Origin of the sequence: Actinomadura sp. NBRC 104412 (assembly GCF_030269515.1) — a bacterium.
GTDB lineage: Bacteria > Actinomycetota > Actinomycetes > Streptosporangiales > Streptosporangiaceae > Spirillospora.
The window spans coordinates 1-113,912 of the sequence record NZ_BSTM01000008.1; the positions used below are offsets into that span (position 1 = coordinate 1).

Here is a 113,912-nt window from a genome sequence, read left to right on the forward strand (position 1 = left end):
GGCCGCTGGCGCATCCTCCAGCACATCACCACCAGCCCCAGCAGAATCGGCGACATCACCCGCGCAGCACTCGTCCTCACCCATTTCGAGCATGGCCACCTACCCGAAACTCGGTGAGATCACCTCATTGCGCTCCGGGAAGGTGACCGCCCACGGACACACAGGACGCCCATGGCTTGTGATCAGCTGGTTTCGGCCAGGCTCGTCAGAGGCCCGGGATCGTCGTGAAGCGCGTGAGAACCGAGCCGCTCCTGGGGTATCCGCTTACGCGACTCGAGAAGTTCCCTCACGGCAGGGCGCAATCGCTCGGGGAACCACGCACAGAGAGCGGCGCGTCCGGCACCGGACCCTGAATTGCTGGAGTCGGGCCCGCTCCACGCGTCCTTGCCGGCGAGGAGAAAGGCATAGCAGCCGAGCGCCGGAAGCAACGGCGGCAATCCGAGGATCGCCGACTCGGCGGCCGCCTTCACCGCGGTGTCGATTCCGGCCACGTCCAGATCGCCGAAGTAGTAGAGCCTGGCCGGTGCCGGGACCAGGAGGGGGACGCTCCGAACACTTCGGTTGAATTCGCGGCCGTGGCCCCAGGCGATGTGCAGGTCGGGGCGTTCTCTCTCGGGAAGACGGCGAAGGGCCGTGATGAACGACGTGTAGGTGGCCAGGTTCTCCACCACGAGCAGGGCGGTCCGGCCTCGCCCGGGAATGTGCTGGGACGCGAAAGGCAGTGGCGGCTGGTAACAGGCAAGAAGTTCGAGACTGAGCGCGCCCGAGGCGAACAGCCGGGTCTTGGCATAACGGTCGAGTGCCTTCTCGTCGCCGAAGAGTTCGAGCGATCGCTCCTGGACCGGGACCTCGACGGGCCGGGGATCGTCTCTGAGCCATGCCGCGATGCGCTCCAGCACCATGTACTCGTCCTCCCTGGTGGCCAGCCGCCCCGCTTCCTCGAGAGCATGCGGCCACACTCGTGCTCGTGGCTTCGCGCGGGCGGGTGGCGCGGGGGTGTTCCGCATCACCCAGCGGGGGATCGCCGGGACGGCCCTGCGGTCCCAGCCGGTCCTGGAGCCCTGGGCGGGAAAGGTCACCAGCCCGTCGGCCAGCAACTCCTCCAGTGCGGCGCGGAAGCGGGCCGAGCCCTCCGGGTCACCGACCAGGCCGGGATCGATCCTGCGGGCGTGGCCGAGCAGAACCTCGATGTCGACGCGCTTGCCGGTCAGCTCACCGAGCCGCTCCGCGAGGCCGAGCGCGAGCCGGGACGGCGCGTTCGTCATGTGGGCTCCTCCGCCGGATCGCGCCCGTGGTCGGTGTGGGCGACCCGGATGCCGGTCACCGTCCCGCCGGGCGGTTCGTCCTGCTCGTCCCCTCGGTTCTCCTCGTGCACGATGAAACGGCGGTTGCGGGTGCGTCCCGCCCGGTTGTCCAGCCGGATGATGTTGGGAAACTGGATGACCGCGGCCGGGTCCTTGACACCCGTGGTGTAGATGAGCTGGACGCCATGTGCGGCGGCGACGTCCCGCTGCAGGCGCACCAGCGGGGCGGACGAGGCGCGGCCGATGGGGTTGTCGAGCAGCAGCACGCCGCCCGACCTGCCTCTGCGGCCCGTCCCTGTGGCACGAAGCGCGGCCAGCGTGCAGTACAGCGCGACGCACACGGTCAGCTTCTCGCCGCCGGACCACTTCGCGAGCCGGCTGATGTCCTCGGTCGTGGAGACCCGGTCCGTGGTGGGCTTGACGACCTTGACCGTGAATCCGCGCGGCCCGGCGGCCTCATGCAGTGTGGTCTTGAGCAGGGACATGCCGTCCGGGCGCAGCCCCTTGACGATCAGCTGGTCGATGATCCGGTCGGCATAGGTGCTCAGGTCCCCGTCATGGGGACGGTCGAAGGAGATCCTCAGCACCTTCTTCCCGGCCCACGCTCCATGTGCGGTGGGCATCAGCGAGGCGCGTTCGGCCTTGCCGAGCATCTCGAAGCTCTGCTTCACCAGGTCGGCCAGGGCCTCGCTGATGATCTGCTGGTCCTTGGCGATCGCGTCGAGTTCGTCGGTGAGCGTCTGCGCCCGCAGGCGCAGCCGCGCCGCGAGATCGGAAGCGTGCGGCCCCAGCGCGGTGACCGGGTCGTTGGCCACCCGGTCCTTCACCGGGCCCGTGACCGCGGGGTGCCTCGTCGCCGTCTGGCGGAGCGCGTCGACCGCCACGGTGAGCCGGCGTTCGCCCTCTGTACGCCGCTGGACGGCGGCGGCCAGCCGCTCCTTGGCGTCGCGGGCCGCGACCCGTCCCGCCTCTCTGTCACCGGTGAACGCGGGCTCGGCCACGTCCGGAAGAGTGGGCAGGTCATCCAAAAAGGTGGCGAAGTATTCGGCCCGTTCCCGGTAATGCCGGTCTTCCGTTTCGATCTCACGGATGACGCCTTCGGCGCGGCTACCGCGTTCCTGTGCCTGCTGGGCGAGAACGTCCTGTTCGGCGGCGAGGGCGGCGGCGTGGTCGGCATCGAGCGGGACGGTGGGCAACGCCCTCCGTGGCGGCTGGCGATGCCGGCGCTCGATGTCCTCGAGTTCGCGTTGTCGCACCTTCAGGTCGCTTTTGGCTCTCCCACGGTTTTCCACCGCTGCGTTCGCGGCGGTGTGTGCGGCCTGGCGTGCCGCCGCGCGCCTTGCCGGTTCCTGGCCTTCGGGGGAGGCCAGGAGCTGCCGCGCCCGTTCGAGGTCATCCGGATCCAGACGGGCGAGTTCGCCTGCCGCATCCTCGACGTCCGCCGTCAGGCGCTGTACGCGGTCGGCGAAGACGGACTGGGAGGCGCGGTTCTCGACCGCCCGTTCGGCCCGTTCCCAGCCGTCCCGCAGGACGTCCAGCGGAACGGACGGGTCGTCCTCGACCGCCTGATCGAGCGCTGTCACCGAGAGCGCGGCCGCTTCCGAACGGTGAGCGCGGGCTCTTTCGTCCTCGTCCTCGGCCCGCCGCGCCTGCTCGTGAGCGATCCTGTCGGCACGGCGGGACGCGGCGGCATGTCGGGTCTGGCGTTCGCTCGCCGCCCTTTTACGGGCTTCCGCGTCCTCCTTGCGAGCCTGCCATTCCCCTCGTTGTGCCAGCACGGGCACCATCTCGTCGAGCCATGAGAGAGCCTTGTCGATACGGGTGCGTTCGCTGTTCAGAGAGTCGCGTTCGGAACCGTCGAGGTCATCGGCGTCGTCCAGGCCACGCAGTTCGGACCGGTTGGCCTCCTGCTCCCGCCTGATCTCTTCAAGGGCCTCGTCCAGCCGGACGATCTCTCGGCTCAGCAGCTCCAGATGCCCGGCCGGACACTCGTCCAGGAAGTCCTCCAGCTCGCGGCGCAGCTCGTCGTCCGCCGCCCGGCGCGCCTCCAGTTCCTTCTCGCGCAGCAGATGGGACCTGACACGTTCCTTGAGCCGCCGGACCGCGGCCTCGGCGAGATCTGGATCGACCAGTCCGGGCTCGAGACCCAGCCAGCCGGGCCGGACACCGGCGCCGCCCTCGTCGTGAATGCGGAGCAGCATCTCGACATCGGAGGTGGTGAAGACGCCCACGAGGGACGTTGTCACCGTCGACTGTGACTCCAGCAGCCGGATAGCGTCCTGCATCGATCCGGTGGGAACGATGACCCCACAGCCGATCTGAACGATTCCGGGCTCGTCGATGGCCGCCAGAAGCCGGTCGGCCGGGAGTACTCCGCGCAGATATGCCCATCCGGCCTCCGCCGCGATGCCCGATCCGATGAGCAGCCGCTCGACTCGTTCGGCGTCGAGCGTGGTCGGCAGCACGGCGTCGCGCTCCTGCGCCTCGATGGTCCGCTCGTCGGCGTGCAGCTCGGCACGCCGTCGTACCCTTTCGTTGTCCGCGGCGATGACGCCGTCTTGGAGGCGGCGCAGAAGGGCGGGGCCTTCACCCCACGGGTCCAGCGGGTCCTCGGGCGTGGCCTCGGCGAGTTCACGCAGGCGCGGGGACGCCGTCAGCTCTCCCAGCCGTGCGGTCAGCGCGGAGTGACGCGCGGCGGCGTCATCCCGTTCGCGTGCGGCGGCTCCGCGCTCCTCGTTCAGTTTCTGATTCCGGTCGGCGATCTCCGACCGCCGGTTCCTGCGATGCTCCCACCTGGCCGCCAGCTCCCGGAGCCGGTGGTCGCACGTGCGCAACTCGACTGTCAGCGCCTCCCGGTGCGCGATGAGATCGGTGTTCTCCGAGGGCAGATGGCCCCGCTCGACGCCGGTGCGGAGGCGCTCGGCCATGGTGGACAGCTTCGTGTCCGCCTGGACCGCATCGCTCGTCGCCGTCTCGATCTCGGCGGCCGCCTCGTCGGCGAGCCGGTCATATCTCTCCACGTCGGCGCTCGCCGTCTCACTGGCGGCACGAGCCTCGGACGCCGCTCCCTCCGCGTGCTGGGCGAGTGTGAGCAGCCGTTGCCGCAGCCGCACGGCGTGACGGTCACGCTCAGCCCGGAGCGGTGCGATCTCCTTCTCCTCGGTGGCGGCCTCCAGCCGGGCCTGTGCCAGTTCTTCCCGCAACGAGACGAGCGCGCCCAGTCGCTGGGCGATCTCCCATGCGGTCACCTGTGCGGCCGACGAGAGGACATGCTCTTCGGCCGCCTCCAGGGCGGCCTCGGCGTCCTGCACACGCTGCCGAGCGGCCGCGCGCCGGTAGAGGTAGGCCAGGTCGTTGGCCGTGGACTTGTCGTTGTTGGCCCTGGTCAGCTCCTGCGCCACAGCCTCCCGTTGCTCGGCCAGGCTCTCGCGCCTGGCCTTGGCCTCGTCGATGGTCGCGCGGAAGGACGACGCCAGCCGCGCGGAGTCGGCCGTGCGGGCCTCCACTTCGGCGCCTGCCGCCAGGAGCCCGTCGTGGCAACTGGACACCTCGTCGAGGTCTTCGGCCGCGGCGAGGCAGAAGTCGTGTTCGGCGAGTTTGCGCGGCTTGGCGCGCAGCAGGGCGGTCACGTTCTCCAGGCGCTGCGCGACGCTGGTGACGGCGTCGGGCGGCGTCGTCAGGTCGAGCAGGAAGTCGATGAACTCCCGGGCCGACGCGAACGTGAAGAGGTCCTCCACGCCGCCCTCGACATGGTTCATCTGCTTCTGGATGCGGAAGATCTCGGGATCGAGATGGCGGTCGGACAGCACGCCGGCCCAGGTGTACTGCTTGTGCGTGATGGCCAGCTTCGCCTGGCGGTCGTACGGTGCCGCCATCGCGCGTAGCGCGTCGAGATAGCCGGCGAGCCGGTACGGTCGCCCGCTCTCGTCAACGAACGGGAGCGTGTCCAGCCCGATCACCCCGGGCACGGCGTGGCAGGCGTAGAAGTAGCTGGTCAGCCGCTCCCGGGCGGCGGCCGGCTGTGCGGGCCTGCGCAGGTCGGCCCACTCGTGCACGGCTCCGGTGATCAGCACCTCGTCCGGCTCCCCGAACAGGCTGCGCGCGGCGCCGCGCGGCTCCCAGACGGCGACGACATGGGACGTGTCGCCCGAATCGATGTAGTCGGTGAGGCTGCGTTTGACGGCGCGTCCCATGAAGTCGTTCGCCGCCGGCAGCAGCATCGCGTACAGGAGCGACAGGATGCTGGACTTGCCGCCGCCGTTGCGCAGCCAGACGACCGAGTCATGAGCGGTCCGCGTGTCGTCGACCGGGGCGGTCAGATCGAGGGTGAGGTCGGCGAACCGCGCGGACCGCTCTCCGATCGAGCGGAACCTGAGGGCGCTGAGCTGGAAGGTCATGGCGTCGGGTCCCCCTGGTGCGATGTGTCGTGGTGCTGGTCCCGGCGCCGCCGGACCTCGGCGATGAACGAGTAGGCGCGTTCGAGCGCAACCTCGCGGGCGTGGATGCGGAACCTCTCGGTCAGCGTCCAGCCGCCCTCCGAGGACGTGTCGGGACGGGCCATGGCCTGGCCTTGCAACCAGGTCAGGACGTTGCGGACCCAGTAGCGGCTGCAGGTTTTGCGCAGCTTGCCGCTGCCGCGTCCCCTGTCGCCGTACTCGATCGGCTTCATGTTCAGGTAGATCCGCCATGCCTCGTCGAGGCCGTGTTCCGGGATCTCCTCCCCTGCCGCGTCGTGGGAGCGCAGCCGCTCGCACAGGTCGCGGAGCCAGTCGTCGAAGTCGCGTTCGGAGACGTGCCTGACCCTGTCGTCCTCCAGTTCGTCCGCGCTGGGGTAGGCGAAGGCCACCAGGCCGGTGAGGACGAGCCCGGCGATCAGTCTGTACCGCTCGTCCTGCGCGTTGGCCATGTCGGAGATCCGGAAGGCCAGCGGGGACTCCGGTTCCACGCCGAGGATGAGCCCGTAGTCGCCGTCCGAGAGCACCCGGACGCTCAGGCCGTGCAGGAAGGCGTCGGTGGCCGAACGGAGCTCGCGCTCCCCGCGGTACCGGGAGAGGACGCGCTGGTACTCGGGATTGCGGCCGGGGCGCTGCGCGGGCCGCATGGCGAACGAGATCAGTGTCCCGATGTCGGTGAAGTCGCTCTGGACGAGACTCATCGGTGTCCTCCGGGGAAGTCGTGGGAGGCGGCCGGGGCCGGTGCGGCGTCGGCCAGTGCGTCCTGCTCGGGTGCGACGATCACGTCGTCGCCGACCCAGCCGGGAAGGCTGAGGCGAGTGCCGTCGGTGTCGACCGCGGCACGCGGGCCGAGGACACGGTCGGCCAGGTCGTCGGTCATGGGGATGTCCTCGTCGTAGGTCTCGGGGGAGTAGGCCCAGAGCACGGCGAGGCTGAGGATCTCTGCGCCGACCCGTCTGATCGAGGCCGAGGGCTCATCCGCGTCGTGGTGGCACGCATCGATGAGAGTGGACAGACGGGCGGGCAGACCCACCGTCCGCACCGCGCGGATCGCGACATCGATGGCCTCGGGCGCGAGGGAGGGCGGTGATGGGGCCGCGAGCTCGGTCTCCTCTGGTTCCTCGCCGGTCTTCCGGCGCTGCTCCGGACGGGCCCAGAGGTCGTTGATCAGGCGGTAGAGGCGCGGGAGCCGGGGGACGTGCGGGCCGCACATGTCGGTCAGGAGCCGCCGTGTCATGGCGGACGCGTCCTCGTACGCCAGCTCGATGCCCGGCAGCAGGACGTCCCGGTGCGGGTCGGGGAGGTCGATCGCGGCCGGGGGACGGAAGGACTGCCGTTCCTGCTCGTCGAGGAAGACCCCGCGGGCGCCGATGACCCTCCGGTGCAGATCCTCGTGCCGGCGGCGGCATTCACGCAGCAGCGCGTCGATCCGCGTCGCGGCGGCCAGAACGGCGGAGTCGTCGCTCCCGAAGGCGGTGTGGATGCGTTCCAGGAGCTTGCGTTCCGCCCTCAACCTCTCCTGGATATGCGTGCGTGCGGACTCCAGCCGCTCCGGCACGGCCGCGATCCAGTCGCCTTCGACCGCCCGCAGGTCGCGCCGGGTCTGCTTGATCACCTGGTCGAGGTCGTCGGCGAGCCGCACCGACAGCAGCCGGGCGCGCTCGGCCGACTTGCGCGCGGAGTCGAAGGCGTTGCGCGCCAGCTGGCGTTCCAGCATCAGCTCGGTCGCGACCTGCTCGTCCTCCACGTCGAAGTCGAGACCGCCGATCAGCGCGTTGATCGCGTCCGGGGTGGCCCGCAGCACGTTCTCGTCCCTGACCGCGTCGTCGCGCTCGACCAGCAGCGAGAACGGGACCTCGCGGCGCCGGTGACGACCGTCCTCAGCGGTGTAGTCACTGGTCACATAACGGAACGGGCCATCGCGGCCGTTGCGGTTGAGCAGCGAGTCGATCACGAACGAGGCCACCTGCCGGTGCTCCTCGGCAGGGCGCTCGGCGGCCGCGCGGTAGGCGAGCTCGCGAAGCGCCACGGCGACGTCGTCCCGTGTCGCCTCGAGGTCGAGACCTTGCCTGGCCACCACCATGTCGATGGCGGCCAGCGCCAGCGTGACGATGTCGTAGGTGTCGGCCGGCCAGTCTCTGCGCCGTGCGGACTGGGCCATCTCGATGATCGGAGAAAAGCGGAGAAAAGCGGCAACCCGGGCAGGAAAGGACGATTCAGAGGCGCTCAACCCCGCGGGATCGGCATCGACCGGCATTCCGTCGCCGTCCGGCTCGTTGCGATCTTCGTCAGGGAGATCCGGCCCCTCGATGAGAGATGTCATGTGTCCGTCCTTCGCTGCGTCAGTGCCGCGGTCAGGAGCGTAAGCGGGGGCTCCGACACTTTCGGAGAATGGGCAAGAATGACCTTTTCCGGTCGTGGAGCACCGGTCAGAAGATCGTCGTCGCCCGGCGTCCCCTGGTCAGGGCCACGTAGAGGCGCCGGTGGCTCTCGTGTTCCGAACTCAGCCCGGCCTCCAGCAGGGCGGCCTCGTTGTCCGTGAGCCGTACACCGACGTCATTCCACTCGCGGCCCTTGGCCTGATGGATCGTGAGTCCGGGGATGAATCCTTGCCTGTCCGCCAGCAGGCGGGCATGCATCCCTTCCAATTTCCGAATATGTGTTCGATGTTTCCGCTTGAACGGCCGCTTCGTCGCTACGCCCACCGCTCTGATCAGCCGCTGGTAACAGGCGTCGATGTCGCCGGTTCCGCGCATCGATTCCAGGACCTCGCTGAGCGGACCGGCGAGACGGTCCAGCGTGTCCTCGTCGAGCTCGAGAGTGCCCAGCGCGTCCGAGAGGAAGACGGCGTGCTCTCCCAGCGCCATGGTGGTCAGGCGGTCGAGCAACAGGAGTATCGCCGCCGCGTTCGTGGTGTCCGGCATGCCGAAGGAGAGGGGCAGAACGGTGTGGGGGCATTCCCACAGCTGGTCCCAGGTTCCGGCGAGGACGATGTCCGGCCGTGTGAACGCCTGAGCGGAGAGGCGGACCGTGCGCCCCTGGCGCAGTTCGGTGGACAGCATTCTGGATTCCACCGTGCTGAATCTGAACGACCGGGTCAGGGGCAGTTTCGCGAACCCCTGCCCGGCGACCAGTCCTGGTACCAGATTCGGGTCGGCGCCGCGGAAGCCGTACAGGGCCTGCCAGGGGTCACCGATGATGGTGACACGGATGTCCTGGAGGCAGGCGAGTTCCACCAGCCGAAGATCGAGCCGGTTCGCGTCGAAGATCTCATCGACGACGAGCGCGCCGATGGACTCACCGAGCAGCCGCGCGACCGCGTTCCGCGCCTCGTCGCGGTCGAGTGCCGCTTCGAGCACGGCGCGGACGTCGTCGTGGGTGCACTCGCCCTCGTTCACCCGTGCGACGAAAGCGTCGTGCCGGACATGGCTGTCCTGCCTCGCCGACCGCATCCTCACGACGACGTCGCGGCCGTCGAGGGCAAGGAACGGGCGTCGTTCACCCCATCTGTGCTCGGCTTTGCCCTTCCAGGTGTCGTGCACCGTGATCGCGGTCAAACCGCCGGGCCACTGGACCAGGCCCAGCTCCAGGAGATGGCCCAGAACCCGTTCCAGCAGGGTGTCGAAGGTCATCACGCGATGCGGCCGGGTCAGAGCGCGTCCGCCCCATTTGAGCCGGATGCGCTGCCGGAGTTCGTTCGCCGCCGACCTGGTGAAACTCAATCCGATGACCGTGCCGTCCGCCGTCCCGGTGAACCGGTGCAGGCCGAAGCGCATCGCGGCGACCGTGGTCTTGCCCGAGCCGGGCGCCGCCTCGATATAGGCACGCCGAGCCGGGGAGCACACCGCCGTGATCTGCTCCTCCGTCAGGTCGCCGCTATTCCCGCTCATCGACCTCACTCCAGGACGCGTCCGCGGAGGTGGCGTCCAGGTCGGCCTCGTCCAGCAGGACGTAGGGCTCTTCGGAGCCTGGAGAGCCGGTGTAGAGGAACTCGAACAGGTCGCTCATGTGGTCGGGTACATGGACGGGCTCCCCCTCGTCGAGCCGGCGGCGCAGCTCGTCCGCGAGCTGGAGAGCGAACCGGCCCTTGAGCCTGGCCGCCGGTCCGGCGCTCGCGGGCGCCGAATCGGAGGTCTTGACCGCACTGTGGAAGTGCGCATGGACGGACGAAGGAGTGATCGGCTCGGGCAGGGGCACCCCCAGCCTCGCGAGAACCTCGCCGATGGCGGCCTCGTTCTTCAGCGTGATCGCTGGTTCCAGCGTGGGATGGCTCGCGAAGAAGCCGACCACGTCCGGATCATGTTCCTCCAGCCAGCCGGGCTCGCGTGGCGTCTCGTCCCATGGCTGGTCACTGTCGCGCAGGACTGCCACCTTGGCGGCGCACTCATGTCCCCGCGTGGCGAGCAGGCGCATGGTCCAGGGCCCGACCTTCGTCCCGATCACGACGATGGTGAGCGCTTCAATGAACGCCGAACGCGCCCGATCGGCGCCCGCCCACGCGCGGTGTTCGCGCGTTTGTTCAGGGCTGTTGCGCTGCGCGCATGGAGGCGGCGGTTTTGGCGGGGTCGTAGTTCGGGGGGACGCCCTGGAGCAGGACGGCGGTTCCTTCGATGTGGTCGGTTCGCATGGGGAGGATCTCCTGGTAGGCGTCCGAGGCGTACCAGGCGCGGGCGGTGTCCATGTCCGGGAACTCGATCAGGACGTAAGTGCCCTCCGTTCGGCCTTCGATCTGTTCCGGTGCCGTGCCGTGGACGAGGAAGCGGCCACCATACGGGTCGAGGGTGTCCTGGATTCGCTCCATGTAGGTAAAGACGTTCTCGTGCAGCGGTGGCTGGGGGCGCAGGTTGGCGAGGGCATAGGCGGTCATCGTTGCCTCCGTTGGCTAGCACATGGTGGTCTCGGCTCTTTCAGCCTGGCGGGTTGAAGGAACGCTCACCATTACCTCAGGCGTAGCCCCTCCGGCGGTACGCTGCCGGACGCCGATGCGTGCGGCTCGGCTGTTGCCGGTGCCGTCATCTTCGCGCCGACGCTATAAGGGCTATGAGGAGTGACAGTGGCGGTTGAGCGGCAGGTTGAGATTCGTGGGCTGCGGCTGGCCTACGTTGATTTCGGTGGGTCTGGTAGGCCGCTGCTTGCCTTGCATGGCCATTTCGGCCGGGCCCGGATGTTCGCCTCGCTCGCCGGCATGCTCGCGTCCGGCCACCGGGTCGTCTCCCTGGAACTGCGCGGTCACGGCCATAGTTCACGGGGCGGGAGCTATAAGCCGGATGAATATCGCGAGGATGTCGCCGAGTTCGTCCGGGAGATGGGCCTGGCTCCGGTCGATCTCCTAGGGCACTCGATGGGCGGTGTTGTCGCGTTCCGTGTGGCGGCCCGCTATCCGGAACTGGTACGCGCACTGGTCGTGGAGGAGGGCGGCGCCTGCAACCGTCGGCCTGAGGTGCCCAACCCGGTTTTGGACGTGCGCTCCTGGCCCCGCCGTGCTCCTACCCTCTCCGACCTGCGCCGACAGATCGAGGCGCGCGGCATACCGGACGCGAGCTATTTCATGGAGAGCGCCGCCGAATTCGACGATGGCTGGGGCTTTCTGTTCGATCTCGACGACATGATGGAATCCCAGGAGGCGCTTGTCGGCGATTGGTGGCCGGACTGGCTCGCCTCGACGTGTCCCGCGTTGCTCATCCATGGAAGGGACAGTTTCGTCCTCCCCACGCCGATGGCCAGGGAAATGGCCGCCCGTCGTCCCGGCACCGGGCTTCAGGAGTTTCCCGGCTGTGGACACTGGGTTCACGACGATGCCCCGGAACGCTTTGCCGAAGTCGTCGGAACTTGGCTCGGTGGCAATTCGGGCTAGGTTTCGGCGTCGTGGAGCAGGGCGGCGATGTCGTGGGTGAGTGCGGGCGCGGTGGCGATGGTGGCGGAGGAGTCGAAGGTGTGGTCCGTGCCGTCCTGGTCGATCACGTTGGCTCCGGCCTCGCGGGCGATGATGATACCGGCCGCCATGTCCCAGGGTTTGTTGGACAGCGTGATGCCGGCGTCCAGCTTGCCTTCGGCGACCCACGCTAGATCGATGGCCACCGTTCCCAGCATCCGCACTCGCTGGACGCTGGCGGCGAGGTGTTCGGTGAGGGCGATGCGTCGGCGGTTCTTGGCCTCGGCGCCCTCGCCTACGGCGTAGTCCCCTATGGCGACGATCGCGTCCTTCAGGTTGGTGGTCATGCTGGCACGGATGCGGCGGTCTCCGAGGTGGGCGCCGGTGTGCTGGGCTGCGTGGTAGCGCGCGCCCAGGAAGGGCAGATCGATGACGCCCACGATGGGGCGGCCTTTGGCGATCAAGCCGATCGAGATGCCGCAAAGCGGGATGTCGCGCACGAAGTTGGCGGTGCCGTCCACCGGGTCGATGGCCCACAGGAGATCGCCGGTGGTGTCCCCGCTGATCCCTTCTTCCTCGCCTAGTACGGCGATGTCGGGCGTTCGCTCTTCGAGGTAGTCCCGGACGGCGCGTTCCACCGTGTAGTCGACTTCGCTGGCCATGTCGCGGTCACCCTTGGCGGTGAGCAGGCCGGGCACGCGCGTGCGCACCAGCTCGCTTGCCATCTCCGCGGCCTTGAGGGCGACGGGGAGCAGAGCCGCGGGTGCGTCGTTCATGTGATCCGACCTCGTTCCCATAGACGCTTGCGTTCCCGCGATCGTGCTTTCGGACGCGAAGGAGCACGTCAAGAAGTGTGCCCAGACGGGCCGAGCGGCTCTGGAAACGGTCGGGTCGGTTGGGGTGGTACGGATTGGCCGTAATTCGGGGTTGTGAGGTGATCTTGGGGGAGGTCATGCTCTGACGGATGATCTGCTTGGAAGTGGGATAAAGGTCGATTCAATGGCGAAAGATGACGAAAGTTGCTGATCAGGTTGAGGCTTCATTAAAACGTGCGCGGGGTATGAGTGATGTAGGACACATCGCAACGCCCCACGGAGTGCGAAATGTATGTCTCCCGCCTTTGGGCGATCACTGTCGGTGCCATTACAGTTACTACGGGTTTGGTCGCGGGGGCGGGGTCGGCCGCCGCGGCCGCGACCAACTACGTCGCCCTCGGGGATTCCTACTCCTCCGGGACGGGGGCGGGAAACTACGACCCCGCTTCCGGTAACTGCCTGCGCAGTGCCAATGCCTATCCGCGGCTGTGGGCGGCGGACCGGTCGCCCGACTCGTTCAAGTTCGTGGCCTGTTCCGGTGCGACCACCTCGTCCGTGACAAGCGGGCAGTTGAGCGCGCTCGAGTCGTCCACGACCCTGGTCAGCATCACCGTGGGGGGTAATGACGCGGGCTTCGCGAGAGTGATGGAGACGTGCGTGCTCCAGTCGACGGCAAGCTGCGAGACCGCGGTGGCGAACGCCGAAAGCTTCATGCGCAACACGCTTCCCGGACGGCTCGACTCGCTGTATTCGTCGATTCGTTCCAAGTCGCCTTCGGCGCGTGTCGTGGTGCTCGGTTACCCGCGGCTCTACATCCAGAACAGCAGCGGGTGCATCGGGCTCAGCCAGACCAAGAGGGCCGCGCTCAACCGGGCCGCCGACACCCTCAACACCTCCATCAGCGGAGCCGTCTCGCGGGCGGGGTTCACGTTCTCGGACGTCCGGGACGAGTTCGCCGGGCATGAACTGTGCTCTGGGGACGGATGGCTGCATTCGCTGACCTATCCGATCGGCGACTCCTACCACCCGACGGCCCGCGGCCACGCCAACGGGTACTACCCCGCGCTGCGGTCAAGCACCAGCGGTGTATTGGCGCGGCACGCCGACTCCTGACAAAGATAAGCGGCCGCCGTTCCTCTCCGGGACGGCGGCCGTTTCCGTTCAGGGGGCCGGGTTGCTGGAGCGCCACTCCTGGGCTTCCGGGGTCTCGGTGTATTCGAGCAGGTGGTTGCCGGCTATGCGTTCCAGGACGGCGCGGACCTCGGACGGGGTGGCGTAGAAGAACTCGCGGCGCTGGTTGACCCGGTTGACGCGCCGGTCCGCGAATTCCTGGTGGAGGCGGTTCTCCAGGCCGACGGCGTCCTCGCTGAAGATGAGCGCGTGCACGTCGAAGTGGAAGGGGACCGAGGCGTCGCCGAGCTCGCGGACCCGTTCGGTGGGATCGAGACGGCGGGTCATGCCGATCTTGACCATGCGCTCGCCGAACGCGCCGATGTTGGAGATCACGTAGACATGGCCGGTCCGGGTGTTGGCGGCGCGTCCCTCGACATCGCTGATGGCGTTGGCCACGTCGGCGAGTTTGGCGCGCAGCTCGGCGGCTCCCGCGGTGTCGCCGTTGGCCTCCAGGCGCGCCAGGGCGGTCTGCACCTGTGACTGTGCCTTGAGGAGGCGTGCCTTTTCGCGTTCGAACTCCTTGCGGGCCTTCTCCTCTTCGCGTTGCCGTTCGCGTTCCGCCCGGATCCGCTCCTTCTCCTCCTCGGTCTTGGCGAGGTGGTCGGCGGTGAGCCGCAGTTCCTGGATCCGGAGCCTGCGGTAGTCGGGGCTGACCCGGATGTTCATCGTCTTGCCGAGCCGTTCGATGGTCTGGGCCGTCTTGTCCAGCCGTTCGATCGAAGAGCGCAGCTTGTACGGGCGCATCGTCCGGATGAGATTGTCTGCCTCGGCGTTGTAGGCGCGCAACATGAGCTTGGAGAAGTCGCGCACCATTTTCCGGCCCTGCGCGAGCGAGCCGTTCACGGACCAGTCGGTGGCGCCGACGACGGCGCGGTCACCGCGCGCCATCGTCTTGATCCTGTCCTTGATCTTCGCGAGTTCGGCCTTGTAGGCGACGGCGTCGGCGAGGGGGTGCTGGTATTCGTAAACGCCGGCTTCCTGGAGGAGCGCGACGTCCTGGGTTTCGACGATGCTTTGGCGGATCCGATCGAGCTCTTCCCGCTTGGTCCTGATCTCGTCGGCCAGGGCGGCGGCCTGCCGACGGTGCCGCTCGTTCTCCTCGGCGAGCCGTAGCGGCTCCAGCGCGCCCACCCGCTGCAATTCCCGGAGGAGGCGGGCGTTCTCGGCCTCCAGTTCCTCGATGCGCTGCTTCTTGCCGCCGAAGGCGGGACGGCGTTCGGGTCGTGCGGGAGGTGAGGTCGCCGGGGCGGCGGCGAATTGCACGGGACGTCCGCGGGTGACAAGGCGTTCGGCGAGTTGGAGAACGGTGGCCGCGTCGGTGTCGTTGAGATCGCCGAAGTCGACGTCGGCGGCGTTGTGCAGATGGGCGACCAGTCTGGGCGTGTGGGTGAATCCGGAGCGCAGCTCGACCGCGGAGATCGTGCCGAGCTCGGCCGTCAGCCTGAACCCGGAGGCGTTCAGATCATGGATGGAGAAGGCCGCGATCCGGCGATCGGTGATGACGAGATGGTTCAGCGCCGGGCGCATCTTCGCGGTTCTCGTGAGCGCGAGAAGTGTTTCGTCCTGGTGGAGGTGCCGAGCGAGCCTGATGAGGAGGTCGCGGACTTTGTCGGGCTTCAGTTTCGCGCCGACGTACTGCGGCCAGGCAACGGGCGGCTCGGGCGGCTCGGGCGGTGAGGCAGGCGCGGGAGGCGGTGGTGCCGCAGGCGTCCAGAACTGCCAGCCCGGCGGAGCGGGCGGCCATGAGGGGGCGGGCTGCCAACCGGGCGGTGGCGTCCAGCCGATGGGCGGGGCGGGCCATCCCGGGGGAGAGTTGTAGAGCCAGGCCGAGGTGTTGCTGGGTCTGGGCGGCGGTGCGGCGGCACTTGGCACGGGAACGGGTGGCGTGGGCGTGGCTATCTGGGTTCGTATGAGTTGCAGGATCTGCGGAGCGTCCGTGTCGTGCACGTCGCCGAAGTCGGATTCCTCGCCGGAGTCGTGCTTCACGACCAGGAACCAGCGCTGCTGGTACGACTTGCGGGTCTCGACATCGGTGATGGCGCTGAGCGGGAGTTCCTGACGTGGGCCCTCGCGGCTGAGGTCGGGCGCGGAGAAGCCGATTACTCGGGTGTCGGTGACGGCGACGTGGGTGAGCTTGGGCAGCGCCTTGGTGGTCGTCACCAGGGCCAGAAGGCGCTCCTCGCCCTTCACGAAGAAACCGAGCACCTTCAGGAGATGGGCGGTCTCACCCGGGTCCACATCTGCGCCGATGTAAGGGGTGGTGTGCGGCTGAACCGTCATCGCTTCTCCGCTCCTCGTCACGCGTGGCCTTCGCGGAGACCGGGCCGGGCGTGCTGGGAGCGTTCACCGGCGAGGATGTGTTCGTTGGCGTGGCGGTCCCCGTTTTCTTAGCGGGACGCCCCGTCGGAGGGCTGCGTTTACCGGTGGCCGGATGTGGAGAAGGCGCCGGATCGAGTGGCGCAAAGCCCGATCGAGTGGTGCGAAGGGGTCAGCGGCACATGCCGCCCCCTCCTTCTGTCTCGTTGTCCTGGTCGATGCTCGGTTCCATGTCGAGGTATTCGTCCTCGGGCCAGAGTTCGTTGGCGAGGAAGGCGAGGTACTCCTCGTCCAAGGGATCCAGCTCGGTGGTGAGTGATTCGGGATAGGGGCCAGGGTCGGCAGGGCTGGGCGCGGATGGAACAGGGGACGAGGACTTGGCGTCGGCGGGCCGTGATGAACGGCGCTCGCGAGAGCGACGGCGCCTGCGCGGCAGCGCGAGTGGCAGGCTCAGGACGAGCAGGCCGCCCAGGCAGGCGAGGACGAGGGCCGCGATCACACCACGCTGTCCTTCCGTAAGAGCCTTTCGTAAGGAGCAAAGCAGTTGAAAGCTACTAGCCGGATGTTTCGGATGGGCGACGACATGCCGCGCGAGGGGGAGAGTGATGCCGTGAAGTTTGGTCCCTCTTGGCCGGAGGTCCGGGAACTGGGACGGCTCGTTTGGGACTACCTGGTCTACGTCACGCCGATGGCGCCGAGCGAGGTCATCGTGGCCATGGGCTGCCACGACATACGTGTCGCCGTACAGGCCGCGCGGCTCTGGCACGAGGGCTGGGCGCCCTTGGTGGTCGCCACGGGGGGCAACGGGAAGGTCACATCGGATTGGGCGGAGACGGAGGCGAAGGCGTTCGCCCGTGTGATGCGGGAACACGGCGTACCGGACGAGGCCATCCTTCTAGAGGAAACGGCGACCAACACGGGTGAGAACATCGCCGCGACGCGTCGCTTGCTCACCCAACGCGGAGTGCGTGTGAGCCGCGGGATCCTTGTGGCGAAGCCGTACATGACCAGGCGCTCCCTGGCGACGGCCCTCCGCCGATGGCCGGGTGTGGAGTGGCTGACCTCCGCCCCGGAGGTCGCGTACGACGCCTACCTCGACGACGACCCCCGTCAGGTCTTGGAACTCATGGTCGGCGACCTGCAACGCATGGTGGTGTACGCGGAACGCGGCTTCCAGGCCCCTACGGAGGTCGATGAGGCGGCTTGGGCGGCCCATGAGCGGCTCGCGCGGTTGGGGTACGACCGCTATGTGATCTCCTGAGCGGTCTCGGCCCGTCCCGAAATTGTCAGACCCCCCGCGTAGCGTTCTTGGTGGAGCCGGAGGCCACCGCTGGGAGAGAAGGCCATCATGAACGCCTCGGATCTGGCGCAGGTGCTGTACACCACGACGCTGCAGGCGTCCGATCGCCCGACGGCGGCGCGGGTGCGGGCGGCCATAGGGGAGCGGCTGCTCATGGCCGGTCCGGACGTCTGCGCCGCTCATGTCGCGCAGGAGGCCGGTGACCATCCGGAGGTCTACAGGGAGAGGATGCGCTGGGCTTTGGATGCTGTGAACCGCGCTTACGCACCGTGCCGGCTCCTCGCGGCGGCCTGACGCGTCGTCCTTCACAGGGGCGAGGACGACGCGCATCCCAGCCGGCGCGGGTGCTCGGCTGGAGCCGCCTCTGAACCGATATCCCTGACAGGCCGATATCCATGACAGGCCCATATCCATGACAGGCGTCCGGTGAGCGCGTTGGCTCCGGCCCCGCCGCCGCGTGCCACAAAACTTCCCCGAGGCCCGCCGTACTCGGGTGCGAACGAGCGGTTGGGGGCATAATCGGCGCATGGGTCGTACGCAAGCGTCCACTTACTGCCGGATCTGCGAGCCCCTGTGCGGGCTGGAGGTGACCGTCGAGGACGGGGCGGTGCGGCGGATCCGGGCGGATCGGGAGCATCCCCTGTCCAAGGGGTTCGCATGTCCCAAGGGCATCGCGATGGCGGAGATCCAGAACGACCCGGACCGGGTGGTGCGGCCGTTGCGGCGACGGGCCGACGGGGAGTTCGAGGAGGTGGGGTGGGACGAGGCGCTCGATGACATCGCGTCCAGGCTGCGGCGCATCCGCGAGGAGCACGGCGGGGACGCGATCGGCTGGTACTTCGGGAATCCCGCGACGTTCTCCTACAGCCATCCGGTGTGGCTGAGCGCCTTCATGGCCGCCCTCAAGTCGCCGCACCTCTATTCGGCCGGGTCGCAGGACGTCAACAACCGGTTCGCGGCCAGCGCGCTGCTGTACGGGTCGCCCGCACTGGTGCCGATCCCGGATCTCAAACGGACCGACCTGCTGCTGATGCTCGGCGCCAACCCGCTGGTCTCGCACGGGAGCGTCATCACCGCGCCGCGGATCAAAGAGGACCTGACGGCGATCGTCCGGCGCGGCGGCCGGGTGGTGGTGGCCGATCCCCGGCGTACCGAGACGGCACGGGCGTACGAGCATCTGCCGGTGGCGCCCGACGGTGACGCCTGGCTGCTGCTGTCCCTGCTCAACGTGATCTTCGAGGAGGGGCTGGAGGACGCCGAAGCCTGCGCGGCGCAGGCCCGTGGTGCGGGGACGCTGCGCAAGGTCGCGAAGGACTTCCCGCCCGAGAGCACGCAGGGACGCAGCGGAGTGCCCGCGCGGACGGTGAGGGACCTCGCGCGGGATCTGGTCTCCGCCGAACGGGCGGTGGTGTACGGCAGGACGGGCACCTGCCTGGGACGGTACGGGACGCTCACCGCGTTCCTGATCGACGCGGTGACGCTGGTGACGGGCAACCTCGACCGGCCCGGCGGAGGGATCTTCGGGGCGGCGCCCATGCGGCTCGACGAGCTGCTGCGGGTGTCGGGGCTGGCCACGTACGGGAAGACGCGGTCACGGGTGGGCGGGTACCCGGACGTGCTGGGCACCTTCCCCGCCGGGGTGATGGCCGAGGAGATCACGACGCCGGGGCCCGGACGGATGCGGGCGCTGGTGGTGTCGGCGGGCAACCCCGTCCGGACCGTGCCGGGGAGCGCGGCCCTTGAGGCGGCGCTCGACGAGCTGGACCTGCTGGTCTGCATCGACCTGTACGTGACGGACACCGGGCGCAAGGCCGACTACGTGCTGCCGGCCACGACCTTCCTGGAACGGGAGGATTTCCCGCTGCCGTTCCTGCAGAACCATCTGACGCCCTACGTGACCTGGACGGACGCGGTGGTCCCGCCGCGAGGAGAGGCCCGCCAGGAGTGGCAGATCATCGACGACCTCGCACGCCGCATGGGCCTGGCCCTGGGCGCGGTCGCCCTGCAACGGCTCGCGTACCGCATGGGCATACGGCCGTCGCCGCGGTTCTTGGTGGACCTGCTGCTCCGCACTGGGCCGAAAGGGGATTGGTACGGGCTGCGGCGAGGTGGCCTGAGCATCCGCAAGCTCCGGACGCATCCGCACGGCATCGTCCTGGGCGAGCATCACCGCACCGGGACGTTGCGCCGCAGGATCCTGCACAAGGACAAGCGGGTGCGCCTGGACCCGCCGGAGATCGTCGCCGAGATCGAGCGCCTCGCCGCCGAGCCCGCCGAAGCGGAGGAGCGGGACGAGGCGTACCCGCTAAGGCTGATAGGGATGCGGGAGCTGCGTTCGCACAACTCCTGGATGCACAACGTCCCGGGACTGATGCGGGGCAAGCGCCGGCACGCGGCCCGCGTCAATCCCAAGGACGCCGCTGAATACGGGCTTGAGGACGGTGCTCTGTGCAGGATCACGTCCGAGCATGGGGCCGTCGAGCTGCCCGTCGTCGTGACCGATGAGATGACGCCGGGCGCCGTGGCCGTACCGCACGGGTGGGGCCATCAGGGCGGAGGATGGCGAGTCGCCAACGCGGCGGGCGGCGCGAACGTGAACCTGCTGGCCTCACCCAGGCCAGGCGACCTGGAACCGCTCGCGGGGATGGCTCACCTCAACGGCGTTCCGGTCGCCATCGCGCCCGCTACCGGCCCCGAACGCTGATCAGGCGGGCGTAGGGTTCTGCACCGGATTCCGGGCGGGATCCTGAGCCGGATTCCGCACCGGAGTCTGGACGGGACGGTGCGGGTCGATGACACGGCCGTCCGGGAGCAGCTCACCGGTGTCCTCGAAGAGGACGATGCCGTTGCAGAGCAGGCTCCACCCCTGTTCGGGGTGGGCCGCCACGATGCGCGCGGCCTCCCGGTCCGTGTCGTTGGGCGTGGGGCAGGGCGGGTCGTGCGGGCACGTCGTCGTGCGTTGAACGGACATCGGCATCTACCTCCACTGCGTCCCAGTTTAGGACACGATGCAGCCTGCCGAGTGCTGACCGTAATAGGCAAGTAGATGGGGAATTCTTTACTTTCCCGTTGTGGTGCGATCCGCCCCGGCGGTCCGGTCAGCGCCGGAGGTCGTCGTCCGCCTCGTCCCCATGGTCGACATCGAGTCCGACGACCGACAGGCAGCCCGTGCAGAGCCATTCGGCGATGACCGCCTGGTGGTTGGTGGCGTGGGTCCGGTACGGGTGGGCCAGGCGGCGCCGCCGCATGCCGTGGCCGCAGGAGGAGTGCAGGAGCCTGCCGCACTGGGGGCAGGGCCACACGTCCTCGCGGCGCTGGCCGCAGTGCGGGCACATCGGCGTCTCATAGGTCTCGGCGAGGTCCAGGTGTCCGTGCAGGTCGGCCAGGCCGTGGTGGCCGGGCAGCCCCGGATGGCCGGGGAGCCCCGGCAGGTCGGGGAGGTCGGTCACGGCCAGCTCGTTCCGCCACTCCAGCTCCAGGTCGAGGTACTCGTCGGCGGGCCAGTGGTGGTCGGCGAGCCAGGCCAGGTACTCCTCGGAGCCGGAGTCCAGGACCGCGGTGAGCGATTCGGGATGGGCGGTGGGGGCGGCGGGGGTGGTCGCCGGCGTGCGGGGGCGGCCGCGACCGCGCCGCGCGACGGCCAGCAGCGCCAGCAGGCCGATGAACGCGGTGGCGGCCAAGCCTGTCGCCGTGGCCATCGTGGGGTCCTTTCATGATCTTGCCGGGAGGTTGTCCGATCATGAATTCGCTTCACAAAACGCTGCGCACGCTACAAGAAAGGCTCTTTACGGAAAAGTCGCTCACAAAAGAATCTTCGTCGTGTTTCCGGCGTCCGGCATGTCCGAAACCCCCGTCCGCGCACCGCCCTGTCACGGTCCGTCACGGCCGGCCGGGGCGCCGGTCCGGACCTCGCCGCGACGCGCCTTGAGATCGTCCGCGAGGGTCAGGCTCGGTCCTTAATTCCGCTTTCGCTCCGGATTGATGTGATCGGTGCTGCCGGCCCGGAACGCCGGGCGGCGGCATGACAGTCACGGAGGGATACGAGCTATGGCTCTCAGCGGACGAACCAGGATCGCCGTCGCGGTGGCGGGGGTCGCCGGGGCCGCGGCGCTCGGGCTGGGCGGCGCGGCGCTCGCCGATCCGGGCGGCGGCCGGACCGAGCTGCGGATCGTCACCGGACACCAGGACGGCGGCCCGGCGGTGTCCCACGGCAACGCCGGGTGGACCGGCAAGGCGCCGGGCGAGGACTGCCCCGAGCGTTCCGGTGGCGCCGATCCCGCGCAGGCGGCGGACGGCCGATGACCCCACCGTCCCCGGACGCCGACAGCGCGCTCGCCGAGCGGGCCCTCTTCGAGATGAAGAGGATCATCGTCGGCCAGGACCGCATGATCGAGCGCATGCTGGTCGCGGTCCTGGCCGGGGGCCACTGCCTGCTGGAGGGCGTGCCCGGCGTCGCGAAGACGCTGGCCGCCGAGACGCTGGCCACCGTGGCGGGCGGGACCTTCGCGCGGATCCAGTTCACCCCCGACCTGGTGCCCTCGGACATCATGGGCACCCGCATCTACCGGCCGTCCACCGAGACCTTCGACATCGAGCTCGGCCCGGTGATGGCCAACGTGGTGCTGGCGGACGAGATCAACCGGGCCCCGGCCAAGGTGCAGTCGGCGCTGCTGGAGGTCATGGCCGAGCGGCAGGTCAGCATCGGCGGCCGGACATTCCCCGTTCCGGCGCCGTTCCTGGTGCTGGCGACGCAGAACCCGATCGAGTCCGAGGGCGTGTACCAGCTCCCCGAGGCGCAGCGCGACCGCTTCCTGCTGAAGATCGACGTCGGTTATCCGACGGAGGCGCAGGAGCTGGCGGTGCTCTACCGGATGAGCGTGGACCCGCCCGAGCCGCACGCGGTCCTCGACACGGCCATGCTGTCGCGGCTGCGGCGCTCGGCCGAGCTGGTGTTCGTCCACGACGAGGTGGCCCGGTACGCGGTACGGCTGGTGGCGGCCACGCGGGACCCGCTGGCCTACGGGGTGGAGGACGTCGCGCGGTTGATCGCCTACGGGGCGGGGCCGAGGGCGACCCTGGGGCTGGTCGCGGCGGCCCGTGCGCTGGCGCTGCTGCGCGGCCGCGACTACGTGCTCCCTGCGGACGTGCGGGACCTCGCGGTGGACGTGATGGCGCACCGCCTCGTTCTGTCCTTCGACGCCCTGGCCGACGGGGTGGACGCCAAAACGATCGTCGCCCGCGTGGTGTCGTCCATCCCCGCGCCCCGGATCGCGCCGCGCGAGGACAGCCATGTGGCGGGGGCCGACATCGAAGCCGATCCCGATGCCGGACAGCCCCCCGGCGCGCAGGGACCGCCGTCCGGGAAGGAGGCCGCGGCGTGACACCGTCGGGCGCCCCGGAGCGGGGCATCCCCGTGGGGTTCCGCGAGCTGGCGCCGGAGCGGGCGCTGAAACGTCTCGAACTGGTGATCGTGCGGCGGCTCGACGGGCTGCTGCAAGGCGATCACCTGGGGTTGCTGCCGGGCCAGGGAAGCGAGGCGGCGGAGGGCCGGGAGTACCAGGCGGGCGACGACGTGCGCGCCATGGACTGGAACCTGACCGCCCGCACGACCGTCCCGCACGTCCGGGACCGGATCGCCGACCGGGAGCTGGAGACCTGGGCGCTGGTGGACGCCACCGCGAGCATGGACTTCGGCACGGGACGCGCGGAGAAGCGGGACCTGGCCGTCGCCGCGGTCGCCGCCGTGGCGTTCCTGACCGAGCGGACGGGCAACCGGATCGGCGCGCAGGTGCTGCATCCGAGCGGGCCGCGGCACGTCCCGGCGCGGACGGGCCGCGCGCACCTGCTGGCCCTGCTGCGGTCGCTGCTGGCCCTGCCCCGGTCGGAGCCGGGTGAGCAGGGCGGCGGGGACACGCTGGGCGAGGGGATCGGCTTCATGCTGCGGACGGCGGGACGCAGGCGCGGCCTGGCCGTGGTCGTCTCGGACTTCCTGGAGGACGTGGGGTCCTGGGAGCGGCGGCTCACGCAGCTCGCCCACCGGCACCAGGTGCTGGCGGTCGAGGTCGTCGATCCGCGCGAGCTGACCTTGCCGGACGTGGGGCTGCTCGCGGTCGTCGATCCGGAGTCGGGCCGCCGCAGGGAGATCTCCACCGCGAACCCGCGGCTGCGGCTCCGGTACGCCGAGGCGGCGCGGGAGCAGCGGGCCGCGATCGCGGCGGCGCTGCGCCGGGCGGGCGCGGCCCACCTGCGGCTGCGCACCGACCGGGACTGGATCCGCGACATCGTCGAGCACGTGCTCACCCAGCGCCGGATCGCGCGGGCGGCCAATCCGCCGCCGCGCCGGTCCGGCATGGCGGCGGCGCCGACCGGGGCGCCCGGGGGAGGTGCGGCGTGAACTTCCTGGCGCCTTCCAGGCTCCTCCTGCTGCTCGCGTTGCTCGCTCTGGTGGGCCTGTACGTGGCGGTGCAGGTGCGGCGCGGGCGGTACGCGGTGCGGTTCACCAACCTGGCGTTGCTGGAGAAGGTGGCGCCGGTGACGCCCGGCTGGCGTCGGCATGTTCCGGCGGCGGCGTTCCTGCTGATGATGGGGCTGTTCGTGACGGGGTTCGCGCGTCCGGCCACCGAGGTGCGGGTGCCACGCGAGCAGGCGACGATCATGCTGGCGCTGGACGTGTCCGCGTCGATGGAGGCCGACGACGTCCCGCCGAACCGGCTGGAGGCGGCCAAGCGGGCGGCGGTGTCGTTCCTCGACGGGGTGCCGTCCCGCTTCAACGTGGGCCTGGTGTCGTTCTCCGGCACCGCGACGGTGAACGTCCCGCCGACCACCGACCGGCGCGCGCTACGGGCCGGGATCGAGGGGCTGACGCTGGGACCGCGGACCGCGATCGGGGAGGGCGTGATCGCGTCCCTGGAGGCGATCAGCTCGTTCGGCGCGCAGTACGGGGAGTCCGCGCCGCCCGGCCGGATCGTGCTGCTGTCCGACGGCACCAACACGGCGGGACGGAACCCGCAGGTGGCGGCCGAGCGGGCGAACCAGGCGCGGATCCCGGTCTCGACGATCGCCTACGGGACGCCCGAGGGCGTGTTCTACAACAACGGCGCCGCGGTCCCGGTGCCGGTGGACGGGCCCGCGCTGGAACGGCTCGCCCGGGACACCGGCGGCCGGTTCTACGAGGCGGCGACGGGCGGCGAGCTGCGGCAGGTCTACCAGGACATCGGCAGCAGCATCGGGTACCGGACCGAGACCCGTGAGGTGTGGGTGTGGTTCATCGGGGCGGGGCTGCTGCTGGCCTGCGTGACCGCCGCCGCGTCCCTGCTGTGGTTCTCACGGCTTCCCTGAGGCTTGAGGAGTGTCATGAGTCGGCATGGCGAGGACTCGCGTTACGGGCTCGGCGAGCCGCGCGGCCCGGACTTCCAGCCGGCGCGGCTGCCCGCCGCCTGGCTGTCGCCCTCCAACGGCATCCCGCGCCCGGACGGCGGGCGGCCGGCGGCGTTCACCGTCACGTCCGACCCCTGGACGGCGAGGGGCACGGCCACCACGACGGTCGGGAGGGGCCCGCGGCTGCTGACCGCGGGGTTGCTGGCGGCGGCCCTGGCGGGCGGGGCCGTGGGCGGCGTGGCCGGATGGGTGAGCGCGGGCCGCGCCGTCGCCCCGATCACCCAGTCCACGGCCGGTCCCGCCAACGGGCCGGGCGATCTCAGTGATGTCGCGGCGCGGGTGCAGCCGAGCGTGGTCTCGGTGGAGACGCGGACGGGGTCGGGCGGCGGAGGCACCGGTTCCGGCTTCGTGATCGACCGGAACGGCCACATCCTGACCAACGCGCACGTGGTGGAGGGCGCCGTCGAGGTCGACGTGGTGCTGTCGGACCGCCGCCGGCTGACCGCGCGGGTGCTCGGCGAGGACCGGGCGCAGGACCTGGCGGTGCTGGCGATCAGCCCGTCCGACAGCCCGTCCCCGCTGGTGTTCGGGCGTTCGGCGGACGTGCGGGTCGGCGATCCGGTGATGGCGCTGGGCTCCCCGCTCGGCCTGGCCGGAACGGTCACCGGCGGCATCGTCAGCGCGCTGAACCGCGAGGTGCGGCTCGGCGACGGCGAGCGGCGCAGGGCGGTGCAGACCGACGCGTCCATCAACCCCGGCAACTCCGGCGGGCCGCTGGTGAACGCGCGCGGCGAGGTGATCGGCGTGAACACCGCGATCGCCACGCTGAGCCGGGGCGGCGGTGGCGGATCCATCGGCATCGGCTTCGCGATCCCGGTGGACACGGCCGTGGACGGTGCCAGGCGCATCATCCGCTGACACGATGGAGGCGCCAGGTGCATAGCCGACGAAAGACCGAAATAAGCCGACAAAGGCGACAGCGCCCGCGCCACAACGGGACTGAGGAGGCGCGATGCGGATCCTCGTGGTCGAGGACGAGGAGGACCTCGTCGAGGCGCTCCGGTACGGGCTGGTCCGTGCCGACTACGCGGTCGACGTGGCCTACGACGTCGAGCAGGCGTCCGAGAAGCTGTACGCGGCCTCCTACGACCTGATGATCCTGGACCTGTCGCTGCCGGACGGGGACGGGTTCGACCTGTGCCGGTCGATCCGGCAGGGCGAGCTGAACGGGGAGAGCGACCCCGGCCTGCGCATCCTGATGCTGACCGCCAGGGACCGCCTCGCCGACCGGGTGCGCGGGCTCGACCTGGGCGCCGACGACTACCTGGTCAAGCCGTTCGCGTTCCCCGAACTGCTGGCCCGCGTCCGCGCGCTGCTGCGCCGCGACACGGTCCGGCCCGGCGGCGCGGCCTCGGCGGTGTGGCGGGTCGGCCCGCTCCGCCTGGACACCGGGCGGCACGAGGTCTTCAGGGGCGACCGGCGGTTGCAGCTCACGCCCAAGGAGTTCGCGGTGCTGCGCTACCTGATGAGCCGTCCCGGGCAGGTGGTCTCCTCCGAGGACCTGCTGGAGCACGTCTGGGACGAGAACGCCGACCCGTTCACCAACACCGTCCGGGTCACCATCGGGACGCTGCGCCGCAAGCTGACCGTGGACGGCGAGGAGCAGCTCATCGAGACCGTCGTCCGCCAGGGCTACCGCCTGCGCGAGCACGACGGGCCTGGTCCGGACGGCCCCGAGCACGGCACCGCCCCGCGAGTACGAGAGATGTCCGACTGATCATGCGCCTGCGCCTGCCGTCCCGCCCGCCCCGTACGCCACGCCGCCTGCTGCCCGGCGGGCGACGGCTGCCGGCCTTCGTCCACTCGATCCGGTTCCGGCTCACGGTGATGTACTCGACGCTGCTGTTCGTCCTGACCGCGATGGTGCTCGGCGGCATCTACGCGGCGGTGGCGGCCAGCACCGAGGCCGAGCCGATCACCCAGACCTACCGTGCCGACAAGTACTACCGTCTGCCCGACGGCACGGAGATCAAGCAGGGCGAGGTGGACGTCGTCAAGCTCCAGCAGGTGGAGCAGGCGGTCAACTACGAGACCCAGCAGGCGCTCCAGCACTACTCGCTGATCATGCTGGCGGGCCTGTTCCTGGCCAGCCTGGGCATCGGCTGGGTGCTGTCGGGACGGGCGCTCAAGCCGGTCAGGGCCATCGCCCGCACCGCCGAGGAGATCCAGGCCACCGACCTGTCCCGGCGGATCCGGCTGAGCGGGCCGAAGGACGAGCTGCGCTACCTCGCCGACACGATCGACTCGATGCTGGACCGGCTGGACGAGGCGTTCGGCGCGCAGCGGCAGCTCATCGACGACGCCTCGCACGAGCTGCGCAGCCCGCTGGCGATCATCCGGGCCAACCTGGACACCGTGCTGACCGCGCCGGACGCCGAGGACGCCGACCGCCGCCGGGCCGTCCAGGTCGTGGACCGCGCCACCACCCGGATGACGCGGCTGGTGGAGGATCTGCTGGCCACCGCGCGCCGGTCGGCCCCCGCCTTCCACGACACCGACGTGGACCTGGCGGTGGTCGCCCGCGAGGCCGCCGAGGAGTTCGACTCCCTGGCCGCCGCCCGCCGCATCGCCATTCAGCGCGACCTGAGCCGCGGCCTGCTCATCATCGGCGACCATGACGCGCTGCGCCGCGCCGTGGGCAACCTGCTGTCCAACGCGGTGCGGCTGGCGCCCGCCGGCTCGCGGATCAGGGTGGCGGCGGGCCGGTCCGGCGGCTGGCAGTGGATCGCCGTCCAGGACGAGGGGCCGGGACTGGACGCCGACGCGCAGGCCCGGGTGTTCGACCGGTTCTGGCGCGGCCAGGACGCCCGCCGTTCCCGCGACCGCCGCACGGGGCTCGGCCTGGCCATCGTCCGGCACATCGTGGAGGCGCACGGCGGTCATGTGCGGCTGTTCTCGACCCCGGGGGTGGGCAGCACGTTCGTGCTGTGGCTTCCGGTGACCGATGGCGACGCCGCCACCCCGCAGGCCCCGCCGGGAGATGACCCGTTGCCCCGCGACGGCGGCTCGTCCTGACTTCCGCGCCGGTGGCCTTCCGCCGAGGCCCGGACGGCTTCCGCGCGATCTCATCAGCTTCGGTTATCAGTGACGGCTTCGTGGGCTTCTGGTATCTATGACGGCGTGCTGCTGCGTCAGTTGGAGTACCTCGCCGCCTTGGCGCGCGAAGGCCATTTCGGCCGTGCCGCCCAGGCGTGCGACGTCTCCCAGCCCGCCCTGTCGGCGGGCATCCGGAAGCTGGAGACCGAGCTCGGAGTGCAGATCGTCCAGCGCGCGCAGCGTTTCGAGGGGTTCACCCCTGAGGGGACCGAGGTGCTGCGGTGGGCGCAGCACGTGCTCGCCGAACGGGAAGAACTGAAGCGCACGCTCGAAAGCAGAAGGGGCGGACTGTCCGGCGTCCTGCGGATCGGCGCGATCCCCACGGCGCTGAGCGTCGCGGCGCTGCTGACCACCCCGATGCGGCGGAGGTATCCGCTCGTCCGGTTCTCGCTGCGGTCGATGTCGTCCCGGGAGATCGTGAGCGGGCTCAACGACTTCGACATCGACGTGGGCATGACCTACGTCGACGGCGAGCCGCTCGGCCGGGTGCGCGTGGTGCCCCTCTATCGGGAGCGCTACATGTTCCTGACCGCGGACGAAGGCGAGATCGCCGGGCAGCGGTCGATCACCTGGGCGCAGGCCGCGGCGGCGCCGCTCTGCCTCCTGCCGCCGGTGATGCAGAACCGGCGGATCCTGGACGGGTACTTCGCCGAGGCCGGTGCCGTGGCCGAGCCCGTGGTCGAGGCCGACACCGTCTCGGCGATCTACGCGCATGTCGCGTCCATGCGCCTGTCGAGCGTCATCCCGCACGCCTGGCTGCACGGTCACGGCGTGCCCGACGGCGCCCGCGTGATCCCGCTGCCGCCGCCGGAGCGCACCTATCACGTCGGGCTCGTCCTGGCGGGTGGCGGACCCGAGCCGCTGCTCGCGCGGGCGCTGGTCGACATCGCCCGCCAGGTGGACCTCCCGCACGAGCTGGAGCAGGTGGCGAGCAGGATCGCGCACGGCTGACCGGCCGTCCGCGCGACCATGTTTCCACCAGGGGAAAACGGGCTTCCACTTTCGTGGCCCTGGGGATATGAAGGCATGGGGCACGGGACGTTCGGCGGTCGTGGGCGAGACCTGTCCGCCGGCGTGGGCCCCGCCGGCGCTCCCGGCCGGCTGTCCACCGTCCGCTCACCCCTCGGGGGGATTGGCCTTGATCAGTGTCGCTGACGTGCTCCGGCAAGCGCCTCGCGCGGCGTCGCTCAGCCTTCGGGTCAGTTGAGACGGAGACCACCACACACCACTCACCAGGAGGTGCACAGTGGCTGCGTTGACGTTTCTCGACCGGGCGCATACGGTCGCCCCGCCCGGCTACAGCAGGTGGCTGATCCCGCCGGCCGCCCTGGCCATCCATCTTTGCATCGGGCAGGCGTACGCCACGAGCGTGTACAAGGAGCCGCTCGTCGCCCACTTCGACACCAGCCTGACCGCCATCGGAGTGATCTTCTCCATCGCCATCGTGATGCTCGGCGTGTCCGCGGCGGTCTTCGGCACCTGGGTGGACAGGGTCGGGCCGCGCAAGACGATGTTCACCTCCGCGTGCTGCTGGGCGGCGGGGTTCCTGATCGGCGCGGTGGGGATCGCGTCCGAGCAGCTCTGGCTGGTCTACCTCGGCTACGGATTCGTCGGCGGCATCGGCCTCGGCCTGGGCTACATCTCGCCGGTGTCGACGTTGATCAAGTGGTTCCCCGACCGGCCCGGCCTCGCCACCGGCATGGCCATCATGGGCTTCGGCGGCGGTGCCGCGGTCGCCGCGCCGCTGTCGCGCGAGCTGCTGTCCTTCTACGGCGGTGACGAGCCGGGCGGCGACGCGGTGATGAAGCTGTTCCTCACCCTGGGAGTGGCCTACTTCCTGGTCATGATGCTGGGCGTGTTCACCGTCCGAGTCCCGGCGCCGGGGTGGAGGCCGCCGCATTTCGACCCGGCCAAGGTCGCGGCCAAGCCGCTGGTGACCACGGGCCACGTCGCGGCCGGCAACGCGATCAAGACGCCGCAGTTCTGGCTGCTGTGGACGGTGCTGCTGTGCAACGTCACCGCCGGCATCGGGATCCTCGAACAGTCGGGCCCGATGATCCAGGACTTCTTCCGGGACGCGGCCACGAACACCTCGACGGTGAACGCGACCGTCGCCGCGGGCTTCGTCGGCGTCCTGTCGGTGGCCAACATGGCGGGCCGCTTCGTCTGGTCGTCCACCTCGGACTACATGGGCCGCAAGCCCACCTATGTGATGTACCTCGGCGTGGGCCTCGTCCTCTACCTGCTGCTGGCGCTGGCGGGATCGAGCTCCACCGCGCTGTTCGTCCTCATCTGCGTGGTCATCCTCTCCTACTACGGAGGCGGTTTCTCCACGGTCCCCGCGTATCTGCGTGACCTGTTCGGCACGTACCAGGTGGGCGCCATCCACGGGCGCCTGCTCACCGCCTGGTCCACGGCCGGCATCCTCGGCCCGCTCATCGTCAACCGGGTCCTGGACGCCCAGGGCACCCCGGGAGAGCTGGTCGCGTCCGACTATCGGCCGGCGCTGTTCATCATGGTCGGCGTCCTGGCGATCGGCTTCGTCGCGAACCTGCTCATCAAGCCCGTCTCCGAACGCTGGCACGAGGACGCGGCCGTCGTGGCGGCGGCGGAGGCCGGTCACCATCCCGCGGAGGCACCCGAGAAGGCCACCGCGGGTGACGCCCGGCAGTCGTCGTAGGGGTCGCAGGAACGCAGGGAACAGCAAACGTAGGGACGAGGAGTAAGCACCCATGACCGCACCCGCATCCGCACCGGCTCCCGGTACGGAAGAGCACGCGTCCGGCAAGTACAAGGCACAGCTCGTCATCGCCTGGACGATCGTCGGGATCCCGCTCGCGTACGGGGTCTACAACGCCGTCAAGGCCGCCCTGAAACTCTTCGGCGGCTGATCCGGATCCAGGGTGTCGCACCCGCCGAGCGCCCGCGCGGTGCGACACCCTGGAACCGGTCGCCTCATGTGACAGCGGGCACCGACACACACCGTTCCCGGGAAGGACCATCGCCATGACGGACCGCGCCGGCGGCGTGCGGGACGCGGCCGGCGTCGTGGTCGCCGGCGGGCGCTCGACGCGGATGGGCACGCCGAAGGCGGCCCTGGAATGGCACTCCTCGACCCTCCTGCGCCGTGTGACGGGTGTCGTCGCCCGCGCCGTCCGCGGCCCGGTGATCGTCGTGCGCGCCCCCGGTCAGGACCTTCCCGCCCTCGACCCGCGCGTGCTCGTCCGCGAGGATCCGGAGGAGGGCGGCGGGCCCATGGTCGGGCTGGCCGTCGGCCTGGCGGCGGCGGCCGGGCACGCCGAGGTGGCGTTCGTCTGCTCCACCGACCTGCCCTTCCTGCACTCCGCCTTCGTCACCGCGGTCCTCCGTGGCTTCGACACCGCTCCCGCCCCCGATGTCGTGCTTCCCGTCGTCGGCGGCTTCCGGCAGCCGATGGCCGCCGGTTACCGCACCGCCCTCGTGCCGCGGGTCGGGAAGCTGGTCGACGCGGGACGGGCGAAGCCGGCGCACCTGTTCGAGGAGGTCGCCGTGCGCCGGCTCGACGAGAACGCGCTGCTCGCCGACGCCCGGCTGGCGGAAGCCGACCCCGCGCTGGACTCGGTCGTCAACGTCAACACCCCCGGCGACTACCGCGCGGCGCGCGAACGCCCCGCGCCCGAGGTCGTCGTGGAACGTCACGGCGCACTCGCCACAGGGAACGGCGGCGCCGGGCCGCGACGGGTCCTGGCCGCGACCGTGGGCGCGGCCGCTGAACGCGTCGGGCTGACCCTGGACGGGCACGTCGTGGCCGCGATCAACGGCGAGCGCGTCCACGGGGACGCGGAGTCGCCGCTGGAGGCGGGCGACATCGTGTCGTTCATTCCAGCCGTGTCGTTCAGTCCAGGGGACCTCGCCCACTAGCCGAGCCGCGCTCAAGCGCCGTGCCATGGCGCCGGGATGTCAGAACGCCCGGCCTCCGCGACGGCGGGGACGACGGGCAGGACGGCGGCCCGCGCCGCCTCCGATCAGGCGTGACAGCACCCTGAACGGCAGCGTGACGATGCTGACGAGGGTGCCGATCACGGCCTGGAGGGCTGCTGCGATGCGGCCCATGATGTCTCAACTCCTTGGGGGTTGGGTTTGTCTTCCTTGGCGTAACCCGTACCCCCCGTGAGGTTTCTATGCATCCTCCGCGCACCTCCGCGCGGCCGTCCACGCCGTTCGGTGGACGCGTGACCGGGCTGAAGTCACGGTTTCCGGCTATTGACGCGCTGACGAGCGCTTCCTTAAAGTTCCGTCTACGCTCGTTCCGTCCAACCGAACGACGTATCGCTCAGCCGAACAAACGAGGGTGCGATCCATGGATGAAACCGGCTTCGACCGCCCAGGGGCGGCACGTGCCCTCGTCGACCGCTATCTACGGCTCTGCGAAGACCGCGAGCTGGACGAGGCGGGCGCGCTGCTCGTACAGGGCGCGCGCCTGGTGTTCCCGGGAAACCGGGTGCACGCCTCGCTCCCGGAGATGGCCGCGGCGTCGGCCACCCGTTACCGATGGGTCCGCAAGGAACGGGAGCGCTACTTCGAGGGAGCCGCGGACGGCGGGCTGACGACCGTCACCTCGCTCGGCACCCTCTACGGCGAGGACCTGGCCGGACGGCCCTTCTCCGGCGTGCGGTACGCGGACGTGTTCGTCCTGCGCGACGGGCTGATCGTCGAACAGCACGTGTACAACGACCTCGCGCTCGCCGGCATCGCGGCATCGCCGGCGGCCGAGCAGCCCGGGACGCCCTCGTAGGGCGGAGCTCGGCGAGACCCCCTGTCAACCCATTCGATCGAGGTCCCGAACATGAAGAGCACCCTCCGTCCGAGCGTGGCGGCACTGGTCGTGTCCGCCGTCGCGCTCGCCCTCACCGCCTGCGGCGGATCGTCCGGCGGCGGTTCGGCCGACAAGGAGATCACCGTCGCGTTCGCCGGCGCGGTCAACGCGCCGAAGGAGGACGTCGCCACCTACGCCGTGGCCAAGGATCAGGGCTTTCTCGACGCGAAGCTGAAGGTCAAGACCATCAACGCCGACGGGTCGTCGGCCGCGATCCAGGCGGTGACCTCGCGCAGCGCCGACATCACGGCGGCCGACATGGGATCCATCCTGGCCGCCAGGGAGAAGGGCGTGCCGATCAAGGCGATCGGCGGGCTCGTGCAGAACTGGCCGTGGCGGATCGCCGTCAAGCCGGACAGCCCGATCAAGACCGGGGCCGACCTCAAGGGCAAGAAGATCGGCGTGATCAGCCTCGCGTCGGGCTCGGCCCCGTACGCCCGGGCGTTCGCCAAGGACGCGGGCCTGGACGGGCAGAAGGACATCGACCTGCTGCCGGTCGGCATCGGCACCCCGGCCGCGTCCGCGCTGAACAGCGGCAAGGTGGACGCGCTGGCCCTGTACACGGCGCCGTACGCGTCGATCGAGAACTCCGGCACCAAGCTGCGGTACCTGCCGAACGGCGCCGCCTTCCAGGGCATCCGCTCGCTCACCTTCGCCGCCCGCGAGGACACGATCAAGAAGAAGAAGGAGGAGCTGACCCTCTACCTGCGGGCCGCCTACCAGGGTCTGCTGTTCTCCTCGGTCCAGCCGGAGGGCGCCATGCGGATCGGGTTCAAGACGTTCCCGGCGATGCTGTCCGGCCAGACGGTCGATCAGCGGCTGAAGGGCGACACCAAGGTGCTGACCAGCTTCGTCGACAGCGCCACCCCGGCCCAGGGCGAACCGGAGTCGTTCTCCAACTGGGGCGCGATCGGTGACGCCGAGTGGCAGAAGACCATGGCCTACACGCGGGCCGCGGGCCAGATCACCAAGGACATCCCGGTCTCCGAGATCTGGGACCCCAGCCTGCTCGCGGGCGCCAACCAGTTCGACGCCGCGCAGGTGATCGCCAAGGCGAAGGCGTACGCCCCGGCGTAGCGGCTCCCCGCCCCGGAACGTCCGAAGGAGAGTTCATGGCCAGCAGAATCCTCGGCCGCCACCAGGCCACGCATGCCGCGAAGGCCCCGGAGTCCGATGAGGACTCCTGGATCGAGGTGGCCGGCCTGCAGAAGGTGTACCGGCCGCGCAGATCGGAACCGACCCACGCGTTGTCCGACATCGACTTCACCATCCGGCGTGGTGAGTTCGTCTCGATCGTCGGGCCCTCGGGGTGCGGGAAGACGACCCTGCTGAAGATCCTGGCCGGGCTGATACCGAAGACCGAGGGAACGGTGCGGGTGGCGAACCGCGACGTCACCGGCCCGCTGCCCGAAGTCGGGATGGTCTTCCAGGCGGCCACCCTGCTGCCGTGGCGCACCATCCTGCAGAACGTCATGGTCCCCGTCCAGGTGCAGCGGCTGAACGTCCGCGAGTACCGGACGCGCGCCGAGGAACTGCTGCGGATGGTCGGCCTGGAGACCTTCGCCGACAAGTATCCGCACGAGCTGAGCGGTGGCATGCAGCAGCGCGCCGGGATCTGCCGGGCGCTCGTGCACAACCCCGCGGTGCTCCTCATGGATGAGCCGTTCGGCGCCCTGGACGCGATGACCCGCGAGTATATGAACGTGGAGCTGCTGCGCATCTGGCGGGAGAGCGGGCAGACGATCGTGTTCGTCACGCACTCGATCTCCGAGGCGGTCTTCCTGTCCGACCGTGTCATCGTGCTCAGCCCCCGGCCCGGCCGCATCGCCGAGATCGTGGACATCGACCTCGGCCGCCCCCGCGACCTCGGCATGGTGTCCTCGGACGCCGCGGGCGTCCATGTGAAGCGAATCCGCGAGCACTTCAGCGCCATCGGCGCCATCGAATGACGAGGTCCCCCATGGCATCCACACAGAACACGTCCACGAGCCCGGCGGCCGTGCCGGACGCGGCCCCACTCCAGAGCGCGGGCGGGTCCCGCGGCCGGCTCGATCCGCGGGAGCGGCCGGAGATCGTGCTCGTCCCGGCGGTCTTCGCGATCGTGATGCTCGGCTGGGAGTTCCTGGCCCGGCCGCTCGGGATCGACGAGTACACCCTGCCGCGGCCGTCGCAGATCTACACGGCGCTCGAGGCCCAGCTCACCGACGGCCAGTTCTGGGGGCACCTGCGGGTGACCCTCCAGGAGGCGCTGCTCGGGTACGTGATCGGCGTCGGCGTGGCGATGCTGCTGGGCACGCTGATCTCGCAGGTCCGGCTGGTCGAGCGGACGCTCATGCCGTACATCGTGGCCTTCCAGACCGTGCCCAAGGTGGCGCTGGCGCCGCTGTTCGTCGTCTGGTTCGGCTTCGGGATCAGCAGCAAGATCGTGATGGCGGCGGTCATCTCGTTCTTCCCGATGCTGGTCAACGTCGTCGAGGGACTGCGCTCCGCCGACGCGGACCGGATCCAGATGCTCACGGTGTTCGGCGCCGGGCGCTTCCAGATCTTCCGCATGGTGCGGCTGCCCACCGCGGTGCCGTTCATCTTCGCCGGGCTCGACATCGGGATCGTGTTCGCGATCCTCGGCGCGGTCGTCGGCGAGTTCATCGGCGCCAAGGAGGGGCTGGGCTATCTGCTGCTCCAGAGCAACTTCAACTTCGACATCGCGGGCATGTTCGCGGTGCTGGTGGTGCTCTCCGTGCTCGGGCTCATCGCGCACTTCCTGATCCGGCTCGCCCAGCGGCGGCTGGCGTTCTGGGCCGAGGAGAACAGGGTCATCGGTGCCTGACGTCCCCGCCGCCCACCCCGCCCACCCCGCCGAGGACCTCATGACGACCGACGACTCCGACTCCCGGATCGAGGCCGAGACCAAGGACGGCCCTGCCCGGTCGGGCATCGCCCGTGCCCTCGCCGTGATCGACGCGATCAGCCGGTCGCCGGAGGCCCAGGGGGTCTCCGTGCTCGCCCGGGAGATCGGCCTGTCGAAGGCGGTGACCCACCGGATCCTGCGCGAGCTGGTCGCCGGCCGGTTCCTGCGCTTCGACGAGACGACGAAGGTGTACCGGCTCGGCCCCGGCGCGCTGAGCATCGGCCTGGCGGCGCTGCGCGAGCTGGACGTCCCGGCGATCGCGCACCGCCACCTGGTCTCGCTGTCGGAGCGAACCGGGGAGACGACCACGCTCTCGCTGCGCCAGGGCTGGTCGCGGGTGTACGTCGACCAGGTGCTGTCGTCGCAGGAGATCCGCATGTCGGTCGCGCTCGGCACCAGCCACCCGTTGCACGCGGGGTCGTCGTCCAAGGCGATCCTGGCGGCGCTGCCCGACAGCGAGGTCGACGACTACATCGCGCACCACCGGCTCGACAGCGTCACCGACGCCACCATCACCTCGGCGGACGAGCTGCGCGAGGAGATTCGCCGGATCCGGGCGGTGGGCTACGCGGTCAGCTCCGGCGAACGGCAGTCGGGCGCGGCGAGCGTCGCGGCGGCCATCCACGGCCCCGCGGGCCAGGCGATCGGGTCGATTTCGGTGTGCGGGGTGCAGCACATGTTCACCCGCGCCCGCAGCAGGTCGCTCGGCGACCAGGTGATCGCGACGGCCGCCGCGATCTCCGCCGATCTGGGCCGCGGCCCGTCCAGGTCCGAGGACGAGAGCAGGACGGCGTCCGAGCACTGACGGCGGCGCGCCACCCGCCCGCGCGCCACCGCCCGCGCGGCATCGCCGCGCTGATCGAATCCAGTCTTCAGCAGGGGGAGATGAATGCAGGACGGTCCACTCCACGGACTACGGGTCATCGACGCCTCGACGATCCTCGCCGGGCCGCTGTGCGCGCGGATTCTCGGCGACTTCGGCGCGGACGTCGTGAAGATCGAGCATCCGGTGACCGGCGACGGGATGCGCGGCCACGGCAGGTCCAAGGACGGCACGCCGATCTGGTGGAAGGAGATCTCGCGGAACAAGCGGGCGCTCGCGCTCAAACTGTCCGTCCCCGAGGGCGCCGAGATCCTGCTCAAGCTGGCCGCGCGGTCGGACGTGCTGATCGAGAACTTCCGCCCGGGAACGCTGGAGCGCTGGGGCCTGGGGCCGGACCGGCTGCACGAGGTCAACCCGAGCTTGATCATCGTCCGGGTCACCGGCTTCGGGCAGCGCGGCCCGTACGCCGGACGGGCCGGGTTCGGCACGCTCGCCGAGGCGATGAGCGGCTTCGCGTACATGACCGGCGAGCCGGACGGGCCGCCCACGCTGCCCGCGTTCGGGCTCGCCGACAGCATCTGCGGGATCGCCGCCTCGTCCGCGACGGCGATGGCGCTGTGGCACCGCGACCGCGACCCGGAACGGCGCGGCCAGGTCATCGACATGAGCCTGCTGGAACCGCTGATGACGGCGGTCGGACCGGCGCCCACCGTGTACGACCAGCTCGGCGTGGTCGAGGAGCGGCACGGCAACCGGTCGACGAACAACGCGCCCCGCAACACGTACCGGACCGTGGACGGGCACTGGGTCGCGGTGTCGACGAGCGCGCAGCGGATCGCCGAGCGGGTGCTGCGGCTCGTCGGCCACCCCGAGGTGATCGAGCAGCCGTGGTTCGCGACCGGCCACGGTCGCGCGGAACACGCCGACCTGCTCGACAAGCTGGTCGGCGACTGGATCGCCGAGCGCACCCGCGAGCACGTCATCGCGGAGTTCACCGAGGCGGGCGCGGCCGTCGCCCCCGTCTACAGCGCGGCGGACATCGTCGGTGACCCGCACATCCGGGAGACGGAGATGCTGACCAGCGTCCCCGACCCGGACTTCGGGCCGATGCTGATGCACAACGTCATGTGGCGGATGTCGCGCACGCCGGGCCGGATCCGCTTCACCGGGCGCCCCCTGGGCGCCGACACCGAGGGGCTGCTCGTCGACGAGCTCGGCCTCGACCCGGCGGAAGTGGCGAGCCTGCGCGAGCGCCAGATCGTGGCCTGACCGTCGAGGAGAGGTGAACCGTTGAATCGGATCTGGTTCCAGAAGCACACGGTCGTCGGCCGCAACCCCTGGCTGGACGAAGGGTACGAGCGGCACGCCCGCGACATCCTCGGCGACCGCGCGGCCGTGGAGTTCCACGCGCTGCCCGCCGAGGCGTACGCGACACGGATGCCCGCCGACCACGTGAAGTACGGCCAGCTCGAAGTCTTCTTTTCCTGGTACTTCGCCGAGCGGGCGGTCGAGGCCGAGCGACGCGGCTTCGCGGCGTACGTGATCGGCACCAGCCAGGACCCCGGCCTGGACGCGGCGCGCTCGCTGGTGTCGATCCCGGTCGTCGGGTACGGGCAGGCGACCTTCGACTTCCTGCGCTCCCAGGGGCTGCGGTTCGGCGTCGTCGGGTTCGTCCCGGCGCTGGAGGAGGCGCTGCGGGCCAACCAGTCCCGCTATGGCTGCGCCGAGCTGTGCGTGGGTTTCCGCTACCTGCCGGAGGGGCGCACGCTCATCGAGAAAGGGCTCCCGGACGACGCCCTGCCCGCCCTGCTGGAGAAGATCGAGGGGGCGGCGGCGGAGCTGCGCGAGGCGGGCGCGCAGACGATCGTCTCGGGCGAGGGCATCCCCTGCGAGCTGCTGTGGCGTGCCGGGATCCGCAGGGTCGCCGGTCTCCCGCTGATCGACTCCAACGGCCTCGCGCTCGCCACCGCGAACATGCAGGCGGACCTGCTCGCCGCGGGCGTGTGGAGCCGCGACGCCCCCGGCTACCTGACCGACCGCGCCCCGGCCGAGGAGGTCGACCGCCTGCGCGCCCTCTTCGGCCCCGCCATCGCCCACGGCTGACGTGCCTCATCCGTCCGCGAGCGCCGCGTCGGCGTTCCTGAGGGCCATCGCCATGATGGTGAGCTGCGGGTTCACCTCCGGGCAGGTCGGCAGGACGGACGCGTCCACCAGGTGCACGCCGCGTACTCCGCGCAGCCGCCCATGCGGGTCGGCGGGTGTGCCGGCGCCGCCCATCCGGGCCGTGCCGGTCGGGTGGAAACCGGCCAGGTGCAGGTCGGTGACCGGGCTGGAGGCGACGGCCTCCGACACCTCCTCCTCGGTACGGGCGATCGGGTGGCGGGGCAGGCCGGTGAGCACGTCGCGTGCCCCGGCGGCGAGCAGGATCCGGCCCATGGCGACCAGCGCCCGCCGGAGCCGCGCTGCGTCCCGGGCGGAGAGGTCGTAGCGGGGGAGCGGGCGCCGCCGCCCGTACACGCGCCCGGACGGGCCGTCGGCGATCATCGCGCCGAGCACCGCGAGCCGGCCGGACTCCGCCAGCCGCCGCCGCAGCTCCCGTCCCGTGCCGGGCAGGACGAACGAGCTCATGCCGTGCGGGCTCGCGGTCGCCTCGATCAGGATCCCGTCGCCGTGCGCCTCCTCGATCCCGGCGCTCTGCATCACGCCCGACCAGGACGTCACCGGCTCGTCGAACCGCCCGGCCATGCTCGTGGCCGGGTGGACGGCCATGCCGCGCCCGAGCCCGGGATGCCCGCCCAGACCGGAGCGGCGCAGCAGCGGTGGCGTCTGCGTCGCGCCCGCGGCCACGACGATCCGGGACGCGAGGATCTCCAGATGCGTCCCGTCCGGGCGCCGCGCCCTGATGCCGGTGGCGCGGCCGCGTTCCACCAGGATGCGTTCGACCTTCGCGTGCGTGATGATGCGGGCTCCGGCCGCGCACGCCTGGGGCAGCGCGTTCAGGTGGACGCCGTTCTTCGCGTTGCGCGGGCATCCGGCGGCGCACTGGCCGCTGCCCGCGCAGCCGGGGGCGTTGCGGCGCAGCGGCGCGGCCTTCCAGCCCAGCCGCCGCGCGCCTTCCAGCGCGAGCAGCCCGTTGCGTCCCAGCACGTCGATGGGCTGCGGCGCGACCCGCAGGGTCGCCTCCACCTCGTCCAGGTAGGCGTCGAAGCCGTCCATGGGAACGCCGAGCCGCGACCAGCGGCGCTGGACGTGCGGAGGCGTCCGGTAGCAGGTGCCGCTGTTGACGACGGTCGTGCCCCCGACGGCGCGTCCCTCGGGCAGCAGGACAGGAGGACGGCCGAGCGCGAACGAGGCCCCCGCGTCCCGGTAGAGCCGGGTGAAGCGTTCGAGTGGCGGGCGGTCGCGGAAGTCGGCGGCGACGAAGCGGCGCCCCTCCTCCACGACCACCACGGACAGGCCCGCGCGGGCCAGCGTGCGCGCCGCCATCGCCCCGCCCGCTCCCGACCCGACGACGATCGCGTCGGCGGTCGCCCTGGACGGCCATGCGCTGGACGGCGTGCAGTCCAGGTCGGCGTCCGGCCGCGCCCCCTCGTACGGCACGTGCGGGGGAGCGGGGAGAAGCTCCGTGGCCGCCGCCTGAAGCAGGGGGATCTTCAGCGTCTCCAGCAGCCGGGCCGCCGCCGGCCGTCCTTCCAGCACCTTGCACAACGCCTCGCGCCGGTCGGCGTCCAGCGCGTCCAGGGGACGCCCGGTGAGAAGGCGGGACAGCGCGTCCACGGCCCCGGCGCCCGCGGTGAGCCCCAGGCGCGCGGCCGGCGCGGGGAAGGCATCGCGGGCGCGGGCGGCGACGCGCCGCACGTCGTTCTCGTCCTCCAGGCCCAGGACGGCCGCCACCGTCCCGGTCAGGGCGTTCACGCGTCGCCTCTGCGGGCGGCCTCGCCGTGAGGCCGGAGGCCCACTTCCGCGTGGCCGGTGCCGTCCAGGCGCCATTCGCGTTCGACGCTCCAGCCGCGCGCCGCCGTCCGCCGCGACAGCGTGATGACCACATCGGCGCGCTCGGTGTTGTGGCAGACCGCCGGGCGCCCGTCCGGATCGGCGTAGTCGACCGCCACCGTCTCCTCGGGACGCTGGGTGACCTGGATGTGGACGCGGCGGTCGCCGACCCGGCCGTGGACCGTCCAGGTGGGCAGCATGGGCTCACAGCGCAGCCGGAACGCGGCGAGCAGCGGGTCGCCCGCGGGCCAGTCCTCGCCGTCCACGCGCAGCCGGACGAACGGGAGCGCGGGCAGCCGGTTCATCAGCGGGCGGGTGGAGACCGCGGCCACGACCTCGCACACGTCGCCGCCGCCCAGATCGGCGTGCAGCCACGCCCAGCGCTCGGCGTTGCCGTGCCCGTAGATGCGGGCCGAGCCGCCGCGCCCGCCGCGCACCTCGAGCTCCCGGTCACCGAACCGCACCACGCCGTCGTAGGTGGCGGCCGGCATGGGGACGATCTGCGCGGCGGGAAGCACCTCCCGCTCCCAGGCCCAGCGCGGGAAGGTATAGAGCGGCTCACCGGTACCCGTCTCCGACAGCTCCCACGACAGGTCGCCCGCCTTCCCCGTGAGCCGTCCCGGCACGTGTTCCACCGGGCCTGCGGTGAAGCCCGGCCCGTCCCCGTCGTCCCAGCCGTACGGGCCGAACCGCCCGAACACCGGGGCCTCACCCGGAGGGAAGACCGCCGCCCACCCATGCGCCCGAGCCTTGCCCTCACCGGATGCCACGAGCTCGTGGTGGAGCCAGATCCCGGTGCCGGTCGCCGGGTCGGTCAGCGTCGTGTACCACACCTCGAGTCGGCCGGGCTGACGCCGCCACCGCGACCTCATCAGCGCGGGTGGCCCGGACGGAGCCGGAACGCGGGCCGTCCCGGGGAACCGGAAGGACGCGAGGAACCGGGCCAGGTCGCGGCGCAGGTCGAAACGCAACCGGGCCTCGCCGACCACCGTCCCGTCCTCATCGGTGACCGTGACCGGCAGGAACGTCAGGGAGTGCAGTGGCCGCCGTGGCGTGAGCGACTTCCAGCCGTCCAGGTGGAGACGCCGCCCGTCCAGCGCCGTGAAGCCCAGGGTGTAGCGGATCCGGCGCGCGGTGACCGGCGCGACGTGCAGCCGCCCCGTCGCGGCGCGGTCGTCCGCCCAGCCGGGGACGGTCACGCGGCCGGACACGCTTCCCTCCAGAGTCCTCCAGGGAAGCAGCACTCCGGGCAGGTCGGCGTCCAGCTCCATCCTCATCGGGCGCACGGGTTCGTCCCGCTCGCCCTTGAGGCGCACCGTCCCCTCCATGACCTCACTGAACGTCGTGCGGCGGCTGCGGTTCATCGGCCCTCCCCAGCATCAGGGACTCGGTCTCGGCGTAGTAGGCGTCGGCGGCCTCGCGGGCCCGGACCGCGTCCCCCGCGCACAGGGCCGCCACCAGCGGGGCGATCCGCTCCGCGGCGCCCGGCGGGTCGGTGAAGGCGCCCGCGAACCGCTCCCGCACCGCCAGATAGGCGTTGAGCAGCGCGTTCACCAGGAACCCGTACACCCGGTTGCCGGTGGCCGCGGCGATCACCCGGTGGATCTCGCACTCGGCGAGCTGGGCGGTGTCCGCGTCCGGCGCCGCGCGCAGCTCGCCGGCCAGCGCGCGCAGCCGGTCCCGGTGCTCGGGCCCCGCGTGCGCGGCGGCCGTGGCGGCGATCTGCGCGCCCACCTCGCGCCGCACCTGGAAGATCTCCGCCGCCCATTCCGGTCCCGCGGTGCCGACCAGCATCGGCAGCAGCTCGGGGCCGCCCAGCCGCTCGTAGTCGCGGACGCGCGTGCCGACCCCGTGCCTGGTCTCCACCAGCCCGGCCTGCCCGAGGCGGACCAGCGCGTGCTTCACCGACGTGCGGGTGACCTGGTACGCGGTGGCGAGCTCGCGCTCGGGCGGCAGGTAGGAGCCGGGAGGGTAGCGGCCGCTGAGAATGTCGTCGCGCAGCCGCGCGGCCAGGGTGTCGACGAGGGTGTCACGGGGCAACGGGGTGGTCACGGCCCGCCCTTCGCTATGGTGCGGTCGCACAGTGGCTCAGTGGATGAGCCACTGTGCCACTGTGGCAGTGTCGTCCGCCACGGTCAATGCCACCGTGTCGATGGTCCTCGCGTTCGTGGCAGGGTGGAACGCGCGTACGCGTAACGACGCGCGAAACGGAAGGGGCATCGGATGACGGCGAACGCGATGGGGACTTTGGACTGGCAGCCGGCCGCCGGGCGGGCCGACCTGCTCGCCGGCCCGGTCGCCGCGGCCATCGGGCGGCGGCCCGAGGCGAAGGTCGCCGAGATCGACCCCGAGTTCGCCGACACCGCGGCGTTCTGCGAACGGTACGAGGTGCCGCTGGAGGCGAGCGCCAACTGCGTCATCGTCGCGGCCAAGCGCGGTGGCGAGGTCTCCTACGCGGCCTGCATGGTCCTGGCCACCGACCGCGCCGACGTGAACGGCGTCGTCCGCAAGCGGCTCGGCGCGCGCAAGGTGTCGTTCGCGCCGATGGCGGACGCGACCTCGCTGACCTCGATGGAGTACGGCGGCATCACCCCGGTCGGGTTGCCCGCCGGCTGGCCGGTCCTGGTGGACGAGGCGGTGGCGGCGGCGCCCCAGGTCGTCATCGGCAGCGGCCTGCGCCGTTCCAAGCTGCTGCTCCCCGGCAAGTCCGTCGCCGACCTGCCGGGCGCCGAGGTGCTGGCGCTCAGCCTCGCCCGATAGGCGGTCCCCCATGACCATGAACACATCCCCCGCGCTTCACCGTGCCCTGGAGGAGCCGGGCTTCCGCCCCCTGCCCGGCACCGTCGTCGTCCTGCTGGAGGCCGTTCAGGCGCCGCCGCGGCTGGCCGCGCACCTGCGCGCGGTGCACGACGTCGCGTGCGACCTGTCGGGCTGGGTCGGCGACCGCTATCCGGCCGCCGGAGCCGACCCGGGCGCGGTCGCGTTCGGCGCCGCCACGCACGACATCGGCAAGGCGCTGCACCCCGGCGAGCTGTCGGGGCCGGGTCAGGCGCACGAGTTCGCCGGGTACGAACTGCTTCTCTCGTACGGGGTGGACGAACGGCTGGCGCGCTTCGCCCGCACCCACTCCTCCTGGCACGAGGACGGCATCGGCATCGACGACCTGCTGGTCAGCCTGGCCGACAAGGTCTGGAAGGCCAAGCGCGTCCGCGACCTGGAACAGCTCGTCACCGACCGGCTGGCGGTCGCGTCCGGCGAGGCGCCCTGGCAGGCGTACGTGGCGCTGGACGACCGGCTCCAGCGGCTCGCCGAGGACGCCGACCGCCGCCTGGCCTACCAGTCCGCCTACCCGGTCTAGCCGGTCCAGCCGCTTGGTGGCGCAGGGTAGGGGACGCCACCCGCTGCGCGGGCGCGTTCGTGGAAACGCTCGTTGGCGGACGCCATGGCCTCGGGGGAGGGGCAGCCGGGCGAGGCGGTGCGCAGCAGCCCGAACTGCACCGGATCGGCCACGTCCGCCAGGCCCGGCGTCCCCGTGTCGCCGGTGCCCTTCAGCGCCTTGACGAGGACGACACCGCTGAGGCCGATGTCCTCGGGCTCCATCGCGGCAAGGGTGCTCTCGATGAACCCGGCCGCGACCACCCCGGGCAGGAAGGCGATCGCCCAGGGGTGGGGCCGCCGCCACTCGCCGAGGGCGATCAGCTCGTCCACGTCCGGGGTCATCCGGTCCGCGAACTCCCAGTACGTGATCGTCTCGACCTCGCTCGGGTCGAGCCCCCGCGGCGGCTTTCTCCCGTCGAACAGCACCGCCTTCGCCTCGTACCGCCATCCCGTCCCGGACGGCTTGGCCTGGCCGGAGAGATGGTCGGCCGGTGCCGTGGTCTGAACGCGCAGGAGCGCCGTGGCGTCCTTGCACGGCACCGTGCAGACCAGGACGTCGCGCGGGGCCGGCACGAGCCGGAGGACCGCCCTGGTGATGATCCCGTGCCGTCCCGAGCCGCCCCTCACCGCGTCGAACAGCCGCCGATCGAGCGAGGGCGAGCACCGCGCGATCCGCCCGTCCGGCGTGACGACCTCCAGCTCGGCCACGTTGCCCGCCTGGGTGCCGTGGACGTGGGACGTCCCGCCCACGCCCCCGGCGGACAGGGTCCCGCCGACGGTGAGGTCGAGGTAGTCGGTGAGGACGGGAGGCGTGCGGCCGTGCGGCAGCGTCGCCTCCAGGACCTCGCGCCAGGTCGCGCCCGCGTCCACGCTCACGCAGGCGTCCCGTACCTCGTGGACGGTGGCGAGGCCGCGCATGTCGATCGAGATGCCGCCGGTCAGGCAGCGCCCATCGGTGGAATGACCGCGTCCGCGAGGGACCACAGGGGTCCGCCCGTCCGCGCGCAGCAGCGCGGAGGCGACCTCACCGGCGGACGCGGGACACACCACTTCTCGCGGCGCGCCAAGAGCACTTCCCCCGAAATCCTGCATAACTCAGCACGCTACCGCCCGGCCGCCAGGGGATGGCTCTTTGTAATGAACCCGCCCGGCCTCCGCCCGCCGGCACCGTAGCGCAGGGTGATCGACGCCCGTTGGCTGGTGACCTATCCGGGATTGGTGATGTCCGAAATGGACTGTCGGTGAGTGCACTGGTCAACGCGCCGCATCGTCCGGGGCGGTGCGGGAGTGGCCGCGACCGTAACCCCGGGGCCAGATGTCGGTGGCGGTGGGCGGCCATCCGCGCCACGGTCCGTGACCAGGTTCTACCGTCGTGTCGAGGGCGTGTCCCTTAGCGGCTTTCGCCATCCGGAAACCGGCGGTTAACGTCACTCTGACACAATGGCCTAACAGCTGTATTCCTGGGCATGGAGGTCGTTACTACTTCAGGAGGCGGTCGCGCGTGTCGCACGGCAGTGAGTTCGTTGTGGTGGCCAACCGGCTTCCGGTCGATCGGGTCCCCGGGACCGGGACCGGTGAGGGGGCGGCCTGGCGGAGAAGCCCCGGCGGCCTGGTGAGCGCCATCGCGCCGGTGATGCGGCGCCGGCAGGGCACCTGGGTGGGCTGGCACGGAGCGCCCGACGAGGTCCTGGAACCGTTCGAGACCGACGGGCTGAACCTTTACCCCGTGCCGCAGTCCGCCGACGACGTGAAGTACTACTACGAGGGCTTCTCCAACGCGACCCTGTGGCCGCTCTACCACGACGTGGTCGCGCCTCCCGTCTACAGCCGCGAGATGTGGGACGCCTACGTCCGGGTCAACGAGCGGTTCGCCAAGGCCGCGTCCGAGGTGGCCTCGAAGGGCGCCGTCGTGTGGGTGCAGGACTACCAGCTCCAGCTCGTCCCGGCGATGCTGCGGCGGCTGCGTCCCGACGTGCGGATCGGCTTCTTCCTGCACATCCCGTTCCCGCCGCTGGAGCTGTTCTGGCAACTGCCCTGGCGCCGGCAGATCCTGGAGGGGCTGCTGGGCGCCGACCTGGTGGGCTTCCAGTTGCCCGGCGCCGCCTCCAACTTCGTCCGGCTGTGCCGCAGGCTGCTGGACGCCCGTTACAACAAGCAGGACGTGTACTGGGAGAACCGCGTCGTCCGCGCCCGCTCCTTCCCGATCTCCGTGGACGTGTCCGAGCTGAACGAGCTCATCACGCGCCCCTCGGTGCGGGAGCGCGCCGAGGAGCTCCGCACCGACCTCGGCGACACCACCGTCCTGCTGGGGGTGGACCGGCTCGACTACACCAAGGGCATCACCCAGCGCCTGGAGGCGTTCGGTGAGCTCTTCCGGGACGGGCACCTCAAGCCGGGCCAGGCCGTGTTCGTGCAGATCGCGACGCCCAGCCGCGAGCGCGTCGAGCAGTACCAGCTCCTGCGCGACCAGATCGAGCAGCAGGTGGGCCGGATCAACGGCGAGTACGGCGAGATCGGCTTCCCGGTGGTGCACTACATGCACACCTCCTACACGAGGGACGAGCTGGTCGCGCTCTACCTGGCCGCCGACGTCATGGTGGTGACGCCGCTGCGGGACGGCATGAACCTGGTCGCCAAGGAGTACGTGGCGTGCCGTTCCGACCTGCGCGGCACGCTCGTGCTCAGCGAGTTCACCGGTGCCGCGGCCGAGCTGCGCCGCGCCTACCTGGTGAACCCGTACGACATCGACGGGCTCAAGGACACGCTGCTCACCGCGCTGAACGCCGGGCCCGCCGAGCAGGCCCGCCGGATGCGCGCCCTGCGCAAGCGGGTGATCGAGCACGATGTCGACCGCTGGGCGCAGGACTTCCTGACCTCACTGGAGGAGGCCCAGCGGCGCCACGGGGTCCCGGCCGCCATGAGCTGACGGCGCCGGCAGGCGGCCGTTCGCTGAACGTTTGCTGAATATCGCGGCAGGTGCGGACGGCCCGGCGCCCGGACGATGACCGCGCCGGAACGGTCCAGACCGGAGTTAAGGGGCGTCCGGGGCGCTGATGCGCGGCGTCCGGATTGCCAAATTTTTCGTGAGAGGTACGGTTTCCTGGCCTTGTCCCGGCGTGGAGGCGCCGCCGACCGCCCCGGCTTCCGCGGACACGTTTCGCCACCATTTGAAAACCGCGTGCAGCCGGTGGGGCCCGTCTCGGGACGGAACCCGTCGCGGGACGCCCTTGCGGGCGCGGGTCAGACCGGCTGCGGCGCGGTGGAGCGCACGTCGAACGCCGCCCAGACGGCCTTGCCGCCGGTGGCGAGCGGGGCCCAGCCCCACGAGGCGCTGACCGCGCCGACGACCAGCAGGCCGCGCCCGCCCTCGCCGAAGCGGCCCGGGTCCTGCGCGATCGGCTCGGGCGTGCGGGCGCCCGGATCGGTCACGGCCGCGACGACGCGCCGGGGGTGACCCAGCAGGACGAGCTGGATCGGGCCTGCCGGCAGCGGCCTCGGCAGCCCACGCAGCCCGTGCTGGAGCGCGTTGGTGACCAGCTCGGACACGGCGGCGACGACGTCGTCCGCGGTCGCGTCCAGACCCCATTCGCGCAGCGTGGCCTGCGTGAACGCGCGCGCCTGCCGGGGTGAGCTGTTCTCGGCCGGCAGCACCTGCCGCGCGGTGCGCGGCACACCCGACGGCGGCGCGGGCCACAGGCCGGCCAGCCCTGGCACGGCCGCGGGAGCGCCCTGCGGGGCGTCCTCGGCGAACGACGTGCGGGGTTCCGGCAGGGAAACGTGGTCCGGCAGCGGGTGCGGGCCCGGATGCCGCCGGCCGTTGGGGGCGGCCGGAGCCGCCACGTCGTCTGCCTGGTCAACGATCATTGTCAAACCCCAGTGGCGTGCGGGTCGTTACGTGGCGGGCGTTCGCTATCTTGCTCCCCATGTCGTGCAGATGCAAGACCGTCTGCATGGACGAATGCAAGAACGAATGCACGTGCATCTCGTACCATGGCGTTGGGGTGGGGCGAGATCGCGGCCTCCCTGCGGGGAGGCGGAGTACGCCTTAGAGGGGGCAGATTGATGGACGGCGCCAAGCTGTCGGACGTCCGGCGGGCCGAGCTCGCCTGGCAGAAGAGCCGCCGGAGCAACCCGAGCGGCAACTGCGTCGAGATGGCGGAGCTCCCGACGGGGGAGATCGCCGTGCGCAATTCCCGTTACCCGGACGGGCCGGTCCTGATCTACACGCGAGAGGAGGTCGAAGCGTTCGTCGGTGGCGCCAAGGACGGTGACTTCGATCACATCCTGGTGTGAGCCTGTTCGCTCCATCGGTAAACCGAATCTCATTCCAATTCGGCGATCCGCCCGGTAGCGTGCACTTTCATGCATCCGGGGCAGATCGCCGAACAGGCCCCCGGCAAGCCCGCCGTGATCATGGCGGGCTCCGGGCGGGTCATCACGTACCGAGAGCTCGACGAGGAGTCCAACCGGCTGGCGCACCTGCTGCGGGCCCAGGGGTTGCGACCCGGTGACCACATCGCCTTCATGCTGGAGAACCATCCGCTGTTCCTCCCCATCGCCTGGGCGGCACAGCGGTCGGGGCTCTACTACACGGCCATCAGCTCGCGCCTACAGCCCGAGGAACTCGCCTACATCGTCGACAACTGTGAAGCCAAGGTCTTCATCACCAGTCACGCGCTCGCCCGTACGGCCGTGTCCATCGCCGAACGGACGCCCAATGTCCGGCTGCGCCTGATGGTGGACGGTGCCGCGCCGGGCTTCCTGCCTTACGAGCAAGAAGTGGCCCGGCAGCCAGTGACCCCTATCGCCGACGAGTGCGAGGGGGCGGACATGCTCTACTCCTCGGGCACCACGGGCCGTCCCAAGGGCGTCAAGCCGCCCCTGTCCTTGGCGCCGCTCGGGGAGGGGGGCTCGCTCTACCAGCTCATCTCACTGCTGTTCGAGGCGGACCGCGACTCGGTCTACCTTTCACCGGCGCCGCTCTACCACGCGGCCCCCCTGCGCTACAGCCTCACCTTCCTGCGCTTCGGCGCGACCGTCGTGGTGATGGAGAAGTTCGACGCGGAGGGCGCGCTGGCGGCGATCGAGAAGTACAAGGTCACCCACAGCCAGTGGGTGCCGACCATGTTCATCCGCATGCTCAAGCTCCCCGAGGAGACCAGGGCCCGGTACGACCTGTCGAGCCTGCGGTACGCCGTGCACGCGTCGGCGCCCTGCCCCGTCCCGGTGAAGGAGCAGATGATCGACTGGTGGGGTCCGGTACTGCACGAGTACTACGCCGGCACCGAGGGCAACTGCTTCGTCTACACCAACTCGCAGGACTGGCTCGCGCACAAGGGCACCGTGGGACGTCCCCTGGTCGGCGAGATCCACGTCTGCGACGACGAGGGCAACGAGCAGCCGCCCGGCAAGCCGGGAACCCTCTACTTCGGCAACGGGCCCACCTTCGAGTACCACGGCGACGAGGAGAAGACCAAGTCGTCCCGCGACCCGTGGGGGCACGGCTGGACCACGCTGGGCGATGTCGGCTACGTGGACGAGGAGGGCTTCCTCTACCTCACCGACCGGCGCTCATACATGATCATCAGTGGCGGGGTGAACATCTACCCGCAGGAGGCCGAGAACGTGCTGGCCGTCCATCCCGCGGTCGCCGACGTGGCCGTGTTCGGGGTGCCGGACGCCGAGATGGGCGAGGCCGTGAAGGCCGTCGTCCAGCCGCAGGACCCGGCCGCCGCGGGGCCGGAGCTGGCGGACGAGCTGATCGCGTACTGCCGGGAGCGGCTGGCGCACTACAAGTGCCCCCGCAGCGTCGACTTCCGGGAGGAACTGCCCCGCCACCCCACCGGAAAGCTCTACAAGCGCCTGCTACGGGACGAGTACTGGAAGGACCACCCCAGCAAGCCGGGCCCGCGGATCGCGCCCCAGCGCCCTCCTGAGGCCCGGGAGAGCCCGGCGGCGGGCACCGGCCGCCCGGGGCGGCGGCACTGACGGGCAGACCGGCGGACGGCACCGGCGGACGGCACCGGCGGACGGCACTGACGAGAAAGGCGAGCGCCCCGCCCCTGAGCTCGTTCCAGGGGACGGGGCGCATGCCCGTGCGGCCGCCTCTAGTGCATCATCACCGGGGCGTCGACCGGGGCGTCGTCCTTGCCGTCCAGGCCGCTCTCGACCGGCTTCCTGCGCGGCAGCAGCAGCGCCGGGAGGAACGCCAGCGTCAGCAGGGCCAGCGACCACCAGTAGGTGGTCTGGAAGGCGTCGGCCATCTTGTTCATGATGTCGGCGATCATCTGCGGCGGGATCTGGGCGCCCGACGGCGCCTCGGCCGCCATGCCGCCGCCACCGCCGAGACCGCGGCTCTCCATCTGCGCGGTCAGCAGCACCGCGATGAACGCGGTGCCGATCGAGCCCGCCACCTGCTGGATGATGTTCAGCGCCGTGCTGGCCCGCGGCACCTCGTCGTGCGCCAGCGTCTGCATGGCCGCCGACATGGTCGGCATCATCGTCATGCCCATGCCGAGGCCCATCACGAACAGCGCGGCGCCCAGGCCCCAGTACGAGGCGTCGACGGTGAGCTGCGAGGCGAACAGCGCCACGCCCGCCACCACGATCGACAGCCCGCCCAGGACCACCTTGCCGGGACCGACCCGGTCGGTGAGCTGGCCGCCGATCGGCATCGTGATCATCGCGCCGAAGCCCTGCGGGGCCAGCAGCAGGCCCGCGGAGAACGCCGACTCGCCCCGCACCACCTGGTAGTACAGCGGCAGGATGAGCATCGCGCCGAAGAACGCGCAGGCGAACAGCACCATCGTGCCGGAGGCCGCCGCCACCGAGCGCCGCCGGAACAGCCGCAGGTCGATCAGCGGGTTGGTGTTGCCTCGCTGCAGCGCCCTGACCATGAAGCCCAGCACCAGGACCACACCGCCGATCGTGGTGATCAGCACGTCGGTGCGCCCGAAGTCGGACTTCTCGGCACCGGTGGCCAGGCCGTAGATCAGCCCGGCGAGACCGGGGGACAGCAGCAGGAGGCCGGGGAAGTCCAGCCGCTCGGCCGGGCGCGGCTCGTCCCGCTTCAGAACCCGCCAGGCCAGCACCAGGGCCAGCGCGCCGAGGGGCACGTTGATGTAGAAGATCCAGCGCCAGGAGACGTCGTCGACCAGCCAGCCGCCCAGGATCGGGCCGGCGATCGGGCCGAGCAGCATCGGGATGCCGACGATGCTCATCACCTTGCCGACCCGCGACGGGCCCGCCGCCTGGGTCAGGATCGTCATGCCGGCGGGCATGATCATGCCGCCGCCGAGGCCCTGGAGCACCCGGAACAGGATCAGCGACTCGGCGCTCCAGGCCATGCCGGCCAGCGCCGAACCGGCCACGAACAGGCCGATCGAGATCATGTACAGCCGCTTGGTGCCGAAACGGGCGGAGGCCCAGCCGGTCACCGGGATGACCGTGGCGAGCGCCAGGGTGTAGCCGGTGGCCACCCACTGGATCGTGGACAGCGGCGCGTCGAAGTCCTCCGTCAGGTGCTTGAGCGCGACGTTGACGACCGTGATGTCCAGGATGGACATGATGGCGCCGAGGACGACGACCATGGCCACTGCGAGCACGCCACGATCAAGCCCTCCATCGGAGTCCTGGACCTTCGGGCCGTCCGCCGCGTGTGGTGACGCGGGTCCCTTCAACTGTGTGTTCCAATCGTCGTGCCCGGACATGCGGGCAGGTTTGCAAGGTCAGAGGGCTGGGGTGCGCCAGCAAGTTACTGCAGTCGCTGACGAGACTGCGAACGGTTTGTCCGGTGACGAGTATTCCGTCAGCCACCGACAATCCGCCGATCGCCCCCGGTGGAAGGCCGGATTCCGGCCCTGGTCAGGCGGGTGCCGCGCGAGTGTGACACACCTTACATTCCCCCGATTTCGTCGTTTTCCGTCTACGTGCGGATAGACCCATCCTGACCCGAAAACTCATCGGTGCGCGACGGGGCCGGTGGCGCGATGTGGCCGTGGCGCCGCAACACAGTGACGCCGCGGCGATGTGGCCGCGGCGTCACGAGGAGCGTGCGTGGGGCTCAGACGGAGGCGGGCAGGCCCAGGGCGCGCGCGATCAGCATCCGCTGGACCTCGGACGTGCCCTCGCCGACCTCCAGGATCTTGGCGTCCCGGTAGAAGCGGCCCACCGGGTACTCGTTCATGAAGCCGTAGCCGCCGAAGATCTGCGTGGCCTCGCGGGCGTTGTCCATCGCGGCGTTGGACGCGGCCAGCTTGGCGATCGCCGCCTCCTTCTTGAACGGCTCGCCCGCGAGCATCCGCGCGGCGGCGGCGTAGTAGGCCAGCCGCGCGGTGTGGACGCGCAGCTCCATATCCGCGATCTTGAACTGGATGGCCTGGTAGCGGCCGATCTCCCGGCCGAAGGCGACCCGCTCCCGCACGTACCGCAGGCACTCGTCCACGCAGCCCTGGGCCAGCCCGACCGACAGCGCGGCGATCGCGATGCGGCCCTCGTCCAGGATCCGCAGGAACTGCGCGTAGCCGCGGCCCCGCTCGCCGACCAGGTTCTCCGCGGGCACCCGGACGTCGTCGAACGACAGCTCGCGGGTGTCGGACGCCGACCAGCCCACCTTGGAGTACTTCCTGCCGACCGTGAAGCCCGGGGTGCCGTTCGGGACGAGGATCGTGGAGATCTCGCCGTCGCCGGTGAGCGCCGTGACGGTGACGAACGCGGTGATGTCGGTCCCGGAGTTGGTGATGAAGGACTTCGAGCCGTTGATGACCCAGTGGTCACCGTCCAGCCGGGCGGTGGTGCGCATGCCGCCGGGGACGTCCGAGCCGCCGCCGGGCTCGGTCAGCCCGAACCCCGCCAGCCGCTCGCCGGACGTGAGCCGCGGCAGCCACTCGGCCTTCTGCGCCTCCGAGCCGAACCGGTAGATCGGCATCGCACCCAGCGACACCGCGGCCTCCAGCGTGATCGCCACCGACGAGTCCACCCGGGCCAGCTCCTCCAGGGCCAGGCAGAGGGTGAAGTAGTCCCCGCCCATGCCGCCGTGCTCCTCGGGGAACGGCAGGCCGAACAGCCCCATTTTCCCCATCGCCGCGACGATCTCGTACGGGAACTCCTCCCGCTCGTACAGGTCGCCGATCACCGGGGCCACCGACTCCCGGGCGAACCGCTCGACCGTGCGCCGCAGTTCCTCCTGCTCCTCGGTGAGCGTGAAGTCGATCATGAGTGCACTCCGTCCATGGTCGCGGCCCTCGTCACGTGCTCGCTCCTGTGCTCGTCCCTGTGCTCGCCTTTTCGCCGTCGTCCGCCGGGGACAGGGCCTGGACGACGCGGGACGGGCTGGGACGGCCGAGGCGGCCGGCCATCCAGCGGCTGGTGGCGACGAGCTTGTCCAGGTCGACGCCCGTCTCGATGCCGAGCCCGTGCAGCATCCACACCAGGTCCTCGGTGGCGAGGTTGCCGGTGGCGCTCTCCGCGTACGGGCAGCCGCCGATCCCGCCCGCCGAGGCGTCCACGGTCGTCACCCCGGCGCGGAGCGCGGCGAGCGTGTTGGCGAGGGCCTGGCCGTAGGTGTCGTGGAAGTGGACGGCCAGCCGCTCGGTGCCGACGCCGGCCGCGACCATCGCCTCGATCAGCGTGGTGACCTGGCCGGGCGTCCCGACGCCTATGGTGTCGCCAAGGCTGATCTGCGAACAGCCCAGCTCCGCGAGACGGGACGCGACGGACACGACCCGGTCGATCGGCACCTCGCCCTCCCACGGGTCGCCACAGGCCATCGAGACGTACGCGCGCACCCACAGGCCGTCGGCGAGGGCGCGCTCGATGACCGGCGCGAACATCGCCAGGGACTCCTCGACCGTCCGGTTGAGGTTGCGGCGCGCGAACGACTCGGTGGCGCTGGCGAACACGGCGATCTCGGTCACGCCGTTGGCCAGGGCCCGGTCCAGCCCGCGCTCGTTCGGCACCAGCGCGGGGTAGCGCGCCGACGGCGAGCGCGGCAGCACGTCCAGCAGGTCCTCGGCGTCGGCGAGCTGCGGCACCCACTTGGGATGGACGAAGCTCGTGGTCTCGATCGTGCGGAGTCCCGCGTCGGCCAGGCGCACCACGAACTCGGCCTTGTCGGCGACCGGGACGATCGTCTTCTCGTTCTGCAGCCCGTCGCGCGGCCCGACCTCGTAGATCGTCACCCGCTCCGGCAGCCCCTCCATCGGCACCCCCGTGTCTCCCCATCGCCTCCGGGGCGCCGTCCGGCGTCGCCTTCCCGCCTCGCTCCGGCCGCTCGTTCCTCGCTCTCCACGCTCGTCGGTCCAGGCGGCGCCGCGCCCCTCCGGCTCCCTCATCGCTCCTCCCCCTCGATGACGGCCAGGACGGCGTCCAGGGCGACCTGGGCGCCGGCCCTGGCCGGCAGCCGCGTGACCACGCCGGCGATCGGCGCGGTGACCGTGTGCTCCATCTTCATCGCCTCGACGACCACGAGCGGCTGGCCCGCCGCGACCCGGTCGCCCTCGGCCGCCTTGACGGCGAGCACCGTCCCGGGCATGGGGCTTCGCAGCACCCCGTCCCCGGCGACGGCCGCCGCCGCCGGATCGTCGGCCCGGACGTGCTCGGCCAGCGCCCAGGCGTTCCCGTCCCGTCCCAGCCACAGCGTGTGGTCCTCGCGCGCCGCCGCGAACGTGACGGTGCGCCCCCCGTAGGTGAGGACGAGCGACGTGGGACCGCCCTTTCGCAGTGATACCCGCACCGGTGCCTCGCCGCCCACGGTCACGAGCGCGTCGTGCGCGCGGCCCTGGACGCGGACCTCCACCGGGTCCCCTCCGGCCGGCGTGATGATCCAGGGCGTCCAGGCCGGGGCGCCGGGACGCCAGCCGTCCGGGATGGCCCACGGGTCGGGATCGCCGGTCTCCAGGGCGAGCATGCGCTCCAGCGCGGCGGCGGCGAACGTTTCCGGCGGGACGGCGGAGGTCGGTGCCGGCTCGTCCAGGGAACGTTCGACGAGGCCGGTGTGCAGGCGTCCGGCGATCACCTCGGGGTGGCGCAGCAGCTCGCGCAGGAAGGCGACGTTGGTCGGGACGCCCAGCAGCGTGTACGAGGCGAGCGCCCTGTCCAGGCGGCGCAGCGCCTCGGCGCGATCCGGTCCCCATGCGATCACCTTGGCCAGCATGGGGTCGTACGACCCGCCCACCTCGGTGCCCTCGGCCAGCCCCGAGTCGACCCGGACGGAGCCGCCGGTGGACGGCTCGTCCAGGAGCAGGACCCGGCCTCCGGTGGGCAGGAAGCCGCGGGACGGGTCCTCGGCGTAGACGCGGGCCTCGATCGCGTGGCCGTTCAGCCGTACCTCGTCCTGCGTGAAGGGGAGCGGCTCACCGGCCGCCGTACGGAGTTGCAGCTCGACGAGGTCGAGGCCGGTGACCTCCTCGGTGACGGGGTGCTCGACCTGGAGCCGGGTGTTCATCTCCATGAAGAAGTACTCGCCCGGCCGGTCGGCGGAGACGATGTACTCGACCGTCCCGGCGCCCACATAGCCCACGGCACGCGCCGCCGCGACCGCGTCGGCGCCCATGCGGTCCCGTGTCGCCGCGTCCAGCAGCGGCGACGGCGCCTCCTCGACGATCTTCTGGTGGCGGCGCTGGAGGCTGCACTCGCGCTCGCCCAGATGGACGGCGCCGCCCCGCGAGTCCGCGAAGACCTGGATCTCGATGTGCCGGGGGTTCTCCACGAACCGCTCGGCCAGCAACGTCCCGTCCCCGAACGAGGCGATCGCCTCCCGGCGCGCGGCGGCGATCGCGTCGGGCAGGTCCGCGGCGTCGCGGACCAGCCGCATCCCCTTGCCGCCGCCGCCCGCGGACGGCTTGAGCAGGACGGGCAGCCCGATCTCCAGCGCGGCCCGCGCCAGCTCGTCGTCGGTCAGGCCCGGCTCGTCCCGTCCGGGCACGACCGGGACCCCGGCGGACGCGACGGTGCGCTTGGCGCGGATCTTGTCGCCCATCGCCTCGATCGCCTCGGCGGGCGGGCCGACGAAGGCGATGCCCGCGGCGGCGCAGGCACGGGCGAACGCGGCGTTCTCGGCCAGGAACCCGTACCCGGGATGGACCGCCTCCGCCCCGGTGGCGCGCGCCGCGCCGATCACCGCGTCGATGTCGAGGTGGGACGGGATGCGCACCGCCTCGTCCGCCGCCCGGACGTGCGGCGCCCCCGCGTCGGCGTCGGTGTGCACCGCCACCGGCCGGATCCCGAGCCGGCGCAGGGTACGGAACACCCGGAGCGCGATCTCACCCCGGTTGGCCACCAGGACGCTCTCGAACACGTCGTTCCCCCTGCTTCCCTACATCCGGAAGACGCCGTAGCCGACCGGCTCCAGCGGCGCGTTGGCGGCCACGGACAGGCCCAGCCCCAGCACCCGGCGGGTGTCGCGCGGGTCGATGACGCCGTCGTCCCAGATCCGGGCCGTCGAGTAGTACGGGTTGCCCTGCCGTTCGTACTGGTCGCGGATCGGGGCCTTGAACTCCTCCTCCGCCTCGGCCGGCCACGCGTCCCCGAGCTGGTCCCGGCGGACCGTCGCCAGGACGGCGGCCGCCTGCTCGCCGCCCATCACCGAGACGCGGGCGTTCGGCCACATCCACAGGAACCTGGGCGAGTAGGCCCGGCCGCACATGGCGTAGTTGCCCGCGCCGAACGACCCGCCGATCACCACCGTGAACTTCGGGACGCGCGCGCACGCCACCGCCGTCACCATCTTCGCGCCGTGCTTGGCGATGCCGCCCGCCTCGTACTCGCGGCCCACCATGAAGCCCGTGATGTTCTGCAGGAACACCAGCGGGACCGAACGCCGGTCGCACAGCTCGATGAAATGCGCGCCCTTCAGGGCGGACTCGCCGAACAGGATCCCGTTGTTGGCGACGATGCCCACCGGGTGGCCGTGGATGCGGGCGAACCCGGTGACCAGGGTCGTCCCGTACTCCTTCTTGAACTCGTGGAGGCGGCTGCCGTCCACGATCCGCGCGATCACCTCGCGGACGTCGTAGGGGGTCCGCGGGTCGGGCGGGACCACCCCGTACAGTTCGGCGGGATCGGCGGCCGGCTCCTCCGGCTCGGCCATGTCCCAGGGCCGCGCGGCACGCGGCGCGAACGTGGCGGCGATGTCGCGGACGATCGACAGCGCGTGCGCGTCGTCCTCGGCCAGGTGGTCGGTGACGCCGGACGTGCGGGAGTGCAGCTCGCCGCCGCCCAGCTCCTCGGCGGTGACGACCTCGCCCGTGGCGGCCTTCACCAGCGGCGGCCCGCCCAGGAAGATCGTGCCCTGGCCGCGCACGATCACGGCCTCGTCGCTCATCGCCGGGACGTAGGCGCCGCCCGCCGTGCACGAGCCCATCACGGCGGCGATCTGCGGGATGCCCTCGCGGGACATGGTGGCCTGGTTGTAGAAGATGCGCCCGAAATGCTCCCGGTCGGGGAAGACCTCGTCCTGGAGCGGCAGGAACGCGCCGCCCGAGTCCACCAGGTAGACACAGGGCAGCCGGTTGTGGAGGGCGACCTCCTGCGCGCGCAGGTGCTTCTTCACCGTCATCGGGTAGTACGTGCCGCCCTTGACCGTGGCGTCGTTGGCGACCACCACGCATTCGCGGCCGGCGATCCGCCCGATCCCGGTGATGATGCCCGCTCCGGGCGCCTCGCCGTCGTACATGCCGTGCGCGGCGAGGGGCGACAGCTCCAGGAACGGCGATCCGGGGTCCAGGAGCGCGTCCACCCGGTCGCGGGGGAGGAGCTTGCCGCGCGCCACATGCCGCTCGCGCGAGCGCGGCGGCCCGCCCTTCGCGGCCTGGTCGAGGCGCTCGCGCAGCTCGGCGGCCAGCGCCTCGTTGTGCGCGGCGTTGCGCTTGAACGCCTCGTCGCCGGGGTCGGCGCGGGTCGCCAGGACCGGTGGTCCGCTCATCGCTCGCTCACCCGCCGTTCTTCGTACGGTCGCCGGCATCGCCGGTTAATGATGATTAACAATGGCGATGTTAAGGCACATTAACAACGCCAGTCTAGACTGTTCTCATGACCCAGGCCACCGGCGAACCCCCGCACCCGCCCTCGTCCCCGCCCTCGGCGAGCGCGGCCGGCGCGCCGGGCCCGGTGAACCCGCGGAGGGCCGAGATCCTGGCGGCCGCCGCCGAGCTGTTCGCGCGCCGCGGCTTCCACGGCGTGTCGATCGGCGACCTCGGACGCGCCGTCGGGCTCACCGGCCCCGCCCTCTACCGGCACTTCCGCGGCAAGGAGTCCGTGCTCGCCGAGATGCTGCTGGACATCAGCAGGCGGTTGCTGGACGAGGGCGTCCGTCGCGCCGCCGTCCCCGACCCGGCGGAGGCGCTGGACGGGCTGCTGCGCTGGCACATCGCCTTCGCCCTCGACAACCCGGCGCTGATCACCGTGCACGGCCGGGAGCTGGACAACGTTCCGGAGGCCGCGCGCAACCAGGTCCGCAGGCTCCAGCGGGCCTATGTCGAGGAGTGGGTCGGCGTCCTCCAGCGCCTGCGTCCCGAGGAGCCCGCCGACCGTACGCGGGCGGCCGTCCACGCCTGCTTCGGCCTGCTCAACTCGACCCCGCACAGCGCCACGGACCTGGACCGCGAGGCCATGGCCCGGCTCCTGCACGCCATGGCCCACGCGGCCCTCCGAGCGCCTCGCGGCTGACCGTCCATGGGTGCCCGGGCGGGCGAGTAACCGCGCACTTATCTTTGGACCGTTCCCAGCCTTGACTTCGCGTACCGGACATAGCTGCATGGACTCCATCGGCGACCACGCCGTCCGGCACGAGGAGACCGCATGGGAAGTACGGAAGTCGAAGGCGTCAGCTTCTACGAGATCGCGGCCGCGCACCCCGACCGTCCCGCGTTCCTGGGCGGGGACGCGCCCGCCACCTACGGCGCGCTGCACGCGCAGGTCAACCAGCTCTCCCACGCGTTCGGCGACCTCGGGCTCGAGCCCGGCGGCACGGTGGCCACCGTCGTCGGCAACCGCGCCGAGTTCCTGACCGTGATGCTGGCGGCGCTGCAATCCGGCCTCTACTTCGTCCCCGTCAGCCGGCACCTCACCGCCCCCGAGATCTCCTACATCCTGTCCGACAGCGGCGCCCGGGCCGTGATCACCGAGGGGACGTTCGCGTCCACGGTGGCCGGTGCCGCCGCCGAGGCCGGCATCCCGCCCACCGGGCGGGTCACCATCGATGCGCCCGCGGACGACGGTTTCACCGGCCTTACCGAGCTGATGGAGGGACGCCCCGAAGAACCGCCCGCCGCGCGCAAGATGGGCTCGGTGATGCTCTACACGTCCGGCACGACGGGCAAGCCGAAAGGGGTGCAGCGCCCGCTGCTGGACTACCCGCCCGAACTGCCGATGACCGTGCTCAGGCAGACCCTCGTCAAGCACCTCGAACTGGAGCCCGGCGACGAGGTCCACTTGGCCGTCGGGCCGCTCTACCACTCGGCCCCGTGCATCCACGCGCTGCTGGCGCTCAGCCTTGGGCACGCCGTCGTCGTGAGTGAGCGCTTCGACCCCGAGGGCACGCTCGGCCTCATACAGCGGTACGGCGTCACCAACTCCTTCATGGTGCCGACGATGTTCCACCGGATGCTGGGCCTGCCCGCCGAGGTGCGCGCACGGTACGACGTGTCGTCCCTGCGGCAGGTGTACCACAGCGCCGCGCCGATCCCCGTGGACACCAAGCGGCGCATGCTCGACTGGTGGGGCCCCGTCCTGTACGAGTACTACGGCTCCACCGAGAGCGGCCCCGTGGTCGTCGCCCGCCCCGAGGAATGGCTCGACCACCCCGGCACGGTCGGCCGTCCCGTCGAGGGCGTCGAGATCAAGATCTTCGATGGGTCCGGCACGGAGCTGCCGCCCGGCGAGCCCGGCCTGATCTACGCGCGCGGCCAGGGCGGTTTCGAGTACCACGACGACCCCGACAAGACCGCCGCCAGCATGCTCGGCGACTACTACACGCCCGGCGACATCGGGTACCTGGACGCCGACGGCTGGCTCTACATGAGCGACCGCCGCACCGACCTGATCATCTCCGGTGGCGTGAACATCTACCCGGCCGAGATCGAGGCCGCGCTGCTCCAGCACCCGGACGTCGGCGACGTCGCGGTCATCGGCGTACCGGACGAGGACTGGGGCCAGAGCGTCGTCGCCCTCGTCGAGCCCGCGGACGGCGCCGTCGCGGGCGACGAACTCGCCGCCGCGCTGCTGGCCCACTGCGAGCCACGGCTGGCCCGGCTCAAGCATCCACGGCGCATCGAGTTCCGCCCCTCACTCCCGCGTACCCCGTCCGGGAAACTGAGCCGCGCCCGCGTCCGGGAGTCCTACCTGCGGGAACTCGGCGACAAGGGGGAACAGCCGGTGCCGTGAGACGAAAGGGGCGAAATCGCCCCGCGATGCATCGAACGCCTCACGGCGCGCATGCGTACAACGGCACATGACGGACCAGAAGGTCGCTCCGCTCGGCGATGACGTCATCCCCGCTCGGACCGCTCGCGGCGCGGGGCCGACCTCGGCCCGCCATGCCCGCCGCTCCCCGACGGCCGCGCCCGAACCGGGCGGACCCGGGGGCACGGACCGCGGCACGCCGGCCGGTTCCCCGGCCGACGATGCGAGCGGCGCGGTCCGTGACCCCGCGGCCCCGCCCACGGAACCGGCCACGGGGAGCGGCGTGCCGGCCCCCCGCCACGCACGGCAAGAGAACACCGACCGTCCTTCGGATCCGGACGGCCACGCGACACCTGCCGCCCCGTCCACCATGACGGGAGCGAACCCGACCGTGCCGTTCTCCGCGCTCAACGCCTGGGCGAAGGCGCCGCTGGCGGCGAGGCAGCCCGACCCGGAGCCTCCCTCGGTGGTGACGCGGTGGGACACGCCCGTGATCCGCGACCTCGAGGACGCTCTCCAGCGCGATAACGAGCGCGATAAAGAGAAGGAGGAGACCGGGGAGCGGCCCGCCGACACCACCGCGGTCTCACCGTGCGCCAACTGCGGACGTCCCGTCCCCCAGCCCGGCCACGGTTCCCGGACGGTCCGCTACTGCCAGGACAACGGCGGCGCGTGCGGCGAGGCGGCCCTTCGCCGCCGCGAGCAGAACCTCAACGCCCCCGGCGTGACCGGGCAGCTCGCCTGGGCGTGGGCCATGGTGGACCGGCTGGAGAGCATGACCGAACGGCTCGCGGGCTCGCTGGCCTCCGAACTGAGCGTCGCCGGGGCCCGCGCGGAAGCCCTCACACAGGCCGTCACCGCTCACGAGGAACGCGACGCGGCGCGCGGCCAGGCCGAGACGGCGCTCCGCCAGGCCGCCGTCGAACGGGCGCGCGCCGAGGCCGCCGAACGGGACGCCGCCGCGGCCCGCGCCGCCGCCGAGCAGGCGATCGCCGACAGGGACGCCGCGCTCCGCGAGTCCGCGCGGGCCAGGGAGGCGTCCGAGCAGGCCGAGGCGGCACGGGCCGCGGCGGAGAACGAGCGCGACCGGGTGCTCGGACGCGAACGCGACCTGCTCGAAGCCCTGGAGGACGCACGCTCGGAGCTGGTCGAGCTGCGCGCCCGCGTCTCCGAGTCCGAGAAGATCATCGAGGTGCGGCGGATCGAGGCCACCGAGGCGCGCCGGTCCACCGAGGACCTGCGCGCCGCCGTCCGCGAGGCCGAGACCAAGCGCGGCCAGGCGGTGGCCGACCGCGACCAGATCCAGGCGCGCCTCCAGGAGTGCGAGCAGCACAAGTGGCAGCTCGCCCGCGCCGTGGAAGACCTCCGCGCCGCCATCGCCACCCTCACCGTCGAACGCGACGCCGCCCGCGACGAGGCCGAACGTGCCCGCCGCCGGGTGGACGCGTACGCGCACATGACCACCCCCCACACCAGCATCCGCCCACCGGTCGAGCAGGAGCCGCCTACCGGACTGCATCCGCTGAACGGTATGCACCTGCCCCCCGCCGGTTGAGCCCAAAGGAGGTGGTGTCTCTCCCACACAGCTCTGGCCCTACGGCCGCCGCGCCGCACCGGGGTGGCGCGGCGGCCGGTCACACCCCCACTCAAGGCAACCAACACCTACACCGCCACACCACACGCCCACCCGAACCGCGAGACCGCCCAACGTCCCCTCCTCATCTGCCCGCCGGAGAGGGTCGGGCGCCCATGGAGTCCGTGTTCAGTGCGTACGCGGGCGTCGGAATGCGCGTTGGCGTGCTGCCTGCGGCTGACTGGCGTGGAGAGATCATGTGGAGTTCGGTGACGTTCTCCTCTCGTGGTGTCAGTTGGGTGTGCGTGTGCGGTCCAAGGAGAGGATCGGGCGTCCATCGGGTCCTGGTTCGATGCGTACGCGGGCGTCGAAATGCTCGGCGATGGCGTCCCGCGTCAGGACCTCACCCGGCGGGCCCGCGGCGGCCACTCGTCCGCCCGACAGCAGCACCAGCGCGTCGGCGTACTGACCGGCCAGGGTCAGATCGTGGATCGTGGACAGCACGGTCAGCCCGTCGGCCAGCCGCAACTGGTCGATCAGCTCCATGACCTGCTGCTGGTGACCGATGTCCAGCGCGCTCGTCGGCTCGTCCAGCAACAGCACCGACGTCTGCTGGGCGAGCGCGCGGGCCAGCACCACCCGCTGCCGCTCACCGCCCGACAACTGGTCCAGCGGGCGCGCCGCGAGCCCCGCGAGGTCGAGCCTTTCCAGCACCTCGGAGGCGACCGCCCGGTCACGGGCGCCCTCGCGGCCCAGATGCGGAATGTACGGGGAACGGCCCAGCAGGGTGTAGTCGAAGACCCGCATCCCGGCGGGCAGTCCCGGGCTCTGCGGCGCGTACGCGAGCAGCCGTGCCCGTTCCCGCGGCTTGAGCGCGCGCGGATCGGTGCCGGCGACCGTGATCTCGCCCCGTCCCGACCGTAATCCCAGGATGGCGCGCAGCAGCGTGGACTTGCCCGCCCCGTTCGGGCCGATGACCGCCGTCCACGACCCGGACGGTACGTCCAGGGAGACATCGTCGAGCACCTTCCGTCCCCCCAGGGAGACGTCCAGCCCACGGATCGCGATCGTCACGGGCCGACCTCCCTGCGGGTGGCGCGCAGCACCGCCACGAAGAACGGACCGCCCACGAACGCCGTCACCACGCCCAGCGGCAGCTCACCGGGCGCGACCACGCTCCGCGCCACCAGGTCGGCCACGCCCAGGAACGCCGCGCCGCCGAGCAGCGACAGCGGCAGCACCACCCGGTACGAACCCCCTGCCAGGCGCCTCACCGCGTGCGGGACGACGATGCCGACGAACCCGATCAGTCCGCTCACCGCCACCGCGCACGCCGTCGCCAGGGACGCGGCGACGATGACGACCAGCCGTACCCGCGGCGCCGGAACCCCCAGCGACTCCGCTTCCTCGTCGCCCACGCTCAGCACGTCCAGGAGCCGCCCGTGCAGGAGCAGCACCACGCTGGACAGCAGCGCGTACGGTGCCACCATTCCGAGCTGCCGCCAGTCCGCGGAGCCCACGCCGCCCAGGATCCAGGAGTAGATGCGCTGCAACTCCTCCGCCTTGGCCTGCTGCAGGAACGTCTGGACGGCCGCGAGGAAACTCGATACCGCCACCCCGGCGAGCACCAGCGTGGCAGCCCCTCCGGCGGCCATGCTCCCCAGCGCATAAGCCATGAGCACTCCGCCGATGGCCCCTGCGAACGCGGCCACCGGCACGGCGTACACAGGGTCGCCCGGCATCATCACGATGACCAGGGTCGCGCCCACACCGGCCCCTGCCGCCGCCCCCAGAAGGTACGGGTCGGCCAGTGGGTTACGGAACACTCCCTGATAGCCCGCGCCGGCCATGGCGAGCAGCCCGCCGACCAGCGCCGCCATCAACACCCGGGGCAGCCGCAACTCGAACAGCACGTTGCGCTCGATGACGCTGAGTCCCGAGTCGACGTCCACGAACGGCAGCCGATCCAGCAGCTCGCGCAGCACGCCGCTGACCGGCAGGCCGGCGGCGCCCACCACCAGCCCCGCGACAAGCGTCACCAGCAGAAGGACAAGTCCCACGCCCAGCGGCAGCGGCCGCAACCGCGCAGGCGTCACCGGTCGGCCGGGGCCTTCCGCACCGCGTCTGCGATGGCCTGGACGAACTCGGGCAGGCGAGGACCCCAGCGGGAGGCGATGGCATCGTCCAACTCCACGACGCCACCACGCTTCACGGCCGTCAGGTCCTTCCACCCCGGCCTCTTGGCGACGGCCTCCGCGTTCTGTCCGCAGCACTTGGTGTCACCCAGGAACACCAGATCGGGGTCGCTCTTCAGCAGGTATTCCTGGGACAGCTTCGGATATCCGCCGGCCGCCTTCTCGGCGCCGTCCGCGATGTTCTCGAGTCCGAACAGCCCGTACACCTGCCCGATGAACGTCTTGGACGTCACCGTGTGCAACTGGTCGTCCAGCTCGTGGTAGTAGCTGAGCCCCTTGGCCTCGCCGCCGGACCCGACCGCCTGCTGGATCTTCGCCCGCATCTCGCCCGTCAGCTTCCTGGCCTGCTCGGCGTGCCCGGTGGCGATCCCCAGGTCCATGATCTCGTCGTACGCCTCGTCCAGCCTGGTGGCGGACGGCTCCAGCAGCACCGGCACCTTCACCTTCTCCAGTGCCTGCACGATGCCGTCGATGTCGTCGGACACCACCACCAGATCGGGCTTGTAGCCGACCACCGCCTCGGCATTCGGCTTGAACCCCGACAGCTTGGTCTTCGGTGCGTTCGCCGGGTGGTCGGAGTACTCGTCCACCGCCACCACCTGCGCGCCCGCGCCGATGGCGAACAGCGTCTCGGTGTGCGTCGGCGAAAGCGACACGATCCGCTTGGGCCGTTCCGGGATCGTCACGCTCCCGTTCGCCGCCTGGACCGTGACCGCCGCACCCCCTCCCGGACTCCCGCCGCCCTCATCGGAGCAGCCGGCCGCGAACGACACGACACACATCACCAAAGCCGCGCCGAGCGCACATACGGATCTCAAAGGGGCCTCCAGGGCGTACGGGAAGGCACAACCCGTCGCCATGGAGACGGATCGCCTTCCGCGAGGTCGATGAACGTCCACGTGCACGGAGGCGACCTGGCTAGCCCCCCAGAAGGGGCATCACAGTTGCGGGACAGCGCCGGAATCACACCGGACTTCGCTCCATACGCGCTCAAACCGCACGCTACCAGCCCTCATCTCCCACCCCGCCCCCAGGCCCCCAAAGCCGGTGAACGGCGCTCGTGGCCCACCACCACCCCGACTCGGCATCATCAGCTTCCCCGAGCCTCGCCGACCTGTCTGCCGGGCCGCCGCCGTGGTCGGCCGCGTTACCGGCGCCGACCACGGACGCCGACCGCGAGCCAGCGCCGCCGGGGTTTGGGGCGGGGGAGTCGGTCATGTCTGGTTTGGCGACCACCATGGTTGTGCGTTTGTTGAGTTGTGGTGGGTTGGCGGTCGTGGTGGAGGCCCGTGGCTCGTTGGTGCTGTCACACGTCGCCCAGGTAGAAGCGGGTGCCTTGGTCGTCGGTGCATTCGGCGAGGGTTCCGTAGGGGTGGCTTTCGGGGTCGGAGGCGGTGCCACCGGCGGCGCGGACGCGGGCCACGGCGGCGTCGATGTCCTGGACGGCGTAGACGGGGACGACGGTCGAGGTGTCGTGGCCGCCGTGCATTCCGGTCATGGGGTACACCTCACCGCCGCCGCGCGACCGGACCGACCAGCCGTCCGGGACGCGGCCCGGGACGAAGTCCCAGCCGAGGACGGCGCCGAAGAAGGCTCGGGCACGCGCGGAGTCGGGGACCTCCATGGTCAGGTACGTGACCTCGCCCGCGGCCGGGTCGGCGGGACGGGACGGGCCGGCGGTGCCCGCGCTGGTGGTGTCCTCGCAGACGGCGAAGGCGAGGCCCTGGTCGTCGGTGCACATCGAGATGGTGCCGTACGGCTCCTCGCTGGGCTCCTCGGCCTCACCGCCGGCCTCGCGGACGCGGCGGACCGCCTGGTGGACGTCGTCGACCGCGAAGCAGAGGAACATGGTGGGGTGCTCCTGGCCGCCCCAGATGCCGAGGTCCTGGGTGGGCAGTCCCTCGACCCGGCGGCTCTCCGGTATGCCGCCGGGGACGATGCGCCAGTCCAGCACGGAGCCGTAGAAGGCGGCGGCCCGATCGGCGTCCGGAAGCCGGAGTGAGGCGTAGGAGACGTCACCGTGCCGCGGACGTGACGGAACCCCGGGCGGCGAGGTCACCATCCAGCGGTGGCCGAACGGGTCGTTGATCACACCGTTGCGGCCGTGCGGGTAGTCCGCGACGGGACGGGCCAGCTCGGCGCCCTCCCGGACGGCGCGGGCGACGACCGCGTCGACGTCCGGGACGCGAAGGTAGATCGACTGGCTGGGGCCGCCACGGGCCTTGGGGCCGAGCAGGCCCAGTTCCGGCCATTCGTCGGCCAGCATCAGCACGGAGTCGCCGATGGCCAGTTCGGCGTGGCCGACGCGACCGTCCTCCATCACCACGGGTTCCGCGTGCTGCCGGGCGCCCAGCACCCGCATGTACCAGTCGATGGCGCGCCTGCCGTCGTCCACGCAGATGTAGGGGGTGAGTGAACGGACGTGGGCTTCCAACGGGGAAACGGTGCCGGGCACGGTGTCCGGGGTCGTTTCGGTGCTCGTGGTCATGGTCGTGCCTCCTGAAGGTTGGAGCAGTTCCTGCCGGATCCGTTCGCGCAGCCTCGCCGCGAAATCCGGATCGGGATCGACGGGGGTGATCGGCATGCGGAGGGCCTCCAGTGGGTCAGTCATCGCGGCCCCCCTCTCCAGCGCAGTACTCGTCATAGGCCCGGCGGAACGCGGCCCGCGCCCGTACCAGCAGCGCCTCGGTGGCGTGCAGGGTACGGCCCAGATGCGCGGCGACCTGCGGAACCGTCAGCCCGTCCAGGTAGCGCAGCGTCAGCGCGGCCCGGTGGTGCGGCCCCAGCGCGCCGAGGACCTGCCGGGCCAGCAGCGCGTCCAGGCGCTCGTCCCATGGGTCGTCGGCGCCGTCCTGCCCGCCGTCGATGACGCGCAGACCGCGCTCCTCGCGCGCCGCGCGCCGCCAGTGGTCGGCCAGTTTGTGCCGTGCCACCCCCACCAGCCAGGCGACGGACATCTCCGGCGGGGATTCCTTGCGGACGGCCTCGACCGCGGCGAGGAACGTCTCGGCGGTGAGGTCCTCGGCCAGGGCTCGTTTTCCGCACCGCGACAGGAGGTAGCCATAGACCTCGGGCAGCGCCTCGTCGTACAGCGCGAGCAGCGCCGGGCCCGGGTCCGGCTCCACCTGCTGTCTCGGCCGTCCCATACTCCTCCATCGCACGGCGCGCCGATCCTCCGACGCCCCACGACAAGATTTTTCTGCCCTTCACGGAGAGTGACCATGCCCGCCCGGCGGCGTTCGCCGTGGCGTCGCGGGAATGTCGCCGATGGCCGGGGTACGACTCAGGTCGTGTCGACCATCACCGTTCGCGGCGGCGACCCGCCATTCGGACATTCACGAAATTCCGCGATGATATGGGCGTGAGGGATCCCGAGCCGCTGACCCTGTTCACCCAGGACGGCGTGCGTATCGACGCAGGCCACAGTCCTGGTGACTCCGGGTTGTGCATCGTGGTGGCGCATGGTTTCACCTGCTCCTGGCGCCAGCCGATCCTGCGACGGATCACCGGTGCGCTCAACTCGCACGGGGGTGTGATCGGGCTGGATCTCCGCGGTCACGGTCGCTCAGGGGGTCACTCTACGGTGGGTGACCGGGAGATCCTGGACGTCGACGCCGCCGTGGCCGCGGCCCGGCGCCGTGGCTACGAGCGCGTGGTGGTCACCGGCTTCTCCCTGGGCGGTGCCGTGGCCGTACGGCACGCCGCCCTGCACGGAGGTGTCGACGCCGTGGTCTCGGTCAGTGCGCCGGCACGCTGGTACTACCGCGACACGGTGCCGATGCGCCGCGTCCACTGGGTGATAGAGCGTCGCATGGGCCGCCTTGCCGTGCGCCTCGCCAGGGGTACGCGCGTCGCCTCAAGAGGATGGAATCCAGAGCCCGAGGCACCGTACGTTGTGGCGCCCCGCATCGCTCCAGTGCCCCTGCTCGTCGTCCATGGCGATGCGGATCCGTTCCTTCCGCTGGAACATGCCCATCAGCTGTACGGCGCGGCGCGCGACCCGCGCGAACTATGGATCGAGCCTGGCTTCGGGCATGCCGAGGTGGCGGCCACACCCGACCTCATCAAGCGGATAGGGGAGTGGGCCGTCGCGCAACGCTGAGCCACGTCCTCCCATGGCTCGATGACGCTTATCGCTTCGCACGACGTAGTGCGGCTCGGGCGTGCTGCCTATTGCGCCGATTCTTGCGGTTTCGGCTCAGACGACCGCGTTGAGCGTCCGTGCAAGGCGGTCACACCCGCTGTCGCCGCCGCGAGCAACACCAGCGCCAGCAACGCAGGGATCAGGACTACGACCAGACCCGCAAACAAGGCCAGTACGCCACTCACTATGAGGACGATCGGCGGTCGGCCACCGATCCGCACCCGGATGGCCGCCGCGGCCAACAGGAACAGCCCCACGCCCCCGGCCAGTGACCATCCCTCCACGCCATGCAGGGGCTCCGACAGGTCGTAGTGTTCGGTGTCGGCCACCTGGTGAAGCGCCGTCTCCACGCCGAGCGCGGTGAGAACGACACCGGCGACCAAGGGCAGGTGCAGGAACGTGTACACGTTGCTGGCCAGCAGGGTACGTTCATCGCCGTCCAGGGCCGTCAGGCGTTCCTCGGCATCGGCGCTCAGCCGCTTGAAGTACAAGCGCCACAGCCCGGCGGCGATCAGCAGCGCCGCCACCGCCCCGGCCAGCACCTCAAGGGTGATGGGGAAGCCCCGCACGCCGACGCCGATCGCCGTGATGGACTCGCCCAGCGCGATGATCAGGATCAGGCCGTGGCGTTCGGCGAAGTGCCCGGGCGAGGTCACCCGCCAGCCGGACCCGCCGACGAGATAGATCGCCACATAGTCGAGGACCAGCGCGCCGAGCCAGATCAGTATCTGGGTGGCGCCACTGAAAGCACTTCCGATCAGCAGCAGCGCGAACGGCGGCGCCACCGAGGTGAGCGCCGTCCGGCGCAGGACGGCACGGAGCTGCGGATCGTTGGGATGTGCGATCCAGTACGCGATCAGGTGCAGCGTCCGGAGGAGGCCGTAACACAGGACGAACACCAACGGCGCGTCCACACCGCCCTCCGCGTCCGCGTACACCTCCGAGACCGTCATGGAGACGATCAGGACCGCGCTCATCACGACCAGCAGCACGCCGAGCAGCGCGCCGGTATCCGCGCGTATGACGTTGCCCAGCCAGGCGAAACAGCACCAGCACCACCACAGCAGGCCGATCACGACGGCGCCGCCGAGCAGCCGCAGTGGCGTCGGGTCCTCTGCGAGCAGCGCGGTGATCTGGATGAGGGCGTAGACGAAGACCAGGTCGAAGAAGAGCTCCGCAGGGGTGACGCGGTGGTCGTCGTCGGTGGCGACCATCCTGGGATGCGCGTTGTCCCTGGCCATGACTGTCCCCGTTCTATCCCGCCTTGTCGGAATTCGCCGCTTTGGCGGCAACAGGTTACCGGCTCTTGATCTACGACCGGACTCCCATGACGCACGGCCGCCCGGCCCGGACGTTCGAGTTGTCCACAGCTCCGTCGGACTCTTCCGATCAGCCGGGACGGGCGCGGAGCATCGAGGGCATGACGACGAGCATCGGCTGGCGACTCGCCGGCCTCACGATCGACCTCTCCGGCCTCGACGAGGTGTCCACCACCGCCGCCCGCGCCGCTCTGATCGGACGCCTCGCCCCTCCCGCGGTCGTAGCGCGGCGGACCGCCGCCTGGATCTGGGGTTTCGATCTCCTGCCGCCCGGCTCCGGCCCGGCGAGGCCCGAGATCGACCTCCTCGGCGTCGCGAACGTGCCACCGTCCCATGTCGTTGAGGAGTCGGGCATACAAGTGACCTCCCTGACCAGGACGGCCCTCGACTGCGCCCGCTGGCTCCCGCGCGCCGAAGCGGTGGCCGGGCTCGACCAGTTCCTCCGGGCGGGCGTCGAACGGGCGGACCTCCGGCGCATGGCTGGTGAACTCACCGGATACCGCGATTCCTCACGATTACGCGAAGTGCTGCGCCTGGGGGACGCGGGCGCGGCCTCACCGGGTGAGAGCAGGACGCGCTTCGCCATCATCGAAGCCGGTTTCCCGCGACCACGTACCCAGATCCCCATACCGGGGCCCAGAGGCGACCCCTTCTACATCGACCTCGGCTACGAGCGGTTCCGGGTAGGGGTCGAGTACGACGGCGAACCCCACCACCTCGGCGCCCGAGCCCGAGCCAGAGACGAGGCCCGGCGCCGCTGGCTCGCACGAGAGGCGGGCTGGGAGATCATCCCGGTCACCAGGGACTTCCTATCCCGCCCCGCGCCCTACCTCGAGGCCCTGCTGACCACCCTCCTACACCGAGGATGGCACCCGTCCGACAGAACGCTCGACCGCATCACCACCCACCTGACCCGCCTCCGCAGACGCCGAACCACCTAAGAACGCCCCCCAAGAACCCACACAGACAAGCCACCGCCCAACCCACTACCAACAACCCAACCGCCCCTCGCCCGTTGGTTTGCGATGTCGTGTGCGCGGCATTGTTGGGTTGCCGGTTCCCGGGACGGGGCGTTGGGGTCGAGGGGAGTGCGGTGTGCTGACAACCTGGGGTGAACGGATCGGTGTGGGGATGCCGGGTATCCGTAAGACGGGTTTGTACCGAGATTGGCGTGTAAGTCTGTTCGGTGGGGTAACGGGCTGCTTGGTGTTGATTGCAGGAGAAGGTGACCGGTTCGAAAGACAACTGGGTCAAGGAAGGTGAAATAATGGATTGGAAGCTTCAAGTGGTGGTCGTGCCTGTTTCGGATGTCGACGCCGCCAGGGCCTTTTATGTCGAGAAGCTTGGTTTCAAGGTGGACACCGACTATCGCGCGGGGGAGGACTTTCGCATCGTCCAGTTGACGCCGCCGGGGTCGGCGTGCTCGATCTCGATCGGCAAAGGGGTCGCCAAGGCGAAGCCTGGCTCCGCCCAAGGGATGCACCTCGTCGTCACGGACCTGGATGCCGCCCGTGCGGAGCTCATCGAGCGGGGGGTGGAGGTCGGCGAACCCTTCCACTTCGACGAGGGCGGGGTACGGCAGGGAGCGGACCCCAAGCGACGTGACTACGCCTCCTTCCTGTCGTTCGAGGACCCCGACGGCAACGGCTGGCTCGTCCAGGAGGTGAAGGGAAGCGCGAAATAGGCGGAGTCGCCCTTAAGGGTCGAGTCATTTCAGATGGGATGGGGCGAGAGTCGCGGACATGGACGGCGACTTTTCGGATTGATGCCCTTGCGTCGGCAAGGGGCTGGTCGAGGTGGCGCGAGGGGCAGATGGATAGGTTGCGTCCAACTTCTGGTCCTGCGCGAGCGAGTCGTTCGCGGGCCGGTTGGTGGCGCCGACGACGGCGCGGTCAACGCGTGCCATCGTCTTGATCTCGTGTGGTGCGGCTTGCTGTTCTCCTGTTGTGATCGCTTGGCTTTGCTGGCTTCGGTGTTGTGGTCCCTGGCCGCGTCCTTCGTCGAGCTTGGCTTTGCGTGCAGGGCCGTGAGACGTCCCCGGGTGGCCGTCATCGGCGACCATTGGCTGGGGTAGGCCGGATGAAGTTATGCGTACGTGCGTACCGTGTGGTTGCGCGGCTCAAGGCGTGCCATTGGGGTCGAGCCATCGAGCTTCGCTTTTGACGGATGTGTAAGGGCGGGCCTGTGATTTATGGATCGTGGCGATTGTGGTTGTTGGTGATGGTGCTTTTGTGGTCTTGGTGTGCGGGGGAGTGGGTGTCGGAGGGGTCGTCTACGCTGAGGGGGCTCTGGTCGGGTGGAGGTGGGGGTTGTCGTGACGTGGTCGCGTGGTGGTGATCCGTTGGTCGGGTTGGTGGGGGTGGTGTTGGAGCACCACGGGTACGCGTACTCGGTTGTGGGTGAGGACGAGCTTGCGGTGACGCGGCCGGGGCGGGCGAAGCCGGTGCGGATGTACTTGACCAATCTGCGGCAGTGGGTCGCGCGGAAGCCTGAGGAGCAGTGGCCGGCTTTCGTCTCCGACTTCGTGGGGTCGCTGATCGCCACGGCGGAGGTCGAGGACGATGAGGTGCTCGACCTGGAAAACTTCTCGGTCGTGCGGTCGTTGCTCCGGACCCGCCTGTACGCCGACGACTTCCGTACGGACCTGGAGGTGGTGCGGCGGGCGGTGGCGCCGGGGGTGATCGAGATCCTGGTGGTGGACAGGCCGACCTCGCTGATGATCGTGAACGTCGAGGTGGCCGGGGCCTGGGAGGTGGGGGTCGAGGACCTGTTCCGGATCGCGCGTGAGAATGTGCGCGCGGACGGCCCTCTTGAGGTCGAGGACGGGACCCTCGATGGTGTGCGGGTCTGTTCGCTCGGCGGCGAGACCGCGTACGTCACCGCGCACGCGTTGTGGGCGGGCGACTATCCGGTCACGGGGACGAGGGGCGCTCTGGTCGCCGTGCCGGCGCAGGGGGTGATCCATGCCTGCCCGGTCAACGGCGACGACGTGCCCGCCGCGATGAACCTGCTGATCCGGCTGGCCTGGGCGGGTTATCGGGAGGGGCCGCGCTCGGTGAGCCCGAACGTCTACTGGTGGCACGGGGAGCTGCGGCTGGCGGGCGCGGTCGAGGCGAACGGCGATGCCCTGGAGGTGTCGATCAGTTCGGAGTTCCAGACGTTCCTGGAAGAGCTGGTGCGGGACTGACGGCGCGCCAGGTGAGCAGGCCGATCGGAACGGGCGCCCAGTACGTGACGACACGGAACAGCAGCACGGCCTGCACCGCCGTCCCCGCGGAGACGCCGACCACGGCGAGGGCGCCGACCAGCGCGGCCTCGGTGGAGCCCAGGCCGCCGGGAGCCGGAAGGGCGGCGCCCGCGGCGGCGCCCACGAGGTAGGCGACCAGCAGTGGGAGGATGTCGTCGGGCGTGGCGGTGCCGGGCACGGCCAGGACGCTCAGCGCGAACGCCACGCCCAGCACGAAGGTCGTCGCGGCGGACGCGGCGAGCGTGATGGCCAGGTCGCCGGGGCGGCGGCACAGCTCCGTCATGCCGCCGAGCGCCTTCCCGACCGCGGCGGACCGTACGCAGCGGCGGGCCAGCAGGGCGGTGATCGGCAGGAGCGCCGCCGCGGCGGCCAGGGCCGGGGCGGGCGGTAGCCGGTCGGCGAGCCTGACGGCGTGCGCGGCCACGGTCTCCGCCATCCGGGAGTCCTGCGTGATGAGGAGCAGCAGGCCCAGCAGGATCAGGTCGGCGGGCGCACCGGCCACCTGGAGGGACGCGACGGCCACGGCGGCCCTTCCGAGCGACATGCCGTGGCTGACCAGGTACCGGGTGTTGACGGCGACCGCGCCGAGTCCGCTGGGCGTGACCCGGTTGGCCGCGGCGGCGGTGAACTGGGCCAGCGTCGTCCTGAACAGCGGTAGCCGGTGCCCGGCGGCCCCGCGTAACGCGATCGCGGCGAAGACGTAGTGCAGGACGGAGAGGACCGCGAGCGGGGGAAGGAACTCCCAGCGCACGTTCTGGAAGGCAATGGACGCGGCGCGTAACGGGCCGTCCCCGTAGAGGACGAGCAGTCCTGTTGCGAGCGCGACCGGGAACAGACCGGCCAAGGCCCAGCGGATGCGTGGCCGCCGCCGCGCCGCGTAAGGACAGCCGCCCGAGGTCGCGAGCCCGGCGGCCTCCGCGCGTTCGGCGCCGGCGACGATCGTCTCCACACCTTCAGTTGTGGACCAGTTGTCTGAAGGGTACGCGACCGGCCGCCGCCCCCGAGGCGAACAACGTCCGGCGGAACGATCATCGGTCAGGCGGCGGGCTGGTAGCGGTACGGCCGGGTCTGCGCGCCTATGTAGCGGAGTGTGCTGCGGAGCGTCCAGTGGTTGAGGCGGGTGGGGACCATGCGGTAGCCCTGCCGGTTGGCCATGGCGAGCGCGGCGAACCGGACCTGGTCGGCGGGGCTCCACGGGATGTCGAACCGGTCCCGGACGATCGACGGCAGGCAGCCGAAGGTGACCAGGCGGAGCGGGCGTTCGGCGACGAGGCGGCCGGCGCGCTCCAGGCGGGCGCCGCCGACCGGCATGAGGGAGACGGTGTCGGATCCGTGCTTGGCGATGTCCAGGGCGCGGGCAGCGGCAGGGGTGAGTTCGAGCCGCTTGGCGCAGATGTGCCAGAACTTGGACTGGAACGAGGCGTAGTCCGGCGGGACGGGACGCATGCTGACGCCGTACCGGGAGTACCAGGTGACCGTCTCCGCGTAGAGGCGTTCGCGGTCCTCGGCGGAGAGCGTGCCGGGGTGGAAGACGTCGACGGCCTTGAAGATCTCCCAGGTGAACGTGGCGTGCGCCCACCAGTAGGTCTCGGGTTCGAGCGCGTGGTAGCGGCGGTGGTGCTCGTCCACGCCTCCGATGGCGCGGTGCAGGTCGCGGATGGCGCGTCCGCGGCGGTCGGCGTCGGGGGCGAAGATGGTCGCCCAGATCTGCGGGACCGAACGGTAGATGCGGTCGAACGGCGCGTCGAAGAAGGCCGAGTGCTCGGACACCCCCGCCCCGATGCCGGGATGCATGAGCTGCATGAGCCCGGCGGCGGCACCGGGCAGCAGGGAGCGCATGTCGCCCGCGTACGACCACAGGAGCGAGCCAGGGCCGAGCGGGGCGGTCGCCGGCGTCCGGGGCGGGGTGGTGGAGACGGTCATCGCACCTCCCTTGATGACGCGCGTCTCCTCCGATGATGAGACAAGAGCCATTTTTTGTCTAATGTCTAGCGTGCGTGAGCCCGCCCGCCGTCTTCAGGCGGGCGGGCTCAGGCGTGGGTCAGGCGGCGGGCTTGTAGACGGCCACGGCGCACGCGCTGCCCAGGCCGATGTTGTGCTGGAGCGCGACGCGGGCGTTCTCGACCTGGCGCTTGCCCGCCTGGCCGCGCAGTTGCCAGGTGAGCTCGGCGCACTGGGCGACTCCGGTGGCGCCGAGCGGGTGACCCTTGGAGATGAGCCCGCCGGACGGGTTGACGACCCACTTGCCGCCGTACGTGGTGGCCTCGTCGTCCACCAGCTTGTGACCCTCCCCGACGGCCGCCATGCCGAGGGCCTCGTAGGTGATGAGCTCGTTGGCGCTGAAGCAGTCGTGCAGTTCGATCACGTCGACATCGTCGATGCCGACCTGGGCCTCGTCCATGGCCGTGCGGGCGGCGCGCTGCGAGCAGCCGAAGCCGACGACGCGGATGGACGAGTGGTCCTCGAAGCTGTCGGGGACGTCCGTGGCGATGGCGTGGCCCGCGATTTCGATGGCCTGACCCCACAGGTCGTGCTCGTCCACGAACCGCTCGCTCGCCACGATCGCGGCGGCGGCGCCGTCGGAGGTGGGCGAGCATTGCAGCTTGGTGAGCGGGTCGTAGATCATCGGGGCGTTCTTGACGTCGTCGAGCGAGTACTCGTCCTGGAACTGGGCGTAGGGGTTGTTCACCGAGTGCTTGTGGTTCTTCCAGCCGATCCAGGCGTAGTGCTCGGGGGCCGAGCCGTACCTCTCGATGTGCTCCCGGCCCGCGTTGCCGAACATCTGCGGCATCGGCGCCTTGTCGGCCTCCCACGGGCGCCCGGCGGTCATCGAGGTCAGATGGTGGTCGATGATCGTGACCTTGGACTTGCCCACCCCGGCGCCCAGGGAGCCCTTCTGCATCTTCTCCATGCCGAACGCGAGCGCGCAGTCGGCCAGCCCGCCCTTGACCGCCTGCCGGGCCATGAACAGCGCGCTGGACCCGGTGGCGCAGGCATTGGAGACGGTCATCACGGGAATGCCGGTCATGCCGGTCTCGTAGAGGGCGCGCTGTCCCATCGCACCGTAGGCGGAGCCCGCGTACGCCTGCTCGATGCGCTCGTAGGGGATGCCCGCGTCCTCCAGGGCCTTGCCGACCGCCTCCTTGGCCATGTCCGGGTACTCCCAGTCACGGGATCCGGGCTTCTCGAACTTGGTCATGCCTACGCCGACGACGAATGTGCGGTTGGCCATCGAGCCCGCCTCTCCTCGCACCGAATCGAGTTCGGTCTCACGATAACCCGGTGCCCCGATCGAGCGCTCGCTCGGTCCCTCCCGGCGGCCCCGCCTCAGGCGGTCATCTCGTCGGCCAGCGCGGCGGCGAAGGCGGCGACGTCGCCCTCGGTGGTGTCGAACGAGCACATGAACCGGACCTCGCCGGTGCGGTGGTTCCAGGTCGAGAAGGCGTAGCGCTTGCGCAGGCGGTCCGCGACGTCCTTCGGGATGATCGCGAAGACCGCGTTGGCCTGGACGGGCTGCGTGATCTGGACGCCCGGCACGGCGCGCACCGCGTTCGCCAGGTGCTGGGCCATCGTGTTCGCGTGCGTCGCGTTGCGCAGCCACAGATCGCCGTCCAGCAGGGCGACGAGCTGGGCGGACAGGAACCTCATCTTCGAGGCGAGCTGCATCCCCATCTTGCGCAGGAACTCGATGCCCTGAACGGCCTCGGGGTTCAGGACGACGATCGCCTCGGCGACCATCAGCCCGTTCTTGGTGCCCCCGTACGACAGCACGTCCAGCCCGGCGTCGGTGGTGAACGCCCGGAGCGGCAGGTCGAGGGCGGCGGCGGCGTTGGAGATGCGGGCGCCGTCCATGTGCAGCAGCATCCCGCGCTCGTGCGCGCAGGACGCGAGCGCCGCGACCTCCTCGGCGGTGTAGACGGTGCCCAGCTCCGTGCTCTGCGTGATGGACACGATCTTGGGCTGGGGATGGTGCGGGTCGCCCCAGCCCCACGCGTACCGGTCGACCAGTTCGGGGGTCAGCTTGCCGTCCGGCGTCGGGATCGGCGTCAGCTTCAGCCCGGCGACCTTCTCGGCGGCGCCGCACTCGTCCACGTTGATGTGGGACGACTCGGTGCACAGCACCGAACTCCAGCGCTCCGACATCGCCTGGAGCCCCACGACGTTCGCGCCCGTCCCGTTGAACACCGGGTACGTCTCGGCCTGCTCACCGAAATGGCGGCGCATCACCTCGCGGAGCCTGGCGGTGTGCGGGTCGTCGCCGTAGGCGGGCTGGTGCCCCTCGTTGGCCGCGGCCAGCGCGGTCAGGACCTCCGGGTGGACACCGGCGTGGTTGTCGCTGGCGAAGCCGCGGACGGGCGAGGAGGAACCGTTGAGGCGATCATCCATGCCCTCATTCTGTCGCACGCGGAGGATCGGACGGCCGGTGCCGCCGGGGACCTCCGCGTACGGCCGGGCTCAGGCGTCCGTGCCGGTCAACGGCTGCGGGTCGCCGATCGCGGCGGGTCCGGCGGGCGGCGCGGAGGGGTGGCGGGCCGGAAGGCGGGAGCGAAGGCTGTCGATGTCGTCGCCCATGCGGGCGATGTTGGCCTGAAGGTCGCGCCAGAGCCCGGCGCGCTGCTCCATGCGGGTGAGCTTCCCGCGCAGTTCGGACAAACGGTTCTCGACGGTCTCCAGTCCGGAGCGCTGGGCCGCGGTCTCCCGCCCGGTCCGGACCAGGCCCGTGGCGAGCGTGGTGAGATCGCGCTCGGCCTCGTGGATGCGCTCGTCGAGCCGGGGCAGCAGCCGCTCGTTGAGCTGGGCGATCAGCGAGTCGAGGTCGGCGCGCAGGGCCCGCAGCTCGCGGTCGTGCTCGTCGGCGCGCCGTTCGAGCCGGTCGATCCTGGCCTCCTGGGCGAGCAGCCGCCGGAGGGCGTCACGGTCCGTGCGGTCCGGTTCTCCCGCGATCGCGGCGAGCAGGCCGGCGCCCGCCCGCAAGCGTCGCTCGGCCTCGGCGGCGGCGCGGCGGATCAGAACCGGGAACAGCACGGTCATGAAGGGCTCCTCGAGGCGAGACGCTGGGTGGCTGCCCCCTAAACTTTAGGCGAATTCCAATCGAACAGAGAATGTCCCCGCGAATGTTTCGCAGGTGTTGCGCGCCAGATCCCGCCAGGTCACTGCGGACTTCGCCGGGGACGCCGTCGCCGCGTCATCGCGCCGGGTGCGCGTTCCCGCCGCCGGGGCGACCGGCCCCGCCGCGAGCGGCTGCGCCGACCCTGGTCAAGTCAAGCACGTCGGGGCGGCGTGCATCCTGCCTATCGCGCATCCTGCCTATCGCGCATCCTTGCTATCGTGCATCCTCCATATCCGGAGCCCGCTCACCGCGCCCGGCCGATCGTGCACGCTCAATGCGATGGTGTGATGACGTTTTGTGAACGACGGAAGTCGGCCGGCTTCTCCGGCAATCCCCGAATCGGCGGGCGCCGGCGATCAGGTCCGGGCGGTGCGGATGCCGGAGAGGTGGCCGGTCTCGTTGTACGACACCGGCCGCAGGCGTTCCCCGTCGCGGCGCCACCGGCTCACCGAGCAGTTGGCCACCGGTGTCTTCTCGATCTTCATGATCTCGCCCTCGGACAGGCCCTCCACCAGGTACCGGGTCATCACCACGATCGCGTCGTGCGTCGCCACCAGGACCCGCTCGCCCGGCATGTCCTGTTCCACATCCCGGTACAGGCTGCGCAGGCGCAACGCGAGGTCCGCCCAGGACTCCCCGCCGGGCGGGCGGTAGTAGAACTTGCCGAGACGTTTCATCCGCGTGGCCTCTTCAGGATGGCGGCGGTGCACTCCCAGCACCGTCAGACCCTCCAGGACGCCCTGCTCGCGGTCGCGCAGCCGCTCGTCCACCTGGATCTCGGCGTCGAGGGACGCCTCCTCCAGCGCGATGCGCGCGGTCTCGGCGGTACGCAGGTACGGGGACGACAGCACCCGCGTCGGACGCTCGTCGGCGGGCAGCGCCCGGAGCCAGCGGCCCAGCGCCGTCGCCTGGACCCGTCCCAGCTCGGAGAGCGGGATGTCGGCGTCGCGCTCGACGATCCCGACCTCCTCGGCGTCGGTCCCCAGCACCGCCTGGTAGGCGATGTTGCCGATGCTCTCGCCGTGCCGGACCAGGGTCAGCGATTGGAGCGCGTTCACGCGAGCCATGATCCCATGTCCGCGCGCCACTTGACCCGATGCGTCCTCTACAGGGTGTAGTAGTAGGCTCGGAGTCCTATGTCGAGCGTCCTGTCGACGATGATCATCGCCGTGTCGCTGCTGGCGGCCGTGTACGCCCTGGTGGGCTCCCTGCGGGACCGTCCCATGGACCTGTGGCATCTCGGCTCGCTGGCCGTGCTGGAGGTGCTGCTGATCGCGCAGGCCGTGGTGGGCTTCGTCAAGCTGGGCGGCGACGAGGGTCCCGCCGAGCCGGCCACCTTCATCGGCTACCTGGTCGGGATCCTGCTCATCCCGCTCGCCGGGGCGGGCTGGGGGATGCTGGAACGCAGCCGCTGGGGTCCCGGCGTGATCGTAGTGGCGTGCCTCTCGGTCGCGGTGATGGTGGTGCGGACGCGGCAGCTCTGGGAGGGCACCGTTGGCTGAGCGCGAGCGGAACGACGCCCCGGCGGTGGCGCCGGACACCGCGCCATCACCCTCGCCCCCGCCCCCGTCCGTGAACGGCTCCGTGAACGGCGAAGATCAGGGGGAGGCGACGCGGAGCGGTCCGGGACGGCTGCTGGTGGCGGTGTACGCGGTCTTCGCGCTGGCGGCCGGGGCGCGGGCGGGCGTTCAGATCGCCACGCGCTTCTCCGAGGCGCCGGTGGCCTACGCCCTGTCGGCGTTCGCCGCCGTGGTCTACGTCCTGGCCACGGTCGCGCTGGCCATGGGAGGGCGGACCTCGCGCCGGGTGGCGCTGATCTCGCTGTCGATCGAGCTGGCCGGTGTGCTGATCGTGGGGACGCTGAGCATCGCGGATCCGGCGGCGTTCCCGGACGCGACGGTCTGGTCGGTGTACGGGCGCGGGTACGGCTTCATCCCGCTGGTGCTGCCGGTCGTGGGACTGTACTGGCTGCGCAGAAGCGCCGTCCCGGCTCCGTCCCGTACCTGAACGGAGGCGTCCGGCAGGGGCCGGAGGCCGCCTCCGGCGGGGATGCCGGTTTTGGGGTCGCGCTTGTATGGTGGGCATCCCCGCTGGAGGAAGCTCCCTCTCCTTGTTGTCGCCCTTTCCTCCTCTCAGGCGTCGTGTCGTCCGCCTTGCTTTCAGGCGGGGGTCTCTTAGGCGGGGTCTACGGGCCGGCTCCTTCAGGCAGGGGTCATCGTGCGGCTGATGGGCAGTGCGAGGACCGCGGCCCGGGTGATGGCGTCGATGTCGGCGGGGGAGAAGTCGGCCACCGGGTTCTGGTGGATCCAGCGGATCAGCTTCAGCGGCGAGGCGAAGGTGATGCCGTCGGCGCGGAACGGGGCCTTGCGGAGCTTGCCGCCGTGCACCGCCAGGACCGGGACGACCTTCACCTCGATGCCGGCGTGCTCGGCGAGGAGGCGGCCGGTGGTGGCGGCGGCCTCGACCAGCTCGCGCACCATCTGCGACTTGGTACGGCCGTCCACGAAGAGCTGGCCGCCATGCGAGGTGATCTCCGTCTCGGGATGCCAGGCGTCGTTGCGGATCAGCCAGATGCCGCCGGGCCCGACCACGAGCTGGTCGGCGGTGCCGTGGCCGGGGACGGTCCGGCCGTGCAGGACGCGGTGGCCGCGGCGTTCCAGCGTGAGGCGCAGCAGCCGGCCCATCCGCTCCTCACCGCGCAGCCCGCGCCGCCACACCTTGGATGCGTTGTAGGTGCGCCAGTGGATGCAGGTGTCCGCTCCCGCAACGATCAGGGCCGCAATGGTTCCGAAAACAGCGTTCACCAGGGCCCCGCACAACAACAGCGTCAGCCCGGCCAGAATGGCTCGTCTCCGCAATCTGCTCTTTCGGTCACGCTGCCACAGCTCCTCATAGACGGCCTGCGGAGAGCCACCGGTGAACGCCTCCCGTCCCCGGAGATAGATGGAGCTGCCGAACATCTTGACCTCCTCGCACCTGGCATGACGATGCTAATTATGGAGATACACGGTGCATTGGCCCACGGGCGACCCCGGGTTACGAAAGTCCACCGGAAAGGCAATGCGCGATGAAAGAGGTATTGCCGGTGTCCGATGCCGCAGGAGCATCTGTGAGGCTTGTTGAAGTGCGGTAAAGAACGTTCGCCCGCAATTGTGTAAAGCGCACTGCAACTATCACCGCAAGGCTCGCGGGGAAATCGGTCCGTGGCATTTATCACATTGGGGGGACCGGATGGCGCCGCCGGGGCGCGCGGCAGACTGGTGCGGTGCCTTCCGCCGCCCGACCGATCGACCTGCCGGTCCGCGCGGCCGTGCCCGCCCTGGCCGCCGCGCTGGAGCGGCGGGGCGTGGCCGTGCTGGCGGCGCCGCCCGGGACCGGCAAGACGACGTTCGTCCCGCTCGCGCTCGCCGGTCTGGTCCCCGGCGTCCCGGGTCTGCGCGCCCATCGGGCCGATCGCGCCGAAGGCTCCGTTCCCGGTGCCGATCAGGGGAAGGTCCTGGTCGTGGAGCCGCGGCGGCTGGCGGCCCGTGCCGCGGCGCGACGGATGGCCTGGCTTCTGGGCGAACGGGTCGGCGGCTCGGTGGGCGTCACGGTCCGCGGCGAGCACCGTCCGGGAGCGCTCATCGAGGTGGTCACCACCGGGGTGCTGCTGCGACGCCTCCAGGGTGAGCCGGAGCTCGACGGCGTCGCCGCCGTGATCCTCGACGAGTGCCATGAGCGCCATCTGGACGCCGACACCGCGCTGGCCTTCCTGCTGGACGTGCGGGCGGCCCTCCGTCCCGGGCTGCGGCTGGTCGCCGCGTCCGCGACCACCGACACCGCGCCCTGGGCCCGCCTCCTCGCCGGTGAGGGGGACGACCCGGCGCCGGTGGTGGAGACCGACGCCGCCCTCTTTCCGGTCGCGGTCGAGTGGGTGCCGCCGCCGCGTCCCCTGCCGCCGCCGCACGGCATGCGCGTCGACCCGGCGTTCCTCGCGCACGTGGCGTCCACGGTCCGGCGGGCGCTGGACGAGCGTGACGGCGACGTGCTCTGCTTCCTCCCCGGCGCGGGGGAGATCGCCAGGGTCGCGGGCCTCCTGCGCGACGCGGGAACGGACGCGCCGGTCGACGTCCTCCAGGTGCACGGCCAGGCCCCGGCGGCCGTACAGGACGCGGTGCTCGCGCCGGGAGAACGGCGCCGGGTCGTCCTGGCCACCTCGGTCGCCGAGTCGAGCCTGACCGTCCCGGGCGTACGGGTCGTGGTCGACTCGGGTCTGGCCCGCGAGCCGCGCACCGACCACGCGCGCGGCCTGGGCGCGCTGACCACCGTCCGGGCGTCGCGGGCGACGGCCGACCAGCGCGCCGGACGCGCGGGACGCGAGGCGCCCGGCACCGTCTACCGCTGCTGGACGGAGGCCGAGCACGAGCGCCTGCCGGCACGGCCCAGGCCCGAGATCGAACTGGCGGACCTCACCGCGTTCGCCCTCCAGGCCGCCTGCTGGGGCGATCCCGGCGCCGAGGGCCTGGCCCTTCTGGACCCGCCGCCGGAGGCCGCCCTCCGCGCCGCCCGCGGCACCCTCCACGCCCTCGGCGCCACCGAGGACGGCCGGGTCACCGAGCGCGGACGCCGCCTGGCCGGGATGGGCGTGGAGCCGCGGCTGGCCCGCGCCCTCCTCGACGGCTCCCGGGAAGTGGGCGAACGCGCCGCCGCCCAGGTCGTGGCGCTGCTGTCCGAGCCGCCCCCGCGCAGCGCGGGGGACGACCTCACCGCGGCCTGGCGTTCCCTGCGCCGCGACGGCCCCGCCAGGGACGCCCACGCCGCCCGCTGGCGCGACGAGTCGCGGCGGCTGCTCAAGGCCCTCACCGACCTGCCGCGTCCCGGCGAGGGCGATGGCGGCGCCCCCGGGAAGCGGGACGACGACGCCGTGGCGGGGACGGTCGTCGCCCTCGCCTTCCCCGAACGGGTCGCGCGGCTGCGGCCGGGAGGCGGGTACCTCATGGCGTCGGGGACGGGCGCCGAACTGGCCGCTGATTCCGCACTGGCGGCGGCCCGGCCCGAATGGCTGGCGGTGGCGATCGCCGACCGTCCCGCCGGGTCGGCCTCGGCGCGCGTCCGGCAGGCCGTCGTGATCGGCGAGGAGGTGGCGCGGTTCGCCGCCGCCCCGCTCCTGGCCTCCGGCGAGGAGGTGGCCTGGCGGGACGGCGACGTGGTGGCGCGGCGCGTGGAACGGCTCGGGGCGATCGAGCTGTCCGCGGAGCCGATCGCCCGTCCCGACCCGGGCCGGGTGCGGTCCGCGCTCGCGGACGGGCTGCGCGCCGAAGGGCTCGGCCTGCTCACCTGGACACCGGCGGCCACGGCGCTGCGCGAACGGCTGGCGTTCTGCCATCGCGCGCTCGGCGACCCGTGGCCCGCGATGGACGACGCCGCGCTGCTGGATCACGCCGCTGGATGGATCGGTGCCTCCGGGGCACGGCGCCGCGCCGATCTGGCGCGCATCGACGTCGCGGGCGCGCTGCGCGGGCTGCTGCCGTGGGAGTGCGCCGCCCGCCTGGACGAGCTGGCGCCCGAGCGGATCGAGGTGCCCTCCGGGTCGCGCGTCCGCGTCGACTACTCCGGCGAGCGTCCCGTCCTGGCGGTCAAACTCCAAGAACTGTTCGGCTGGGACGAGGCGCCCCGGCTGGCCGGCGGGAGGGTCCCGCTGGTGGTGCACCTGCTGTCACCGGCGGGACGGCCGGCGGCCGTGACGGCCGGCGGCCGTGACGGCCGGCGGCCGTGACGGCCGACCTGGCCTCGTTCTGGCGCGAGGGCTACAAGGCCGTCCGCGCGGAGCTGCGCGGCCGGTACCCGCGCCACCCCTGGCCGGAGGACCCGGCCCAGGCCACGCCCACCCGGCGCGCCAACCCCCGCCGCTAAGCGTTCTCCCCGGCAGAGCGTGAGCGGATGAGCGCCTCGATGCCGTCCAGGACGCGTTCCAAGCCGAACGCGAAGGCGTGCTCGGGGCCGACCGGGCCGTCGTACTCCTCCCCGGCGGCCGCTCCCACGCGCGTGCCCAGCGGGTACCGGCCGGGGTCGATGACCTTCTCCAGGAAGGGCGAGGTCGCCTCCCACCACTCGCGGTCGGTGATGCCGGTGCGCCGCTCGGCCTGGGCGACGTCGACCGACGACCGCGCCGAGCTGGCGGCGAACCCGGTGACCAGGGAGACGACCGAGTCCATCTCCACATCGGTGAGGCCCAGGCCGTCCACGGCGCGCAGTTCGTACTCGTACTTGTCGAGCAGGTTCGGCCCCAGGGGCGGACGCGCGGTGACGACCTGCAGCATCCATGGGTGCCGGTGGTACAGGTCCCAGTTCTCCCGGGCGATGTGCCGCAGCTTGTCCCGCCAGGGGAGGTCCTCGCCGGGCGGCGTCGCCTCGCCGAGCGCGCGGTCCATCATGACGTCGATCAGCTCGGACTTGCCGGGGACGTAGGTGTAGATCGACATCGGGGCCACGCCGAGCGTGTCGGCGATCCGGCGCATCGAGAGCGCGTCCAGCCCCTCGCCGTCGGCGATCTCGGTGGCCGCGCGGACGATGCGGTCGACGGTCAGGCGGGGCCGTGGCCCGCGGCGGGGCCGTTCCCGCACGTCCCACAGCAGTTCGAGGCTCCGCTTGGGATCGCCCGCCCCGCTGTACTCGACGCTCACGAGGCCGCTCCGCTCGCGCTCATGGGTTCGCCGCCGGTCGCAGTGTCACGCCGCCCATCTTCCCAGACGCCTCCGTGCCGCGCGGGAATGAAATCCCGTACGGCGTACGTTATGCTGGCCGAACTTACTCCGTACAACGTACAAAGTTGGGAGCGGTGGAATGGGCGAGCCGGCGATAGCGGCCGAGGGGCTGCGCAAGCGCTACGGCGACACCAAGGCCCTGGACGGCGTCGACCTGACCGTGCCCGCGGGGACGGTGCACGGTCTGCTGGGGCCCAACGGCGCGGGCAAGACGACGATGGTCCGGATCCTCACCACGCTCGCCCGGCCGGACGCCGGCCGAGCGCGCGTCGCCGGTCACGACGTGGTGCGCGAGGCGGTACGGGTCCGCGCCAGGATCGGCCTGGTGGGCCAGCACGCGGCGGTGGACGAGATCCTCGGCGGGCGGCAGAACCTGGTGATGTTCGGGCGCCTCTACCACCTGAACGCCCGCCAGGCCCGGCACAGGGCGGACGAACTGCTGGAGCGCTTCGGCCTCGACGGGGTCGGCGACCGGCCCGTGGCCACCTACTCCGGCGGCATGCGGCGCCGTCTCGACCTGGCCGCCGGCATGATCCTCGCGCCGCCGGTGCTGTTCCTGGACGAGCCGACCACCGGTCTCGACCCGCGGGCCAGGATCGAGGTCTGGGACGCGGTGCGGGCGCTCGCCGCCGCCGGCACCACCGTCCTGCTCACCACCCAGTACCTGGACGAGGCCGACCGGCTCGCCGACGGGATCTCGGTGCTCGACCACGGCCGGCTCATCGCGGCCGGCACCCCGGGCGAGCTGAAGTCCGAGCTGGGCGGCGACCGGGTGGACGTGGTCGTCCGCGAGGCCGCCGACCTGCCCCGCACCGCGCAGATCATCACCGCGATCACCGGCACCCCCGCCGAAACGGACCCCGAGGCCCTGCGCGTCGGGGCGCCCGTCATCGACCGGGTGGGCACGCTCACCCGGGCCGTCCGCGCGCTGGACGACGCGGGCGTCGCCGTCGCCGACATCGGCCTGCGCCGCCCCACGCTCGACGAGGTGTTCCTGCGCCTCACGGGCCACCGGCCCGTCCCGGAGACCCGGGACACCACCAGGTCCAGCACCGCCAAAGAGGAGGCGCCGGCATGACCGTGCTCACCCCCGTCGTCGAGCCCACCGGCCTGAGCCGGGTGCGGTGGGCGCTCGGGGACTCCTGGACGCTGACGCGGCGGGCCCTGGCCCACTGGGCCCGCCGCCCTTACGAGGTGCTGATCGGGCTGCTGTTCCCCGTGATGATCGTCCTGATGATGGGCTACCTGTTCGGCGGCCAGATGACGGTGCCGGGCGGCGAGACCTACCGGTCGTTCATCATGCCCGGGATGTTCGCCATGACCATGCTGTTCGGCATCGAGAACACCTACACCGCGATCGCCACGGACGCCGCCAGGGGCGTGACCGACCGGTTCAGGGCGATGCCGATGGCCTCCTCGGCGGTGGTCGCGGGCCGCGCCGCCGCCGACATGCTGTACGCGGTCGCCTCGCTCGCGGTCATGGTGGCGTGCGGGCTGCTGATCGGCTGGCGCTGGCACGGCGGCCTCGCCAAGGCCGCGCTCGCGTTCGGGCTGCTGCTCCTGCTGCGGTTCGCCCTGGTCTGGGTGGGCGTCTACCTGGGGCTGCTGGCGCAGGGGCCGGAGTCACTGATGGCCGTCCAGATCCTCGTCTGGCCGGTCGGGTTCGTGTCCAGCGCGCTGGTGGCGCCCGGCACCATGCCGGGATGGCTGGGCGCCGTCGCCGAAGGGAACCCGCTGTCGGCCACCGTCACCGCCTGCCGCGACCTGTTCGGCAACGCCGACGCCGCCGCCACCGGCTGGGCGGGCGAGAACGCGTTGCTGTTGTCGGTGGTGTGGCCGCTGGCGCTCGTCGCGGTGTTCCTCCCGCTGTCGGCCCGCCGCTACCGAGCCATGGGCCGCTGACGACCCTGAGCGAGCGGCGGGCCGACAGGCGACGGCTGCGCCAGGGGTCTCAGCCGCCCGGCAGCAGGGACGCGCGGTGCCTGGCCAGCGCCAGCGCCGGGTAGCAGTCCTCGGGGTAGGTCTCCGCGCCGTACAGCGCGGCGCGGAGGCGCGGCCCCACGGCGGCCGCGTCGTACGGCTGGACGACGCACAGCTCCGCCTGCATGGCCTTCCGCGCCGCGGCCATCATCCCCGGGACGTCCCCGACGATGACGATCTCGGTGGGCGTGTCCCCGTACGACAGCCGCACCGCCAGCGCGTGCAGGCCGGTGCCGCCCTCGTAGCGGAACTCGCACACCAGCCGGTCGCCGTCCAGCGGTCCCTCCTGGATCAGCCAGGCCAGGCCGGGGGTGACGGTGCCGAGCGAGCCCGCCCACTCCGGCTCGGGCTGCGCGGCCAGCTCGCCGGCCGCCCGCCCGGCGGCGCGGCGGGCACCGGTCGGGCCGATCGCCGCCAGCGCCCGCAGGAACGTCCGCGCCCCGGGCGTCCCGGCGTCCCGCAGCGTCGCGATCAGATCGCCCACCGCGGCCCGCCGCCCCTCGGCGTGCGGGGCGGCCGACTCCAGCGCGCCGAGCTGCGCGGAGGTCCACACCTCCGCCTGCAGGGCGCCCGGGAGCCCCGGAAGCTCACCGGCGGCGCGGGCGTACGCCCGGTACACCTCGCGCAGGCCGGGAAACGTCAGCCGAGGCCCCTGAACGGCGGAAACATCGGATGGCATCGCAGTCACCGCTCCAGGCTAGGGGACCACCCGGACCGGATGAAACGCCCCTCCCGGACCTCACCGGTTGGGCAGGGTGAGCAGCGTGCGCCCCGTCCCGATCGTGCGGACCTCGAACTTGGTGATCTCCTCCGGCTCCAGGGCCGTCGCCCCCTGGAGGGTGAGCTGCCGCATGGGCGAGTCGGGGAACCCGTAGCCCTTGGCCGGCACCGACCAGCCGGACACGATGTGCTCCCGCCCGGCCCGGTCGAAGGCGACCAGCTCGCAGCGCAGCGGGCCGCGCACCTTGCTCAGCCGCATCCCGACCTCGCTGCCCCACTGCTTGCGCTGCGTCGCCACCGTCCCGCTGATCCCGCTGGCCGGGTCGGTCGCCGAGACCGGCCGGGAGTTGCGGAACAGCGCCTCCACCCCGCTCTCGACGGGACGTTCCACGGGCGGCGGTGCCTCGTCCCGGTCGGCGCCGACGGTGATCCCCAGCCCGGCCGAGCCGCCCATCAGGACCACCCCGGCGGCCACGCCCACCAGCGCCTGCGACACCCTGCGGCGCCGGTTCAGCCTGCGGCGGCGCTGCAGCAGGTCCGACACGACGGACGGGTCGGGCACCGGCGCCGGCAACGGCTCCTCGGGGATCGGCGGCAGCCCGTCCAGCGTGGCGGCCAGGCCCCGCAGCGCGCCCAGCTCCTCGTGGCAGGAGGGGCAGGACGCCAGGTGCGTCTCGAAGGCGCGCGCGTCCGGCTCTTCGAGCAGCCCCAGGGCGTACGCGCCCACATCGGTGTGCTGCACCATGGCGTTCACGGCGTCACCTCCTCCTTCTTCGGCCTCATGGCGTCGTGTCCCCCTCCTCGGACCTCACGGCGGTCACGTCCCCCTCCTCCGGACGACCGCCAGGGCGGCTTCATGGCGTCACGCCCCTCTCCTCCAAGGCGACGCGGAGCGCCCGGAGCGCGTAGTAGACGCGGGATTTGACCGTGCCCACGGGAATGCCGAGGGACTTGGCGGCCTCGTTGACCGAGCGGTCCCGGAAGAAGGTCTCGTTCAGGATCTCCCGGTGCGCCGGCGACAGCGACATCAGTGCTTCGGAGACGACGACCGAACGCAGCAGGTCCTCCAACCCGTCAGGGGCGCGCAGGTTCTCCAGCGGGCCCTCGCCCGCCTCCTGGGGCCGGGCGTTCTTACGGCGCTGGTCGTCGATCACGATCCGCCGCGCCACCGTGGCCAGCCACGGCAGCAGCGAGGTGGCGTTGGCGTCGAGCTGGTTCGCGCTGCGCCAGGCGCGGATCATGGTCTCCTGCACCACGTCCTCGGCCCAGTGCCGGTCGCCGCCGGTCAGCCGCAGCACGAACGCCAGCAGCGGCCGCCCGTACACCCGGTACAGCTCGTTGACCAGGATCTGGTCGTCCACCGCCGCGGGACGCGGGCCGCTGAACCAGCTCCACGGCCCGGCGGGAGCGGCGCGCTCCGAGTCCGGCACGGTGGTCGAGGATCTGTGCGCCATCAGGAGTCTCCGGCTGTGGGGTGCGGGGATGCGGGGGTACGGCGGCGGTGCGCAGGGTGACCGGTTCACCCGCCGGGGGCGGATCGGCCGCCCCCGGCGGTGCCCGGCGGCGCGGCGGTGCGCGGCTCCTTCTGGCCGATCACCACGCCGCCGGTGCCCTGGCCGTAGCCGGGCGGCGGGGGCGTTCCCGCCCCGAAACCGGCCTTGGCGCCGGTGGGGCGGGCGACGAACCAGCCGCCGTCCACGCCCTGGCCGTTGGCGTCGCCCGGGGCGGTGTCCCCGGCGTAGCGGTAGAGCGGCCAGCCGGAGAGCGTGAGCTGGAGGGTTCCGTCCGGGCGCCGGACGCTGCCGACCCGGCCTTCCGGGATGCCGGCGGTGATCCTGATCTGGGGGCTCCAGCGCACCGGCGGCCACTTCCGCGCGCACGCGCCCACGCAGGTGCTGAGCGACGGTCGCGGGCGGTCGCGGTCGAAGCGGTACAGGAGCCGCCCGGCGTCGTCCGCGACGACGTCGCCCAGCGGCCCCGCTGGAAGGATCCTGAGACTGGTGATGGCGACAGGGGTTCCGTCACCGGGGACGCCGTTGCCGGGCACCGTGGACGGCGCGATTCCGCCCACGGGCTTGCCGTACCCGTCGTTCTCGTCCAGCCCGCTCGGCAGGGCGGGCGCCTCGCAGCCCGCCAGTGCGAGACCCGCCAACGCGAGGCCCGCCGCGGTGACGCCCATCGGGGCGGACCGCCGCTGGAGTGCCATGGACGACTTCCTCCGGGTCTCCGGTTCGGGGTGCCTGTCGGATGGATGTACGGGGGCGCGCGGGACGCGGTTCAACGGGAGCGGCACGGATTGATCCGGATCGGACCTGACTTGTTCGCTAGATGACTCTTACCGCCGGGTCCTGTCGGCTTGGGGGCGCGTCCAAGGGGACGTGCGCAGAGGTGCATCGGACGGCGACACGGAGGGAGACGATCCGGAGACGACCCGGAGACGGCTTGGGGCGCATCGCGAGAGTCCTCCGCACGAGGCGAACACTCACTCCAGCGTGGAGCGGATGAGGGCATCCGGCCCGATTCGCTCGGAGGACCGAGAGGCGATCGGAATGAACAGGACCGAAGGGCCCCTGGTCTACCGGCTTCTCCTGGCCGTGGACATCCAGGGCTACAGCAAGCGCACCACCGTCGAGCAACTGCGCGCGCAGCACCTGCTGAGCCGGGCGCTGGACCACGCCGCGTCCGCCATCGGCCTCGACCGTGCCCTCTGGGACAAGCAGGTCGGGGGCGACGGCGAGCTGGCCACCCTGCCCGAGGGCGTGGACCCGGCGCCGGTGGCCGGCGACTTCGTCATCGCCCTCGCGGACGGGCTGCGCGAGCTCAACACCGGCCGGGACGGCGGCCCGGCGCTGCGGATCCGGCTCGCCCTGCACCACGGCACGATGACCGCGGGCCCGTTCGGCCCGGCCGGTGACGCGCCGATCGTGGTGCAGCGGCTGCTGGACGCCTCGCCGCTGCGCCGCCTGCTGACCGACGACGCCGGCCGCGACCTGGCCTACGTGGTCTCCGAGTCGCTGTACGAGGACGTCGTCCGCACGGGGTTCTGCGCGCTGCCGCCCTCGGCGTTCCAGGCCATCAAGGTCACCGCCAAGGGCGCCGTGTTCCGCGGCCACATCCTCACCGGTGAGGCCGCGCGGCGGAATGCGCGCCCTCGGGAACGGCGGGACCGGACGGCCGGGCCGCCGGGCGCCCGCGTGCTGGACCTCCCGTCCCTCGCCGCCCAGGGCATCGCCTGACGGCGGTCCGAGGGCGGGAAGCAACGCCCCGGCGGCGCGGTTGTGCCCAGCGTCAGGTCCTGCGCCGAGTGGCGTACGGCGACGGAGGGAGACCCGCATGGCTGACGAGACGGCGCTGCACAAGCTGCTGGGCGAGCGGAACCTGGGGGTGCTGGCCACCCTCAAGCGCGACGGGCGCCCCCAGATGTCCACCATCACCTACCACTTCGACGAGGCCCGCCGGCTGGTGCGGGTCTCGGTCACCGACGATCGGGCCAAGACGCGCAACCTGCGCCGCGATCCCCGCGCCAGCCTCCATGTGAGCTCCGAGGACGGCTGGTCGTGGGCGGTGGCCGAGGGCGATGCCGAGCTGTCCGCCGTCGCGTCCGACCCGCATGACGAGGCCGTCGAGGAACTGATCGACTACTACCGCTCCATCAGGGGCGAGCACCCCGACTGGGACGACTACCGCCGCGCGATGGTCGCCGAGGGACGCCTGATCCTCCGCCTCCACGTCACGCGCGTCTACGGGCAGCCCCCGGCCTGACATACCCCGGGCGTGGTAGCGGCACCGGTCCCCGCTACCACGCCCGAGGTAGGGCGGAAGCCGCCGGTCATGCGATGTGGCGGCGCGAACCGTACCGGCACCGTCGGCGTCATGAGAACGACACCGACGACACCGACGACACCGGAGGCGCCCCCGGCGGTATCGCCGGCCGCGCGGAGGCGCTCCACCAAGGCGCGGTTCTCGCCGCGAACCCGCAAGGCCGTCCTGTTGCTGCACGTCCTCGGCTCGCTGACCTGGCTGGGACTGGACGTCGGCCTGCTGGCGCTCAGCCTGACCGGGCTCACCAGCGACGACCCGGCCACGGTACGGGCGGTGTATCTGGCCATGAACGTGCTGGGCACCACCGTCCTCATCCCGGCCGCGATCCTGTCGCTGGTCACCGGCGTGCTTCTGGGCCTGGGCACCAAGTGGGGCCTGGTCCGCTACCACTGGGTCCTGGTCAAGCTGGTGCTCACGGTCATCACCGCGGCCCTGACCATCTTCGCGCTGCGGTCGGGGCTGAGCCAGGCGGCGGACGAGGTCAGGCTGTCGGCGGTCGCGCCCGCCGACGCCGCGGGCGGCCTGCTCTTCGCGCCCATCGTCTCGCTGACCTGCTACCTGTTCATGACGGTCCTCTCGATCTACAAGCCCTGGGGACGGACCCCATGGGCGCGGCGCCGCGCCGCATGAGCGGAACGTCCGGAGACGCGCGCTACGCCCCAGGTTGCTCCTTACGGTGGCCATGGGGCGTACGCCTTAACATCCAGCTATGGCGGAAGTGACCTCCCGGGACGGTGCGTGGACGTTCGACGGCGAGGCCGTGCGGATCGTGCCCGGCCACGATCGCTCGGTGCACAAGTTGCGCAAGGCGCTGGGCGAGGTCGTGGTGCCGTTGCAGGCCATCCGCGGCGTGGCCTACGAGCCGGGACGCAAGGGCGGCCGGCTGCGCCTGCGCCTGCGGGACGGCGCCGACCCGTTCTCGCAGGCGGTCGCGGGCGGGCTCCCCGGTCCCGCCGACCCGTACTCGCTGGTCGTCGGCTCCGACCGCACCGGCGCCGCCGAGTTCTTCGTCGACGACGTGCGCAACTCCCTGCAAGTGTGGGAAGTGCCGGAAGGCCCCTGCGACCGCTACCTGATGCCGGGTCCCGGCGTGCCGCTGACCGCCGCCGCGGGGGACGGTTCCGCCTCCTTCGACGGCGAGCGGGTGCGGCTGGAGTGGAACTGGCTGGCCAGCGGGGCGAAGACGGCGGCGGGACCGCAGACGTTCGAGCTGAAGGACGTGGTCGGCGTCGAATGGGGCCGCCAGGTCGGCATGGGCTACGGGTACCTGCGGTTCAGGCTCCGCACGCCCGCGCCCGAGCGCTCCCCGGAAGAGGACCCGCGCGCCCTGTCCTGGGGCATCCAAAAGGAGGGCGGGACGACGGCGCTGCTTGCCGCGGCCGTGCTCGCGCGCCTTCCGCACCCTTCCGCCCCCGCCGTCCCGGAACCGGCCCCCGCCGGCGCGAACACGAGCGCGCAGGACGATCCGGACGCGATGCTGCGCCGCCTGCGCGAACTGGGCGAGCTGCACCGCGAGGGCGTCCTGACCGACGAGGAGTTCACCGTCGCCAAGCGCACCCTGCTCGGCATGTGAGAAGAAGCGTGGAGCGGAAAGCACCCCGCAGCTCTTTCCGCTCCACGCGCCTGTGACGGCCCCTGTCAGTCGAGGTCGGGGCCGTAGACCTCCCATAGCTCGCCGGCGAAGAACCGCCCGAAGGACACCAGCGCCAGCGGACCGCCCGGTCCCGAGGTGCGGAACGTGGTGAGCTGCCGGGCGAAGTCGGTCAGCTTGATCTGGAGCACGCCCGCGGCCAGCACCTCCGCCTCCTCGTCCCCGCCCTCCTCGACATGCCCGTCCAGGATGCGGACGTACAGGGTCGAGGTGTCCGGCCAGATCCGGGTGGGAGGGCCGTGCAGGACGTTCTTCCGGCCGGTGAGGGTGCGGTGCCGGCCCTGGTCGTCGGCGAAGTGCAGGCGGTACTTCATCAGCCTGCGGTCCTCCGCGCCCCCCGGCGCGAACAGGTTGAACCAGCCCCGCTGCACCGGCCGCCGTCCCCCGTGACCGGGTGCGTCCACCCATCCCTCGGCCCGCGCGGTGTGCTCGGGCTCCTCCAGGAACCGGTGCACGTCGTCGGCGGTGATGGTGAGCCGGAACGAGAACCGCTCGCGCCGGTCGTCCAGCTCGCCCGCCCGCGGATCGGACGTCCCGTAGGTGACGAACCCCTTCATCTCCTCCGTGAACGACAACGACGTACGGCCCGGACCCTCGGGGGGCGTACCCCCGGCCCCCGCGAGTGTCCCCGATTCACCGCCGCGTCCCTGAACGGGGACGCCACCCCGCGTCCCCTCGGACGGGCCGTACGCCTTGCCGCCCGCCCCGTCGGGCGAGCCGGCTCCCCGCGCCGGCCCGGCCCCCGTGTCGACGGGGCGGGACTCACCCTCCAGGATCCGGGTGGCCATCCGGTCGGCCAGCGCGGCGATGGTGAGGGAGGGGTTCGGGCCCACCGGTCCGGGCATCGCCGCCCCGTCGGCGATGTAGAGACCGGGGAACCCGAAGACCTCACCGAAGGCGTTGCACACGCCTTCCAGCGGGTCGCGTCCCATGGGCGCGCCGCCCAGGGGATGCACCGTGATGACCCGCTTGCGGAACCACATGGGGTTGTCGGCGTAGTCGGCGCCCAGCACGTCCGCGATGCCCTGCATCGTGCTGCGCAGCCGCTCGAAGTGCGCCGTGCTGGTCTCCGACGTCCAGTCGGCGGTGAGCCGGCCGTCCTTGAGGGACAGCCGCCCGTCGGGGGTGTCGCGCCCCATGCCCAGCAGCGGCAGTGAGCTCACCGCCAGCGCCCCGTCGCCGATCAGATCGGCGATCTCCTTGGACAGGTTGGTGTCGGGCGCGCCGGAGAAGAACTCGGTGAACCGCCCCCACAGGAACTTCACCGCCCGGTCGATCTGGTCGCCCAGGTCGAACGGCTGGATGATCCAGTCGACGAAGGCGGGGTAGCCGCCGTCCTCGATGTAGGCGCCGCGCCCCGCGCCGGGATGGCCGTCCAGCTCGTCGGGCAGCCGGATCGCGCTGGTGATCACCGGGCCGCGGCTGGCGTCCAGCGGGCGGACCCGGTCGCGGTCGCGCGAGCGCAGCAGGAACGTCAGCAGGTCGCCGTTGCCGCAGAACCGCGAGCCCAGCGCCGGGCTCAGCCCGGGGAAGTCGCGGGCCGACTTCAGCAGCAGGTAGGTCGTGCCGTACGTGCCGGCGCCCAGGATCAGCCGGTCGCAGGTGATGGTGCGGACCGGCAGGTCGCGCGCCTTGCGCGGCCCGCGCCCGTCGCCCTCGACCGGGGTGGTCTCGTAGGTGACGTAGTCGACCTCGTACCCGCCGGTCGGGCGCGGCCGGATCGCCTTCACGTCGCAGGACGTCCGCAGGTCCGCGCCGTGGAACTTGGCGGCGGACAGGTAGTTGTGGTCGAGGGAGTTCTTGGCGCCGTCGTTGCAACCGATGTCGCACTCGCCGCACAGCCGGCACGTGCGCCGCGGCTTGCCGTGCAGGTTGCCGTAGGCGGGCTCGGCGATCGGCAGGTTCAGGCCGGGCGCGGCACCGGCCTCAGGAGCGAAGGACACCGCGAGCGGCGGAAGCGCCCAGTGCAGGCCCAGCTCGGCCGCCGCGTCCTGCATCGCGTGCGTCTTGGGCGTGTCGGCGTACGCGGCCTGGTCGAGCGGGTACGGGGTCGCGCCCATCATCTTCTCGACCTGGTCGTAGTGCGGGTCGAGGTCGGCGCGGCTCACCGGCCAGGGCTCGTAGCCGCCGTCCATCGTGTCGTTGACGAACCAGCGCTCGTCCTTGCGCAGCAGCACGTTGGCGTAGATGAGGGAGCCGCCGCCCAGCCCCGAGGACACCACGGAGTCGCAGCCCTTGAAGCTCCACACGTCGAACATGCCGTACAGGCCCTCGGCGGGGTCCCAGAACGCCCGCCCCAGCTCGGCGGGGGAGCGCGGGAACGAGCCGGGCGCGTACTTCTGGCCGCGTTCCAGCAGCACGACCGACCGTCCGGCCTCGGCCAGCCGGTAGGCGGCGACCGAGCCGCCGAACCCCGAGCCGACGACGACCGCGTCGACGTGCTCGGTGGTCATGTGCCGGGGCATCTCAGGCGGCCTTTCGGTCGTGCGCGTGCTTCTGGAAGTGGGCGAGGATCCTCGGGTAGACGTCCTCGTGGGCGTTCTTGCCGAGGATGGGGTCGATGTGGCCGTATCCGGGCAGCACCTCCAGCTCGTGCCGGCCGGGGACGATCTTCGACAGCAGCGCGTGGCACACCACGTTGGAGTCGGTGAAGATCCGGTTGTGGTCGCCGGTGGTGAACAGGATCGGTGTGGTGATCTCGGCGGCCCTGGCCAGGAAGTCCGTGGGCAGCGCCTTCAGCTTGGGATCCTTCGGATCGAACCGCACCGCCTTGCCGGCTCTCACCATCCTGCGGATGTGCCGGTAGTAGTGGACGTCCGAGGCGCCGTTGAGGTCGGCCAGCCGGTCGTGGACGTGGGTCTCGGGCGCGAGGTTCTCGTGCATGAAGAACCCGGGCCGCCCGGACGCCCACATGAAGCTCTGCATGTGGCAGGCCGACTCCTTGCACTCCGGGTGGAACGCGGAGATCACCTTGGACAGCAGCCACCGGGCGGTCGGCTTGGGCGCCTGGCTGAACCGGGGGTCGATGACGGGGGAGCCCAGGATGTAGTCGGCGAACGCCGGGCCCACCGCCATCTTCACCTTCGACCAGCCGGGCACGCGCGGCGTCAGCGACACGCTGTTGACCACCAGGCTGGCCAGGTCGTCCTCGATGGCGCCGCCGAACAGGCTCATGCTGAACGACAGCGCGCCCAGGCAGTGCGCGAACACGTGCACCCGCCGGTCGCCGATGTGGCGGCGCAGCTCGGCCATCGCCGCCGGGTAGTCGAACAGCGCGATGTCGTCGAGCGAGTAGCGGCGCAGGTTGGTGTTGTAGGGGAGCCGGTTGCTCATCCGGAAGTCCAGCGCCCACACGTCCCCGAACCCGTTGTCGAGCAGGTAGCTCACCATGTTGTAGATCTCCGGCATGGTGAACAGGTCGCTGGAGGAGGTCAGCCCGTGCAGCAGCAGCACGACGTCGTCGCAGTCCTCCCGGTGGAAGCGCGACAGCGTGAGGAGCAGATCGTCCTCGGTGACGACCGGATGCAGCGACCGCTCGGCGTCCTTCACGCCGTCGGCCGAGAATCGTCGGATTCGCCGTGCCATCTGTCCGCCCTCCCGGCTCAACATCGGTGCCAACCCTGTCAGTCCCGTACGAACCGGCGGCATCGTGGAAAACCCGTAATCGGAGCCGGGACGTACGTGGTGGGATCCGTGTGACAGTAAGAGTCCGGTTTGACGGTATCGGTTCGTGCTTGTCCGTATTTCGGGGCGTTGCGCGTGAGACGGGCGGACGAAGGACTCAGGCGCGGTCGCTGCCGGGCAGGGCGTTGAGCGCGGTGGCGACGCCGACACGGGAGCTCACCCCGAGCTTGGCGAACACCCGGGACAGATGCGTCTCGACCGTCCGGACGCTGAGGAACAGCTTCTCGGCGACCTGCTGGTTGGTGCAGCCCTGCGCGACCAGCGTCGCGATCTCGTACTCGCGGGGGGACAGGCCGAACGGCTCGTCGCCCTTCCGGCCGCGGCGCGGCCCCGGCACCCTGACGCCGAGGCGACGCTGCTCGCGCACCGTCTGGTCGGCCAGCGCGCGGGCGCCGCACTCCTCGAAGATCGTCACGGCGGCGCGCAGCCGCTCCCTGGCCCGGTCGCGGTCGCCGGCCGCCTGATAGGCCAGGCCCGAGGCCAGCTCGGCCCTGCCCGCCTCCAGGCGCCGTCCCGCCCCGTCCAGCATCCGCGCGGCCTCGGCCGCCAGGGCGGCGGAGGCCGCCGGGTCGGACGTACGGGTGGCGTGCGCGCGGGCGAGCCGCACCAGGCCGGCGTCGGCGGGCACGCCGATGCCGCCGAGCATCTCGGCGATGCCGGCCCACTTGCCGGGGTCGCCGTCCTTCTCGCGGTGCGACTCGCAGTAGGCCAGCAGCTCCGCGCAGCTCATCAGGGTGGACGGGTCCAGCTTGGGCGAGCCGGGGTCGCCGCACGCCTCGACGATCGCGACCGCGCCCTCCTCCAGCCGGCCGGCGTTGACCAGCGCGACGCCCCGGGCGTACCGGGCCATCGCGCCCCACCACTCGCCGGCGCCCGCGTCGCCCGCCACGGCCTCCTCGCCCAGCCGCAGCGCCCGCTCGTGCTCACCGGACCAGGCGGCGACCAGGCACTGCTGGGTGAGGCCGAACACGACCGTTTCGGCGGACCGCACCATCCGCGAGGTCTCGGTGGCCTCCTCGGCGGCGTCGGCGGCCTCGGCCAGCCGCCCCAGCAGGGTGTACGCCCTGGCCTGCGCGTTCAGCAGGAAGGTGATGTAGGCGGCCTGGCCGGTGGCGCGCGCGATGGCCACGCACCGTTCGAGGCGGCGCAGCGCGGGCTCGTACCGGCCCAGCATGACCTCCGCCCAGCACAGCCACGGGACGTGGTCGAGCGCCTCGGCGATGTGGCTGTCGGGAGCCTCGGCGTACACGGCGTCGGCGGCCTCGGAGTAGGCGATCGCGTCGTCCACCCGCCCGCCGGCGTAGGCGGGCATCACCCGCAGCGAGGCGACCGCGACCCGCAGGCCGGGCGCCCAGCCCGGGGCGTTCTCCGGCATCCGGTCCAGGACGGCCTGCGCGCCCCGCACGTCCACCCGCATCAGCCGGTCGGCCACCAGCCGGGTGCGGAGCAGCACGGCGGCGGGCGCCTGCGGGTCGGGAATGCGATGCAGCTCGTCCAGGACCAGCGCGCGGGCCTCCTGGTGGCGGTTGAGCTGCCGCTCCATCACCGCGCACATCTGCACGGCGCGGGCCCGGCGGTCGTGGTCGTCGGGCGGCAGCAGCCGCAGCAGCGTGCGGGCGGTCTCCCGGCCCTCCACGAGCTGCCCGCTGACGGTCTGCGCGTGCGCGAGCTCCACCAGCAGCCGCACGCGCGGGGGCTCCCCGTCGGCGTCGGCCTGGTCGGAGTCCTCCGGCATGAGGCGCAGCGCGGCCTTCAGCCAGTGCGCCGCCGTCGCCGGGGCCTGCGGCGCGACGGCGCGGGCCGCCTCCACCAGCGTCGCGATCGCCGACCGGTCGCCGTAGGTGGCCGAACGCTCCACGTGGTGGGCGCGGAGCGTGGCGGGGGCGCCGAGGTCGGCGAGGTAACGGGCGATCCGCGCGTGCGCGCCCAGCCGCCAGCCCGCCGCGGCCGACCCGTACACCACGTGCCGGACCAGCGGATGGCGGAACCGGAACCGCCCGGCGGACGCGGGCCGCACCACGTCGCGCGCCGCCAGCTCGTCGAGGGCGGCCAGCGCCTCCGCGTCGGGCCGCTGTGCGCCGGCGGCGGCCAGCGCGGGCTCGAACTCGTCGGCGGCGACCGCGGCGGCCTGCGCGATCAGCAGGACGGTCGCGTCCAGGCCGCTCAGCTCCAGTTGCAACGCGGTGCGGACGGCGGGCGGCAGCTCGGTGATGTCGCCCAGGTCGGGCAGCGTGCCCCAGACCTCGGGGTCGGCGGCCGCCGGACGGTCGGCGCCGTCCTTGCGGGCCAGCGCCTCCAGGTAGAAGGGGTTGCCGCCGCTGGCCTCGTACAACGACTGGCAGCGGGACCGGCTCGTGCCCGGGCCGAGGAACTCCTCGACCTCCTCGATGGTGAACGGGTCGGCGGTGACGCTGACGCCGTGCTCGCCTGCCACGTCCACCAGGCCCGCCAGCCGGGGCGGGGCCTGCGCGGGACGGTAGGCGACCCCGATCAGCACCTTGGCGCGCGGAGGGTGGCGCACCAGGTAGCCCAGCAGCTCGATGGAGGCGTCGTCGGCCCAGTGGACGTCGTCGAGCAGCAACACCAGGCCGTCGTCGTAGGCCAGCTCCTCCAGCAGGTGCCGCACCGCGCGGTGCAACTGGTAGCGCGCGACGCCGAGCGTCTCCGGCGCCGGGTCGGGCCGGTGCTCGTGCGCGGGCAGGACGGTGGTGTCGCCGTTGGAGGAGGACGTGCCGTGGCCACCCGCGGTCATGGCGCTGAGCGCGCCTGCCGGGGCCATGGCGGGCGCGCCGCCACCGGCCGTCCCCGTCAGCGCGGGGAACACCGTGGACAGCAGCCGGGTGGTGGCGGGGTCCAGGTCGGGGCGGCGCTCTTCGAGCTGGTCGTCCAGGGCGTCCACCAGCGCGCCGAACGGCATCTGCTGCTCGAACTCGGCGGCGCGCCCGGCCAGCACCCTCAGCCCGCGCGAGGCCCCGGCCTCGGCGAGCTCGCCCAGCAGCCGGGTCTTGCCCGCGCCGGGGTCGCCCGACAGCGCGAGGAAGCGGAAGGAACCCCCGGCCACCGAGTCCAGCGCACCGTCCAGGACGCGCAACGCGTCCCGCCGCCCGACCAGGGGCGTCCCCGCGGGATCCCTGGTGCCGTGACCCGCGTTCCGGTCCGCGCGACCTCCCATGTCCACACCCCAACAGTGACAGGCGGTCGATGCGCCGTGATCGTGCCACTTGTACGACTACCGGGTATCGCACCGGTCATATTACTGATCTCCGGGGAACGGGTGATTCGCACCGGGCGCGTGCCCCGCCCGTGTTCTGGCCGGTGTGGGCCGCGTCCCCCCTCTTCCGGTTCAGGCGAGCGCGCCGGAGGACCTTCCGGACCACCGGTCATGTGCTATCAACCGTCATCGCCGCCCCGGTGTCAATAGTGACGGTCTGTCGAATAGTCGTCGTGGGCCTATCCTCGCAGCCGCGACCACGATCTGCGCGGAGAATCGGCGATCCGGCTGAGGACGACCAGGGCCGCCGGGGGACGCGCGGTTTTGCCTCGCTCCAGCCTCCGCATGAACGCGAGCTGCTCCAGCGTCGGCGGGCCGACCGCGAGGCTGCGCCGGGTGGCGGTGGCGGCGTCGGCCTGCCCGGTGTGGACGAGGTAGGCCGCCGCCATCGTGCCCGCGCGCCCGACTCCGGCCCCGCAGTGCACGAACACCGTGCCCTTCGCCGACCGGACGGTGGTCATGAACCGGTCGACCTGGGCGGGTGTGGGCGCCTGCCCGTCCCTGAGGGGCAGCCGCACGACCGTCAGCCCGGCCCGCCGGGGGATCGCGAGCGCGGACGCGGGCAGCCGCTCGGCCCTCAGGTCGACCACCGTGCGGACACCGAGCCGGGCCAGGTGGCGATACCCGTCCGCGCTGGGCGCCGAGCCCCGCCACAGGTGGTCGTCGACCCGTTCGAAGTTCTGGACCCCGCGTACCGAGGAAGGCCCGCCGACCCGGTGCATGGCCGTCCGGTCGGCGCCCCGCGCGGCGGCGCTCATCCCCAGGATGACCAGGCTCACCACCGCGAACACGACCCCGTAGCCGATCACCCCGCCGAGCGCGGCCACCCCCAGCGCGCGCAGGGCACGGACCTTGGCACTGCGGGGCCGGCCTCCCTGCCCTTCCGTCCGCCCTTCCGTCCGCCCTTCCGTGCCGGGGCTCTGTGCCTCGCCGATGCCGTGCTCCGCGTCACCGTCCCGCCCCATGACCACCCTCTCGTCCGCCGGCGCCCCCGCGACACCGGGTGGTACCAAACTAGGCGGAGGCGAGCCGTGCGGCGGCCTCCTCCCAGGGACGGATGTCGCCGGTGGGGTCGTACCGGCGCACCGGCTGGGTGGCGGCGACCAGGGAGCGGATCTCCGCCAGATCGCTGACCAGGCCGTGGGCGCGGGCCTGGACGAGCACGTTGCCGAGCGCGGTGGCCTCGACCGGGCCGGCGACCACGGGGAGGCCGCAGGCGTCGGCGGTCAGCCGGCACAGCAGCTCGTTGCGGCTGCCGCCGCCGACCATGTGGACGACGTCGATCTCCCGTCCCGACAGCCGCACCGCCTCCCGGAGGGTGGCCCGGTGGGCCAGGGCGAGGCTGTCCAGGACGCACCGGACGATCTCCGCGCGGGTGCGGGGCTCGGGGAAACCGCGCCGCACGCAGTGCGCGGCGATCCTGGCCGGCATGTCGCCGGGCGGCAGGAACTCCGGGTCGTCCGGGTCGATGAGGAAGCGCCGTGCCGGCACCTGCTCGGCCTCGGCGAGCAGGGCGGGCAGGTCCGGGGAGCCCCAGGTGCGCAGCGACTCCTGGAGCAGCCACATGCCCATGATGTTGCGCAGATAGCGGATCGTCCCGTCGATGCCGCCCTCGTTGGTGAAGTTGGCCGCGCGGCTCTCGCCCGACAGCACCGGCGCGTCCAGTTCCACCCCGGCCAGCGACCAGGTGCCGCAGGAGATGAAGCCGAACCGTTCCCCGGCGGTGGCCGGGACGGCGGCCACGGCCGACGCGGTGTCGTGCGACGCGACCGCCGTGACGGCCAGGTCGCGCGGGAGACCGGCGTCCCCGGCCACATCCGGCCGCGGCGTCCCGATCACGGCGCCGGGGTCGCGCAGGTCCGGCAGGAGGCGGGCGGGCAGCCCGAGCTTGCCGAGCAGCGTCCGCGACCACTCGCCGGTCCGGACGTCCAGCAGCCCGGTGGTGGAGGCGTTGGTGCGCTCGGCGCCCGCCTCGCCGGTCAGCCAGAACGCCAGCAGGTCGGGGATCAGCAGCAGCCTGCTCGCCCGTTCCAGCCCCGCGCCGGCGGCGACGAGCTGGAAGACGGTGTTGAACGGCAGGAATTGCAGGCCCGACACCTGGTAGAGCAGCTCGTCCCCCACCTCGGCGCGGACCCGTTCCATGACCCCGGCGGTACGGGAGTCGCGGTAGTGGACCGGGTTGCCCAGCAGCGCGCCGTCCTCGTCGAGCAGACCGTAGTCGACGGCCCACGAGTCGATGCCGACGGACACGAGCCCGTCCCGGGCGGCGTCTCTCAGCCCGTCCAGGACGTTGCGGTACAGGTCGAGGATGTCCCAGTGCAGGGTGCCGTTGACCCGGACGGGGCGGTTGGGGAAGCGGTGGACCTCGGTGAGGTCGAGCGTCCCGTCGCCGATCCGGGCGGTCATCACGCGTCCGCTGGAGGCGCCGAGGTCGACGGCCGCGAACAGAGGGGTGGTCATTGAACGTGCCATTCGGTTTCAGTGCAGGAGCAGGACGTCGAGCGTGCGCGGGCCGTGGACCCCCTCGACCCGGGACAGCTCGATGTCGCTGGTGGCCGAGGGGCCGGACACGAAGGTCAGCGGGCGTGCCGGGTCGAGCCGTTCCAGGGCCTCGGGGACGTCGGCGGCGACCTGGTCGGCGGTGACGACGATCAGGTGGTAGTCGGGGACGAGCGACAGCGCCCGCGGTCCCTGCGCCGGGCCGTGGTCCAGGACGATCGTGCCGGTCTCGGCGATCCCGGCCGCGCAGGCGGTGATCGCGCCGGCCAGCCCGTCCAGGTCGGCGACGGCCGGGTCGCGCACCAGCCACCCTTCCTCGACCTCCGCGACCCATGCGCCGGGCAGCCCGCCCGGCACCCCGTACAACCCGGGGCGGGACGCCAGCGCCTCCGCGACCGCGCCCGGCAGTTCCGCGGCGGTGACCGCGCGGACCGTGGCGCGGTAGTGCGCGACCCGTTCGGCGAACAGGTCGAGAATGCCGTCGCCGTGGTGCCGTCGCAGGTAGGAGCGGTCGATCTCGGCGTAGGACTTGGCGACCTCGGCCGCGGGCCGGGCCGGGGCGATCCGGTCGATCCGCCGCAGGATCTCGTCCCGTGCGCTCACTTGGTCCCTCCGCCGGTGCGCGACCACCAGGCTCGGAACGACTCCTTCGGCGGGGCGGGCGCGTCCCGGGTGTCGGTCCAGCCTTTCAGCGGGCCGGGGAGGCGGCGGATGCGCCCGTTGCGGCCGACGACCCAGCGGCTCGCCGACGCCGCGCGCTGCGCCAGGCCCAGCCTGGCCGGGGAACGCAGCGTCCAGGCGGCGACGCCCATCGTGGCCCGCTCGATCGGGTGCTTGTGCGACCCCTCCACGGCGCGGGCGCGCAGATGCACCAGCACCTCGGGGATGTCGATGGCGACGGGGCACGCCTCGAAGCAGGCCCCGCACAGCGACGACGCGTACGGCAGGGAGGCGTCCACCTCCGACCCGATCCCGCGGATCTGCGGCGACAGGATCGCGCCGATCGGCCCCGGGTAGGGAGAGCCGTAGGCGTGGCCGCCCGCGCGCGAGTACACCGGGCACACGTTCAGGCAGGCCGAGCAGCGGATGCAGCGCAGCGCCTGCCGCCCGACCTCGTCCTCCAGCGTGTCGACGCGGCCGTTGTCCAGCAGGACGAGGTGGAAGTCGCGGGGCCCGTCGCCCTCGGACGTGCCCGTCCAGGTGGAGGTGTAGGGGTTCATCCGCTCGGCGGTGGACGAGCGGGGCAGCAGTTGGAGGAACACCTCCAGGTCGCGCCAGCTCGGAACGATCTTCTCCACGCCCATCACCGAGATCAGCGTCTCGGGGAGGGTGAGGCACATCCGGCCGTTGCCCTCCGACTCCACCACCACCAGCGTCCCGGTGTCGGCGACCGCGAAGTTGGCGCCCGAGATCCCGACCTTGGCCGACAGGAACTTGGCGCGCAGATGGGCGCGGGCCGCGGCGGTCAGCTCGGTGGGGGAGTCCGACAGGCCGGGCGGTGCGTCCGGCATCTCGCGGCGGAAGATGTCGCGGATGTCGGATCGGTTGCGGTGGATCGCCGGGACGAGGATGTGCGAGGGCCGGTCGTGCCCGAGCTGGACGATCAGCTCGGCCAGGTCGGTCTCGTAGGCGGTGATGCCCTCCTCGGCCAGCGCCTCGTTCAGCCCGATCTCCTGGGTGGCCATCGACTTGACCTTGACGACCTCCCGCTCGCCGGTGGCCTTGACCAGGCCGGCGACGATCCGGTTGGCCTCGGCCGCGTCCCTGGCCCAGTGCACGGTGCCGCCGGCCTCCGTGACCTTCTCCTCAAGCCGCCGCAGGTAGTGGCCGAGGTTGGCCAGGACGTGGTCCTTGATCTGTTTGCCGGCCTCGCGCAGCGCCGCCCAGTCGTCCAGCTCCGCGACGGCGGCGGCGCGGCGGCCGCGGATCGTCGTGGTGGCGTGCGCCAGGTTGCGGCGCAGCCGGGTGTCGGCGACCGCCTTCCTGGCCGCGTCGGGGAACGAGGGCATCCCGACGTAGGTGGGCATCGCTCCGTCATGCTTCGCGCGGCCGTTCATCGGGCGGTCTCCTCCGTGGAGGCCAGGATCTCGGCCAGGTGGACGGTCCGGACGCCCGAGCGGGTGCGGGTCAGCGCGCCGCCGATGTGCATCAGGCAGGAGTTGTCGGCCGCGCACAGCGCCTCGGCCCCCGTGCGCCGCACGTTGGTGACCTTGTCGGCGCACATCGCGGCCGACACCTCGGAGTTCTTCAGCGCGAACGTCCCGCCGAAGCCGCAGCACTCGGTGGCCTCGGGCAGCTCGACCAGGTCGATGCCGCGCACCTCGCGCAGCAGCCGCAGCGGCCGGTCGCCCACGTGCAGCATCCGCAGCGAGTGGCAGGTCGGATGGTAGGTGACGCGGTGGGGGAAGTAGGCGCCCACATCGGTCACGCCGAGCACGTCCACCAGGAACTCCGACAGCTCGTAGACCTTGGGCACCGGCCCGTCGTGGAGCCTGGGATGCCAGTCGCGGACCATCGCGCCGCAGGACGCCGACGGGGTCACGACCGCGTCGTACCCCGCGAACGCCTCGGCGAAGCCCCGTGCCAGGGGCGCGGCCTGGGAGCGGTATCCGGTGTTGAAGTGCATCTGGCCGCAGCAGGTCTGCGCTTCGGGGAAGTCGACCTCCTGGCCGAGCCTGCGCAGCAACCGGACGACCGCCTTGCCCGTGCCCGGGAAGAGGGTGTCGTTGAGGCAGGTGATGAACAGGGCGACCTTCATCGCGGGCTCCGTTCCGTCGAGTCGCGGACGACCAGCTCCGGCTGGAACATGACCTGCTGGTGGGCGTGGGTCTCGGTGTCGTCGCACTCCTCCAGGAGCAGCTCGGTGGCGATCCGTCCCAGTTGGTAGGTGGGCTGGCGCACCGAGCTGAGCGGGACCGCGGCCGCCGCGCTGAACTCGATGTCGTCGTACCCGATCACGGCCACGTCCGCGGGCACCTTCACGCCCGCGCGCAGCAGCACCCGCAGCACGCCCAGCGCGAGCAGGTCGTTCGCGCAGAAGACGGCGTCGGGCAGCGTCTCGGCCTCCAGCAGGCGGTGGGCCGCCTCCTGGCCGTTGCGGGCGTTCATCGCGGGGACGGTCAGCTCGGTCATGGCGTTCCGTCCCAGCCCGGCGGCGCGCAGGGCGCGCAGCGCGCCCTTGCGGCGGTCGGTGCACTGCCGCAGGGCGGAGGGGCCGGTGACGAACGCGATGCTGCGGGCGCCCCGGTCGAGCAGGTGCCCGACCGCCAGTTCCCCGCCCGCCATGTCGTCCACCGCGACCGAGCACTGGTTGGCGCGGGGGGTCGGGTGGTCCAGCAGGACGACCGGGACGCCCCGGTCGCGCAGCAGGTCGGCGTTCTGCCCGTCGTCCCCGACCGGGGTGACCAGGACGCCCCGGACCCGCTGCTCCGCCAGGACCCGGAGGTTGCGCTGCTCGCGCTCGCCCGACTCGGCCGAGGAGGACAGCAGGACGGCGTAGCCGCGTTCGCTCGCCACGTCCTCGACCCCGCGGGCCACGTCGGTGAAGAACGGGTTGGCCAGGTCGAGCACCATCAGGCCGATCGTGCTGCTGTGCCCGGCGCGCAGCGTGGACGCCGACCCGTTGCGGACGAACCCCAGCTCGCGGATCGATCTCTCCACCCTGGCACGGGTCGCGGCGGCGACCCGTTCTGGACGGTTGAGCACGTTGGAGACCGTACCGGGGGAGACCCCGGCATGCTCGGCGACCTGCTTGATCCCCACGGTGCCCAACTCGCGCCCCCCGGTCTCCTCCACCGCTGCCAGATGCCGCGCTCACTTTGGGTCATCCTTTAAAACGTGTCAACCCTACTGTGAGGTGCCGTTTGCTCACCAGGCGGCCACGGGCCCCGATGGCAACGAGCGGAGAACGGCCTCTTGACGAGCGGTTGCGTCCACATCTACCGTCCTGGGCAACATAGATTTAAAACGTTTTTCATAGCAAGGTTACGTGGCACTACGAGCAACACCAGTGAGGAGGGTGGCCGTGAGCGCACCCGCGCGGTCGGCGCCGCCGACATTGGCACTGGTCAACGTGAGCAAGTCGTTCGGCGCCGTGCGGGCACTGCAGGACGTCACCCTGGAGCTGTACGCCGGTGAGGTGCATGCCCTCGCCGGCGAGAACGGCGCCGGTAAGTCCACAGTGGTAAAAACGTTCGCAGGCGTGCACCGTCCCGACGCGGGCGAGGTCCGCGTCGACGGGCGGCCGGTGGAGTTCCACGGGCCCGGCGACGCCCAGCAGGCCGGGGTCGCGGTCATCTACCAGGAGCCCACGCTGTTCCCCGACCTGTCGGTCGCCGAGAACATCTTCATGGGCCGCCAGCCCCGCGCCGGGCTGGGCAGGATCGACCGCCGGGCCATGCACGAGCGCACCTCCGAGCTGTTCGCCCGGCTGGGTGTCGCGCTGGACCCCCAGCAACCCGCCCGCGGTCTGTCCATCGCCGACCAGCAGGTCGTCGAGATCGCCAAGGCCATCTCCCGGGACGCCCGGGTGCTGATCATGGACGAGCCGACCGCCGCGCTGACCGGCCAGGAGGTGGCCCGGCTGTTCACGGTCACCAGGACCCTCCAGGAGCAGGGCTGCGCGATCCTGTTCATCTCGCACCGGCTGGAGGAGATCTTCGAGCTCTGCCAGCGGGTCACCACCCTGCGCGACGGCACCTACATCGGCACCGAGCCGGTGGACGGCCTCACCCCCGACGACCTGGTGCAGCGGATGGTCGGCCGCGAGCTCGGCCAGCTCTACCCCAAGCAGGACGTCACGCCGGGCGAGGTGGCGCTGAAGGTGTCCAGGCTCACCCGCGAGGGCGCCTTCACCGACATCTCCTTCGAGGTGCGGCGCGGCGAGATCGTCGCGCTGGCCGGGCTGGTCGGCGCGGGCCGCAGCGAGGTCGCCCGCGCGATCTTCGGCGTGGACCGCTGGGACGCCGGAAGCGTCGAGGTGGCCGGGCGGAGGCTGCCGCCCGCGAGCCCGACCGCCGCCATGTCGGTCGGGCTGGCGCTGGTCCCCGAGGACCGCCGCCAGCAGGGCCTGGTCATGGACATGTCCATCGAGCGCAACATGGGCCTCACCCAGCTCCGCGCGCTGCGCCGCGCCACCCGGCGCGGGCCGCTGATCTCCCGCAGGGTGGAGCGGGACCGCGCCGCCGACTGGGCGCTGCGGCTCCAGCTCAAGTACGCCCGGCTGAGCGACGTCGTCGGCGTCCTGTCGGGCGGCAACCAGCAGAAGGTCGTGCTGGCCAAGTGGCTGGCCACCGAGCCCACCGTGCTGATCGTGGACGAGCCCACCCGCGGCATCGACGTCGGCACCAAGGCCGAGGTGCACCGGCTGCTGTCGGAACTGGCCTCGCAGGACCTGGCGGTGCTGATGATCTCCTCCGACCTGCCCGAGGTGCTCGGCATGGCCGACCGGGTGCTGGTCATGCACGAGGGGCGGCTGGCCGCCGAGATCGCGCGGGCCGACGCCACCGAGGAGACGGTCATGGCCGCCGCGACCGGCCGCGCCGGCGACGGGAACGGGAAGGCGGCCTGATGACCACGCTCACCGAGACCCCGACCAGGCCCCCCGCCGACGCCCCCGCCCAGACCGGCGGCCGGCTGGTCGACCTGGTGCTGCGGGCCCGCGAACTGAGCATCGCCGCGGCCCTGATCCTGCTGGTGGTCATCACCACCATCGCCAACCCGCAGTTCCTGTCCGCGCAGGGCGTCGAGGACATCTTCCTCAACGCCTCCATCCTGGTGCTGCTCGCGGTCGGCCAGACCATGGTCGTGGTCACCCGCAACATCGACCTGTCGGTCGGCTCGGTCGTCGGGCTGGTCGCGTTCGTCACCGGCGACTTCGCCTCGGGCACCGACCGCAACGTGCTGCTGGTCCTGGTGGTCGGCATGGCCATCGGCACCCTGTGCGGCCTGGTGAACGGGCTGCTGGTCAGCTTCTGCCGGGTCCCCGCGCTGGTGGTCACCCTGGGCACGCTGTACGTGATCCAGGGCATCGACTACTACCTCGCGCACGGCGAGCAGATCAGCGCGTCCGACCTGCCGTCCTCGGTGCTGTCGCTGGGCAACGACGCCGTGCTGGGCGTTCCCTACCTGCCGATCATCACCGTGGCGGTCATGCTGGCCATGGGCTACTACCTGCGGTCCTACTCCTCGGGCCGGGAGTTCTACGCGATCGGGTCCAACCCCGAGGCGGCCCGGCTCGCCGGCGTCCCGATCCGGCGCAGGGTGCTGACCGCCTACCTGGTCAGCGGCCTGCTCGCCGGCCTCGCCGGGGTGCTGTGGCTGGCCCGGTTCGGCACGGTGGTGGCCGACGCCGCCAACGGCTGGGAGCTGAAGGTGGTCAGCGCGGTCGTGGTCGGCGGCGTGGCCATCGTCGGCGGCACCGGCACCGTGTACGGCGCGGCCCTGGGCGCCCTGCTGATCACCACCATCGGCAGCGTGCTGGTGGTGCTCAAGGTCAACTCGTTCTGGCAGGACGCCATCACCGGCGTGCTGCTCCTGCTGGCCATCAGCGTGGACCGGCTGCTGGCGCTGCGCGTCACCCGCGCCCTGCGCGTCAGGTCCAGGACCAGGCGGGGACGCCGCTGGCTCAACGGCAACGGCGGCGCGCACCGCGCCGGGCGGGCCGAGGCCGCCCCGCCGTCCCCGGCGACCAAGGAAGGGAGCGCTCGCGATGAGGTTTGATCCGCGCGGCCTGCTCCGCTGGGAGAGCGCCGTCATCCTGCTGCTGGTGGTGGTGTTCTTCGGCGGCGCCGGGATCTCCCCGGACTTCGCCAACTCCGACAACCTGTCCTTCGCGCTCGGCGACCTCAGCGAGATCGCGCTGATCGCGCTGCCGATGACCCTGCTGGTGGTCTGCGGCCAGGTGGACCTGTCGGTCGCCTCCGTGCTGGGCCTGTGCAGCGCGCTCACCGGCGCCCTGTGGGACGCCGGCTGGGCACTGGAGACGATCTTCGTGGTGGTGCTGGTGGTCGGCCTGGTCTGCGGGCTGATCAACGGCTGGCTGGTCACCAGGCTCGGGCTGCCGTCGCTGGCGGTCACCATCGGCACGATGACCCTCTACCGGGGCCTGGCCTACGTCGTGCTCGGCACCGAGGCCATCTCCCAGTTCCCGCAGCGGTACGCCGACCTGGCCACCCAGTCGGTCCCCGGCACCCCCGTCCCGTACCCGATGGCGCTGTTCGCCCTGCTCGCGCTGGTCACCGGCGTGGCGCTGCACGCCACCGGGATCGGCCGGTCGATGTTCGCGATCGGATCGCAGGAGGACGCCGCCTACTTCGCCGGCATCCGGGTCAAGCGGATCAAGCTGGTGCTGTTCGTGATCTCCGGCCTGGTCGCGGGCTTCGCCGGGATCGTCTACACCCTTCGGTACGGCAGCGCCCGTGCCGACAACGGTCTCGGCCTGGAGCTCACCGTGATCGCCGCGGTGCTGCTCGGCGGGATCGACTTCGACGGCGGCAAGGGCACCCTCGGCGGCGTGATCGCCGCGGTGCTGCTCATCGGGCTGCTGCGCAACCTGCTGATGCTCAACGACGTCTCGACCGAGATCCAGTCGATCGTCACCGGGCTGCTGCTGATCGTGTCGGTCCTCACACCACGGCTGATCGCCGTGGTGCGGGAAACGCGGGGACGACCGCGGGGGCCTCGACCCGAGGCCCCCGCCCCCGCGGCGACCTCATGACCCTGTCCCTCTGACCACCCCCCACCTGACCCACCCTGAAAGGCAACGACCATGACCGTCCGTCTGCGCGCTCCGCGCCGTCTCGCGGCGATCGCGAGCGTGAGCGTTCTGGCCCTTTCGCTGGCCGCTTGCGGTGGCACGACCAAGGAGTCGTCCTCGTCCGAAGGCGGCGCCGCCGGTGGCGGGGCGGCCTCGGCCAACCCCAACGCGCCCATCAAGAAGGGCCTGAAGATCGCCTTCCTGCCCAAGCAGGTCAACAACCCCTACGAGACGATCGTCGACAAGGCCGGCATCGAGGCCGCCAAGGAGTACGGCGGCGAGGCCAAGGAGGTCGGCCCGTCCGACGCCTCGGCGTCCTCGCAGGTGTCCTACATCAACACGCTGGTGCAGCAGCGGCACGACGCGATCCTGATCGCCGCCAACGACGAGAACGCGGTGTGCGGCCCGCTCAAGCAGGCCATGTCCCGCAACATCAAGGTGGTGTCCTACGACTCCGACACCGCCAAGGACTGCCGGAACCTGTTCATCAACCAGGCCAGCTCCGAGGAGATCGGGCGCAGCCAGGTCAAGCTGCTCAGCGACATGATCGGTGGCAAGGGCGAGATCGCGATCCTGTCCGCCACCGCCAACGCCACCAACCAGAACACCTGGATCCGCTTCATGCAGGACGAGCTGAAGAAGCCGGAGTACTCCGGGCTGAAGCTCGTCAAGATCGCCTACGGTGACGACGACGACCAGAAGTCGTTCCAGCAGACCCAGGGCCTGCTCCAGGCGTACCCGAACCTCAAGGGCATCATCTCCCCGACCACGGTCGGCATCGCCGCCGCGGCGCGCTACATCAGCGGCTCCAAGTACAAGGGCAAGGTCACGCTGACCGGCCTGGGCACCCCGAACCAGATGCGCCAGTTCGTCAAGGACGGCACCGTCCAGAAGTTCGCGCTCTGGGACCCCAAGAACCTGGGCTACCTGGCGTCCTACGCGGCGGCCGCGCTGGCGTCCGGCCAGATCACCGGCAAGCAGGGTGAGACCTTCAAGGCCGGCAAGCTCGGCTCGCGCACCATCGGCGCCGACGGCGAGGTGATCCTCGGGCCGCCCACGGTCTTCGACAAGAACAACATCGATCAGTACGACTTCTGATCCCCATTCGTCCCGTCCCGCCGCGGCGCTCCCTCATCAGGCCGCGGCGGGACGGGAATCCAGGAGGGGCCTCGTGAAACGCGTCTGCTTCCTGCTGAAGGTCAAGCAGGACCGGCTGGAGGAGTACCGGGAACGGCACGCGCACGTGTGGCCGGACATGCTGGCCGCTCTGCGCGACACCGGCTGGCACAACTACTCGCTCTTCCTGCGCGAGGACGGGCTGCTGGTCGGCTACCTGGAGACCGAGGACTTCGAGAAGGCGCAGGAGGGCATGGCGCGCACCGAGGTCAACGCGCGCTGGCAGGCCGAGATGGCGCCGTTCTTCGAGGACCTGGACGGCCGTCCCGACGAGGGCATGCGGCCGCTCACCGAGGTCTTCCACCTGGACTGAGACACCCTCCAAGCCGCTGAAGGGAGAGGTAACCCCGTGACCGACAGGAGCGCGGTGAAGGACGCTCTTCGCCGCCAGCACATCGAGACTCCCTCGTGGGCGTACGGCAACTCCGGCACCCGGTTCAAGGTGTTCGCGCAGCAGGGTGTGCCGCGCACTCCGCAGGAGAAGATCGACGACGCCGCGCAGGTGCACAGGTTCACCGGCGTGGCGCCCAGCGTCGCCCTGCACATCCCGTGGGACAGGGTGGACGACTACGCCGCGCTCGCCGCGCACGCCAAGGACCAGGGCGTGGCGATCGGGGCGATCAACAGCAACGTCTTCCAGGACGACGACTACATGCTGGGCAGCGTCACCAACCCGGACCCGGCGGTGCGCCGCAAGGCGCTGGACCACCTGCTGGAATGCGTCGACATCATGGACCAGACCGGGTCGCGCGACCTGAAGCTGTGGTTCTCCGACGGGACCAACTACCCGGGCCAGGACGACATCCGCGCCCGCCAGGACCGGCTGGCCGAGGCGCTGGCCGCCGTCTACGACAGGCTCGGCGACGACCAGCGGTTCCTGCTGGAGTACAAGCTGTTCGAGCCTGCCTTCTACACCACCGACGTGCCGGACTGGGGCACCTCGTACGCGCACTGCGTCAAGCTCGGCGACAAGGCGAAGGTGTGCGTGGACACCGGCCACCATGCGCCGGGCACCAACATCGAGTTCATCGTGGCGTTCCTGCTGCGCGAGGACAAGCTGGGCGCGTTCGACTTCAACTCCCGCTTCTACGCCGACGACGACCTGATGGTGGGCGCCGCCGACCCGTTCCAGCTTTTCCGGATCATGTACGAGGTGGTGCGCGGCGGCGGGTACGAGCCGGAGGCCGGCGTGGCGTTCATGCTCGACCAGTGCCACAACATCGAGCCCAAGATCCAGGGGCAGATCCGGTCGGTGATGAACGTGCAGGAGGCCACCGCCAAGGCCCTGCTGGTGGACCGGGACGCGCTGCACGCCGCGCAGGACGCCGGTGACGTGCTGGGCGCCAACGCGGTGTTCATGGACGCCTACAACACCGACGTCCGCCCGCTGCTGGCCGAGGTCCGCGAGGACATGGGCCTGGACCCCGACCCGATCGCCGCGTACAAGGCGTCCGGCTACTACGAGAAGGTGGTGGCCGAGCGCAAGGACGGGCAGGCCGCCGGGTGGGGGGCCTGACCGGCCCGGCCCGGACCGGCGTCATCGGCCTCGGCTCGACGAGCCTACGCACACCTACGCACACGCACGCGAAGCTACGCACACCTATCGCACATCTATAAGGAGACCTTCCGATGACCGCCACTCCGCCCCAGGTGGAGCAACTGCTGGAGCGGGCGCACACCCTGGGCTCGGACCCGCGCAACACCAACTACGCGGGCGGCAACGCCTCGGCCAAAGGCACCGTCACCGACCCGGTGACCGCGCAGGACGTCGAGCTGATGTGGGTCAAGGGCTCCGGCGGCGACCTCGGCACGCTCACCGAGGCGGGGCTCGCGGTGCTCCGCCTCGACCGCATGCGCGCGCTCGTGGACGTCTACCCCGGTGTCGAGCGCGAGGACGAGATGGTGGCCGCGTTCGACTACTGCCTGCACGGCAAGGGCGGCGCGGCCCCGTCCATCGACACCGCCATGCACGGCCTGGTGGAGGCCGCGCACGTCGACCACCTGCACCCGGACTCGGGCATCGCGATCGCGACGGCCGCCGACGGCGAGGAGCTGACCCGGCGGATCTTCGGCGACCGGGTGCTGTGGGTGCCGTGGCGGCGCCCCGGGTTCCAGCTCGGCCTGGACATCGCGGCGATCAAGAAGGACAACCCGCAGGCGATCGGGGTGGTGCTGGGCGGGCACGGCATCACCGCGTGGGGCGACACCAGCGAGGAGTGCCAGGCCAACTCGCTGGAGATCATCCGTACCGCCGAGGCGTACATCGCCGAGCACGGCCGGTCCGATCCGTTCGGCGCGGTGGTGTACGAGACGCTGCCGGAGGCGGAGCGGCACGAGCGCGCCGCCGCGCTGTTCCCGCTGCTGCGCGGCCTGGCGTCCACTGACAGGCCGCAGGTGGGGCACTACACCGACAGCCCCGAGGTGCTCGACTTCGTCTCCCGCGCCGAGCACCCGCGTCTCGCCGCGCTCGGCACCTCGTGCCCGGACCACTTCCTGCGCACCAAGGTCGCGCCGCTGGTCCTGGACCTGCCGCCGGACGCGCCGCTCGACCGGGTGACCGCCAGGCTGCGCGAGCTGCACGCCGCCTACCGCGAGGAGTACGCGGCCTACTACGCGCGGAACGCGACGCCCGACTCCCCGCCGATGCGCGGTGCCGACCCGGCGATCGTGCTGGTGCCCGGCGTCGGCATGTTCAGCTTCGGCGCCAACAAGCAGACCGCGCGGGTCGCGGGCGAGTTCTACGTCAACGCGATCAACGTGATGCGGGGCGCCGAGGCGCTGTCCACGTACGCGCCCATCCCCGAGTCGGAGAAGTTCCGGATCGAGTACTGGGAACTGGAGGAGGCCAAGCTCCGCCGGATGCCCAGGCCCAAGCCGCTGGCGACCCGCGTCGCGCTGGT

General features: G+C 71.5%; 102 protein-coding genes (1 of these 102 running past the window's edge). 52 read left to right on the forward strand and 50 right to left on the reverse strand.

From position 1 onward, the window contains the following. Nucleotides 1-182: 182 nt before the first annotated feature. From QSK21_RS12220 to QSK21_RS12250, 7 genes are all read right to left on the reverse strand, one after another. The gene (locus QSK21_RS12220; protein WP_285695707.1) at nucleotides 183-1,265 is read right to left on the reverse strand and encodes a Wadjet anti-phage system protein JetD domain-containing protein; all 1,083 of its coding nucleotides are present in this window, start codon (nucleotides 1,263-1,265) and stop codon (nucleotides 183-185) included. Further along, the gene (locus tag QSK21_RS12225) at nucleotides 1,262-5,701 is read right to left on the reverse strand and encodes a hypothetical protein (protein WP_285695708.1); all 4,440 of its coding nucleotides are present in this window, start codon (nucleotides 5,699-5,701) and stop codon (nucleotides 1,262-1,264) included. Before QSK21_RS12225 ends, QSK21_RS12220 begins: the two co-directional genes overlap by 4 nt. Continuing rightward, a complete protein-coding gene (locus tag QSK21_RS12230) occupies nucleotides 5,698-6,459 on the reverse strand; it encodes a hypothetical protein (RefSeq protein ID WP_285695709.1) in 762 nt (253 codons plus the stop codon). Before QSK21_RS12230 ends, QSK21_RS12225 begins: the two co-directional genes overlap by 4 nt. Continuing rightward, a complete protein-coding gene (locus tag QSK21_RS12235) occupies nucleotides 6,456-7,919 on the reverse strand; it encodes a hypothetical protein (RefSeq protein ID WP_285695710.1) in 1,464 nt (487 codons plus the stop codon). Before QSK21_RS12235 ends, QSK21_RS12230 begins: the two co-directional genes overlap by 4 nt. A 268-nt stretch (nucleotides 7,920-8,187) precedes the next feature. After that, entirely contained in the window at nucleotides 8,188-9,648 is a 1,461-nt protein-coding gene (locus QSK21_RS12240; RefSeq protein WP_285695711.1) for a UvrD-helicase domain-containing protein, read from the reverse strand. Next, complete coding sequence (locus QSK21_RS12245) at nucleotides 9,635-10,201, reverse strand: hypothetical protein (protein WP_285695712.1); 567 nt, start codon at nucleotides 10,199-10,201, stop codon at nucleotides 9,635-9,637. The genes QSK21_RS12240 and QSK21_RS12245 overlap by 14 nt, the downstream gene beginning before the upstream one ends. Nucleotides 10,202-10,277: 76 nt before the next feature. Beyond that, the gene (locus QSK21_RS12250; protein WP_285695713.1) at nucleotides 10,278-10,625 is read right to left on the reverse strand and encodes a DUF1330 domain-containing protein; all 348 of its coding nucleotides are present in this window, start codon (nucleotides 10,623-10,625) and stop codon (nucleotides 10,278-10,280) included. Nucleotides 10,626-10,811: 186 nt separating this feature from the next. Between QSK21_RS12250 and QSK21_RS12255 the strand changes: the two genes are divergently transcribed. Further along, a complete protein-coding gene (locus QSK21_RS12255) occupies nucleotides 10,812-11,612 on the forward strand; it encodes an alpha/beta fold hydrolase (RefSeq protein WP_285695714.1) in 801 nt (266 codons plus the stop codon). On the opposite strand, the gene QSK21_RS12260 is transcribed toward QSK21_RS12255, so the two are convergent. Beyond that, the gene (locus QSK21_RS12260; protein WP_285695715.1) at nucleotides 11,609-12,406 is read right to left on the reverse strand and encodes an inositol monophosphatase family protein; all 798 of its coding nucleotides are present in this window, start codon (nucleotides 12,404-12,406) and stop codon (nucleotides 11,609-11,611) included. The genes QSK21_RS12255 and QSK21_RS12260 overlap by 4 nt on opposite strands. 384 nt (nucleotides 12,407-12,790) lie before the next feature. On the opposite strand from QSK21_RS12260, the gene QSK21_RS12265 reads away from it, so the two are divergent. Then, on the forward strand, nucleotides 12,791-13,558 hold the full coding sequence (locus tag QSK21_RS12265) for an SGNH/GDSL hydrolase family protein (RefSeq protein WP_285695716.1): 768 nt from the start codon (nucleotides 12,791-12,793) through the stop codon (nucleotides 13,556-13,558). Between the two features lie 48 nt (nucleotides 13,559-13,606). On the opposite strand, the gene QSK21_RS12270 is transcribed toward QSK21_RS12265, so the two are convergent. Together QSK21_RS12270 and QSK21_RS12275 are read right to left on the reverse strand one after the other, a co-directional pair. Beyond that, nucleotides 13,607-15,898 (reverse strand): SNIPE associated domain-containing protein, encoded by a 2,292-nt coding sequence (locus QSK21_RS12270; protein WP_285695717.1) that lies wholly within the window; start codon nucleotides 15,896-15,898, stop codon nucleotides 13,607-13,609. Nucleotides 15,899-16,106: 208 nt separating this feature from the next. Continuing rightward, nucleotides 16,107-16,433 (reverse strand): hypothetical protein, encoded by a 327-nt coding sequence (locus tag QSK21_RS12275; protein WP_285695718.1) that lies wholly within the window; start codon nucleotides 16,431-16,433, stop codon nucleotides 16,107-16,109. A gap of 111 nt (nucleotides 16,434-16,544) precedes the next feature. Between QSK21_RS12275 and QSK21_RS12280 the strand changes: the two genes are divergently transcribed. From QSK21_RS12280 to QSK21_RS12290, 3 genes are all read left to right on the forward strand, one after another. Next, nucleotides 16,545-17,195: a YdcF family protein gene (locus QSK21_RS12280; protein ID WP_285695719.1), complete on the forward strand. Its 651-nt coding sequence runs from the start codon at nucleotides 16,545-16,547 to the stop codon at nucleotides 17,193-17,195. A gap of 87 nt (nucleotides 17,196-17,282) precedes the next feature. Next, a complete protein-coding gene (locus QSK21_RS12285) occupies nucleotides 17,283-17,528 on the forward strand; it encodes a hypothetical protein (protein ID WP_285695720.1) in 246 nt (81 codons plus the stop codon). A gap of 232 nt (nucleotides 17,529-17,760) precedes the next feature. Further along, nucleotides 17,761-19,938: a molybdopterin-dependent oxidoreductase gene (locus tag QSK21_RS12290; protein WP_285695721.1), complete on the forward strand. Its 2,178-nt coding sequence runs from the start codon at nucleotides 17,761-17,763 to the stop codon at nucleotides 19,936-19,938. On the opposite strand, the gene QSK21_RS12295 is transcribed toward QSK21_RS12290, so the two are convergent. Together QSK21_RS12295 and QSK21_RS12300 are read right to left on the reverse strand one after the other, a co-directional pair. Then, nucleotides 19,939-20,205 (reverse strand): DUF5999 family protein, encoded by a 267-nt coding sequence (locus tag QSK21_RS12295; protein WP_285695722.1) that lies wholly within the window; start codon nucleotides 20,203-20,205, stop codon nucleotides 19,939-19,941. A gap of 127 nt (nucleotides 20,206-20,332) precedes the next feature. Continuing rightward, nucleotides 20,333-20,932 carry a hypothetical protein gene (locus QSK21_RS12300; RefSeq protein ID WP_285695723.1) on the reverse strand — a complete coding sequence of 200 codons (600 nt, stop codon included), beginning with the start codon at nucleotides 20,930-20,932 and terminating at the stop codon, nucleotides 20,333-20,335. A 349-nt stretch (nucleotides 20,933-21,281) separates the two neighbouring features. On the opposite strand from QSK21_RS12300, the gene QSK21_RS12305 reads away from it, so the two are divergent. From QSK21_RS12305 to QSK21_RS12355, 11 genes are all read left to right on the forward strand, one after another. Next, nucleotides 21,282-21,536, forward strand: a complete 255-nt coding sequence (locus QSK21_RS12305) for a hypothetical protein (protein ID WP_285695724.1) — start codon at nucleotides 21,282-21,284, stop codon at nucleotides 21,534-21,536. Beyond that, nucleotides 21,533-22,615 carry an AAA family ATPase gene (locus QSK21_RS12310; protein WP_285695725.1) on the forward strand — a complete coding sequence of 361 codons (1,083 nt, stop codon included), beginning with the start codon at nucleotides 21,533-21,535 and terminating at the stop codon, nucleotides 22,613-22,615. Before QSK21_RS12305 ends, QSK21_RS12310 begins: the two co-directional genes overlap by 4 nt. Beyond that, the gene (locus QSK21_RS12315; protein WP_285695726.1) at nucleotides 22,612-23,628 is read left to right on the forward strand and encodes a DUF58 domain-containing protein; all 1,017 of its coding nucleotides are present in this window, start codon (nucleotides 22,612-22,614) and stop codon (nucleotides 23,626-23,628) included. Before QSK21_RS12310 ends, QSK21_RS12315 begins: the two co-directional genes overlap by 4 nt. Then, nucleotides 23,625-24,572 carry a VWA domain-containing protein gene (locus tag QSK21_RS12320; RefSeq protein WP_285695727.1) on the forward strand — a complete coding sequence of 316 codons (948 nt, stop codon included), beginning with the start codon at nucleotides 23,625-23,627 and terminating at the stop codon, nucleotides 24,570-24,572. The genes QSK21_RS12315 and QSK21_RS12320 overlap by 4 nt, the downstream gene beginning before the upstream one ends. 15 nt (nucleotides 24,573-24,587) lie before the next feature. After that, entirely contained in the window at nucleotides 24,588-25,529 is a 942-nt protein-coding gene (locus QSK21_RS12325) for a S1C family serine protease (protein ID WP_285695728.1), read from the forward strand. A gap of 94 nt (nucleotides 25,530-25,623) precedes the next feature. Further along, nucleotides 25,624-26,388, forward strand: a complete 765-nt coding sequence (locus QSK21_RS12330; RefSeq protein WP_285695729.1) for a response regulator transcription factor — start codon at nucleotides 25,624-25,626, stop codon at nucleotides 26,386-26,388. 2 nt (nucleotides 26,389-26,390) lie between these two features. After that, nucleotides 26,391-27,686, forward strand: a complete 1,296-nt coding sequence (locus QSK21_RS12335; protein WP_285695730.1) for a sensor histidine kinase — start codon at nucleotides 26,391-26,393, stop codon at nucleotides 27,684-27,686. A 105-nt stretch (nucleotides 27,687-27,791) separates the two neighbouring features. Beyond that, the gene (locus QSK21_RS12340) at nucleotides 27,792-28,718 is read left to right on the forward strand and encodes a LysR family transcriptional regulator (RefSeq protein ID WP_285695731.1); all 927 of its coding nucleotides are present in this window, start codon (nucleotides 27,792-27,794) and stop codon (nucleotides 28,716-28,718) included. 304 nt (nucleotides 28,719-29,022) lie between these two features. Then, nucleotides 29,023-30,447: an OFA family MFS transporter gene (locus QSK21_RS12345; RefSeq protein ID WP_285695984.1), complete on the forward strand. Its 1,425-nt coding sequence runs from the start codon at nucleotides 29,023-29,025 to the stop codon at nucleotides 30,445-30,447. 52 nt (nucleotides 30,448-30,499) lie between these two features. Beyond that, entirely contained in the window at nucleotides 30,500-30,658 is a 159-nt protein-coding gene (locus tag QSK21_RS12350; RefSeq protein WP_285695732.1) for an MFS transporter small subunit, read from the forward strand. A gap of 115 nt (nucleotides 30,659-30,773) precedes the next feature. Next, nucleotides 30,774-31,667: a molybdenum cofactor guanylyltransferase gene (locus QSK21_RS12355; protein WP_285695733.1), complete on the forward strand. Its 894-nt coding sequence runs from the start codon at nucleotides 30,774-30,776 to the stop codon at nucleotides 31,665-31,667. Between the two features lie 39 nt (nucleotides 31,668-31,706). Here QSK21_RS12355 and QSK21_RS12360 read toward each other — a convergent pair whose 3' ends face one another. Next, nucleotides 31,707-31,859, reverse strand: a complete 153-nt coding sequence (locus tag QSK21_RS12360) for an LPFR motif small protein (RefSeq protein ID WP_285695734.1) — start codon at nucleotides 31,857-31,859, stop codon at nucleotides 31,707-31,709. Between the two features lie 247 nt (nucleotides 31,860-32,106). Between QSK21_RS12360 and QSK21_RS12365 the strand changes: the two genes are divergently transcribed. From QSK21_RS12365 to QSK21_RS12395, 7 genes are all read left to right on the forward strand, one after another. After that, nucleotides 32,107-32,541: a nuclear transport factor 2 family protein gene (locus QSK21_RS12365; RefSeq protein WP_285695735.1), complete on the forward strand. Its 435-nt coding sequence runs from the start codon at nucleotides 32,107-32,109 to the stop codon at nucleotides 32,539-32,541. Nucleotides 32,542-32,592: 51 nt separating this feature from the next. After that, nucleotides 32,593-33,699: an ABC transporter substrate-binding protein gene (locus QSK21_RS12370; RefSeq protein WP_285695737.1), complete on the forward strand. Its 1,107-nt coding sequence runs from the start codon at nucleotides 32,593-32,595 to the stop codon at nucleotides 33,697-33,699. 35 nt (nucleotides 33,700-33,734) lie between these two features. Next, nucleotides 33,735-34,571, forward strand: coding sequence for an ABC transporter ATP-binding protein (locus tag QSK21_RS12375; protein WP_285695738.1), 837 nt, complete (start codon nucleotides 33,735-33,737; stop codon nucleotides 34,569-34,571). Nucleotides 34,572-34,582: 11 nt separating this feature from the next. Beyond that, nucleotides 34,583-35,449 carry an ABC transporter permease gene (locus tag QSK21_RS12380; protein WP_285695739.1) on the forward strand — a complete coding sequence of 289 codons (867 nt, stop codon included), beginning with the start codon at nucleotides 34,583-34,585 and terminating at the stop codon, nucleotides 35,447-35,449. Then, nucleotides 35,442-36,335, forward strand: a complete 894-nt coding sequence (locus QSK21_RS12385; RefSeq protein ID WP_285695740.1) for an IclR family transcriptional regulator — start codon at nucleotides 35,442-35,444, stop codon at nucleotides 36,333-36,335. The genes QSK21_RS12380 and QSK21_RS12385 overlap by 8 nt, the downstream gene beginning before the upstream one ends. Nucleotides 36,336-36,419: 84 nt before the next feature. Next, nucleotides 36,420-37,622, forward strand: coding sequence for a CaiB/BaiF CoA transferase family protein (locus tag QSK21_RS12390; RefSeq protein ID WP_285695741.1), 1,203 nt, complete (start codon nucleotides 36,420-36,422; stop codon nucleotides 37,620-37,622). A gap of 21 nt (nucleotides 37,623-37,643) precedes the next feature. Then, nucleotides 37,644-38,456 (forward strand): aspartate/glutamate racemase family protein, encoded by an 813-nt coding sequence (locus tag QSK21_RS12395; protein ID WP_285695743.1) that lies wholly within the window; start codon nucleotides 37,644-37,646, stop codon nucleotides 38,454-38,456. Between the two features lie 6 nt (nucleotides 38,457-38,462). Here QSK21_RS12395 and QSK21_RS12400 read toward each other — a convergent pair whose 3' ends face one another. From QSK21_RS12400 to QSK21_RS12410, 3 genes are read right to left on the reverse strand one after another with little or no spacing between them, the layout of a single operon-like run. Next, nucleotides 38,463-40,268, reverse strand: coding sequence for a GMC family oxidoreductase (locus QSK21_RS12400; RefSeq protein WP_285695744.1), 1,806 nt, complete (start codon nucleotides 40,266-40,268; stop codon nucleotides 38,463-38,465). After that, nucleotides 40,265-41,710, reverse strand: coding sequence for a tocopherol cyclase family protein (locus QSK21_RS12405; RefSeq protein ID WP_285695746.1), 1,446 nt, complete (start codon nucleotides 41,708-41,710; stop codon nucleotides 40,265-40,267). The genes QSK21_RS12400 and QSK21_RS12405 overlap by 4 nt, the downstream gene beginning before the upstream one ends. After that, complete coding sequence (locus tag QSK21_RS12410) at nucleotides 41,679-42,398, reverse strand: FadR/GntR family transcriptional regulator (protein WP_285695747.1); 720 nt, start codon at nucleotides 42,396-42,398, stop codon at nucleotides 41,679-41,681. The genes QSK21_RS12405 and QSK21_RS12410 overlap by 32 nt, the downstream gene beginning before the upstream one ends. Before the next feature lie 171 nt (nucleotides 42,399-42,569). On the opposite strand from QSK21_RS12410, the gene QSK21_RS12415 reads away from it, so the two are divergent. Then, nucleotides 42,570-43,106 (forward strand): YbaK/EbsC family protein, encoded by a 537-nt coding sequence (locus QSK21_RS12415; protein WP_285695748.1) that lies wholly within the window; start codon nucleotides 42,570-42,572, stop codon nucleotides 43,104-43,106. A 10-nt stretch (nucleotides 43,107-43,116) separates the two neighbouring features. Then, entirely contained in the window at nucleotides 43,117-43,704 is a 588-nt protein-coding gene (locus QSK21_RS12420) for an HD domain-containing protein (protein ID WP_285695749.1), read from the forward strand. Here QSK21_RS12420 and QSK21_RS12425 read toward each other — a convergent pair. Next, nucleotides 43,701-44,771, reverse strand: a complete 1,071-nt coding sequence (locus QSK21_RS12425) for an FAD-binding protein (RefSeq protein WP_285695750.1) — start codon at nucleotides 44,769-44,771, stop codon at nucleotides 43,701-43,703. The genes QSK21_RS12420 and QSK21_RS12425 overlap by 4 nt on opposite strands. 454 nt (nucleotides 44,772-45,225) lie before the next feature. Here QSK21_RS12425 and QSK21_RS12430 point away from each other — a divergent pair, with 454 nt between their 5' ends. Next, nucleotides 45,226-46,650, forward strand: coding sequence for an alpha,alpha-trehalose-phosphate synthase (UDP-forming) (locus QSK21_RS12430; protein WP_285695751.1), 1,425 nt, complete (start codon nucleotides 45,226-45,228; stop codon nucleotides 46,648-46,650). A gap of 314 nt (nucleotides 46,651-46,964) precedes the next feature. Here QSK21_RS12430 and QSK21_RS12435 read toward each other — a convergent pair whose 3' ends face one another. Then, the gene (locus QSK21_RS12435; RefSeq protein WP_285695752.1) at nucleotides 46,965-47,588 is read right to left on the reverse strand and encodes an ATP-binding protein; all 624 of its coding nucleotides are present in this window, start codon (nucleotides 47,586-47,588) and stop codon (nucleotides 46,965-46,967) included. Nucleotides 47,589-47,786: 198 nt separating this feature from the next. Here QSK21_RS12435 and QSK21_RS12440 point away from each other — a divergent pair, with 198 nt between their 5' ends. Both QSK21_RS12440 and QSK21_RS12445 read left to right on the forward strand, forming a co-directional pair. Continuing rightward, complete coding sequence (locus tag QSK21_RS12440; protein ID WP_285695753.1) at nucleotides 47,787-48,017, forward strand: DUF397 domain-containing protein; 231 nt, start codon at nucleotides 47,787-47,789, stop codon at nucleotides 48,015-48,017. Between the two features lie 69 nt (nucleotides 48,018-48,086). Continuing rightward, the gene (locus QSK21_RS12445) at nucleotides 48,087-49,712 is read left to right on the forward strand and encodes an acyl-CoA synthetase (RefSeq protein ID WP_285695755.1); all 1,626 of its coding nucleotides are present in this window, start codon (nucleotides 48,087-48,089) and stop codon (nucleotides 49,710-49,712) included. A 119-nt stretch (nucleotides 49,713-49,831) separates the two neighbouring features. On the opposite strand, the gene QSK21_RS12450 is transcribed toward QSK21_RS12445, so the two are convergent. From QSK21_RS12450 to QSK21_RS12470, 5 genes are all read right to left on the reverse strand, one after another. After that, nucleotides 49,832-51,328, reverse strand: coding sequence for a DHA2 family efflux MFS transporter permease subunit (locus QSK21_RS12450; protein ID WP_285695756.1), 1,497 nt, complete (start codon nucleotides 51,326-51,328; stop codon nucleotides 49,832-49,834). Between the two features lie 458 nt (nucleotides 51,329-51,786). Further along, a complete protein-coding gene (locus tag QSK21_RS12455) occupies nucleotides 51,787-52,938 on the reverse strand; it encodes an acyl-CoA dehydrogenase family protein (RefSeq protein WP_285695757.1) in 1,152 nt (383 codons plus the stop codon). A gap of 31 nt (nucleotides 52,939-52,969) precedes the next feature. Then, complete coding sequence (locus tag QSK21_RS12460; protein WP_285695758.1) at nucleotides 52,970-53,923, reverse strand: hydroxymethylglutaryl-CoA lyase; 954 nt, start codon at nucleotides 53,921-53,923, stop codon at nucleotides 52,970-52,972. 128 nt (nucleotides 53,924-54,051) lie between these two features. Then, a complete protein-coding gene (locus QSK21_RS12465; protein WP_285695759.1) occupies nucleotides 54,052-56,019 on the reverse strand; it encodes an acetyl/propionyl/methylcrotonyl-CoA carboxylase subunit alpha in 1,968 nt (655 codons plus the stop codon). 18 nt (nucleotides 56,020-56,037) lie between these two features. Next, nucleotides 56,038-57,645, reverse strand: coding sequence for a carboxyl transferase domain-containing protein (locus QSK21_RS12470; protein ID WP_285695760.1), 1,608 nt, complete (start codon nucleotides 57,643-57,645; stop codon nucleotides 56,038-56,040). A gap of 107 nt (nucleotides 57,646-57,752) precedes the next feature. On the opposite strand from QSK21_RS12470, the gene QSK21_RS12475 reads away from it, so the two are divergent. The 3 genes from QSK21_RS12475 (at nucleotide 57,753) to QSK21_RS12485 (ending at nucleotide 61,677) form a co-directional block, all read left to right on the forward strand. Further along, the gene (locus tag QSK21_RS12475; protein WP_285695762.1) at nucleotides 57,753-58,388 is read left to right on the forward strand and encodes an SACE_7040 family transcriptional regulator; all 636 of its coding nucleotides are present in this window, start codon (nucleotides 57,753-57,755) and stop codon (nucleotides 58,386-58,388) included. A 132-nt stretch (nucleotides 58,389-58,520) separates the two neighbouring features. Then, the gene (locus QSK21_RS12480; RefSeq protein WP_285695763.1) at nucleotides 58,521-60,104 is read left to right on the forward strand and encodes an AMP-binding protein; all 1,584 of its coding nucleotides are present in this window, start codon (nucleotides 58,521-58,523) and stop codon (nucleotides 60,102-60,104) included. 388 nt (nucleotides 60,105-60,492) lie between these two features. Next, a complete protein-coding gene (locus tag QSK21_RS12485; RefSeq protein ID WP_285695765.1) occupies nucleotides 60,493-61,677 on the forward strand; it encodes a hypothetical protein in 1,185 nt (394 codons plus the stop codon). Nucleotides 61,678-61,986: 309 nt separating this feature from the next. Here the strand turns inward: QSK21_RS12485 and QSK21_RS12490 are convergent, their stop codons facing one another. The 5 genes from QSK21_RS12490 to QSK21_RS12510 all read right to left on the reverse strand — a co-directional run bounded on the left by QSK21_RS12490 (nucleotide 61,987) and on the right by QSK21_RS12510 (nucleotide 67,036). Continuing rightward, complete coding sequence (locus QSK21_RS12490) at nucleotides 61,987-62,769, reverse strand: ABC transporter ATP-binding protein (protein ID WP_285695766.1); 783 nt, start codon at nucleotides 62,767-62,769, stop codon at nucleotides 61,987-61,989. Then, a complete protein-coding gene (locus tag QSK21_RS12495) occupies nucleotides 62,766-63,791 on the reverse strand; it encodes a FecCD family ABC transporter permease (RefSeq protein WP_502871552.1) in 1,026 nt (341 codons plus the stop codon). The genes QSK21_RS12490 and QSK21_RS12495 overlap by 4 nt, the downstream gene beginning before the upstream one ends. Continuing rightward, nucleotides 63,788-64,672: an ABC transporter substrate-binding protein gene (locus QSK21_RS12500; RefSeq protein ID WP_285695767.1), complete on the reverse strand. Its 885-nt coding sequence runs from the start codon at nucleotides 64,670-64,672 to the stop codon at nucleotides 63,788-63,790. Before QSK21_RS12500 ends, QSK21_RS12495 begins: the two co-directional genes overlap by 4 nt. A 524-nt stretch (nucleotides 64,673-65,196) precedes the next feature. Next, on the reverse strand, nucleotides 65,197-66,501 hold the full coding sequence (locus QSK21_RS12505; RefSeq protein ID WP_285695768.1) for a VOC family protein: 1,305 nt from the start codon (nucleotides 66,499-66,501) through the stop codon (nucleotides 65,197-65,199). Continuing rightward, nucleotides 66,494-67,036 (reverse strand): RNA polymerase sigma factor, encoded by a 543-nt coding sequence (locus tag QSK21_RS12510; RefSeq protein WP_285695769.1) that lies wholly within the window; start codon nucleotides 67,034-67,036, stop codon nucleotides 66,494-66,496. The genes QSK21_RS12505 and QSK21_RS12510 overlap by 8 nt, the downstream gene beginning before the upstream one ends. Before the next feature lie 215 nt (nucleotides 67,037-67,251). On the opposite strand from QSK21_RS12510, the gene QSK21_RS12515 reads away from it, so the two are divergent. Next, nucleotides 67,252-67,992, forward strand: a complete 741-nt coding sequence (locus QSK21_RS12515; protein WP_502871553.1) for an alpha/beta hydrolase — start codon at nucleotides 67,252-67,254, stop codon at nucleotides 67,990-67,992. Nucleotides 67,993-68,060: 68 nt separating this feature from the next. Here QSK21_RS12515 and QSK21_RS12520 read toward each other — a convergent pair whose 3' ends face one another. Continuing rightward, nucleotides 68,061-69,275, reverse strand: coding sequence for a low temperature requirement protein A (locus tag QSK21_RS12520; RefSeq protein WP_285695771.1), 1,215 nt, complete (start codon nucleotides 69,273-69,275; stop codon nucleotides 68,061-68,063). Between the two features lie 179 nt (nucleotides 69,276-69,454). Here QSK21_RS12520 and QSK21_RS12525 point away from each other — a divergent pair, with 179 nt between their 5' ends. The 3 genes from QSK21_RS12525 (at nucleotide 69,455) to QSK21_RS12535 (ending at nucleotide 72,540) form a co-directional block, all read left to right on the forward strand. After that, nucleotides 69,455-70,294 (forward strand): type IV toxin-antitoxin system AbiEi family antitoxin, encoded by an 840-nt coding sequence (locus QSK21_RS12525; protein WP_285695773.1) that lies wholly within the window; start codon nucleotides 69,455-69,457, stop codon nucleotides 70,292-70,294. A 272-nt stretch (nucleotides 70,295-70,566) separates the two neighbouring features. Next, on the forward strand, nucleotides 70,567-71,037 hold the full coding sequence (locus QSK21_RS12530; protein WP_285695775.1) for a glyoxalase superfamily protein: 471 nt from the start codon (nucleotides 70,567-70,569) through the stop codon (nucleotides 71,035-71,037). A gap of 657 nt (nucleotides 71,038-71,694) precedes the next feature. Further along, entirely contained in the window at nucleotides 71,695-72,540 is an 846-nt protein-coding gene (locus QSK21_RS12535; RefSeq protein ID WP_285695777.1) for a hypothetical protein, read from the forward strand. Here QSK21_RS12535 and QSK21_RS12540 read toward each other — a convergent pair. The 6 genes from QSK21_RS12540 to QSK21_RS12565 all read right to left on the reverse strand — a co-directional run bounded on the left by QSK21_RS12540 (nucleotide 72,494) and on the right by QSK21_RS12565 (nucleotide 78,777). After that, nucleotides 72,494-73,549 carry a lysylphosphatidylglycerol synthase transmembrane domain-containing protein gene (locus tag QSK21_RS12540; protein ID WP_285695778.1) on the reverse strand — a complete coding sequence of 352 codons (1,056 nt, stop codon included), beginning with the start codon at nucleotides 73,547-73,549 and terminating at the stop codon, nucleotides 72,494-72,496. The genes QSK21_RS12535 and QSK21_RS12540 overlap by 47 nt on opposite strands. 86 nt (nucleotides 73,550-73,635) lie before the next feature. Continuing rightward, complete coding sequence (locus QSK21_RS12545) at nucleotides 73,636-74,523, reverse strand: oxygenase MpaB family protein (RefSeq protein ID WP_285695779.1); 888 nt, start codon at nucleotides 74,521-74,523, stop codon at nucleotides 73,636-73,638. A 118-nt stretch (nucleotides 74,524-74,641) separates the two neighbouring features. Beyond that, nucleotides 74,642-75,832, reverse strand: a complete 1,191-nt coding sequence (locus QSK21_RS12550; protein ID WP_285695780.1) for a thiolase C-terminal domain-containing protein — start codon at nucleotides 75,830-75,832, stop codon at nucleotides 74,642-74,644. A 95-nt stretch (nucleotides 75,833-75,927) separates the two neighbouring features. Beyond that, nucleotides 75,928-76,986: a threonine aldolase family protein gene (locus tag QSK21_RS12555; protein WP_285695782.1), complete on the reverse strand. Its 1,059-nt coding sequence runs from the start codon at nucleotides 76,984-76,986 to the stop codon at nucleotides 75,928-75,930. Nucleotides 76,987-77,055: 69 nt separating this feature from the next. Next, a complete protein-coding gene (locus tag QSK21_RS12560) occupies nucleotides 77,056-77,631 on the reverse strand; it encodes a hypothetical protein (RefSeq protein ID WP_285695783.1) in 576 nt (191 codons plus the stop codon). Nucleotides 77,632-78,066: 435 nt separating this feature from the next. Continuing rightward, the gene (locus QSK21_RS12565) at nucleotides 78,067-78,777 is read right to left on the reverse strand and encodes a histidine phosphatase family protein (RefSeq protein ID WP_285695784.1); all 711 of its coding nucleotides are present in this window, start codon (nucleotides 78,775-78,777) and stop codon (nucleotides 78,067-78,069) included. A gap of 69 nt (nucleotides 78,778-78,846) precedes the next feature. Here QSK21_RS12565 and QSK21_RS12570 point away from each other — a divergent pair, with 69 nt between their 5' ends. Both QSK21_RS12570 and QSK21_RS12575 read left to right on the forward strand, forming a co-directional pair. Next, complete coding sequence (locus tag QSK21_RS12570; RefSeq protein WP_285695785.1) at nucleotides 78,847-79,212, forward strand: hypothetical protein; 366 nt, start codon at nucleotides 78,847-78,849, stop codon at nucleotides 79,210-79,212. Between the two features lie 82 nt (nucleotides 79,213-79,294). Next, entirely contained in the window at nucleotides 79,295-79,717 is a 423-nt protein-coding gene (locus tag QSK21_RS12575) for a hypothetical protein (protein ID WP_285695986.1), read from the forward strand. A 194-nt stretch (nucleotides 79,718-79,911) separates the two neighbouring features. Here QSK21_RS12575 and QSK21_RS12580 read toward each other — a convergent pair whose 3' ends face one another. Next, nucleotides 79,912-80,670, reverse strand: a complete 759-nt coding sequence (locus QSK21_RS12580) for an NERD domain-containing protein (RefSeq protein WP_285695786.1) — start codon at nucleotides 80,668-80,670, stop codon at nucleotides 79,912-79,914. 305 nt (nucleotides 80,671-80,975) lie between these two features. Between QSK21_RS12580 and hrpB the strand changes: the two genes are divergently transcribed. Beyond that, nucleotides 80,976-83,465 carry an ATP-dependent helicase HrpB gene (gene hrpB, locus QSK21_RS12585; protein WP_285695788.1) on the forward strand — a complete coding sequence of 830 codons (2,490 nt, stop codon included), beginning with the start codon at nucleotides 80,976-80,978 and terminating at the stop codon, nucleotides 83,463-83,465. Further along, on the forward strand, nucleotides 83,462-83,602 hold the full coding sequence (locus QSK21_RS12590) for an ATP-dependent helicase C-terminal domain-containing protein (protein WP_285695789.1): 141 nt from the start codon (nucleotides 83,462-83,464) through the stop codon (nucleotides 83,600-83,602). The genes hrpB and QSK21_RS12590 overlap by 4 nt, the downstream gene beginning before the upstream one ends. Here QSK21_RS12590 and QSK21_RS12595 read toward each other — a convergent pair. Further along, a complete protein-coding gene (locus tag QSK21_RS12595) occupies nucleotides 83,599-84,372 on the reverse strand; it encodes a TetR/AcrR family transcriptional regulator (RefSeq protein ID WP_285695791.1) in 774 nt (257 codons plus the stop codon). The genes QSK21_RS12590 and QSK21_RS12595 overlap by 4 nt on opposite strands. A gap of 160 nt (nucleotides 84,373-84,532) precedes the next feature. On the opposite strand from QSK21_RS12595, the gene QSK21_RS12600 reads away from it, so the two are divergent. Together QSK21_RS12600 and QSK21_RS12605 are read left to right on the forward strand one after the other, a co-directional pair. Next, a complete protein-coding gene (locus tag QSK21_RS12600; protein WP_285695793.1) occupies nucleotides 84,533-85,531 on the forward strand; it encodes an ATP-binding cassette domain-containing protein in 999 nt (332 codons plus the stop codon). After that, on the forward strand, nucleotides 85,528-86,355 hold the full coding sequence (locus QSK21_RS12605) for an ABC transporter permease (protein ID WP_285695794.1): 828 nt from the start codon (nucleotides 85,528-85,530) through the stop codon (nucleotides 86,353-86,355). The genes QSK21_RS12600 and QSK21_RS12605 overlap by 4 nt, the downstream gene beginning before the upstream one ends. Nucleotides 86,356-86,404: 49 nt before the next feature. Here QSK21_RS12605 and QSK21_RS12610 read toward each other — a convergent pair whose 3' ends face one another. The 4 genes from QSK21_RS12610 to QSK21_RS12625 form a co-directional block, all read right to left on the reverse strand. Then, nucleotides 86,405-87,112 (reverse strand): hypothetical protein, encoded by a 708-nt coding sequence (locus tag QSK21_RS12610; RefSeq protein ID WP_285695987.1) that lies wholly within the window; start codon nucleotides 87,110-87,112, stop codon nucleotides 86,405-86,407. Nucleotides 87,113-87,172: 60 nt separating this feature from the next. Next, a complete protein-coding gene (locus tag QSK21_RS12615; protein ID WP_285695988.1) occupies nucleotides 87,173-87,898 on the reverse strand; it encodes an anti-sigma factor family protein in 726 nt (241 codons plus the stop codon). A gap of 109 nt (nucleotides 87,899-88,007) precedes the next feature. After that, nucleotides 88,008-88,607, reverse strand: coding sequence for a sigma-70 family RNA polymerase sigma factor (locus tag QSK21_RS12620; RefSeq protein WP_285695796.1), 600 nt, complete (start codon nucleotides 88,605-88,607; stop codon nucleotides 88,008-88,010). Nucleotides 88,608-88,672: 65 nt separating this feature from the next. Continuing rightward, a complete protein-coding gene (locus QSK21_RS12625; RefSeq protein WP_285695797.1) occupies nucleotides 88,673-89,359 on the reverse strand; it encodes a hypothetical protein in 687 nt (228 codons plus the stop codon). A gap of 343 nt (nucleotides 89,360-89,702) precedes the next feature. On the opposite strand from QSK21_RS12625, the gene QSK21_RS12630 reads away from it, so the two are divergent. From QSK21_RS12630 to QSK21_RS12645, 4 genes are all read left to right on the forward strand, one after another. Beyond that, a complete protein-coding gene (locus tag QSK21_RS12630) occupies nucleotides 89,703-90,389 on the forward strand; it encodes a nucleotidyl cyclase domain-containing protein (protein WP_285695798.1) in 687 nt (228 codons plus the stop codon). A gap of 97 nt (nucleotides 90,390-90,486) precedes the next feature. Further along, a complete protein-coding gene (locus QSK21_RS12635; RefSeq protein WP_285695800.1) occupies nucleotides 90,487-90,915 on the forward strand; it encodes a PPOX class F420-dependent oxidoreductase in 429 nt (142 codons plus the stop codon). Nucleotides 90,916-91,026: 111 nt separating this feature from the next. After that, complete coding sequence (locus QSK21_RS12640) at nucleotides 91,027-91,605, forward strand: DUF2269 family protein (protein ID WP_285695802.1); 579 nt, start codon at nucleotides 91,027-91,029, stop codon at nucleotides 91,603-91,605. A gap of 79 nt (nucleotides 91,606-91,684) precedes the next feature. Continuing rightward, nucleotides 91,685-92,548, forward strand: a complete 864-nt coding sequence (locus QSK21_RS12645) for a DUF4429 domain-containing protein (RefSeq protein ID WP_285695804.1) — start codon at nucleotides 91,685-91,687, stop codon at nucleotides 92,546-92,548. A 65-nt stretch (nucleotides 92,549-92,613) separates the two neighbouring features. Here QSK21_RS12645 and QSK21_RS12650 read toward each other — a convergent pair whose 3' ends face one another. The 9 genes from QSK21_RS12650 to QSK21_RS12690 form a co-directional block, all read right to left on the reverse strand. Then, the gene (locus QSK21_RS12650) at nucleotides 92,614-95,079 is read right to left on the reverse strand and encodes a GMC oxidoreductase (RefSeq protein ID WP_285695805.1); all 2,466 of its coding nucleotides are present in this window, start codon (nucleotides 95,077-95,079) and stop codon (nucleotides 92,614-92,616) included. Nucleotides 95,080-95,092: 13 nt separating this feature from the next. Then, complete coding sequence (locus tag QSK21_RS12655) at nucleotides 95,093-96,211, reverse strand: alpha/beta fold hydrolase (protein WP_285695806.1); 1,119 nt, start codon at nucleotides 96,209-96,211, stop codon at nucleotides 95,093-95,095. 196 nt (nucleotides 96,212-96,407) lie between these two features. Beyond that, a complete protein-coding gene (locus QSK21_RS12660) occupies nucleotides 96,408-99,482 on the reverse strand; it encodes a helix-turn-helix transcriptional regulator (protein ID WP_285695807.1) in 3,075 nt (1,024 codons plus the stop codon). Nucleotides 99,483-99,760: 278 nt separating this feature from the next. Further along, the gene (locus QSK21_RS12665; RefSeq protein ID WP_285695808.1) at nucleotides 99,761-100,546 is read right to left on the reverse strand and encodes a protein-tyrosine phosphatase family protein; all 786 of its coding nucleotides are present in this window, start codon (nucleotides 100,544-100,546) and stop codon (nucleotides 99,761-99,763) included. 49 nt (nucleotides 100,547-100,595) lie between these two features. Beyond that, nucleotides 100,596-102,041 (reverse strand): rhamnulokinase, encoded by a 1,446-nt coding sequence (locus QSK21_RS12670; protein WP_285695810.1) that lies wholly within the window; start codon nucleotides 102,039-102,041, stop codon nucleotides 100,596-100,598. Nucleotides 102,042-102,059: 18 nt separating this feature from the next. After that, a complete protein-coding gene (locus tag QSK21_RS12675; protein ID WP_285695811.1) occupies nucleotides 102,060-102,683 on the reverse strand; it encodes a LutC/YkgG family protein in 624 nt (207 codons plus the stop codon). Further along, nucleotides 102,680-104,089, reverse strand: coding sequence for a LutB/LldF family L-lactate oxidation iron-sulfur protein (locus tag QSK21_RS12680; protein WP_285695990.1), 1,410 nt, complete (start codon nucleotides 104,087-104,089; stop codon nucleotides 102,680-102,682). Before QSK21_RS12680 ends, QSK21_RS12675 begins: the two co-directional genes overlap by 4 nt. A gap of 44 nt (nucleotides 104,090-104,133) precedes the next feature. After that, nucleotides 104,134-104,838, reverse strand: coding sequence for a (Fe-S)-binding protein (locus QSK21_RS12685; protein ID WP_285695812.1), 705 nt, complete (start codon nucleotides 104,836-104,838; stop codon nucleotides 104,134-104,136). Beyond that, the gene (locus QSK21_RS12690; protein ID WP_285695813.1) at nucleotides 104,835-105,875 is read right to left on the reverse strand and encodes a LacI family DNA-binding transcriptional regulator; all 1,041 of its coding nucleotides are present in this window, start codon (nucleotides 105,873-105,875) and stop codon (nucleotides 104,835-104,837) included. Before QSK21_RS12690 ends, QSK21_RS12685 begins: the two co-directional genes overlap by 4 nt. Before the next feature lie 229 nt (nucleotides 105,876-106,104). On the opposite strand from QSK21_RS12690, the gene QSK21_RS12695 reads away from it, so the two are divergent. The 7 genes from QSK21_RS12695 to QSK21_RS12725 all read left to right on the forward strand — a co-directional run. Beyond that, a complete protein-coding gene (locus tag QSK21_RS12695) occupies nucleotides 106,105-107,649 on the forward strand; it encodes a sugar ABC transporter ATP-binding protein (protein WP_502871554.1) in 1,545 nt (514 codons plus the stop codon). After that, nucleotides 107,649-108,800 carry an ABC transporter permease gene (locus QSK21_RS12700; RefSeq protein WP_285695814.1) on the forward strand — a complete coding sequence of 384 codons (1,152 nt, stop codon included), beginning with the start codon at nucleotides 107,649-107,651 and terminating at the stop codon, nucleotides 108,798-108,800. Before QSK21_RS12695 ends, QSK21_RS12700 begins: the two co-directional genes overlap by 1 nt. Further along, nucleotides 108,790-109,797 carry an ABC transporter permease gene (locus QSK21_RS12705; protein ID WP_285695815.1) on the forward strand — a complete coding sequence of 336 codons (1,008 nt, stop codon included), beginning with the start codon at nucleotides 108,790-108,792 and terminating at the stop codon, nucleotides 109,795-109,797. Before QSK21_RS12700 ends, QSK21_RS12705 begins: the two co-directional genes overlap by 11 nt. A gap of 51 nt (nucleotides 109,798-109,848) precedes the next feature. Beyond that, nucleotides 109,849-110,934 carry a rhamnose ABC transporter substrate-binding protein gene (gene rhaS / locus QSK21_RS12710; RefSeq protein WP_285695816.1) on the forward strand — a complete coding sequence of 362 codons (1,086 nt, stop codon included), beginning with the start codon at nucleotides 109,849-109,851 and terminating at the stop codon, nucleotides 110,932-110,934. 73 nt (nucleotides 110,935-111,007) lie between these two features. Beyond that, nucleotides 111,008-111,325 carry an L-rhamnose mutarotase gene (locus QSK21_RS12715; protein ID WP_285695817.1) on the forward strand — a complete coding sequence of 106 codons (318 nt, stop codon included), beginning with the start codon at nucleotides 111,008-111,010 and terminating at the stop codon, nucleotides 111,323-111,325. Nucleotides 111,326-111,361: 36 nt separating this feature from the next. Beyond that, nucleotides 111,362-112,528, forward strand: coding sequence for an L-rhamnose isomerase (gene rhaI / locus QSK21_RS12720; RefSeq protein WP_285695818.1), 1,167 nt, complete (start codon nucleotides 111,362-111,364; stop codon nucleotides 112,526-112,528). 113 nt (nucleotides 112,529-112,641) lie between these two features. Beyond that, nucleotides 112,642-113,912 carry the 5' portion of a bifunctional aldolase/short-chain dehydrogenase gene (locus QSK21_RS12725; protein ID WP_285695819.1) on the forward strand. Its footprint extends 781 nt past the window's final position, so the window shows 1,271 of its 2,052 coding nt (coding positions 1-1,271); the start codon lies at nucleotides 112,642-112,644; the stop codon falls past the right edge of the window.

Coding starts and splice junctions, on each gene's coding strand:
- QSK21_RS12310 (WP_285695725.1), top strand. CDS start 21,533: ATGACCCCACCGTCCCCGGACGCCGACAGCGCGCTCGCCGAGCGGGCC.
- QSK21_RS12625 (WP_285695797.1), bottom strand. CDS start 89,359: ATGGCACTCCAGCGGCGGTCCGCCCCGATGGGCGTCACCGCGGCGGGC.
- QSK21_RS12415 (WP_285695748.1), top strand. CDS start 42,570: ATGACGGCGAACGCGATGGGGACTTTGGACTGGCAGCCGGCCGCCGGG.
- QSK21_RS12505 (WP_285695768.1), bottom strand. CDS start 66,501: ATGACTGACCCACTGGAGGCCCTCCGCATGCCGATCACCCCCGTCGAT.
- QSK21_RS12230 (WP_285695709.1), bottom strand. CDS start 6,459: ATGAGTCTCGTCCAGAGCGACTTCACCGACATCGGGACACTGATCTCG.
- QSK21_RS12330 (WP_285695729.1), top strand. CDS start 25,624: ATGCGGATCCTCGTGGTCGAGGACGAGGAGGACCTCGTCGAGGCGCTC.
- QSK21_RS12460 (WP_285695758.1), bottom strand. CDS start 53,923: ATGGAGGGGCTGCCGGAGCGGGTGACGATCTACGAGGTCGGGCCGCGC.
- QSK21_RS12570 (WP_285695785.1), top strand. CDS start 78,847: ATGTCGAGCGTCCTGTCGACGATGATCATCGCCGTGTCGCTGCTGGCG.
- QSK21_RS12270 (WP_285695717.1), bottom strand. CDS start 15,898: ATGACGGTTCAGCCGCACACCACCCCTTACATCGGCGCAGATGTGGAC.
- QSK21_RS12220 (WP_285695707.1), bottom strand. CDS start 1,265: ATGACGAACGCGCCGTCCCGGCTCGCGCTCGGCCTCGCGGAGCGGCTC.
- QSK21_RS12685 (WP_285695812.1), bottom strand. CDS start 104,838: ATGAAGGTCGCCCTGTTCATCACCTGCCTCAACGACACCCTCTTCCCG.
- QSK21_RS12335 (WP_285695730.1), top strand. CDS start 26,391: ATGCGCCTGCGCCTGCCGTCCCGCCCGCCCCGTACGCCACGCCGCCTG.
- QSK21_RS12225 (WP_285695708.1), bottom strand. CDS start 5,701: ATGACCTTCCAGCTCAGCGCCCTCAGGTTCCGCTCGATCGGAGAGCGG.
- QSK21_RS12295 (WP_285695722.1), bottom strand. CDS start 20,205: ATGTCCGTTCAACGCACGACGACGTGCCCGCACGACCCGCCCTGCCCC.
- rhaS (WP_285695816.1), top strand. CDS start 109,849: ATGACCGTCCGTCTGCGCGCTCCGCGCCGTCTCGCGGCGATCGCGAGC.
- QSK21_RS12630 (WP_285695798.1), top strand. CDS start 89,703: ATGAACAGGACCGAAGGGCCCCTGGTCTACCGGCTTCTCCTGGCCGTG.
- QSK21_RS12510 (WP_285695769.1), bottom strand. CDS start 67,036: ATGGGACGGCCGAGACAGCAGGTGGAGCCGGACCCGGGCCCGGCGCTG.
- QSK21_RS12250 (WP_285695713.1), bottom strand. CDS start 10,625: ATGACCGCCTATGCCCTCGCCAACCTGCGCCCCCAGCCACCGCTGCAC.
- QSK21_RS12365 (WP_285695735.1), top strand. CDS start 32,107: ATGGATGAAACCGGCTTCGACCGCCCAGGGGCGGCACGTGCCCTCGTC.
- QSK21_RS12615 (WP_285695988.1), bottom strand. CDS start 87,898: ATGGTGCAGCACACCGATGTGGGCGCGTACGCCCTGGGGCTGCTCGAA.
- QSK21_RS12380 (WP_285695739.1), top strand. CDS start 34,583: ATGGCATCCACACAGAACACGTCCACGAGCCCGGCGGCCGTGCCGGAC.
- QSK21_RS12640 (WP_285695802.1), top strand. CDS start 91,027: ATGAGAACGACACCGACGACACCGACGACACCGGAGGCGCCCCCGGCG.
- QSK21_RS12390 (WP_285695741.1), top strand. CDS start 36,420: ATGCAGGACGGTCCACTCCACGGACTACGGGTCATCGACGCCTCGACG.
- QSK21_RS12240 (WP_285695711.1), bottom strand. CDS start 9,648: ATGAGCGGGAATAGCGGCGACCTGACGGAGGAGCAGATCACGGCGGTG.
- QSK21_RS12475 (WP_285695762.1), top strand. CDS start 57,753: ATGACCCAGGCCACCGGCGAACCCCCGCACCCGCCCTCGTCCCCGCCC.
- QSK21_RS12550 (WP_285695780.1), bottom strand. CDS start 75,832: ATGGCCAACCGCACATTCGTCGTCGGCGTAGGCATGACCAAGTTCGAG.
- QSK21_RS12620 (WP_285695796.1), bottom strand. CDS start 88,607: ATGGCGCACAGATCCTCGACCACCGTGCCGGACTCGGAGCGCGCCGCT.
- QSK21_RS12565 (WP_285695784.1), bottom strand. CDS start 78,777: ATGGCTCGCGTGAACGCGCTCCAATCGCTGACCCTGGTCCGGCACGGC.
- QSK21_RS12420 (WP_285695749.1), top strand. CDS start 43,117: ATGACCATGAACACATCCCCCGCGCTTCACCGTGCCCTGGAGGAGCCG.
- QSK21_RS12600 (WP_285695793.1), top strand. CDS start 84,533: ATGGGCGAGCCGGCGATAGCGGCCGAGGGGCTGCGCAAGCGCTACGGC.
- QSK21_RS12700 (WP_285695814.1), top strand. CDS start 107,649: ATGACCACGCTCACCGAGACCCCGACCAGGCCCCCCGCCGACGCCCCC.
- QSK21_RS12370 (WP_285695737.1), top strand. CDS start 32,593: ATGAAGAGCACCCTCCGTCCGAGCGTGGCGGCACTGGTCGTGTCCGCC.
- QSK21_RS12655 (WP_285695806.1), bottom strand. CDS start 96,211: ATGGCACGGCGAATCCGACGATTCTCGGCCGACGGCGTGAAGGACGCC.
- QSK21_RS12555 (WP_285695782.1), bottom strand. CDS start 76,986: ATGGATGATCGCCTCAACGGTTCCTCCTCGCCCGTCCGCGGCTTCGCC.
- QSK21_RS12440 (WP_285695753.1), top strand. CDS start 47,787: ATGGACGGCGCCAAGCTGTCGGACGTCCGGCGGGCCGAGCTCGCCTGG.
- QSK21_RS12325 (WP_285695728.1), top strand. CDS start 24,588: ATGAGTCGGCATGGCGAGGACTCGCGTTACGGGCTCGGCGAGCCGCGC.
- QSK21_RS12285 (WP_285695720.1), top strand. CDS start 17,283: ATGAACGCCTCGGATCTGGCGCAGGTGCTGTACACCACGACGCTGCAG.
- QSK21_RS12500 (WP_285695767.1), bottom strand. CDS start 64,672: ATGTGTGTCGTGTCGTTCGCGGCCGGCTGCTCCGATGAGGGCGGCGGG.
- QSK21_RS12485 (WP_285695765.1), top strand. CDS start 60,493: ATGACGGGAGCGAACCCGACCGTGCCGTTCTCCGCGCTCAACGCCTGG.
- QSK21_RS12705 (WP_285695815.1), top strand. CDS start 108,790: ATGAGGTTTGATCCGCGCGGCCTGCTCCGCTGGGAGAGCGCCGTCATC.
- QSK21_RS12545 (WP_285695779.1), bottom strand. CDS start 74,523: ATGACCGTCTCCACCACCCCGCCCCGGACGCCGGCGACCGCCCCGCTC.
- QSK21_RS12355 (WP_285695733.1), top strand. CDS start 30,774: ATGACGGACCGCGCCGGCGGCGTGCGGGACGCGGCCGGCGTCGTGGTC.
- QSK21_RS12645 (WP_285695804.1), top strand. CDS start 91,685: ATGGCGGAAGTGACCTCCCGGGACGGTGCGTGGACGTTCGACGGCGAG.
- QSK21_RS12435 (WP_285695752.1), bottom strand. CDS start 47,588: ATGATCGTTGACCAGGCAGACGACGTGGCGGCTCCGGCCGCCCCCAAC.
- QSK21_RS12665 (WP_285695808.1), bottom strand. CDS start 100,546: ATGGGGCGGGACGGTGACGCGGAGCACGGCATCGGCGAGGCACAGAGC.
- QSK21_RS12525 (WP_285695773.1), top strand. CDS start 69,455: ATGACGACGAGCATCGGCTGGCGACTCGCCGGCCTCACGATCGACCTC.
- QSK21_RS12260 (WP_285695715.1), bottom strand. CDS start 12,406: ATGAACGACGCACCCGCGGCTCTGCTCCCCGTCGCCCTCAAGGCCGCG.
- QSK21_RS12290 (WP_285695721.1), top strand. CDS start 17,761: ATGGGTCGTACGCAAGCGTCCACTTACTGCCGGATCTGCGAGCCCCTG.
- QSK21_RS12610 (WP_285695987.1), bottom strand. CDS start 87,112: ATGCCATCCGATGTTTCCGCCGTTCAGGGGCCTCGGCTGACGTTTCCC.
- QSK21_RS12605 (WP_285695794.1), top strand. CDS start 85,528: ATGACCGTGCTCACCCCCGTCGTCGAGCCCACCGGCCTGAGCCGGGTG.
- QSK21_RS12580 (WP_285695786.1), bottom strand. CDS start 80,670: ATGTTCGGCAGCTCCATCTATCTCCGGGGACGGGAGGCGTTCACCGGT.
- QSK21_RS12680 (WP_285695990.1), bottom strand. CDS start 104,089: ATGCCCTCGTTCCCCGACGCGGCCAGGAAGGCGGTCGCCGACACCCGG.
- QSK21_RS12635 (WP_285695800.1), top strand. CDS start 90,487: ATGGCTGACGAGACGGCGCTGCACAAGCTGCTGGGCGAGCGGAACCTG.
- QSK21_RS12660 (WP_285695807.1), bottom strand. CDS start 99,482: ATGGGAGGTCGCGCGGACCGGAACGCGGGTCACGGCACCAGGGATCCC.
- QSK21_RS12455 (WP_285695757.1), bottom strand. CDS start 52,938: ATGATCGACTTCACGCTCACCGAGGAGCAGGAGGAACTGCGGCGCACG.
- QSK21_RS12305 (WP_285695724.1), top strand. CDS start 21,282: ATGGCTCTCAGCGGACGAACCAGGATCGCCGTCGCGGTGGCGGGGGTC.
- QSK21_RS12520 (WP_285695771.1), bottom strand. CDS start 69,275: ATGGCCAGGGACAACGCGCATCCCAGGATGGTCGCCACCGACGACGAC.
- QSK21_RS12650 (WP_285695805.1), bottom strand. CDS start 95,079: ATGACCACCGAGCACGTCGACGCGGTCGTCGTCGGCTCGGGGTTCGGC.
- QSK21_RS12360 (WP_285695734.1), bottom strand. CDS start 31,859: ATGGGCCGCATCGCAGCAGCCCTCCAGGCCGTGATCGGCACCCTCGTC.
- QSK21_RS12445 (WP_285695755.1), top strand. CDS start 48,087: ATGCATCCGGGGCAGATCGCCGAACAGGCCCCCGGCAAGCCCGCCGTG.
- QSK21_RS12375 (WP_285695738.1), top strand. CDS start 33,735: ATGGCCAGCAGAATCCTCGGCCGCCACCAGGCCACGCATGCCGCGAAG.
- QSK21_RS12235 (WP_285695710.1), bottom strand. CDS start 7,919: ATGGCCCAGTCCGCACGGCGCAGAGACTGGCCGGCCGACACCTACGAC.
- QSK21_RS12470 (WP_285695760.1), bottom strand. CDS start 57,645: ATGAGCGGACCACCGGTCCTGGCGACCCGCGCCGACCCCGGCGACGAG.
- QSK21_RS12670 (WP_285695810.1), bottom strand. CDS start 102,041: ATGACCACCCCTCTGTTCGCGGCCGTCGACCTCGGCGCCTCCAGCGGA.
- QSK21_RS12405 (WP_285695746.1), bottom strand. CDS start 41,710: ATGAACCGCAGCCGCCGCACGACGTTCAGTGAGGTCATGGAGGGGACG.
- QSK21_RS12480 (WP_285695763.1), top strand. CDS start 58,521: ATGGGAAGTACGGAAGTCGAAGGCGTCAGCTTCTACGAGATCGCGGCC.
- QSK21_RS12350 (WP_285695732.1), top strand. CDS start 30,500: ATGACCGCACCCGCATCCGCACCGGCTCCCGGTACGGAAGAGCACGCG.
- QSK21_RS12300 (WP_285695723.1), bottom strand. CDS start 20,932: ATGGCCACGGCGACAGGCTTGGCCGCCACCGCGTTCATCGGCCTGCTG.
- QSK21_RS12560 (WP_285695783.1), bottom strand. CDS start 77,631: ATGACCGTGCTGTTCCCGGTTCTGATCCGCCGCGCCGCCGCCGAGGCC.